This is a genomic window from Flavivirga algicola, assembly GCF_012910715.1.
In the GTDB taxonomy this organism is placed as follows: domain Bacteria; phylum Bacteroidota; class Bacteroidia; order Flavobacteriales; family Flavobacteriaceae; genus Flavivirga; species Flavivirga algicola.
On sequence record NZ_JABBHF010000014.1, the window covers coordinates 1 to 115343 of the forward strand.

Below are 115343 nucleotides of genomic sequence, written 5' to 3' on the forward strand. Positions count from 1 at the left end.
GCTCACGTATTCTATGATTAAAACAAATTTTTACCGATAAATTTATTAGTTTATTTCAAGCAGCATATTTTTTAATATCTACATAAGGGGTTCCTCTTTGTACTACTGCAAAAACTCTGGCCAATAATTTATTTCTTATCACATTTATTGTGCTCCTTCTATTTTTACCTTCTTCGACTTTCTGCTCATAATATAATTTCATTTCAATATTATGTTGGATGGCTGTTTTAGCACACATATCCAGCAAACTCTTTATCTTTTTATTGGCATAGTGGCTTATCCTTGTCCTCTTTCGAATACTACTTCCTGAAGAATATGGAAATGGGGCTATTCCGCAATATGAAGCAAATTTCCGAGCATTCTTAAACTTCGTAAAACCGTTGGTATGAACGATTAAAAACAAAGCAGTTTGAGCACCTATACCTTTAATGCTGGTTATCAGTCTGTAATGCTCTTTTAGTTTAGAGCTACTATCAATGATATTCTTCATTTGACCTTCTATAGCTTTAATCTCAATTGACAAATATCGGATCAATTTCTTATGGGATTGAAAGAAAATCCTGTTTTCAACTCTACAAAACAGCCTCTGGTATTCTCCCAATGAATTTTTATAGCCTGCTCTGTGCTTTACCATTCGGTCACGAAGTGATAGTAGCCGTTTTAATTTATTAATTGCATTAGTAGGCATTTGAAACAGAGTAATTTCATCCCTGAGCCTATATGCATATAAGGCTATTTTAGTGGCATCTATTTTATCGTTCTTACCTCGGACTATTCCCAAAGACTTTTTTATTTCCAGTCCAGAGATCACTGCAAAGGAAATATTGTCTTCGGACAAAAACACGGACAACCCATGTGAATACAGTCCTGTATGTTCAAAAACAAATATCGTTTCCGTGTTTAAATAACGTGTGTTCTTTCTCACCCATTTCAGCATTTTTCCATATCCTTTCAATGTGTTTTCAAAAACGTTGAACGCCTGACTACTATGAATCCTTACATCCAAAGTCAATTTACTAATGTCGATCCCTACCGTTTCTTTAATTTTCATAATTTTATGTTTTAAGTTAATGGTTACATTGACTAAAACCTTTAATAGGTAAACGCTATGATTCTATTTGGTCCTTTGTAACCAGTTTTAAAGAACGGAGACTAATACGTGAGATAGTTCTTGTTTACTAACGGGCGTGCAAGTTCACTCCGTTCTTTTTACTACCCTTAAAATTAATAACAATTTTAAAGGGTAAGAGTCTTCCCCAGACCCCATCTTTTTAACATAATTATAAATCCCTTTTTTAATCTTTAATAAAAACAAATCTAAAGGTCTATTGGGCGTGGGCTCGCTTGTTGTTCCCAGGTATACCAGTACCACTGATACGATAAGTTGAGTTCCGCGCCTTTTTTGTTCCCATACATTTTAGGCCAAAGGGAAGTGTTTTTCCCTTTTTATGTACTCAAATCATGTTTTGGTAACCTAAATGATAATTATGGAAAAAGATGATACACTGCCAGACAGCTTTATACTGCCACATTACGCCCTTATTGCTACGCTAATTGTTTTGCTGGACAGGTCGGAGCTTTCCAGTAAGGTTAAAACACATTGTAAAACGGGGCTAAAGGTCGTGGGGGTGGTCCATGCCAATGTCTGCTACGGCTCGGGTACAAAACCGCTCTCCAAAAAGATGTTCGACAGCTTTTTTGAGGAGTTCCCTGCCATATACTTTAACAACAGAGCCTTAATTCCCGCCATTACTATTATTGAAAACATAGAACGCTGCATTAAGGCTAACAAGATAATCTGTTGTGTTGATAGCTAGAGCCAGGGCTTCTCAATATTCATCGTCCTGGCTCTATTTTGGATAAGGGGGCAAGCAGGTGCCATTAAAGGCCAGTGCAGGCATAAAATTAGCCAGCGCTTGGTTTTTGTTTGGTGCCTGTTTGATTTGCTAAAGGTACACCGCACTCTTGGTACACCTCTTAATAACTTAAACTGCAAGAATTTTTTTGGACTAACACCTGCCCTATCAGTAAAAGTCTCTGGAAGTGAAACGGACTTAAATGAACTTTCTTTGTAATTTTGTCAAGAGTTGGTTGTCCTGTATGGTTATGTTGTATATAATTAATGGCTTCTGCTATCTGGTTATAATTTATAGACTCTTGTTTGTTTATTAAAGTTCGAGTTTTATAACCCAAAAATAGAATTGATTTTACCTTAAAAAATCCAAAACTTGCTAAATACACTAACTTTTTATATGCTAAAGAATGGTTTTGTAGAAGAAGAACAGGTTCGTGAAACTCTAATCGATCCCATTTTTACTGCCTGTAAGTATAAAAAAGTGATTTAAGTAATACTCAAACCACTTTTGTTTATACGTTGTAGCTGCGGGGACTTAGGTGTGCTTTTTAATCAACAACACCCTATTCCTTTATTTGATTCTGTTCCACAGCAACTTATTTTTTCAGATGTCACTTTTTCTTCACTTCCACAACATCCGTTACCAGTCGTTTCGCAACAGCTACCTTCATCCAATTTGTCTGCATAGATTGTTACGCTATAAATTCCTGTGCCTGATTGTTTAAATTCAGCTAATTCATCCATATTTAAGTATTTCAATAATAAATCATCAGGCAAGTCAATTTTCCGCTCTTTTTTGATTTGGATATTTTTAAAACCAGCCGACTTGATAATTCCCAAATATTCTCCTTTTTCACTTGCTCCTGCAACGCAACCAGAGTAGAGTTCTACCGCTTCCAGGATTTTGTTCGGAAGCGTACCTAAGGAAATAATGTCTGAAATGCTGAAATGTCCCCCTGTTTTCAAAATTCTAAAGACTTCGTTAAATGCTTTTCGCTTGTTCGGAACAAGATTCATCACACAATTGCTTATAATAACATCTGCAACTAAATTGGGAATACCCTGCATATTCTCAATTTCTCCCAAAACAAATTCTACGTTTTGATAGCCTAACTTTTGATTGTTCTGTAAAGCACGGATAACCATTTCAGGTGTCATGTCTATTCCAATTACTTTTCCCGTTTCGCCCACAATTCTACGTGCAACAAAAACATCATTTCCTGCACCCGAACCAAGGTCGATAACCGTGTCTCCTTCGTTTATGTTTGCGATTTCTGTAGGAATTCCGCATCCCAAGGCGAAATCAGACTCCTTTTGGTAACCACCTATGTTTTCATAACTCTCTGCCATAGAATTAATAAATTCGTCTGTTGTGCAACATCCTGAGTCTGTTGAACAACAACCTACTTGTACATTCCCTTTGGCAATGTTTCCGTAAGATTTCTTAATTTTTTCTTGAATGGTGTCTATTTTCATTTTCTTGAATTTTAAACTGTTATTGATTCTGTTACTGATGAAAGTATTTTGTTGTGCTTTTCATTTTCAAGTTCGAAATGCGTTTTGTTTCCGATTCTTTCAATAACATTGGTGGTTTTTACCATTTCTTGATAAGTATCATAGCAAAGCAGTGCGTTTTTCATTGCCGAAATATTAGATTCGTCTAGTTTCTCCGTTACTACAATGTCAGCTTCCCTTGTCCAGGTTACCCGTGGAATACCTCCATCAAAAAACATAGGTTTTCCTGTGTCGATCACCGTGAAATAGGCCAGTCGTTTCCAATAATGTAACTTTTCCTTTTTCTCGAAATAAAGTCTTTTGATGATATGGTGTAAAGCGATGTGGTCGTGATGTCCACTACCTCCATGAACAGGATAGGTTATAACCACATTAGGTTGATAATGTTGCAACCATTTTAGTATTTCGGCTTCGAGATGTAATGGATTGGTTTTGGCAAGTCTGCCATCTTGATAATCTAAAATGGTCATCTCTGAAATGTTCAAAGTCTTTTGAACTTTGAGCATTTCTTTTTCTCTTATTGCTCCCATTTCTTGAACCGAAAGCCCAAGTTGGTGCCTAACCTTTGTCGCTCCTCCTTTTGTAAGTGTTAATAGAACGACTTTGTTACCTTCTTTTATCTGTTTGTCTATTGCTCCTGCTGGTCCAAAAGATTCATCATCAGGATGCGGAAAGATGTACATTATTTTCATTGCTATCTTTTTAGATTGTTTATACCAAACACGTAAAACAGTTAAATAAGACGCAAAAAAAAAAAATTTAGTAATAACTCTTTTGGTAACAATTTTTTGTTTCGGGTTGTGTTAGGCAACACTTTGTTTTGTCACAACATCCTGTTTTTGCTTTTTCAATTGTTCTCTGGTTATTTATACCTGCATACACAGCAAGTGAAGCACCTAGAGCAACCAGTGCAATGATTACGATTTTTTTCATTAATGAAAGAAATTTAAGACTCGGGCAATATTACCCTTGCCAGTAGGACGTGGAATTTAGAAAAAGACGCAAAAATTAGTCGCAATTACAATTTTTTGACTCCACTGGTTGAATATTACCATAAGTATCGCTTGGAAAATTGCAACAAGTCAATATAAGTTCCTTTAGTTTTTCTTTTCCTCGCTGAACTCTTGATTTTGCACCTGAATAGGAAATGTTAAGATGTGCTGCCAATTCTTTTTGACTAACGTTTTCAAATTCTGTTTTGGTCAATGCTTCTTGATATTTATCAGGTAGTTGTTTGACAAATGGTCTGATACAGCAATTTGCAATTGTTGAATTCAAAGATAGGCTTTCTTCTTCATTAAAGGTCAAGAATTCGTTTTCAAAATCGGTTTTCTTTGCTGCTCTTCTAAAATGGTCGTTTGTCGTATTTCGAGCAATGGCGTAAATGTAGTTTTGTATATTTTTAGCTTTTTCAATTTTGTCCGAATTGTCGATTATCTTTATAAAAACATCTTGTAAAATGTCATTGGTGATATTTTCGTCCTTTACTTTTTTTAGGATGAAGTTTTTTAATTCTTTGTGAAAATCGTTCCAAATATTCTCGGGCGTTTGATTCATTTAGGTCGTCAATTTGTTCCTTGTTCTTTCTTAAGGACGTAGAAAGTTTGAAATGGATGCATTTTTTTAAATATATTCATTAAAGGGTCTGTTTTAACACAAGTTAAAGATTAGACTTTACACTAAATTAGTTTCTAACCTTATAGATGTCTCTTTATTTCTTAATTCATATTTATCAAAGAAACCTAAAAATACGTTTCTGTAAAACACTTTCCAAATACCATTTCCAAGATTTTGGATTCCTACATATTTCCTTTTAGTGTGCTTGTTAAACAGACCCAATAATAAGACTTCCATCTAATGACTCCGTTTTGTGTTACTTTGAGAACCTTATAGTTTAGATCGTAATCAAAATGAGGTGTTTTTCCCATAGTTGTTGGTTTCCAAGGCATGGTAATTTGATTTTTATCTCAAATTACAACCTGAAAAAGTGTAAACGATGTGCCTTTAACGTATCTTAATAGCACCGAACCTTCTTAAACCACCAAACGTCCTATTTGCTATATACAGTGTTCTATGCTTTTTTTATGTTCGCGTGAAACCATTTTGATTCGGTTTCATCCATTAAATCAAGTTTCTTAGAAGTGATAAAACCTATAAGTTTATCGACTCTTATATCTGTGTATTGCGTCAAAAATTTGAGTATATGAACTAACTCTGGTTGAGATCCACCAACATAATGAACGTTAGACTTACGAGCTTTTGATAAGATGTTCTTAGCTCTCTTGATTAATAAATCAATTACAGTTTCATTACCATATTTACATAATAATTGGGTTGACATGGATTTGACATCATTGTTTCTGTTGTTTTCAAAGATATCTATAAAGAACTCCAGTTCATTAGCTCCGTTAATTGAGGCAATAGCTCCTAAGGCAGAGTTAACCGTGAATGCTTTACTACTTGTTGCTGCTACTTCTTTAATTGGTTCAAGAGATTTGATAGAGCCATGCTTACTTAAAACGCCACATATTGAGTTTAGTTCGTGAGGTTTCTTTTTGTTCAAGTTGATTAGTTCAATGCAGACGTTCTCAATTCTAGGTGAATAGGAGTCATCAAGTTTTTTGAGAAGTCCCAGCGAACTCAACTTAATTTGCCAATCTCTATCTTTTACAAGTTCGAACAAATGTTCTTTTTCATTTTCTATTTGTAAGTTGGAACGTACCAAATCACCAAGAGAAACATTTTTTACCCAACGTACTTTTTCTTTTTTGACAAAATTGATAATAAAATCAGCAATTGAATGCTCTTCAACTTTATCAGCAAGGCTTACTAAGACATGAATGATATTGATTTTTTCTTTTGTTACTTTCTCTTTACTAAGACGGTCGGTTAGTAAAGGTATAAACTCAGGGTTGTCTAGCTTTTTACTTTCAATTCTAGCTTCATACGCAATAGTTAAATCTGATTTATAAGAAACTCCTTCTGGAAGTTCAAGTCCAGGTCTTAGGTTTTCATTTTCGAGTCTTTCAAACAGATCGTCTAGGTATTCTTTATTTGTCATGATTTTTACTTCTTATTGCATAGAACGTTTATGTATAAGATTAGTTGCGTGGTTTAAGCTCCGAATAGAAAATCCTCTCGAATTTTCGTAAGTAGGTTAGCACTAGCAATTAATTTTATACGGTATTGTACACTGGGCTTTTTTTTACAAATATTAAAATCAGTCCGATAATTATGAATGGAATACTTAAAACCTGCCCCATATTAATTAACATTTCACTTTCAAAATCGACTTGATTTTCTTTAAAAAATTCGATTAAGAATCTTGCCAAAAATATCAAAACCAAAGCCACACCTAAAATCAGTCCGTTAGATTTTTCTTTTCTATTCTTATAGATTAACATTAATATTCCAAATATTATTAGATATGAAAACGCTTCGTAAAGTTGAGTTGGGTGTCTAGGTATTAAATCATCTCTTTGAAAAACAACTCCCCAGTTTCCATTTGTCGGTTTTCCATAAATTTCAGAGTTCATAAAATTTCCAAACCTTATAAAAGCTGCGACTATTGGTGCAACAATTGCTATTTTGTCTAAAACCCATAAAAAGTTTGTTTTATAATTTTTACAATAAATTCCGATTGCTATTAATACTCCCATTGTTGCTCCGTGACTCGCTAATCCTTGAAATCCGATAAATTGATATGAGTCTCCGATTTTTTTTATCGGCAGTAAAATTTCGAGTGGGTTTTCAAAATAGTATGAAGGGTCATAAAATAAGCAATGTCCAAGTCTAGCTCCCAAAACTATTCCAACAACAACATAAATAAATAGCTTTTCTAAATTCTCAATTGGTATATTTTCTTTATCGTAAATCCTTTTTTCAACATAATGAGCTAAAAGAATTCCTGTAATAAAAAATAAGCCATAATATTTTAAAGGAAAAGTCTCGGTTATCCAATAAATTACTGGGTCGAGATTCCAATTAATAATTCCATCGTTCATTCGTTATTGTAGTTTTTCAGCCTTGTGCACAACAATGTTATAATAGCAATTATATTCTATTTATTTCAAATCTAAGGGGTTTTTAATGAATTTAAAATTATTTACGGACACTTTAACTTATTTGGCTTTCTCTTTTGGGCAGTACCAGTTGAAAACTGGCACCAGCGGTTTTTACTAATTTTTAAATTTTTCAAAATCAGAATACTTATCAGGAAATTTGTATTTAATATAATTTGCAAAATCTCCTTCCTTCAGTTTTTTAAAGTCGGATTTTAAAAAAGTAGTAATGTTTGTCTTTAGTTTTTCGTAGTCATTTATTAAGTCTTTCCATATGACAATCTTATTATCAATAAAGTCAATTATTTTTACCAAATCAATCTCGTTAATTCCATAAACATTAATGTTGTTATGATGTCTTAAAACACTCGTCTCTTCATATTCTTCTTCATATTCGTGAATATTCCCGTATAAATCGATCACTCTTTTTAGCCCTTTAGGTATATCTTCTAGCTTTTCAAAAAATATATCTGGATAACCAAGTATATATCCTTTGGAGTCAATCCCTTTTAATTTTAATTCTTTTTTTAAATCAAGAGAATATATTGCAGGTATTATTTCAAGATTAACATAATCTCCTTGCATATTACTTCCACTTGACCAAAATGCTATTTCTATTTTTATACTCTTATCATTATATGTTAGCTTCGGTCTAGATTTAGCATATTTCCAACCTTTAGGAATATAGTATTGGGCTATTTCATCACAAACAGCTTTAAATATATCCTTACAAGGAGTATTCTCATTATAGTTATTTAAAATACTTTTTTCTTTCCATTTCCAATTCATCTAAATTTACATTTTTGAGGTATTACCTACAACGGTCGCGTGTTTAATAAGAATTAAAGTTAGCTAAGGTTTTGGTAAGTAGTCAAGTACTAGCAATGAATTATACACTTTGTTCGTGGTAGTTTTATTTTAATTGATTTAACCAATTGGTAATTGAATCCAGAAACCCATCACACCTTACATATTTCCAATTCTTATCTTCAAACTCATAAATAGCACCTGTTTTAGCTTGCCACATATTATGATTACAATTTGGAAAAGTTTCAATCTTCAAATCAGCTTTTGCTCTCAATGTCTTTTCGTAAAGTGTCTTTGTCTTTGTCCAATCTACAGTCATATCTTTTTCTCCAAATAAAGCAAGTACTGGAATTTTAATTTTTGATAACATCTGTTCAAAATTTTCTACATATAATGGTAGTTCAGATTCTTTGTCTAATGTTGTATTTTGTATATTTTTCTGATGTTCATAATAACTTTTTTCGCTGATTCCTCCATTAGTGATTTTTTTCCAAAATTCATTTTCTCGAAGGTTCTTAGTCTTTGATAGATAATATTTATAGCTTGCTCCACCACGAGATAATAAAATACTATTATGCCACTCATTCATAATAATCTTGATAGAGTCTTTTGACTTAATATTGATTCGTAAATTTTGTTCTAATAGATACTTGAATGTTTCGTCATCGTCAACTCCACTTACTGAAATCCAAAAGGCAATATTCTTATATTCGTCAATAACTGTTGGATTAATCCAACCAGCCCTACTAATTCCCCATAGTCCTATTTTCTTAGAACCTTTTATTTTGTTTTCTTTCAGATGTTTAATTGCTGCAATTACTTCTAAAGATTCATTTTCAATAGATCTTCCGTTTTTATAAGACCCACCACTATTTCCACAACCAATTTTGTCCCACATATAAGTAGCATAACCCGATTTTAATATAGCCATTCGAACGTCATACCACCAATTACCTTCGACGGCATTTGTTTTTCCGTCACCGTGAACAATCAATACAATTCCCTTTGGTTCCAAATCTGTTGGAAGGTTTAAAACTCCCGAAAGTTTAATACCTTCGAACTCAAAATCTAATAATTCTTGAATATTTTGACTGTAGGTGTTAATTGCGATCAAAGTAGTAAAAAGAATGTTTAAAGTTTTATTCATCTTATTTTTTCTAAAAGACAAGATTTTTCGACTTTTGTTACAATTTTTTTTAATTACCACCAACGGTGAGTATAAGAAACATAGAGTAACGGGTTAGTTCCAACTTCACGTTTATAACTAAGCCAAATATGCTATTTTGTGTTTATCTTTAATATTGAAACACCAAATTTTATATTTGGCGACATAGCGGATAAGCCCAAATCTCTCGATCAATCTTAACCTGGCCTATATTTTTTATACAGTATTGTGTGTAGTCTTATTTTTTTCGTTTTAATCTCTCAGGATAAAATACAACTTGAATTAAATTATATTCTAATTGACTAAAGTTAAAGCTTTTTTTATCTAATTTAAATGAAGAATAAGGATACCACCTTAAGTTGGTACGTAGTATCAATGCTTCCGATGTTTTTCCTGGGACAATATCCCAACCAAAGGTAATGCCTGGCTCAAAATTATTAAATGTCAAACCTTTTGTTGCATTATCTACATTTTCTGAATACTTCAATTTATCATAGGCTAAGTTTAATCCAATATATGGAGCAAATCCTGTGTAATCAGTTATGAATTTGTTTATCTCAAATGCAAAAGATGTCTTTTTAATTGTTTGTTTGGCACTATATCCTTCAGTTTCAAATTTTGGATTTCTAAATGATAATGCCGTGAATAAACCCAATTTATTAAATTGATAACCTACGGCGATGTCGTAATAATTGGTGGATGTCAATTTACCCTTTAAATAAGGAAATTTAGTTTTATTGTATTCTGAGCTTGAAAGAGAAAAGGATAGAGAAGGGCCAATAGCAATAAAGAAATCACCAAATTTGGTAGCGTTATAACCTATGCTAGATGTTCTTGGATAACTATTCCATAATTTTTTATCTTCAGGTTTTTCATTCTTACTACTTTCAAAAGAATAATTTAAGCCCAGTTGAAAGTTGAATTTTGGAGTTTCAATTTCAGAAAATATGGTTCTTGATAGAGGGTAATTCCATTTATTATCATAATTGTAGCTAAGCCCTAATCTAATCATAAAAGATTTATAACCATACATGAGCCCTGTTTCTGGAACTAATAAAAACTCTTTAGAAAGAATAGGTTGGTTTTCTTCTGGTTTGATTCTTTGCTGAAAATCTATTGCCCCCCAACTTACGCCAACATAAGGTCTTATTTTTTTCTCTCTAAAAGCCCAAGGTAAAAACCGAGCACCTGTTACGACATAGTTTGTTAGTGTAAAGTCTGTTTCATTATTCTTTTTTAAATTGAGTTGATTCACCGGAAAAGTAACATAAAACTCTGCATGTCCCCAAAAATGAAATGCCCCCCAATTTAAATACTGAGTTGACGAAGCTGAATTTTCAAAAGAAACAATTTCATTGTTTACTAATTTTTTACCTGTAAAGGATGGAGAAAAATTACTTCCTAATTCAAAATACATTTTGGCAAAATCAAGACGTTTTTTATTTTGACCTGAAGATACTTCTTGAGCAAATAGACTTACTGAACATAGCATTAATATGAAGGTAAATAATAATTTCTGTCTCATGTGTTATATTTATAAGACAAAAGTATTAGTCAAAATTATCGATGACAATCGAGAAAAAGTATGAAAATACCATAAAAACCAAATGTCATACAAAAGTATGAGTATTGATAATCAGAAACTTATAATTTAGTTAGCTGAGTAGAAGTGCAGCCAATTCAGTGCGATTTTTTACATTACACTTTTTGTAAATAGTACTTGTGTGTGTTTTCACCGTAGGAATAGAAATGTATAACTGCTCTGATATTTGTTTATATGCTTTTCCTTCGATTAAAAGTAAAGCAACTTCTTTTTCTCTTTCAGTAATGGAATAATTTTTAAAATGTTGTTCTTTGTTTTCTGAGCGTGGTTTAAATAATGATAAACGTTGAATGTCATCTATTAACTTATCTCCCGCAAGAAGAATAAAAATTAAAGGAAGTGTGAATCCAATCTTTAAGTTATAACCAATTTCTACAAAAACGTAATTACCGAGTATTGATAAAGGAATAATCACCAAAAAAATAATGGCAAAAATACGTTCTGACTTTTCTTTATGTTTTATTGATTGTTTAGGCTTAGTTATTATAATCCATATCATCGATAATATTACAGAAATAGCCAAAAAGCTCACAATAATATATTCAACATAGGCTAAGGAATTTATATAAAATGCAATACAAGTGGCCAGAAATAGTAGTATAGAATTAACAAAAAGTAACTTCTTCCAGAATCGAGGTATTTTATGCTGTCTTTCTGCCATCATATTTAATGGCGTAGTTAAAGCGACTAGAATCATTGATAGTAAAGTAAAAAGACTAGTTATCTCATTTGAATTTATACTTTCAAAGAAACTTGAAAAAGTTATAGATATAATTAAAAGTAATAATGAAAAAGTCAAAGCTATAGTTTCCCATTTTTCAAGTTTCTTATTGTAACAAATTAATTCCAAGAATATTGTAACAACTAGTATTGTGTAAGCAAATACCAATAAAATTACTTCTAAGTATTTCATTAAAATTTATGTTAGTTTGATTACACATAACGTTTAGTGTAAAATGCGTTTTAATGCATTTTTACATAGTGTTATGTACTTTTATTTAGTTTTATATTGAAATCTAAAACCGTTCATGTTTGAAATTTTGGAATCTAAATTTAATTCGGTTTTTTCTAGATAATTTTCAAGAATCGAAAGTGCTTTTACTCGATTTTCTTCTGTAGGATCTATAACTTGATTACTAAGCACTATCGGTCCGATTTTCAATGATGTATTCATCGTCCCCTTAGATTCTTTCCAATTCGGATAGATTAGTGAGAATTCTATGGTTGCCTCCAAATTTTCTCCTTTCAGGTTACCAAAAGTAATGCTATGAATCTCTAAATCTTCATATGAGTTTACGATGTAGAAAGAACCGTGAGTGTCTATTAGATCGGTTTTATCAAAAGTCTTTCCTATTAATGAATTAAAACCATATGATTTAATGGGCACTTCAATTGTAAACCCACCATAATTAATTTCGTCACTAAACTCATTTTGTTCCACTCCAATTTCAATGACATATTCAGCATATCCTTCTTCCTTCATTATCAGAAACTCAATTGTTCCAGTTTGGATATCATTTTCAGTCAATTCATATACTTTGTGAGTGCTCTCAAGTATTTCTTGAGTGAATTTTGAATATAATTCTTCTTCCATTCTATGACTTTACTTATTGTACACAATGGTTTGTATAAGAATAGTGCGGTTTTGTGTTCGAGGGTTTTCCGCAGGAAAATCAGAGAGACCAAATACGCACTAGCCTTTGAATAAGCATAAAACTAAGCATTATTTTTATACAATATGCCCGTTGCACAACTACCATGTAAATATACCGAAATTTCATATTTTGTTATATGCAAGGCGAGAAAGATTACCAAGAGAAATTATTTGCTCAATTCCTGCTCTGCGAGCATACCCTAAAGAGGTTTTTTATCGCAGGCTAAAGGAAGTTCTGGGCTTGGATTATTTATGCTCTTTAACCAAAAGCTACTACGGCAGTAGTGGCAAAAAAAGCATCAACCCCATTGTTTTCTCCAAGCTGTACTTGGGAGGCTATCAGGAAAATATCATCAGTAACAGGAACAACGAACCGTTCTAAAAACAAAAAACTCTTTAAAAAGATGCATTGGAGCTAAATTTTGTGTTTTTTAGAGTCTTTCGAAACGGCTGCCATTGTTGTGTGCCGTTTTTATTTTTCAATTCTACCATAATTTTTCAGCACCTTCAAAACCCATAATGTTTGTATACCAGCCCATTCTAATTTTGTTCCCTCACTGATACCATACCAAGTTCCCCATCGCCCATCTTCTTTTTGCCTATTAATTAGTTCTTCTATGTCAGATTCGATAGTCTTTTTGGAAAATAACGAATATAGAATGCTTTCAGAAGATGGTGCATAATTTAAACTATGCGGTTTTCCGTAAAGTCCCCAACCCTCATCAGTTTTATCCTCGTAAATTGTTCCGTTATTTGATATCCAGTTTCTTAAGTCATTGATTGTTTTTTTTGCCTCATCTTGACTTTTAGTATACCTTAAAAAGGTTAGCCATCTTGGCACACATAAATAGCAAAAAACATGTGTATCCTTTATTCTCTCAAATTCACTCCAAACAAACTCTTCTGCTTTTTTCATCCAAGGGATATCTATATCGTACTTTTCCAAAAACCCAAGTAAAGGAGCAGTAGTACTTAAAGCCGCCCATTCTTTAACTGTTTTAAAATGTCCTTCGCAGGGATAATCACTTTTTGGTTTAAACATCCAAGGCACACCTCCTTTTTCTGTCGTTATACTCTCAAAATATGGCATAAAATCTTTTAGAATGATTTCTTTGGTCAAACAACCAACTTCATCAAGCGTTTCAAGTGCCATAATACTAAACAGAGGTTGACTTTCAGGTGATGCCGTATCTGGTTCCATTCCGTGGCCAAATCCACCATCAGGGTTTCGATAAGCATAAACTGCGTGAAAAACACCATTCATATCTCCGTTTGCAAAATGAAATTCAAATAAACGTCTTTCAATCATTCTCGCATTTGTCAATATAAAATCTCTTGCTTTTAGAAAATCGTTTTTCGATAAAATCATTTTGTTTTCAAGGATGGTTAAAATTACACACAACAGTTTTGTATAACCTTCTGTTACGGGTTAATCTGCGTTAATTTTCTGTTTGGCACAGGCTTTAGCAATTCCGAATGAATTCGGACGTAGTCAAACCTGCCTTAATTGCAGATATATTGTTGTGCTTTCGTTTTTTTAATTCAGCTCTAAATCACAGTTAATCTCAATTTCGTCAATAATTGCACCTCTACTTTTATAAAAATTCTGAGCATTTTCATTCCATTTAGAGACTTGCCATTTCATTTTGTAGCAATTTTCAGATTTTCCTATTTCCATAATTTTGTCAAATAGTTTACTTCCGACACCTTGATTTCGATACTTTTCAGGAACATATAAATCATCTAAGTAGATCGCTTTTCCTGTCCAAGAGTAATAAGAGAAAAAATACGTAGCAAATCCCATGATAGTTTTTCCGTCAGTAGCTATAAGACATTTAAAATATTCTTCGTCCTTAACCATTTGTTCAGGAGTTATCTTGACTTTTTCAGGTGTTTTGATAAATTCCGCAAATTCTTTAATCAGATTATGGACATTAATAAATTCTGATGGTTTTGCTTGTCGTATTTTAATTTCCATTTAATTTTTTAATTTCCTCTAAATAATCGCTAACAATAAAACAAAGGATATATGTCCTTTATATGCTATACGGTTTATCTACAAATTTAAGGGGTTTCTCTCTAACTTAAAATTATTTATAAGAGCTTCTAGACCTATTACTTTTAGTCAGTATTAGTTATAAACTGGCTTTAATGGAGGATTTTTTATTAATCATAATTTTTCCTTAAGCAGTTGCCAAAAGCATCAACTAACATAAGTTATGGCAAAAGACAAACCTTAACGATCTCTCTTCTGAAGCAAAAATAATTCAAATAATGAATTATAAATCACACTGTTTTCCGTGAAAATGTTTTTAGAAATCGATTTGGAATTACCAACAATTAAACACTACAAAACATTCATTATGAGATAATTAAAAAATAAAATATTAACTTTGAAGCACTGGGATAGTGCTTTTCATAGGACACTTTGTTATGTGTAGTTTTTATTTAAATGGAAATTTACTAAAGTTATCTTTATCTTCATTAATTTCTCTTAGGGCAATTATTTTATTTTTGGCATTGGTGTCATCAAAGAATCCACGAATAATTTTAGTTCTTTCTAAGCTTTTTTCAATGTTAATGTTTTCACTTAGAAAAAAAAATTCATTCAAAGCCGTCATGTCAAAATCGAATTTATTACTCCATTTATATAACTCATTCCAATCTGCTTCGGTTTCTTTAAAATTGTTTACTAAAACAAACCACGTAATTCCTTTATTATGAAATCCACTTTTATCCTTTTGTAAAAGAATTTCAAATTCTAGTCCATTTTGGGATTCTTTAAACCCTTCTTTTGGATAATTAAGGAGGTCATAAATCTTTTTGTTCTTTTCATTGTCAAACCCCATTCTGTCACTGCCTCTAATTTTAGAAATTTCTTTCTGAACACTATTCTTATTATTTATTTTTTTTTGAGAAAAGTTGCAGTTTGTTAATGATAGAGATAGAATTAAAATAATTAGTTTAGTTTTCATAGTAATATTTCGCTTATTATGGGTTTCTCAAATTAGACACAACAAAGGAATAAATGTACTGGTACATTTATATCCATTATATTTTCACAAATCTAAAGGATTTTTAATGGATTTAAAATTATCCTTTTCTAATTTGAAGTCCAATAATTCTTTAGGAGTTATTTAAGCCCTTAAAGATTTTAATTAAAGTACGAGGTAATATTGGTTTTTCCCTTTCCGTCCAACGGGCGGGGGTTTAATTCATTTGTAATTATTTACAGATGTTTAACGTATTAGCGAAGAACTACTCTTGGCTGGTACCAGTTGCAAACTGGCACCAGCAGGGAAGATGGTTTTACTCAAATTCAATCTTGTCTTTATCGTAATAATAAACTGTCTGTCCGTGTTCATCGTCCCAAGTTCTAAAGAATATTGTAATCGGTTCATTTTCCTCAATAGGAACAATTATACTACTCGTTTTTACAAAAAAATATAGTTGTTCTTTTTTATTCAAATAAGGTAACTCATAATCTTCTTTCACATAATTATACGATTCCCAAAATTTATTAATTAGAAACTTATTTATCTCAAATCTGTTTGACTCCATTTGTTGAACTCTTTTAATTTGTTGAACAGATACTTTTGTGCCGACGGGAGATATTTCTATTCTTGCATGTTCAAAGTTTAAGCACATTAAACCTGTATTAATTGTAGCTTCATAAAGCTCGAATGCTGGATTATAAAAGAAGTTTGATGGAAAGTGATAATTTGTCCAATGATTATTTATAGGAATAGACGGTGGAAGATAATATTTTGTTATTTGACAGTTATATCTCTTGTAAAGAGCAGCTAGTTCATCAATTGACTCACTTGAAACATATAGAATTTGGTTTTCGATACTTTTTGCTAATCTATTTCTAAAATCAACATTTAAACCACCTATTATTTCCTCTTTATTTTCTATTATAATTGCAATATCAAAAAACGAATTTTTACGGTTTGGGAAAACATTATTTGAGTCAACCTGAATCAAGTTTTCAAGCTCACTTATATTCGAAGACCTTACAATCAGTTCATAAGTCTCATTTATTTCTCCTTTTGAATTTAAAATTGAATTATTAATCGTCATGTTGTCTTGGACTCTTAGTAATTCTGATGTATTAGACTTATCTGTAAATATGTAGTCAAAACGATTAACTTCTCGATAGTAAATTCGAAATTTGTCTATTTCAAATTTACTTAAATAATCAGTTATTGTCATTTTCTCTATTGGTTTTTAATGTTCGTTAAGGTCATAGTTTACACAAGTTAAGGATTAAACTTTACACTAAATTAGTTTCTAACCTTATATTTGATTCTTTATTTATTAACTCCCTTTCATTAAAGAAACCTAAAAATACATGTCTAAAAAATACTTTCCAAATACCATTACCAAGATCTTCAACCCCTACGTATTTTCCTTTTAAAGCCATGGTTAAATAATCAAAGTGTTGTATTGTTCCAGGAAAAGGTCTTATAGAAAAGTTATGTGCCTGAGTACCAGTTGCAAACTGGCACCAGCGGTTATTGCTCAGAAATTCGCATATAACAATTTGTTTTTCAAACTACTAAGTTCTTGTATTTCATTTCTCAAATGACTACCAACGTTTCTTGTGTGTTGCGTTTGCCTGCCGAAGGAGGCATATGCAATGTACAAATTGTTCTGCTTAGTGTTTTTTATCCGCTCCTAATTCCAGAGTGACGACCAAGAATTTGAGTTGATCACATATAGGATGCCGAGCAAGTTATACACAAAATATTGTAGATTACTGGACTTTTTGCGCAGTCTGACGGTTCGTGTAAGGATAGTTGCGCGATTAAGTAACTAACTTAGCAAAAATAGAACGAACCAAGCAATTATTTTTACACGGCTTTGTTAATAACTGGCTATTTCGATATTTTCTTCATGAATGCTCTTATTTTATTGATAATTTCATTTCCATCTTCTTCTAAAGCAAAATGTCCCGTGTTATAAATATTATAATCTATATTTTTTACATCTTTTTTAAAAGCTTCTGCTCCACTTTCAGGAAAGAATGCATCGTTCTTACCCCAAACAATCAATAGAGGTGGCTGATTATTTCTTAAATATTGTTGCCATTTCGGATATAATTTTAAGTTATTTTGGTAGTCATAGAATAAATCAAGGTTTACGGCATGAGCATTGGGTCTAGATAGTCTTAAGTAATCTAAATGCCATGTGTCAGGATTTACACTTTCGGGGTCTCTGGTTCCATGTGTATATTGCCACTTTAAGCCTTCTAAAGAGAAAACTGGCAACAGTGCATTTTCTGTTTGCTCATTTCTATTAGCCCAAAAAGCTCTAATGTCTTCCCAAGCTTCTCCAAGCCCTTCTTCATAAGCATTACCGTTTTGATTAATTATTGCAGTTACTCTTTCTGGATGTGCCGTAGCTATCCTAAAACCAATTGGCGCTCCATAATCTTGAATCATTAAGGCATAGGTATAGATTTCTTTTAATTTTAAAAATGAATTTATTGTTTCTGCAATATTATCAAAAGTGTATTCATAATCTTTTGCAGAAGGAAAATCACTATTTCCAAAACCAGGATAATCTGGCGCTATCAGATGAAATTCATCAGAAAGTTGATTTAATACTTTTCTATATTGATGAGAAGACGATGGAAAACCATGTAGAAGAACTAGTGTTGGGTTTTTGCTATCTCCAGCTTCTCTATAAGCTATTTTTACACCATCAACACTTAATGTTTTGTAGTAAACTGGATTTGTTTGCTTTTGGCTTGAATGCGTGTTTTCATCCTTTAATGTGTTCGGTTTTTCTTGACAAGATACTATTAGCATCAAGGCAAATAGATAAATAAGTTTAAAGTTCTTCATTGTAATATGTATTTAAAGTTTTCTTTCAGATTCTTTTATTTCTAGGTCGTTAATGCTTGCGTAACGCTTAAGCATTAATCCGTTTTCATCAAATTCCCAATTTTCATTACCATAAGCCCTATACCATATGCCTTCTTTGTTTTTATATTCGTATTCAAATCTTACGGTAATTCTATTATCGAGAAAAGCCCATAACTCTTTTTGAAGTTTGTAGTCTAATTCATTTTGCCACTTGTTTTTTAAAAATTCTTGTACTTCTTGCCGACCATTAATAAATTGATTTCGGTTACGCCATTCTGTATCTTCTGTGCAAGCCATAGACACAGTAATAGGGTCTTTGCTATTCCATGCGTCTTCCGCCATTTGAACTTTTTGTTCGGCTGTTTCCTTGTTGAAAGGTGGTAGTGGGTATTTTTTCATGATTGTAATTTATTACCGAACATTCGGTAAAATTAATAAATAAATTTTTATTGATTAATATAATTTTGTTCAATATTTTTTAACGCATTTTCGAAAATTGAAATATCTCCTAATCCTTTGGTCACTATTAAACTACCTTGAATTTCAATTAATACTTGTAAAGCTTTTTGTTCAGCTTCTTTGTGATTTAACTGAAACGCCGTTCCAATTTCCCTAAAAGTGGAAAGCCATTCGTTCATTCCGTTTTTTATTTGCTCCTCAAATAGTTCAACACCTGTTTGCATAGATAGAGCCCGAAAAATGCAGGTTTCTTTTCCGTCATTATATAGAGTTCGAATTTTTTCTAACCCTTTTTTTAATCTTATTTGAGGCTCAATATCATCATCCAAAAGAGACTGAAATACATTATTGCTAACCCATTCGTCTAAATGATTTAAAACGGCATCAGCCATTTCTTGCTTTCCATTTGGGAATCTGTGATACAGACTAGCTTTTTTTAAACCTGTTGCTTCAGATAATTCTTTTAAGCTTGCTCCTTCATATCCTTTAGAACGAAAAACTTTAGTCAACCCTTTTAAGATTTCAATATCTAATACTTTCTGTGGTCTCATGGTGCAAATATAGGTGAAAATATGCAATTACCAAACGTTCGGTAAAAATTTGTTTCCAGAATATGTCTCCTTTGTTAAATTTCCCATTATACCAAATGAGGTTCATCCTATCTCCATGCCCATATTTTTTATAAGTCTCTTGCAAATCTTCATTTCCCCATTTTGCTATAATATTCTTACCTGTTCGAGGTAAATCAAATAAAAAAGTAGCTAAAGTGTCTTTCTCTTTCATTTCTTTAATATCAGATTCTTTGTCTTTAAAGAAATCATCATAAACATTTGGATATGACCTTCAAAAGCTCCCGTAATTCTTAAGTATCCACTTTTTATATCAATGATATCTAACGCATAACGAATGTTATTCTGGTTAAAATCATTGATAGCATCATCTAATTGATAGTGAGTTGGTCAAATGTTAGTAAAGAGACATAGTTTACATTTTTGTAAATATTTGAGCACAATAAAGAAACCGATAGTTACACATGTCCCCAAGGAAAAAACATCCCCTTTAAAAAGGTGTTCACAGAGAAAAAGAACCATGCCAAAAAGAAGGAATATAGGGGCTCAAAACAAGTTTGTATAGATTGCCCTATAAGAACGCGATGTTTAGGCAGATCAGCACAGGAAAAGAAATTTACCGTTACTTTTTATCGCGAAGCATACAAGCGCAATAATGCTCGGGTAAACAGTCCGCAAGGGCGTTATATGAAGTCCAAACGGCAGAGTACGGTAGAACTCATATTGGGAACGCTCACACAGTTTATGGGCCTTAGAAAGAATCAATACCATTGGGATACAACAAGCCAATAAGGTGATGCTCCACTCGGCTATGGCCTATAACCTCAAGAAATACCTGAAATTTATCTCGAAGACCATAAAAAGTGGTGCCAAAGCCCAGAGGGTCTTTAAATTACCTGAAAGCCTCACAACTAGACTTGAAATAAGGCTCTTAACAGCCTTATAGTTTTTACGGTAAATTAACCTCACTCAAAACAAAAGCCCCTAAATGGAGCTTTTGAGTTAAAGATTATTGTTTTTTTAGTGCCTTGCGCAACGGTTATCCTTGTTGTGTGCCATTTATTTTTCTATTGTTCTGCACCTTTTTCTGCAAATCCTAGGATGTAGCCGTTATTATCGGTTAGGTAGAATTCTCGCATTCCATACCAAGCTGTTTTTAGTTTAGTTGGATTCAGTCCTTTGCTTTTGATCTGTTTATAAAAGTTGTCAACGCCTTCAATTTCCATATAGAATGAAACACTCGCTGACATTGAAAGGTCTTTGGCAAAAAGAACATCTCTTTTGAAACTTTCAGTTTTTTGAAACATCATTTCTACATTGTCTTTGCTAACTAATGCGTAAATATATTCTTTATCATCAGTAAATGATTGTTCAATTCCGTCTTGTGTCTCGGGAACAGCCATTACAAGTATAAACCCTAAAACAGATTGATAAAACTCTACAGTTTTTCTAATGTTTTTTACCTCAAAGTTAGGCGTTAATTTATTCACTTTCATTTTATTGAATTTTAATGAAAGAACAAATTTAAGTTACCTTAATGGTAGTCAATTGTAAAAAACGGTCGTTTTTGTTCAAATGTAAATTGGTTGGTGTCGTTCCAGTAATTTGCTTTATTTGTTTAATGAAATGGGCTTGGTCGTAGTAATTGTTTTCTGGGAAAAATTTACCTTTAGAAATGTGTTTTAGGGAAGAGTGGCATTTTAAAATATTACAAAATGTTTTTAGCGAAAAGCCAAATCTGCTATTAAAATACCTATTGATTTGTCGACTACTCCAAAAAAGTCTTTCCGAAATTTTCTTAATAGAAACCTCACCTTTTCGTTCGTAAAGAATCCTGAAAAGTTCAAATTTCCTACTATCTATTTCCTTTAGGTTTTTGAGTCCGTATTGTAATTTCTCGGTTATAGAATTGGTAACTTTCTCAAAGTTGCTAAAGTCAAAACTTTCACAGCCCCACAAAGTTGTTGGTAATTCTGTTTTTGTATTTTTAAGTTCTTTGATTGATTGCTTGAAAACATATTCGGCAGAAATTAGTTTAAAACGAACCCCAATTAGTTTTGTTTTTTTAGGTATCGATACTTGAACTTGGTTTGTCCAAACTCCTGTCAGTGATACTTTGGTAATTTTTCCATTTTTTATTTCAAATATCAAGTCAAAAAATCCATCTGGAAGTATTTCGTAGTTGCATTGTTTTTCGAAAGTTTCAAACTTCCAAAAACTCTTTATGAAGTTAGAAATAAATCCTTCTGTATGTTTTTCTTGGTAATTCATTCGATTTGGCAAAATTACTGGGTCAAGATTCCAGTTTACAATTCCATCGTTCATTCGTTATCGTAGTTTTTCAGCCTTGTTGTACAGCAAAATTATAGTAGCAATTATATTCCATTTATTTCAAATCTAAGGGATTTTAATGGATTTAAAATTATTTGGCTTACTCTTTTTCTTTTGGGCAATACCAGTTGAAAACTGGCGCCAACGGGTTTTATCTTGGAATGCCTTTAAAAATAGTAATAGGTTTTGAAACACGAACCTTTCCGTTTACTATTGACTTTAAATATAAAAAAAAGCGACTTTGATTAAATACCAAAGCCGCTATTATTTTTATACATTGTAACCAACGGGTATTTTCTTGGTTAACTTTAAATTCTCAGCAGATTTATTTTTTCTTTTCTTTTTTAGTTGTTACGACTATAACACCGTTGGGAGCGTTATATTTTTTCAAAGCCTGTTCATTTTTAAACACTTCGATGCTTTCAATATCATCAGGAGATATTTTTTCAAGCATGTCTTTATCAGATTTCTTTCCGTTAATAATTAATATGGGCATCTTATTATTGACACCATCGCCTTTAAACTTTATCTTAGATATTGCCTTTTCAGTAGTGATTTTTTTTGTTGTAACAAGCACAACACCATTTTTCGAATTGTATTCTTTTATGGCCTTATCTCCTTTAATAACATTTACTGATTCAATTCTATCTGTATCCAATAAATCCATTGGAAAATCGAATTTTTTTCCATCAACATAAATATCTGGTTTTGCACCATCTTTTAGCCTAAAATTGAGTTTTTCTGGTTTTACGATTTCACCTTTTTCTTCAGTATGCTCCTGTGCTTGAATTAACGAAATGGATAGCAATACTGCACATACAGTTAAAATTACTTTTTTCATGTTTCTAAATGTTTATTTATTAATAGTTATATATATAGATTTAGGGTGTTGTGTAAATAATAATCATTTCATTTTCATAAATAATACGCTGTTGGGTTTCTGATGGTTCTGAATTAGACATCATATTTAGAGCTTGATTTAATAAATCTTCTTTCTCAGAATAGCTGAGTTCTTTTTGTTTTGGGCTGGCTATTAAAAGAGAGATTAATAATATAACGGAAGCCGCTGCAGACATGATTCCAATAAACCTCTTACGTTTTCCGATTTTTTTGTTTTGAAAGGATTCCCATAATGTGTCATTAAAGTTTTTTGGGACCTCCCTTTTATTATTTTTTACAAAAGTAGACCATGCTTCCAATGAGAGTTCTGAATTCTTAACATGGTCAAACAAAAACTGCTCTTCGTTTAACGTACTATTTCCTTCTTTATATTTTTCAATTAATCTCTCAATTTTATCCTCTTCCATAGCTATATGTTTTTTCTAATTCTATACTTACCTGATTTCTAGCTCGAGACAACAGTACTCTAACATGTTCAACCTTAAGTTTTAATGCAGCGGCTATTTCAATAAATTCATAACCGTCTAAGTCTCGCATCATTATAACTTCTCTTTGTTGTTCTGGTAAGCTTTTGAGAATTTTTTTAATAATAATATTTAACTCTTTCCATTCCAGTTGTTCTTGACCGTTTTCTGACTTTAATATTTCAAGTTGCAAAGGAGAATCATCAATTTCCAACCTTTTTTTCCTCATTAAATCGATACAATAATTGCGCGCTGTTAAGAATACAAAACCTGTAATATTTGGATGTAGCCCAATTTGCTTACGCTTTAACCAAAGTTTCATCATTATTTCTTGGATAGCATCTTCTGCGTTCGCGTTATTTCCAAGCATTCGAGAAACCATAGGAAACAAATGCTCTGATAGTGAAAATACTTTAAGTCTAAATTCTTTCTTATTCATTCTATTTTAATAACGATAAAATGAGTGTAGGCATAACAAAAAAATGTGCTTTATTTAAAAATAATCTATAAATCAATGATAATCAATCGAAAACATATCTTTTTAAAGGAGCAATACTGAACTTCCTTGAATTTAAAAGCACTTGTTTGGAGTACAGGGTAAACTGGTAACTTTTACCAAATCTATATGAGATAATTTACGGGTGCTTAACGTGTTTTAGGGCTTACTCTTGGACGATACCAGTTGAAATACTGGTGCCAGTGGGAGTTTCATAATAATCAATCCAAGATTTTATTCTACCAACAAACATTTTTAAATAGTTTTCAGTCAAGAATATATTAGACCAATCAAACCTCTGTGCTTGTACTCCAAGATAAAATACAAAAACAGAAGCTCCTGCTTTTGGGATTAATTTAAGCTCCTTATCTGATAATTCTTTGATTTTTTGATAGCCCTTTAAAAAATTCTGAACTTTCAATTCGTATTGTTTTTTGTCTGATTCTATAAAAAATAATTGTTTGCAAAAATATGCAACATCCAAAATCTGCCATCCATTTCCACAAAAGTCAAAGTCGAAAATCGTAATTTCATTTTCATTTGTAATTGCCATATTATCATACCAAATATCCATATGAACAACTCCATATTGAATGTTATCAAAATCTGAATTTTGAAAAGTCTCTCCAATCTCTTTTATGAATTTCATTTCCGATAGTTTTTCAGAAAAGAATTGTTTTAAGTATTCGTAAGGCTGTTCTAAAAGTGATTTTTTACTATAGCAAATCCGGTCAATCTTTTTATTTAAAGTAAGTTTATGGATTTTTGCCATTAAAGAACCTATTTCATAACAAGTTTCTTTATTCATAAATCTAATTTTTCCACCTTTTGCAAATGAAAAAACCACGACATATCTAATTCCTTCTGGTGCATTTATTTCTTGGATAAATTCTCCATTTCTATCTTTAATTGGAAAAGAAACACTTAAATTATTTTTACTTAATAAATTTAAAAGTTCTATTTCTTCATTAATTTCAGATTTTAACCTCCAATTATGACTGTAAACTCTCAAAACATATTTCGTTTCGTTGTCCGAAAGAAAATAGGTATGATTCATTCCTGTTCTAAATAATTTACAATCGTAATTCTTATCCAGTTCGTATCTGTCTTTTACAAATTCGCCTAATTCTTTTTCTGAAATTGTACTTGCTGTAACTGGAAATACTGTCATATTTTCTAATTGTGAACGTAAAGGTATGTATTGTGCTATCCCATAGGTTAGCAAATACCATATTGAATGTTATGTTTAGTTTATTTGCCCAAAGCTAAGGGTTTTTCCTCTTGATCCTGCTGGCGGGGGTTAATTCATTTGAAATTATTTACGGATGCTTAACGTACTAGTTGTGGCTAGCCTTGGGCGGTACCAATTGTAAACTGGCACCAGCGGGAGCATATTTTATAATTTTTTTAAAAGATATAAAAAGTATGCGCCATTACAAATATCAAGCTCAAACCCTACCATGACTTCATATAGGTTATTACAGCACGTTTTATCATTTTTAGAAAAATTCTGAGCATATTTAAAACTTCCCTCTAAGTCTCGATTTAAAATGAAGAACAGATAAAAACCAAAGATAGATAGAATTCAATTTACACTGCCCTAGAAAATGTGATATCAAAATACAAGCAGTTATATTCAGAAATAAAATGGATTAATCTCTACTAAATACCATTTGCTCTTTTCTTGAAGAAAATAGAATGTCATTAAACTTTTATCTGTTACTACTCTAACTTCTTGTTTAAGGCGTTTCTCAATATCTAAGAGTGCTTTATATTTTTTTAGCTCCTTATTAATAGATTCATTTTCTTGTTTTCGCTCATTTTCACTTTTTACATTGTCATCATCCAAATATTCCAATTCATTCTTTAACACGTTCAAATGTATTTCTTGTATACCATAGCAATGACCACTAATATTATCACTATTTATATAAATACCCTTTTTCTCTGTTCCCATTTCCCTCCAATTCCCATATATGATTGGAAAATTCTCTGAATTTGACAACTCTGAAATAAACCCTTGATAATTAGCTCTTTGAAAAAGACTATCAATAGACGAATTATTATTGCAATAGTTGTATGTCCCATTGCCTTCTTCAACATTTCGAAATTGATATTCTGGGTGAACGAATTTGTTAGCTTTGGTTAAATCAGATTTTAAAAGATAAATAAACTCCTTAAACGATTCTAGAAAAGTTATGTTAGTTTGAGAAGGCTTAGATTTTACAGATGTTTGAGATCCAAAAACCCAACCTAGCCTTTCATTGAAACTTATTTGATACCAGAGATCATTGTCACCACTTATTTTTCCTTCAGCTCCCTTTTTAACTATTTCACACCTGTAGCCCTCATTAAGTTTCATAATTACCGAGCCATTTACAGGCGCATCTCTAATACAAATATCCATGCCTTTAATTAATAAAAAGGTTTGACTATGTAAATGAGTTGTAAAATAAATGATTATTAATATTAACAAATTGTATTTCATAATGTGCTTTAACGGTGAGTATAAGAAATATCAGGCTGTCGATTGGCATTGCATTTCGAATCTATGCTAAGTCAAATATAAATATTTATCTTCTTAACCGTTAATGCCAAATTTTATATTTGGCGATCCCGCAAAAAATCCCAAACTATTAATAAACCTTTAAATCGCCCTATGCTTTTATACAGTGTTGTACCTTTTTTTATTCAAAATAGTTATTAGTATAAATTTTAATTTCTTCTTCGCAGATAAAAACATCAGAACCATAATCCTTAAGTAGTTCAAACAGATATTTGTATGGATTTAAGTTGTCATTTTGTCCTATTAGTTTCCATTGAAAGTAGTGAACAGGAAAGTATGATGTCGATAACCTATAAATTGGTTCGCTCAAGAATAAAGCTAAGCTATATTTTAATTCATTTCCTTTTTGTAGGATTTCATCATAAAGAATATCACTATAACTTTCCGTGATATCAATTAAAAATCCGACTTTTTTATAGTCAGTATGAAAATCTCCATTCTCAATTTTAATAGGTATTTTATATAAAGAACTTGTATCAATATGATCAGAAAGTCTATCGATTGTTTTTCTGATATTTGAAACAGCAAGCTCTTTAAAATCAACAAACTCTTTATTTTTTAGAATTTTACTCTTTTTAAAAGCAATGATTTCATCCATTATTTCCTCAATCCCATTAACTTCAGAGAAGACATTAGCTAAATCTTTTTTGGGGATCTCCCAAAAGTCAAAAAGTACATCAAAATCACAACTAATTTCATTTTGAAAATCAAGTGGTAGCTCAAGCAAGGTTCTAATTTCACTATGCCATTTTTTATGTCTTTTTTTAACTCTAGAGTTTAGAGATTCTCTCGTGTCATTTTTATTTAGCATTATGTTTTTAAACCAGTTTTTTGAAATCAATTTTTTTGAAATGAGATACAACAATGTAATATATGTGCCAGAACATTTATGTCCATTATATTTTCACAAATCTAAAGGATTTTTAATGGATTTAAAATTATCCTTTTCTAATTTGAAGCCCAATAATTCTTTAAGGGTTACATTTTAAGCCCCCTGGGGATTTTAATTAAAGTACGGAGGTAATTATTGGTTTTTCCTCTTCCGTCCAGCGGGCAGGGGGTTAATTCATTTTGAAATTATTTACGGGTACTTAACGTATTAGTAGGGCTTACTCTTAAGTGGTACCCGTTGCAAACTGGCACCTGTGGGGTTCGCTTTTTTTAATTCGGTGAATGAAGTCCGATTTTATTTCCCTCTGAGTCGTGAAATATAGAAAAATAACCACTCTCGTCTGCGTGAGGTGTTTTAGGAATAATTATTTTACCGCCATTTGCTTCTACTTTATCAAGAATAGTTTGCAAATTATCTCCTCCATTTAGGTAAATAGTAACTCCGCTAGCAGAAGGTTCGTAACCTTCTCCCTTCATTATTACTCCTGTTACCATTTGGTCTTGGTATGGAAATAGTCCCATTTCCATTCCTGGGAAATCTAATCTTTCAATTTCTACTCCTAAAATTTCTTTGTAAAAGTTAATAGCTCGTGAGATATCCGTTGCTGGAATCTCAAATATTGATATAAAACTGTTCATATTATTATCGTTTTTAATTCTTGTTTCTTTAGTAGGATTTAATTTAGAAGTAGAAGTCCCTTTGTTTTTACAGGATAAAATGCCAAAGGTCAAGGCAATAATTGTGATAAGTGTAGTGTCTTTCATTTTCCGTTTGTGATTTACAGGACAAAATTAGCTGTAGAAAATCGCTTGAAATTGTAAAAATGCGACACTCTTAAACTATTTGTAAAAAAGGGCAGAGAGGGCCAAGTTTTCGTGAGTAAGAAACTCTTTGGGATTTATTCCCGTAAATTCTTTAAAGTCTTTTATGAAGTGTGCTTGGTCAAAATATTCACTTTTATAGGCAATATCGGTCAGGTTTTCTGACTTTGGGTCGAGCAACATCTTTAAAGCGGTTTGTAAGCGAATTACCTTTCCTAATTGTTTAGGACTTACTCCAATTTGCTTTTTGAAGTTTCTTTCGAGTTGTCTTCGTTTCGACAAGTCATCTTTAAGGATTGAATTTATAGAGACACTTCCATTTGTGGATAGAAGGGAATCAACCGTATTTTTTACAATTCTATTAATCGTCTTTTCGTCATTAAGCCTTTCCAAAAGAAATTCTTCGACGATGCTTATCCGTTGTTCCGTATTTTCGGCTTTTACGATTTTTTGTTTCAAATCATCTGCGTTTTCTACTCCAAAAAGCTGGTCTATGGGTGTTTCTGTGTTTACCAAATTATTGATTGGTTCGGTAACAAAATTGGCAAACCCATAAGGATAAAATCGGATAGCAAATGTTTTAACAAATCCTGTTGGCTCAATGTAAAAAGGCTCAATTGTTTGTCCGAGTACCATTTCACGGGGTTGAAGTATAAATTCATTTTCGGATGTGTAGCGTTTTATGTCATCTCCGAGAATAAACGCCATTTCAATACAGCCATCAGGCACTATTCGTTGTTTTTGCGGTTCAGACTGTTTAGGCACTTCCAAAGTCCAATAGCAACTAACAAGTGATTTTAAGTCAATATGTGGTTCGTATGTTTGGTAGTCCATTATTGTTCGGTGGTTTTTCTGAGTATTACTGGCAACTGTTCATATAAGAATAATGCGGTTTTGTGTCCGAGGATTTTCCGTAGGAAAATCGGTGTGACCAAATACGCACTAACTCTTAATTAAGTATAAAACTAAGCATTATTTTATACAATGTTAGCCACTGGCTTTTTATACTCTATCTAATTTCACATAAGGCTTTTTAGGTAATTCAACTTTGATTTCATCGCCAATTTTCACTGCCCCTCCTTCCAAAACGATTCCCATAATTCCTGCTTTTCTTATTAGATTTCCATTTTCATCCTTATCCAAAACGGCTTTCATTAATCCTTGCTTAAGAGAATCGAGTTGTTTGCAAGGATTTCTTAATCCAGTAATCATTATTTTGGCTTTCTCTCCTATACTTAATACTGCATCCTTTGGAAGTTTAAGTAACTCTATCCCTTTAGTGGTTATGTTTTCACCAATTTGTCCATCTTGTATGTCAAATCCTTTTTCTTTTAATTCATCAAAAAGTTCGGAATGAATTAAATGAACTTGTCTTAAGTTCGGTTGAGTTGGGTCATGCGCGACTCTTGAACGATGCTTAACCGTTTTTCCCAAATGTGCATCGCCATCTACGCCTAATCCTTTAAGTAGTAATATTTTTTCGCAATTGTATTTACTAAAAGTATGAGAACTACTTTTACTTACTGATTTTACAATTGCTTTGTTCATTTTTTTTAGCTTGTGGCTAACGTGTTTGCGTATGATTTGTGCGACTTAGAATCCGTAGGATTTTCAGAAGCATCAAATCGTTTTTTAAATATATACATTTTAATTGAAGTAGGAACGCAGCATTAATTATACGGTGTTGGCAAATCATTTTTATTCAGTTACTAACATTTTTTTCCATTTTATAATCCTCAATAGAATATCCATTGGGAAATGAGTTTATAATAGATTCTACTATTTTAAATTCATTTTTCAGGTAAATGTTAATTGTATTCTGATTTTGACGATTAACAATTAATTCAATTCTTTCAATTCCGTTTTCCATTGCAAATCTGTTTACATATCTTAACGCAGTTTTTCCGATTTTTATCCCACGAAATGATTTTAAAATATATAGTTTGCTCAAAATCAGTTTTTTAATCATCTTTTGAATCCCTAAATAACCAGCATTTTTAGTGTCATAATTTAAGAGAAAGTAGCTGAAATTTTCATTCTTAATTTGATTTTCAATTGCATTAACTGATTGAAATTTCGTTAAGAAATAATCGGTATGCTCAGCTGGAATTATTGGGTCATAAACTTCATGTAAAATTTCTTTTGCCAATTTTTCGATGATTTTAAAATCAGTTGTATTATCAGCTTTCTTAATTTCGATCATAAGTCTGTTAAAATGTTTGCCAACGTCTCTTGTATGTTGCGTTTGCCTGCCGAAGGCGGCATATGCAATATACAAATTGTTGTGCTTAGTGTTTTTTATTCGCTCCTAATTTCAGAGTGACGACCAAGAATTTGAGTTGATCACATATAAGATGCCGAGCAAGTTATATAGTGTTTAATTGTTGGTAATTCCGAAGGATCATCAACAATTAAAGACTTCAAAACAACCATTATGAGATAATTAAAAAAATAAATATTAACTTTGAAGCACTGGTCTAGTGCTTTTCTTAGGATACTTTGTTGTGGGTAGTTTTTATTCGCTTTATTTCTTTTTTCAACTCTTTTATTCTATCCATTTTCTCAAAAGTTCGTCAAACGACATATTTCAAATTTAATTCACGATGCATTTATTAATTTTCTTTGTAGATCTTGTTGATCTACTGTAATTCATTCTTTTTTATTAATTATCATCTCAATTGAAGATAAATCCCTTTGATAATTATCTGATAGAATTATGATATTATAATCCGTTAAGTCAATAGAAAAACGACCCTTCAATTCCAGCAAAGAACTAGAAATCGATATTTTTTTTATAACATCTCCTACTTTCACTTTTAAAGTATATTGTACATCAGAAAAATAATTCCTGTTTGGATCTTCAGGGGGCGCATCGTATCCCCATTCTTCTATCCAATCAGTAATTTCTACTTCTATTAAATCATCTTTATTACCAATTGTTAAAATTTCATCCATAGACAGTACAAATGCTTTTCCAAATTTCGCTTGTCCCTTTTTTAACTGAACTTTTTTCGTAAATTCTTGAGAACGAATACACAATGATGTAAAAAATACTATTGTAAATATTACTGCTTTTTTCATTAATATATTTTATTGTGTTTAACTTTTATAGCAAACGTAATTATAGAATAATATTTGTATTACACTGTTTTCCGTGAAAAAACTGTTAGAGTCGCTATTCGGAACTGATTAGTAATTACAGGGAATGGTCTGTATACGGGTAGTAGCTTTGAAGAACTGGGCTAGTGCTTTTCATTAGGACATTTTGTTGTGTGTAGTACATTTTTTATTATTGCTGAAACTCTCCAAATTCGCTATTCTTTTCAACCCATAAAAAGTACTCTCCAAACAAAGTTCCAGATAATAATTCGGTCGTTATATTCTCAACTTTTTGTCCGTTTATAGTTAATCCGATATTTTCGTTGTCATTTAGATTCTCTTCAATTTCTCTTAAGAAATTAAATGCGGTTGAGTCCAAAATATTTAGAATAAGTCGGTTTAAAATTTCCGTTTGCCTATCATTCATTCCGTTAAAAAACTCAAATCGTTCGTCTTTCAGTTGTTGTATGTCAGACGCTAAATTAGGATTTCTTGGCAATTCAGAGTATTCATTTGCTGTCATAGATTTTCCAAAATCTCTCTTTTTGGTATAATATTTAAAGTTTTCATCGCGTAACTTTTTCACGATTATTTCTCCAAGTTCTTTATAGTCTTTTGAAAATTCCATTCAGTTAATTTAGTTCAGATTTACTTTTTAGGTATTACTGGCAACGATGGAATATATGTACCAGTACACATATATCTATTATATTTTCACAAATCCAAAGGGTTTTTAATGGATTTAAAATTATTTACGGATGCTTAGTTTATCTGGCTTACTCTTGGATTCAATTTTTTATAAAAAAGTATCGGTATCAAAAAACTCTTTTAATGAAATATTAATCATTTTGCAAAACCGATTAACTGTATGAATTGAAACACCTCTTCTGTCATTGATATTTTCCCAACGACTAACCATTTGCCTATCTATAAAATGCTTTTCTGCAAATTTTGATTGACTAGGGTTATTCTTCATCCTTAATTCCTTTATTCTTAAGGCAACTTTTTTATTAAAAGCAATATCTTCTGGTTTCAACTTAGACATACTGCAATTTTCACTTTATAAAAATAAATATTGTCATCCGTTTGGATGACAAACAATAATTTCATTATATTTGTAGCTTAATACATATATTTGCAATTCTTCGTATAAAAATATTAGAAGCAATTGCTTTTAATAAAAAAGCTCCCTGTTGAGCTGGCTTGACGACAACAAAAGAAAGCGCTTATGCCTATTTAACCAGATATTTAAACCCCTATTTGTTTTTTCCTGTTCCTAAAATACTCAACTAATACAATAATAAGGACACTTGCCCCAAACAACGGAAACACTATCCCAAGCAAAACAATTAAGGCTATAACGCCATATCCTGCTTTAAACCGAGTGGGTACTTTTGGTGTGCCCCATTTTTTAGTGGGTTTGCGCTTTATATACGATATTAATGCGGCTATAGACATGAAAGCCAGTAAAACGGCCACACATATCATTACAACCCAATTCCAGGTGCCAAATTGCCCCTGATGAAAAGCCATAAACCACATACGGCCCCGCATTAAAACACCAACATCCTCCCAGTTATGGTTTACCAGTTGTTTGCCCGAATACTGGTCGAAATGAAACCGTTTTTGGGCATCCAAATCGAAAGTCGTGTTATAAATACTGTATACCCCTTTTTCGTCTTTTGGCAAACCGATGCTTACCTCGCCCTTCAGGTTCATGGATTTTGCTAGTGCCACCATATCATCTAAAGAAATAGCCTCGCCCGCTACGTTCGATTTTAACCCCCTGGCATGCCATGTTTTAGGAAAACCCGTATTGGTAGCCTTTTGTACCCATTTAAAACTATCGCCAAATACATCGGTCCACGGCATGCCGCCTGCCAAAGTCATGAGTAACAAAATAGAAATCCAAAACCCGATAACGGTATGCAAATCTCTAAAAAGGATGCGCTTTCCCTGATTAAAACGAATTTTAAAAAACCCTTTTATGCCCTCCTTTTTACCTGGCCAAAACACATAAATACCTGTAATAATTAATACAAAAAGCCAACTGGCAACAAGTTCTACGATTTTAGTACCAAACTTGCCCAGTAGCAGCTCACCGTGCAGCTTTCTAACGGTATACATATTGGAATCTTTAGGGTTGATATGTCCCGTAACCTCACCTTTATATGGGTTTACAAATACACTGTTTTTATGGCTAAACATACCCGATGTAAAGGCCGTTGCTTGATTGGCTTTGGTTGGAATCACCATGGTATTGGGTGCTTTATGTAATGATGGTTTTACTAATTGCCATTGCGCTTGGTACGACATAGCTTTTCCTTCAACCTCAACCATTTTTATATGAGCTTGCCTAGGTGCTTCGTAAGTGTCTTTAAACAAATAGATGCCTCCTGTAATAGCAAGAATTATAACTATTGGTAAAGAAATAAGCCCCGCAATAAAGTGCCATTTCCAAAGCCATTGGTTTAATTTATGATCTTTTTTAAACATGGGTTTAAATGAATTTAAAGAGGATGTTTAAGGTGCCCCATTCATTAAACACCCTCTTTTTATTGGTTAAAATTTATATTTCACGCCAAAATGGAAAGCCCTAGGGTTTCCAAAGGTATAACTGTTCTCTCCTCTAAACCTATTGTAACTTGCTCTGGCAGCATATAGCTCGTCAAAAATGTTTAGTGCATGCGCCCAAACCTCAAAATGTTTCATGTTATAAGAAACCAAAGCGTTAAATACATTATGGCCATCGTAAACCGCTGTACTAAAAGTACCATCACCATTATCTACCTGTCCTACAAAACTGGTGTTGTATTTACCAACTAATTCGTGTGTTACATTTAGTAAAAGCCCTTTAACGGCATGTGGTTTATAAGTAATCTTAGAGGTTCCTAAAAGTTTCGGGGCTGTTTCTCTATCGGTATTAGAATAATCGACGCCTCTATCGAAAAAATCGACGTATCTATGTTTTGCAAAACTTCCGTTATGGCTTATTGTTAGTTCATCGATCGGGTTATATTTAATACCATATTCTATACCGTACGAACGTGTTTTTCCTGCATTCGCATTAAAAAACTCATCATTTGCATCACGCAAGGTAATAAGCGTATTCTTGCCTTCTAAAAGATAGAGCGCTACATCTGCTTTTAATGTATTCGATAACCTAAAATAGGTTCCCAGCTCAAAATTATCGTAGCTGCTCGGTTTTAAATCAAACACATCACCACCAACCCCGACAAAACTATTACGGTATAGAGTGGATGTTTGTGGCGGTGTAAACCCGTTGGAATAATTAGCATACAATCCTAATTTTTCAGACAGGTTATAATTCGCTCCAAACTTAGGAGAGACATTGTTATAACTGTTTTTAGAATCTTTAGGGCCTGCAATTCCATCAACCAGGTTATTATAGTCATACTCGAAGCCGTCGTATCTTAAGGATGCTGTTACTTTTAATTTTTTAATCGGGTTTATTTCATATTGAAAATATCCTGCATAATTTAAAATACTGGCATCGTAGTTAAGAATAAAATCGCCTGCGTTTAATGTGTATCCTATGTTTTGTCCCGTAGCTGTATCGACAGTTACCGCTATGGTTTCGGCTACATAATCCTGTGGCGAATAATCTAGCGAAGACCCGATAATTAATGCCGAATTTGCAAAATCAAAATTTATTTTATGCTGTACCAGACCGACAACACTTGAAAATGAATTTTCATTAATTTCTCCACGACCAAAACCTGTTAGCTGTCCGCTATTTCTAAACTGCCTGATACGATACGATGGGGTTTGCCCCATATCGTTTTTTCTAAAAACAAAATTAAAAGCTGTTTTATTTTTAGCATTCCAGATTTTATCCAGCGTACTTCTAAACCTAAAAGAAAAAGCCGCTCGTTTTGTAAAGGTTTGATCGCTCTCGTAATTCCCTCCAGAATAGTCAGACTCACTTAAAGAGCCTGTCATGTCCGATCGGTAATCGATAATATCAAAAACATTGGTCCAATTTACCGTTGGGGATATATGGTTTACATTTTTAAATGTTAATACAAATTTTTCGTAATCGCTATATTGTACAGGGCCATCTTTTCGCTGTACAGACTGTACGCCAATATAAAAACCAACATGCTCGCCAGCGTATTTAGACAGTTCCATTTCATAGCGCGTTAAGCCCATATCGTTTATTTGAAACCCTGCATATCCCGTAAAATCTCTAGTTGGATTTTTAGTAATAAAATTAAAACTGCCTCCAACGGCTTCACTTCCATAAATACTGGATGCCGGGCCTTTTAAAACCTCTAAACGATCAAAGGCAACATCGTTCATTTCTAAAAGTGCATTGTGGTTAAAAACGGCCGTGGGACGAATGGGCAGACCATCTTCAACATATAAAAACAACGATTTGGTAGATATGGGAGAACGAACAGACATAAAATGTTGCTCGTTACTGGCTACTCTAGAAGTAGACATTAAAACCCCTGGAACATCGTTAACCAGTTGGTCGATACCCAAAGCTTTGGTTTCTGTGATATCTTTAGATGATATTACCGAAATAGAAGCCGGGACTTCTTTTCGTTTTTGAGTTTCCCGGCTTGCCGAAATAACAACTTCATCTAAAGCTTCATCATCGTAAACAAGAACAATAATGTTATTGCCTCTTAAAAGGGTTTTGCTAACTGTTTTATAGCCTATAAACTTTATAATAACAGAAGCATCTTCTTCTAAAAAAATTGAAAATTCGCCATTACTGTCTGCAACAACGGCATTCTGTAAATTAATTTGAGACTGTATGGTGGCTTGTGCCAAGGGTTGATTGTTGACATCTACAACTTTTCCGTTGTATTTGTTTTGCGCATACACGCATAAACTTGCAAACAAAGCAGCAAGTACTAATATGTTTTTCATTTGTAGTATTAATTACTATTTAAGTATTAGATACAACCAACACATAATCAATAATATCATGTGAGCTATATGTAACGGAATTTAATTTGTGGAATAGATTGGTGGTACTCAACAATGTGTAAGCAAACCGACTTGTTTATTAAGCACATTATCTGCACTCTGAAAGGCTTTATTGAAACCGATATTGAATATCTTTTTGTAAAAACATTTCAACAAAATCTGCCCTAAGACCAGTTGAAGGGCTCAATGCGACATCGTGTCTACTTTTTAAACAAGCTCATTCTATTAAATCCTAAAAAAAGTATTAAACTTGAGGTGGTGGGATTAAAATATCCTTGACCAGATTAGTGAATGTATGGTAGTAATTCCAATTGTTTTTAATTGAAACAACCGGTTGCTCCAAATAAACGCAAGATGTGTTTTTATGAAAATAAACAGGAACAAAAGCTTCGAATATCGAATCTAAAAATGAGGTATCTCCTGTGTCTTCAGCAGGACTACTTACTGTTAATTGATTTGCCAAATGGCACTTACCATTACACTGTAGCTCTGGCTTTTCTTTATTAACACAGTAATTTTCAATAATATAATCTATGTTTAAATGGTAATATGCAACATATCCAATATTATACGCGGGTCTTAAAGCGAAAGCGAAAAATAAAATAAATGGATATAATTTCAATTAATAGAGGCATTAAATTTGCGGCACAAAATTAATACAAAACTTTTTCTTGCATAAATTATTTCTTGAAATTTTCTTAATAAATCCTTAACAAATACCTGTTTTTGTTGCGATTTGTTTAATTTTACTGTCTATGAACTTATTTCCCATTACCGCCGGAAACCTTAAGCTTGATGGTGGTGCCATGTTTGGTGTGGTACCCAAATCGTTATGGCAAAAAACAAACCCTGCCGATGCTAATAATATGATAGAGCTTACTACACGTTGTTTGCTTATTGAAGATGGCAATAGGCTCATTTTAATAGACAATGGTATGGGCAATAAACAATCGAAAAAGTTTTTTGGTTATTACCATCTTTGGGGAGACCATACTTTAGAGGGTTCTCTTAAAAAATATGGATTTCATCCCGACGATATTACCGATGTTTTTTTAACCCATTTACATTTTGATCATTGTGGTGGTAGTATTCAATGGAATAAGGATAAAACAGGATATGAGCCTGCTTTTAAAAATGCGCATTTTTGGAGCAATAAAGACCACTGGCTTTGGGCAACCCAGCCTAACAGACGTGAAAAGGCCTCCTTTTTAAGAGAAAATATTATCCCTATTGAAGAAAGCGGACAGTTAAAATTTACATCGCTTCCGCAAGACGATTTGCTTAAAAATTCCGAACTTGGTTTCGATATCTTTTTCGCCAACGGCCACACCGATAAGCAAATGATTCCGCTTATTAAATATAAAGATAAAACGATTGCTTTTATGGCCGACTTGCTACCTACTGTCGGGCATTTACCGCTTCCTTTTATTATGGGTTACGACACCAGGCCCCTGTTGTCTCTTAACGAAAAAGAAAAATTTCTTAACATCGCAGCCGATAACAATTACTATTTGTTTTTAGAGCACGATGCCTATAATGAAATTATCACCGTACAAAAAACAGAAAAAGGTGTGAGACTAAAGAACATATATTCCTCTCAAGATATATTCAACTAAATAATAATTTAAGACTAAAATTAAAACTATAACATGAGAACATTTAAAACTATAACAACTTCTGCCTTTGCAGCTATACTTCTTTCTGGATGTGGTGGCACCGCAGAAATACTATCAACACCTGTTGAAAATATAGATAACACACCATTAAAAGTTTCAGAACTTACTGAAGCAGAAAAGCACAATTGGGGGCATTTGGATTTGGTAAAAGATACCATTCCAGGAATGAGTGTCGATAAAGCTTATGCAGAAATCATTAAAAACAAAAAAGGTAAAAAAGTTATCGTAGCTGTTATAGATTCTGGAATTGATATTGACCACGAAGATTTAAATGATGTGTTATGGACCAATACAAAAGAAAAGCCAAACAATGGAAAGGATGATGATAACAATGGGTATATAGATGATATCCACGGATGGAATTTTTTAGGAGATGGTTATGATGAGCAATTAGAGTTTGTTAGAATTCTAGCCAAAGGGGATACTAGCAACCCTGATTATAGTAGAGCTTTAAGCGAGTACGATAAAGAATATCAAAAATATACAGGTTATAAAACAAATTACGAGCAGATTTTTCAGCAAATAAAATCTGCCGATGCGACCCTCTCCGAACATTTAGGAAAGAAAGATTATACCAAAGCAGAAGTTAACGCTATTAAAACTGAAAATCCTACACTTAAACAAGCCATACAGGTAGCCAAATACATGTACAGTAATGGCATGGATTCTCTGGCTGAGGCTAAAAAAGAAATCTCAAATGGCCTGGAAAGCATCAATGACAGATTAAACTATAACCTAAATAAAACGTTTAAAGGACGTGTTAATGGCGATAATCCAGATGATCTGTCTACAACTTCTTATGGTAATGGCAATGTGAAACCTGTTAAGAAAAGTGAAAGCCATGGTACACACGTAGCAGGTATTATTGCTGCAGAACGCAATAATGGAAAAGGCGCCAATGGTGTTGCAAATAATGTAGCTATTATGAGCATAAGAGCGGTACCAAATGGTGATGAATACGATAAAGACGTTGCCCTTGCTATTAGGTATGCCGTCGATAATGGTGCCAAAATTATAAACGGTAGTTTTGGTAAAAGTTACTCACCACATAGTGACTGGGTACGTGATGCCATTGCTTATGCTGGAAAAAATGATGTTCTTTTTGTGCATGCAGCAGGAAACGATAGTAAAGATGTTGATACCGAGCCTAATTTTCCTGATGATAACGTAAACGGACAGGAAGTTTCAGATACTTATATTAGAGTTGGTGCTTTGGCTCCAAAATACGGTTCTGGATTAATTGCTGGTTTTTCTAACTATGGAAAACAAAATGTAGATGTTTTTGCTCCTGGAGCTAAGGTATATTCTACAACACCAGAAAACGAATACGACACCAAAGGTGGTACTTCTATGGCAGCTCCTGCCGTTGCTGGTGTTGCTGCTTTAATTCGTTCTTATTACCCAAAATTAAGTGCCGCTCAGGTAAAACAAATACTTATGGATTCTGGTTTGGCCGTAAAAACGAAAGTGGTTGTTGGTGGAGATACCAATGATGTAAGACCTTTTGCAGATATATCCAAATCATCAAAAATGGTTAATGCATATAATGCCTTAATTATGGCGGCTAAAATGTCGAAATAATATTTAAATGTCCGTTTGAGCGCAGTTGAGAACACTTTAATATCTCAACCGCGCTCAATAAGACTATTTTAACCTAATCTTATACTATGAAACGATTCTTTTTCTCTATTTTAAGTTTAAGTCTGTTCGTGTCTTGTAACAGTTCAAAAAACATAACTACACAAAAAACACCTGCTGTACCAACAACACCTAACCAAACTTCGCAAGCATTCAATACGTATTGGCAACAGCATGTAGACTATAAAATGGAAATTGATATGGATGTAAATACCTATCAATATAAAGGGAATCAAACCTTAGTATATACCAATAACTCACCCGATGTTTTAAATCGGGTATATTATCATTTATACTTTAATGCTTTTCAGCCAGGTAGCGAAATGGATGTACGCTCGCGTACCATAGCAGATCCAGACTCAAGGGTAGGGGACAGAATTAGCAAATTAAAACCTGATGAAATAGGCTTTATAAAAGTAAAGTCGTTAAAACAAAACGGTACTGCTTTAAAATACGAAACCGTTGGTACGGTTCTAGAAGTAGACCTCGCTAAACCCGTACAACCAGGAGAGCGTGTTACTTTTAAAATGGTTTTTGATGCACAAGTTCCTGTTCAAATACGCCGTTCTGGAAGAAACAGTAAAGAGGGGGTGGCTTTATCTATGACCCAGTGGTATCCAAAATTAGCTGAATATGATTTTGAAGGCTGGCACGCTGACCCTTATATTGGACGTGAGTTTCATGGGGTTTGGGGAGACTTTGATGTTAAATTAAATATTGATGAAAATTATGTAGTAGGGGGGACTGGTTACCTACAAAACCCTAACGCCACAGCCAGTAATGGTAAAATAACGTGGCACTATAAGGCGCCTAAAGTACACGATTTCACCTGGGCTGCAGACCCAGATTATATTCACGACACACTACAAGTTCCTGATGGTCCGTTGTTACACTTCTACTATAAAAACACTTTAGATGCTAAAAAGAAGGAAAGCTGGAAAAAACTACAGCCTAAAACCGTAGCGCTTATGCAATATTTTAGTAAACATATTGGCAAATACCCTTATAAGCAATATTCTGTTATACAAGGGGGTGATGGCGGTATGGAATACGCTATGTGTACTTTAATTACCGGAAATCGTAGCTATGGGAGTTTAGTTGGTGTTACAGCTCACGAAATGGCACACACATGGTTTCAATTCTTATTGGCTACCAATGAGGCAAAACACGAATGGATGGATGAAGGCTTTACGACTTACATAAGTGAATTGGCCGAAAATGAAATCATGAACCATAAAAAAAAGAACCCGCTTGCCAGTTCTTATGGAAATTATATATACCTGGCCAAATCTGGAAAAGAACAACCGCTTACTACGCATGCAGACCGTTATCATTATAATCAGGCTTACGGTATTTCGGCATACAGTAAAGGAGCCGTATTTTTGGCGCAACTGGGTTATATTATTGGTGAAAACAACCTTAAAAAGACCATCAAGAAATACTTTAACGATTTTGCATTCAAACATCCAACACCTAATAGTATCATCCGTTCTGCCGAAAAAGTTTCTGGTCTCGAACTGGATTGGTATTTAATGGATTTTGCACAAACCACCAATAGTATTGACTATGGTGTTAAAAACATAGAAGATAAAACCATCACTTTAGAACGTATCGGTTTAATGCCTATGCCTATAGATGTCGCTGTGACATATTTAGATGGGACAACCGAAGACTTCTACATTCCGCTGCAAATGATGCGTGGCGAAAAACCAACCTCGGCCACTTTAAAAGCAGATTGGGCCTGGGCATACCCAATTTACACCTTCGAAGTCTCCAAGGCTGTTAAAAGTGTTCAAATAGATCCAAAGGGGATGATGGCAGATGTGGATAAAAAGAATAACTCCAAATAGGTTTTAGTAATAAAACATGAAAAAATATATTGAAGTATCTCAAGAGGCTGGCATGGAATTTTACCAAAAATTTCATCAAAAGGGAAAAATTGTTATGCTCAATTTATTAAAATTTAGAAAAATAGCAGATTATTCCGAATTAAAAGCGATAGCACCCGAAAAAGAAATTTCGGGGGAAGAAGCCTACAAATTTTACATGGCACATACATTGCCTTTTTTAGAAAAAGCAGGAAGTAAAGTGCTGTTTTATGGTGAAAGTGGGAGCTTTGTTATTGGCCCAACAGACGAAAAATGGGATATGGTATTATTAGTAGAACATGCGTCTGTATCTAAGTTTATGGAATTTGCCCAAAACGAAGCCTATTTAAAATATGCTGGACATAGAACGGCTTCTTTAGAGGATTCCAGATTGCTTCCCATTACTCAACTTAATATATGAAATATATAAATGACCCATCCTCTTAGGCAACATATTGAAGAAATAATCAGTCTTACTGATGAGGAATTTGAATTTGTCTTAAGTCATTTTAAACCCATTAAAAAACGGAAGCACCAGTATATTGTTCAAGAAGGGGAAGTCGTTAATAAAGAGTTTTGGATTATAAAAGGATGTTTAAAAAGCTATTTTGTCGATGATAACGGTAAAGAACACATCCTCCAATTTGGCATGGAAAACTGGTGGATTACAGATTACGAATCTTTTGTAAAACAAACTGAATCTAAAACCTATATCGACTGTATTGAAGACAGTGAGTTGTTGTATATTTCTTTTGAAAACAGAGATAAACTAACATCTCAAATGCACAAAATGGAACGTTTTTGGGCTAAAAAGAGTAAAATAGGCCGCATTGCACTTCAAAACAGGATTTTATCATTGCTAAAAAACTCCACCAAAGAGCAATATGATCTATTGCTTGAACAATATCCAAAACTTTTTCAACGCGTTCCTAAAAAAATGATTGCGGCTTACCTAGGCGTTTCTAGAGAAACACTCAGTAGATTAAATTCCTAAACTTTTTATTTTTATTTCCTAATGTGATATATATCACTTTAAAGAAGTGACATAGCTCCTTCGTAGTGTTCCCACCACTTAGCACCTTTGTACGGTAATTAATTTAATAAAAAAATTATGCCATACATTAACATTAGAGTTACCGACGAACAGGTAACCCAAGAACAAAAACGACAATTAATAGCAGGTGCTACACAACTTGTTGTCGATGTACTCCACAAGAACCCAAAAACAACACATGTTGTTATTGACGAAGTCCCAGTTGAAAATTGGGGCGTAAACGGACAACAATATTTAGGAACTAAAAAATAAAAACTATGGAAAATAAAACAGTAATTATTACAGGGGCATCAACAGGGATTGGTAAGGAAATTGCCAAGTATTTTATAGCTCGAAAAAGCAATGTGGTAATGAATTCTTCAAATGAAGAAAATTTAATAAAGGCCTACGAAGATCTTGGTTCTCCTTTTAACGCAACCTATTTAGCCGGAGATATTAGCAAACAAGGAACAGGAGAGAAGCTAGTTGCTCTGGCTTTAGAAAAATTTAATTCAATAGATGTTTTAATCAACAATGCGGGTGTGTTTTCTCCGAAGCCATTTTTAGATGTTGAAGAAAAAGATTTAGATCGTTATTGGAATATTAACTTAAAAGGGACATATTTTACGTCGCAAGCTGTTATTCCTCACATGATAAAACAACGAAATGGTTCTATAATAAATATAGGAACCGTTTTAGTTGACCACGCCATAGATGGCTTTCCTGCAACTGCACCTTTAACAAGCAAAGGAGCTATTCATGCTTTAACAAAGCAATTGGCAGCAGAGTTTGGAAAAAATAATATCAAAGTCAATACCATAGCACCAGGTATTATAAGAAGTCCGTTGCAAGGAAAAATTGGTATTGAAGATGCCGATAGTTTGGCTGGACTCCATTTACTCAATAGAATTGGAGAGACCAATGACATTGCTGAAGCTGCTTATTACTTAGCAACATCAAATTTTGTAACAGGAGAAACGATTAATGTGGCAGGTGGTCATACCGTTGGACATGCCATTTAAAAAGAAAAAATTATGTATAAAGAACATACAAAAGAAATCGAAGGTTTAATTACCAATTACTTTGAGGGGATTTATTATGGAGATGTTACCAAACTGGAATCCTGTTTTCATGAAAACGCCTATCTCTACGGAGATATTAATGGTACAGATTATTTAAAAAGTGTAACGGAATACCTTGAAGGTGTTAAAAACAGACAAAGCCCTAAAGATTTAAACGAACCTTTAAAAATGAAAATTATAGGCATAGAGGTTATGGGTAAAATTGCCATGGCAAAATTACATGTACCCATGCTGGGCTATAATTATTATGACTATGTATCTCTAGCTAACATTAAAGGTGAATGGAAAATCGTAAATAAGATCTTTACACACATAAATTGATAGCTGAAATTGAAGTAAAAAGTAGAAACCTATATACTTTAATATGAACTCATCTTGACTTTTTGTTTTTAACCGAAAATGAGTTGAAATCTAACCAGATGAGGCACTTTTTAAAGCTCATAGCAGCGCTACGGACAAAAAAAGTAACGAAATATGGGTGAATTTCAGCCATTTTTTAGGAAATAGAAAAAGTCAAGATGAGTTCTCGAATATGGGCTGTTATACCTAAGAATAATGATAGTATTAAAGTAAGAGGATGTCCATGCTTATATTAATTGGAAAATGAATAACTTATCTTGCATAGTAAGTTTATTTTAATCGATTCAAACCAATTGATTTCTTATTGGTTTATAAGTAAATTAAATTTCGTATTTTTAATTTACTTATAAACCTAAACAGGTGAAAAAACACCCCCTTATCATCATAGCTTTAATGTGTATCACATTTGCCAGTGCGCAAACCATCCATTACGGTAATCGCTCTACAACTGGTTATATAAAAACTGGGGGGACTGTTCCTAGTAAAAATCGTTCCGTAACAGGATATCCTCAAGGACCTGGTACTATTCAAAATGACGATCGAAATATTATTGGTTATATTACAGACAAAGGCATTGTTCAAAATAGTAGTAGAAACACTATTGGTTACATTACAGATAATGGGGTCATTCAAAATAATAGTAGACGCACTGTTGGTTATATTAAAAGTAATGTGACTATTCAAAATAGTGATGTAATTATTGCTGGTTACATAACTGATTATATGATTATTCAAAATAATAGCAGAAGTACCATTGGTTATCTTAAAAAAGATGGTACCGTACAAAACAGTAGTAGAAGCACTATTGGTTATATTAAAGATGATGGAGTCATTCTAGATAATAGCAGAAGTATTATTGGCTATGCCAAAGGCATTAAAAAAGAATGGGCCGTCGTTACTTTTTTCTTTTTTGAGTTTAACAGCTAGTGTTTGCCAAAAACAAGATTGCTGAAAAAGTGAAAAATTTCACGATAACATTTCTTGTTTGAGAAAAGCCTAATACCAAGGCTCTTTTTTATACATCATGGTTTTTGCAACGCGTTCTCGATTATTAAGCCTTAAATGCGTTCTTGTAATTTGTCTATTTCTGTAACCTAATAAGTGAAAAAACGATTTGACAAAAAACTTAGCCACTTTTAAATTGACTTGTAAACTGCCTTCGTCTTTATCTAACCATGTAACACCTGGTAACGCGACTAATAAGCTATCAAACCTTATACGCCTTAAAAGTATTGATAGTTTTAAATAGAACGGCCTTATACGCCTTATAATAAAAAATCCTTCAGATCCTTTGGTTTGGTATAAAGGCATAAAAATACGTCCCTGGTGCTTTGCCCTTAATTCCTTGTTATTACTTATAGCTATAGGAACCCCTTTATTAATGGCTTGAAAGCTTTTAAAACCATTTATCATAGTAAAGGTTTCGCTAGGTTGTATCTTATGAAGATAAATAACTTCAAAAACATCTACAATACTGGCCGATTGCGTTAGCAATTGTTTATAGTGATCTAAAAAATTGCTTACCTGATCTGTCTTCATAATACCAGAAAAGACTAAAGCCAAATAGATAAATGCTTTATTATTTGTGATAGAACTTAAATCGTTATGCTGTCCAGATTCAAAACCCATAGACACATAACCCAATTCATTTATATAGCTTAATAACGGACCATTTAAATACTCCTCAATACCAAGTACTATAGGTAAGGGAAACTGTTTGGAGAACTTTCGGTTTATTAGCGCATCATTTATGGTAATAAAAGGCAACGTTTTACTTGACGTTGTATGTAAATCTATAAAATAAAATGGCGGGTTTTCTATTTCTAAAATAGTATTTATAATACTTAAAATCTCTAATAACTCTGTTTCTTCATCATTTAAAACGTTCTTTTTTTCAATGGTTTCAATGCGAGATTTAGTCCAAAGTCGATTTAAATCTTCATCAATATACCTCTGGTTTAATTTCAGGGCTTTTAAGTTGCCCGAAATACCATAAACAGTACCTTTTACTTGTAACGGATTAATCGTTTCTAAGACGTCTTTTAAAGCAAAAGCCCCAGCGGTTTCATTACCATGAATACCACCAAAAAACACCATGGTCGATCCTGGTTTGGATCCTTCAATTTTGCCAAGTATTCTACTTACAACAATTCTTGTATCTCGTGCTTTACTATATACATCTATCATGCATTAAAAATCGTTTCTTGTTATTAAACCTACCAATTTGTTCTGCTTGACTACGGGTAGGCTCCCTATATTGTTTTTATCCATTAATTTTTTTGCTATGGCAACAGGTGTGTACTCGTCTGTCGTTATAACATCTGTTTTCATTATTTTATTTACCGCATCGTTTTGTTGCCTGGGATTTTCTAAATAGGATTTAACATCTGTCCAGCTTATTAAACCAACTAGTTCTCTGCCTCCATTAATAACTGGCATATGGTGAATATTTTTCCATTTCATGATGTTCAAAACCAATTCAATACTATCTTTTTTGTCGACAGAAAAAATATCAGAGCTCATAATATGCTTTACAACCCGTTGTTTTTTAAAAGGAATATCATGGCTATCGAATAACTTGCTCCAAGTAGAAACTGGATATCCTTTTTCTTGCTTTTCATACATCTTAGATGTTAATATTTGCATAGCCTCAAAACGTTTATGGCTTTTTAATAACTGCCTGTAATTTCTAATAAGCCATTCTGAACCCGTATTGGTTTCTATTCTATTTCTAATAATTTTTAAATAACGCTCAGCATCTTCTGGTGCTATTCCAACGCTATATAATCCTTTATATGCCATAGGCAAAAGTTCATTTAATATTAAATCGTAACTAGAAATGTAAGATCTATTCCAATAAAACTGGGTTGCCATACCATATCGGGCTGCATTAAAAAAGTTTGATTTTACATCTTTGAAATCCCATTTTTCATGAATGTTATTATACTTTTTAGGTTTTCCCAACATAACACCTACCCAAAATGCCATGTTTGCAATTTCGTCAATAACTGTTGGCCCAGAAGGGATGTATCTGTTTTCAATTCTTAAGTTTGGTTTGCCACCTGTTTTTCCATAACAAACCCGATTCCATGGGTATACGGTGCCATTATGCAAGGCCAATGCCTTTAATCCAGGGGTTTCGTTATTATTTAGCATATCGACACTATCTTTAATAAAATCGGTAGTAATAAAGCTTCTAAACCTAGAAATATTGTCTTTAAAAATATCTGTTATAGACCCTGTTTGCCATGTATTGCCAAAACTAACTCTAGACTGTTTTTCATTCAACAAATAAGAATTTGCCCTGGTATCTACACTTTGCGTAAACAAAGCGATTCGGGTTTCACTCCAAAGTTCTTTTCCAAATAGCAAAGGCGAATTGCTACATACACTCAAAATAGGTCCCGAAATAGCTTGCGCCCAATTATAACTATCTAAAAAAGTTTTCGGATTTAATTGTAGATGCATCTGAAAACTGGTATTACAACCTTCTAACATAACAGAATCATGTAATAAGTTTAATTCGTCTGCTCCTTTAATGTGTATATCAAATTTTTGCCTTCTTATTCCTTTTATAGCATCGTTTAAAACAGAATACCGTTCAACATTAGTCATACTCTCCTCATTAACATTGTTAATGGAAAGTGATGGTAAAATGCCCGTCAATATTAGTTTAATATCCTTTTTTGATGCTGCTTTTTTTGCCTTTTTAAATAATGCCTCCAATTGTTTATGCAGCTCTGAGAAGCAAGTACTTCCCAATGGTAAGGTGTCAGAATTTATCTCAAGATTATAATTGCTTATTTCTGTAGTAAAATGGTTATCATTAATATCTTTTAAAAGCTCTAAGGATTTGCTTTCTGGTAAAAATTGATTATTTACCAAGCAAAATTCTTGTTCTGCTCCTATTCTAAAATTAGTATCTTCAATCATCCCTTTTTCAACCATTAAATCAAGAGCTTTAATGTCGTTTAGTAAATGATAAATATAATTAGCCCGATCTTTTTTAGTTGTTAGTTTTGTAACATTTAAATCGCCCATTGTTATAATACTTTAATGTTTATTAAACCATTAAATTACTACGAATCAACGAGTTTAAATATGATTTTTATCATGCATATATATAGCTGTTGCCGTGTGAATTCTTATTGCTACTTTTGTATTCATACTTAATTTATGTCTACATCATATCCTAAAAAAGAAAAACTAAAAAGTAAAAAGCTTATCGAACAATTGTTTGAAGAAGGACAATCTGTTTCTGCTTTTCCTTTGCGTTTGGTTTATCTTCAAACAACGTTTGATGATCAAGTTATAGCTAAAACAGGTGTTTCTGTAAGTAAGCGAAATTTTAAAACTGCCGTAGATAGAAATCGTATAAAACGATTATTAAGGGAAGCCTACAGGCTAAACAAAGCCGTGTATTTTAACAACATTACAACACAATATGCGTTTATGATTTTGTACATTGGCAAAGACAAACCAAGCTTAACCCAAGTAGAGTCAAAAATGAAGCACTTGTTTGAAAAATTTTCGAGCAAAATTTCCAAATAATATACGTCCACTATGAAGCACTTATTAAAAAAGAAGATCATAATTCCTATACTGGCGTTTACTATCTTTTTTACAGGAACGGCCTTTAAAAATGATTTTTTCGAGATAGCGAAGCAAATAGAGATATTTACGACGCTTTTTAAAGAACTCAACATGAACTATGTCGATGAGACGAATCCCGGAGATTTAATGGATACTGCCATTAAGAGCATGCTGGCAGACCTAGATCCGTACACGAACTTTATGAACGAACAGGATGTTGAAGCAGCCAGAATTAATAATACGGGCGATTATACGGGTATAGGAGCCAGAGTAAAAACCTTTAAAGATAAATTGGTTATTGTAGAACCTTATAAAGGCTACCCAGCAGATAAAGCAGGTTTAAAAGCTGGAGACGAAATTATTAAAGTGGGTGACATCGTTATTGAAACTTATAAAGAAAATGCAGGTGATTTGTTAAAAGGTGCCTCAGACACTCCTGTAGACGTTATTTACAAACGCCAAGGTAAAACACAAACTGCCACTATAAAAAGAGCTGAAGTAGAAATAAAGGCTGTTCCTCATTTCTCAATGGTTAATGATAAAACTGGCTATATTGTTTTAAGCAGATTCAATAATAAAGCACATTATGAGACCAATTATGCCTTACGTGATTTAAAGGCACAAGGGGCAGAACGCATTATTCTGGATTTAAGGGGAAATCCTGGTGGGCTTCTTAATGAAGCCATTAAAATTGTAAATCTTTTTGTTCCCAAAGGGCAATTGGTAGTCACCACAAAATCTAAAGTAAAAAAATATAATAAAACATATTATACAAAAAGCGAACCTATTGATACCAAGATACCTTTAGTCGTTTTAATTGATGGCCATAGTGCTTCGGCAAGTGAAATTGTATCGGGTTCATTGCAAGATTTAGACCGTGCTGTTATTGTTGGAGCCAGAAGTTTTGGTAAAGGCTTGGTGCAACGCCCCAAACAACTTACCTATGGAACCCAAGTTAAAATAACTATTTCCAGATATTACACACCTTCTGGTCGATGTATTCAGTCCTTAGATTATTGGAACAGAAATGAAAAGGGTGAGGCCGTTCGTGTAAAACAGGAAAATTACAATGAGTTTAAAACCAAAAACGGTCGTAAAGTATTTGACGGTGGCGGTGTGTTTCCAGATGTCATTCTTAACGCCTCTAAAAATTCGGCCATCACAAATGCGATAGTAAACAGTGACTTAATATTTAATTATGGAACCGATTATTATTATAAACATAACCTAAGTGATATTAATAGTTTAAATCTTACTGATGCTGATTTTTCCGATTTTAAAAACTACTTAAAAACTAATAATTTTTCTTTTGAAACCGATACGGAAAAAGCACTTTATAAAGCCTTTGAAACTGCAACCAAAGAAGAATTAAATGATAACATTGAAAAAGACTTTAATGCTTTAGTTAATAATTTGAAGGCATCAAAAACCAGTGTTATTGACGAAAACAAGGGTTATTTATTAGAATTGTTAACCGAAGATATAGTAAAAAGATATGTATACAGGGAAGGGTTATATGATTATTATAAAGTAAATGATCCTAGAATAAAGAAAGCGACAGAAATACTTGGTAATTCATCTATATATCATGACTTTTTAAAGTAAGATTTACCTATTTCTATATACAAAAAAATTAAAAATAGTATATTTATACCTGTTCTATTACCCCACTATGAATAAATTATTGGTATTAATATTATTGGCTCTCAACTCTGTTTTTGTATTCTCTCAAAAAGAATTAACGCATGTTGTATATTTTGATACGGATAAGTACATTCTCCCACCTACAGAAGAAAATCGTTTACTTCTCTTTATTTCAACTTTAACCGACGTAAATATTGAGGCCATTTCTATATTTGGTTTTTGTGATGACAGAGGAGCAGATACTTATAACTTAAAACTGTCTCAGCAACGTGCCGATGCTATAAAAGCTATTTTTTCCAGCAATGAAATTAGTGATGAACTAATTACAAATGTTGATGGAAAAGGTGAAATCCTACTAAAAATCGTAGAAGAAAAAAATATACTAAAAATAAGAGGTTTAAACCGAAAAGTAGAAATTATAGTCACACCAAAAAAGCCAAAACCAAAACCTGTTAAAAAGAAACCTGTTGCAAAAGTCCCTAAAAAGAAAACAACTCCAGAAGTTATAAAGGGAGATATTAAAGTTGGCGACAAAATAGTTTTTGAAAACATCCTATTTAAAACTGGTTACAGCCAGGTTACCTATAGTTCTAAAAAAACATTAGAGGCCATTGCTAAAGCACTTGTAGAGCGCGAAGATATTTACTTCACCATTCAAGGTCATGTGTGCTGTACACAATACAGTAGAGATGCTGTTGATAGAAAAACTAAAAAACGCAATTTATCTGAAGCTCGGGCAAAATATGTTTATGATTATTTTGCAAAAAAAGGGGTTGATAAAAAGCGAATGCGCCACCTGGGGATGCGCAGAAAATTTCCGCTTGGCGGTGATCCAAAATACGACAGACGTGTTGAAATTTTAATAACCTATGTGGGTAAATAGAAAATACTCATGCAGTTTAGTTTTTGTTTTACTAAGTTGTATTGGTATTTCCCAAAACACATCCATTCCAGACCCTAATTTTGAACAAGCACTTATTGATCTGGGAGTCGATAGTGATGGCATTATAAATGGTACTGTTTTAACAGCAGATATTAGTACGGAAACATCACTTAATATTGAAAATTATAATATTCAAAATTTAAGTGGTATTGAGGAATTTAGTGCTTTAGAAGAACTCTTTTGTGGTAATAATCAATTAGCAAATATAGATGTTACTCAAAATTCAAATCTGCAAATTTTTTGGTGCGAATCTAATCAACTAACCAATTTGGATGTTACTCAAAATCCAGGTTTAATTTCACTAAGGTGTGAAAATAATGCACTAGCTAATTTAGATGTTACTCAAAACCCAAATCTAAATGTTTTGGCTTGTGAAAATAATCAATTAACATCTCTAAATGTTTCTCAAAATACCACATTAAGTAGATTTCTGTCTGGTAATAACCTATTAAGTAATTTAGATCTATCCAATAATTTAAGTTTAACTTTTTTTACTTGTGAAAATAATCAATTAACTAATTTAAATCTCTCTTTAAATAACCAATTAATCCAATTAAATTGTGCATTTAATGGGCTAACAGAATTGGATTTATCTAATAACCCCAGATTAGCACAACTAGATTGTAGCAATAATAATCTCTGTAGATTAAATATTAGAAATGGGAACAATGGGAATGTTAATACCATGGATTTTAGAGCTAATCCCAATTTAAACTGTGTTGTTGTTGATAATCCTTCTGGAAATCATTCAACTTGGGAGCCCGTTTCTTTTTCGAATTATATAGCCTCTCAAAATGATTGTGGGAATTTTGTAAATGTAGACTCTCTAGAAAATGTTATAACCAATACATCTTATATATTACCTGCATTAACAAACGGAAACTACTTTACAGAGTCTGGAGGAAGTGGTTTTCCATTTAGTGTTGGAGATATTATTACAACCTCATTAACCCTATATATTTACAACGAAACAGCATGTGATAGCAATGAATCTAGTTTTAGCGTATTAATTATCGATGAAGATTATTACATCCCAAAATACTTTACACCAAATAACGACGGATACCATGATGTATGGCAAGTTTTTGACACCAATAACTCTATAAAAACGGTAAATATCTTCGATAAATATGGAAAACTGTTAAAGTCATTACCTCCTAATGCTCCTGGTTGGAATGGTACTTTTAACGGAGAACTTTTACATACAGACGATTATTGGTATGTTATTACCCTTAATTCTGGTGAAATTGTTAGGGGACATTTTACTTTAAAACGTTGATTATTTATTCCTTAATCATTATAATATGTGGAATACCATCATCTAAAAATTCTTCACCAACTTGGATAAAACCAAAATTAGAATAGAACTTTTTTAAATAGGATTGAGCCATAATTCTAACTGACGTGGTATTATAATGATCTTTAATAGCCTCAATAGATTTTTTCATGATAATATGACCATATTTAAAGTCTCGCTTTTCTTTAGCAACAATTACACGCCCCATACTGGATTCAGCATAATAATCCCCAGGTTTAAAAATACGCGCATAAGCGACTATTTTTTTGTCTATATAGCCCAAAATATGCAAAGCTTTAAAATCTTTTCCATCTATATCTCTATACAAACAATCTTGCTCTATAACAAATATGTCACTGCGCAGTTGTAACAAATCATATAATTCTCGCTTAGTTAATGCTTCAAATGTTTTTACTTGTGTTTTTAACATGTTTTATAAAGTTGATCTGTCATTCTCATGAATACCTAAAATGTAACTGCCTGCACTGAGCGTAATCGATATGTAATAATTCGTTTAATTTTAGTTTTAATTCAAGAGATTCCTACCTACCTCCGCAGGAATGGCATTAATCCTGCACAATCACATCTTTAACATCATCCTTCCCAAATTCTGGCTGGATATTCACGTGATTAATATCATATTTATTGAAAACCAAATCTTCTATTTTATGTAAAATAACATCAAATTGAGACAGGGTTATATCGTTATTAAAATCAATATGTGCTTCTAAATGAATTTCTTCTTCATTTAATTGCCAAACATGGACATGATGTACATTTTTAATGCTTTCAAAAGCATTTATTTCGGAAACTATTTGACTTATGGGAATATCATCTGGAGTGAATAACATCAACACTTTAGTAGAGCTCTTTAATAAATCGAACCCCATCCAAATTAAATAAACTGCTATTGCAAATGTTAAGACACTATCTACCCAATATAGTTGATAATATTTCATTAACAGCCCCCCAATAAGTACAGCAATACTGGCCATCATATCTGTTAATAAATGCAGATAAGCGCTTTTCATATTCATATTAGATTTTGAATCTCTTTTTAATAAAAGCACACTTAAACCATTTGCTACAATCCCTAAAATGGATAACCAAATAACTAAATTAGATTCAATTTCTTCTGGATTTTGAAACCTTTTAATGGCCTCAATAATTAACAAAATTGCAACAATTATTAATGTGGATGCATTTATAAATGCTGCTAATATTTCTGCACGTTTATACCCAAATGTTCTATGAATTGAAGCTTTTTTTTTAGATAACTTATTAGCTATGTAACTAACCACCAAAGAAAGGACATCACTAAAATTATGTAAGGCGTCGCTCAATAATGCTAAACTACCCGAAACAATACCACCTATTACTTGCGCTGCCGTAATAAGAATATTTAATAAAATAGATATAAAAAGATTACGTCCTTTTAGGTCGTTATGAGCGTGAGTGTGATTATGAGTATGTGAATGACCCATTTAACAAGATAGCGGAATTTTATCTATCCTGTTTTGGTGTCTTCCACCTTCAAATTCGGTATTCAAAAATGTTTCTACCATTTGTAAGGCTTGCGGAATAGCTGTATAACGCGCTGGGATACATAAAATATTCGCATTGTTATGTTGTCTTATCAACTCGACAATCTCTTTTGTCCAACATAAACCAGCACGTACTTTTTGATATTTATTTGCTGTCATAGCAACACCATTTGCACTACCACATATTAAAATACCAAAATCTACTTTTTTATTTTCAACATCTTGAGCTACAGGATGTACAAAATCTGGATAATCTACACTATCATTAGCATCGGTTCCGTAGTTATTAACAACATGGCCTTTATCTTCTAAATACTGCGTGATTGCAAATTTATAATCTGTTCCTGCGTGATCGTTACCTATAGAAATTGTCATGGTTTTATTATCTTTTTTTATAGGCTATAAAGGTACTAACTATATATTAAAAATAACGAATGTCTTTTGTTAGATATATTAAAGGATTCTTTATGAAAATCAAGTTTTAAACCATATTTTATAATTTTAAGTACATGTTAATAATAAGTAATGTGTGTTACTATATTAATTACTTGTTAATAAGTGTTCATTACTTTCTAAAAGAAAAATATTGTTAATCCATTTATTTTTTCAATCAAGAATAAACATGAGTTTTCCAAAAATTTAAATTACTTTTTTTAGCAATGTTATTAGACAAAAAATAACAGATGTGAACACAAAATAAAGGAATAGTTATTAGAAAAAGTTGTTAGTTTGAGTTGTTAACAAGTGTGTATATAAATTTTAAAATCATTAAAAATGAACCTATTAAAATAATTTATATTGTTAATTAACTATTAATAGAAAGTAAATTAATTGTTATCAAAATAAAATTTAAAAAAGTTATCCTAACTATTAACACACTATAATAACCATTATTATTTTTTTAAATTTTTAAAAGAAAATAGTATTATACTATATAATGTGAATAACTCTAATTTTTCATTTTATAGAGACGAGTTTTTAATATTTTGAAAAGTATATTATTTAATTTGGTTTCTAATTCAAAGTCAATGGGGCTATCTATGATCAAAATGGATAAATTAAATATAGACTATATTAGAGCCCTTATATAGAAGATATAGTGATGAATGATATAATATAACTTATTTAATCAATTTGAGACCTTTATAGTGATGTTAAATAGTGTTTATAATAAACTAGGCTAGCATCGACTTTATTTTGCATAGAATGCCATAGAGAAAAGAGCATAGATGGGTTTTAGTATGAAGATATAAGAAGTTTTATAAAAATAGGTTATAATTATATATAAGAAAAAACTTACTTATAATATTTACTATTGCTGTATATTTTGAAAAGAAGAATTTACTTTAGCTTCTATGGTTCTTCAAAAAATATAAAAGATTCATACTCTTTTTAGATGACTATAAGCTAATACAAAGTTGTATTAAAACAAAAATCCCGGCCAAGGCCAGGATATAATTTATTTTACTAATTTGATTTATTACTTTTTATAGTCGGCGTTTAAGGCATCTAAAATAGTTTGTGTTAAATCGTTTTCATCGGTGCCATATAAAACCGTTGCTGCAGCATCACTGGTTCCTAATATGTAAGTATAGCCATTTTTCTTTCCATAATCTTTAACAAAGTCTTTTACTTTTATGATTACAGAATCTATTTCGGTTTGAAAAGCTTGAGTTAACTGTTGTTGCTCAAATTGCATTTGTTGTTGCAATACTTGTTGCTTTTGTTGTAAACCACCCATCAATTCTTGTGCCTTTTTCTTTGATGATTTTTGAGCAGTTAATTGTGTTTGTTGCACCTCTAATTGAAATGCTTGCCCAATACTATCTGCTTTCTTTTTAAAGGCCTCCTCTTTTGCTTGAAATTTTGTTTCTAAATCTTTTTTCTCTTGAAAATCATTTATAAGAAGACTATTATCTATAAATCCGATTTTTTTTTCTTTTTGACAAGAAGTAAAAGCTACGGCTACTAATAATACATAAAGTATATTTTTCATTTTATCGTTTTTTAAAATCTGAACAAAAATAGTAAAGTAGTTCAGAATTTTGATAAATTATGCTTCGAATTTGATTTATAATTATTATTTATAGCATTATTTTATTTGAATAATTAATATCTATTAATTATAAAGTCTTTTAAAGCGATTTAAGAGGGTTTTAAAATATAGGTTAGTATTTGGTTATTTCATATCATGTAAGACTACATAAGCCTATTAAAATAGATTTTAGCTATTTTTAATGATATAAATTAAAGAAGAAGCCTCTTTTGATCTAATCGCTTTTAAATTTGAAAGCAACCCTATATAAAATGCTTTTATAGGTTTCATTTTTCCATGCTTATACTTTTCAGAAAGTAGGCTTACATAAAATGCATCAAAAAGCATGGGTTTTATTTTTAGGACTTCCATCGAAACTTTTAAAACTAATTTAGAAATAGATGTTTTATCAAAATGCCAAAGGTGTCTAGGTACATCATAAGCTGCCCAAAACTCTTTATAATGTTTCGCATCGTAACTTTTATAATTTGGGACGGCTATTATTAAAGTACCATCAGGTTTTAATAATTTCTTAAAAATAGAAATATGATCTTCTAAATTCGGCAAATGCTCTAACACGTGCCAAAGTGTAATAACATCAAAACTCGATGTTTCAAATTTTGAAAGTTGTTCAGTTTCAAAAACAGCATCATGAGTTTTTTTATTAGCTATCTCTCGAGCTTGTTCGTTAGGTTCAATTCCAAAAACCTTCCAATTATTTTGTTTGGCAGTTTGTAAAAAATCGCCTGTACCACATCCAACATCTAAAAGTTTTTTTTCTTTTGAAGAAAAAGAATTAACTAAATTGAGTTTCTTTTTTAATGAAATTTGTCTTATTAAATGATAGACTTTTTCAAACAAATTTCGTTGAGAATCGGTATGTGAAATATAATCTTCACTTTTATAATAATCGGGTAATTTTTCTAAAGATGGTTGAGGTATTGTTTCAAGAAAACCATATTCAGAATTTTTAATTAATTCGAACGATTCTTTAGAAACAGAATAATCCTTGACTTTTAAGTGAAATGATTTATTTCTCATTAAGGTAATTCTAACATGTAATCAATAAAAAGAAAAGCCAAATCTACAAATTCAATATAAATTACACTAGTATTTTAATTTACTTCTTTATATAAATTAATTGCTTTTAAATATTTTAAAGCACCTTTTTTGCTAGGTCGTGAATGATACCTTTTAGATAAGGATGATTTTTTTAATCCAATTTAAGAGTTTAGTTCTATTAAGAGAAAAAACAGTATCATTGAAAACATTATATTTTATAATTTCAATACTTGTAATTTTCTTCTCTTTAAACCTAATAATTGGTGCCTCGTAAAGAAATAGAATCCTTTTGTCTTTTTGCGAATTTTTGTTTTAACGAAACTATTTTTTCTTCAATTTTTAAGACTTCATACTCTGGTTCAAAGACAGCATCCCATTTTAAAATTTTATAAATTCCTCTTGAGAAAAGGCTTTTTTATAATCGATTTCTTTTGTTACTAAACTATCGATTAGCAATGTTGAAATTTTAGAATAATCAGAATTATTTAGTTTCTTGTATTATGTTTTTGCAATTTTTATTTTATCATTTTTACTTTTGCAGGACATAGCACTTATAGATAAAAACAACAATATTATTAAGATTATTCTCTTTTTAATTTATGGTTTACATCAAAAATATTTGATGTTCTGAGTCTGTATTTCTATTTAAATACAGACTCTCGTATAAACGGAAATCTAAAATCGTAAAACGTTCCACGTGGAACACTTATAAATTACCTACCCATGTAAACCAATAATACAGAAATATCATTAGGTGAAACACCACTAATTCTTGATGCTTGAGATACGGTTGTTGGCTGTATTTTTTTTAATTTTTCACGTGCTTCAAAACTCATGGATTTAATTTGTGAGTAATCAAAATTCTCTGGAATTTTTACATACTCCAGCCTACTTAATTTGTCTGCATTATTTTTTTCCTTGGCTATATATCCAGAATATTTAACTTGAATTTCTGCCTGTTCAATAACCTCATTGTCTAAATTGTTATCCTGAATATATTGTTCAACAGCCTTAAATTTTCTAACATCATCAATTGTGATATTTGGCCTTGAAAAGATCTTAAACATCTTATCAGATTGTTTTACTAAAGCAGATTTTTTAGACTCTAATACTGGATTTGCTTCTTCTGGTTTTACACTTGTTTTAGAAAAGAACTCAACGAATTTTTTTGCATCGTTATGCTTTTGTTCCATTCTTTTTAAACGCTTTTCGCTAGCCAGTCCAATTTCAAAACCTTTTGGTGTTAATCTTAAATCGGCATTATCTTGACGTAATAAAGTTCTATATTCGGCTCTTGATGTAAACATTCTATAAGGCTCTTCTGTGCCTTTAGTTATTAAATCATCTATTAAAACACCTATGTAAGCTTCATCTCTTTTTAGGGTAAAAGCATCTTTTTCCTGAACCTTTAAACTGGCATTTATACCAGCCATCAATCCTTGAGAAGCGGCCTCTTCATATCCTGTAGTTCCATTAATCTGACCTGCAAAAAACAAACCCTCTACTAGTTTAGTTTCTAAAGTATGCTTTAATTGTGTGGGAGGAAAATAATCATACTCGATTGCATAACCTGGTCTAAAAAACTTGACGTTTTCAAAACCAACTACAGATCGCAGTGCTTTAAATTGAACGTCTTCTGGAAGAGATGTAGAGAACCCATTTACATAAACCTCACAGGTATTCCAACCTTCTGGTTCTATAAATAATTGATGTCTGTCTTTGTCTGCGAATCGATTAATTTTATCTTCAATAGACGGACAATAACGAGGTCCTAAACTTTTAATTCTACCATTAAACATTGGTGATCTGTCAAAGCCCTCACGAAGTAAATCGTGGACTTCTAGACTCGTATAAGTCATGTGGCAAGAGCGTTGATTTTCTAATGGTTTTGTTGTATCCAAATACGAGAATTTTTCTGGATTATCATCACCAGGCTGCTCAATCATTTTAGAATAATCTAAACTCCGTCCATCGACTCTAGGAGGCGTTCCTGTTTTCATTCTTCCAGAATCGAACCCTAAATCTACCAACTGTTCTGTAATTCCGGTTGCAGCTTTTTCCCCTGCTCTACCGCCACCAAAATTCTTATCTCCTATATGTATTAACCCATTTAAAAAAGTACCGTTAGTTAAGACAACAGACTTCGCTTTTATTTCAATTCCAAGCGATGTTTTTACACCTGTTATTTTTCCTTTTTCAACAATTAAACCAGATACCATTTCCTGATAAAAATCAAGATTAGACGTTCCCTCTAAAAGCAATCGCCAATCTTCAGCAAAACGCATACGATCACTTTGTACTCTCGGACTCCACATGGCAGGCCCTTTCGATTTGTTTAACATTTTAAACTGAATAGCAGAAGTATCGGAAACAATTCCGCTATAACCGCCAAGTGCGTCAATCTCTCTTACAATTTGTCCTTTGGCTATACCACCCATAGCAGGATTACAAGACATTTGAGCTATATTTTGGAGATTCATGGTTACCAGCAATGTTTTGCTACCCATATTTGCAGCAGCAGCAGCAGCTTCACTCCCCGCGTGACCTGCTCCAACAACTATAACATCATAAACTTCGTTAAACATAATTTTTGGTTTTAAAACACCTATGTTCCACGTGGAACATATCAATTATTTGAGTTTGCAAATATACGTTGTTTCTATAAAACAAAGTATTTGTATTCCTACTTTACCCATCGTTTTAATGGGTTAGTTGGTTGGAAATTTATGATTTTATAGGTTGGTGAGGAAGTTGTTTTAAACAACAAGAGAAAAGAGTTGCATAAATATAAGCTTATACATTAAGCTAATTGCTCCAAATAATGGTTTTCTTTAGCTCGCATTATTTTAGCATCAGCATCTGTTTTGTCTTTATAGCCACAGTAATGAAGTACACCATGAATGATGACACGATTTAATTCTTCTTCAAATGAAACAGAGAAATCTTTAGCGTTATCTTTTACTCTTTCTATAGAAATAAAAATATCTCCCTGTATTCGTTTTCCAATAGAATAATCAAAACTAATAACGTCTGTTAATGTATCATGATTTAGAAATTCTACATTCAATTTATGAAGGTATTCATCATCACAAAACACATAATTAATTTCTTCTAATTTATGAGCTTCTTCAGAAATCGTATTTAAAATCCAGTTGGAAACTTCTGTTTCATTCTTTAAATAAAAATCGGTTTCGTAATTGAAGTTAATCATTCGTCTGCTTAAAATATTCTTGCACTTTCTTTTTATAAACTTGTTGCAAAGGTAAAGCTTGTCTGTTTAATATTTCGATGGTTTTAAAATATTGTTTTGCAGTTGGTATTTGATTGTTTGTATTATTGTTGAAATTATTTTTATTGGTTTCAGATTCTCTTTTATTATCCTCGCCTTGCTGAAAAGTAGCATTCTCCAATTTTAATAGTTGATGTTTTAATTGCATCATCTTTTGAAGCGTTTGATTTGTAAATCCCTTATTCAATAGATCCAATTCAATATCTTCCATCTTTCTTAGCAAAACATCACCATTCCCTCTTTTTCCTTTTCCTTCTTTAGCCAATCTTTCTTCCAATGCTTTTCTTAATTGTTGTTGTTGTTGGTATATTTCGTATAATAAACCGTTCATATCTTCATTGCTTCCCTCGCCTTCACCATTATTTTTATTTCCTTCACCAGGTTTTTCACCTTTCTTTCCCTTTTCCCCTTCTTTCCCTTTTTCTCCCTCATTTCCTTTTTTGCCATCTTTTTCACTCTCACCTTCTTTTTCTCCTTTGCCTTCCTGATCCTTAGGGTTTCCTTTTTCTCCTTTTTTCATACCCTCCTGCATCATCTTATTAAGTTCTTCCTGGCTCATAATAATATCAGGTAATTGCATATCGCCTTGTCCACCTTTACCAGGAGACATACTCATGTTTTCTTGCATATTATCTAAAACATCACTTAAAAAGTCTGCTAAATTATTTGCAGCCGTTATAGCAAATTGCTGATTAGAGACGCCTTGATATAATTGATTTTCGGCCAATAAGCTTAAAGCTTTATCTATGTTGTAATATACTTCTGTGATTTCTTTATTAACCTTCTCTGAAAGCTTTGGTTGGCGAAGCGATAAGGCAAACAAACTGTCATCAATATGCTCAAAATGTTCTTTTAAATTATTTTGTTTGCGTAAATAGAATGCAAATTTATTATGGTTAACATCAATGTTTTTAAATTGATTCATGATGCTTTCCTGATCAAAAGAAAATAATACCAGGTTATCTAGAATTTGGCGAAGCATGTCTACATCTTCCTGCATTTGTTCACCCCCTCCTGCTTGCATGGCACTTTGCATTTGCTCGCTCATTTTTTTCATTTTTTGAGCTGCTTTCTTCTGGTTTTTTTGTGCGTTCTTTAAATTTTCGTTTTTCTTTTCCTTTGGTTTTTCTCCACCTTCTTCTTTTTCACCAGCTTGCTCCTGCTCGTTTTTTTCTAATGCTTTAGATGCATTTTCCTGTTCCTTTTTAATGGCATTCTCTTCTAATTTGTCTTGAGGAATATCTATAGGTTTTTTTAAAGCTTTACTGTCTTTTTTCAAATCTTCTAACTGCTTCGAGAATTCTTCAAATGCCTTATTGAGTGCTTCTTGTTTTTCTTTAGTATTTTCCTCCTTAGATTTGTTAGCAAGTTTTTCTTGTTCTTCAGCAAGTTTTTCTAAGTCACTCTTAAGCTTTTCTAATTTTTTCTCAACATAAAAACGTTTCGTTAATTCCAGTAACTGCTCTAAACTTCGTTTTTTATTTTTATTTTGTTTGGCAAGCTCTTCTAACTTTTTAGTTATAACGTCTTCTTTATTGATTTTTTCTAAAAGTTCTTTTAACTCATCCAATACTTTCTCATCTTTCTTAAGCTGCTCTTCATTTTCTTTTAAACGTTCTTTCAAGTCTTCTTTAAAAGGATCTTCTTTTAAATCTTCTTTATGAAACTCTTCTAAATTATCTTTTAACTTTTTGTTGAAGTTTTTCATTATTTCGTCTTGTTGTTTCTGACGTTTAAAAAATGATTCCAACTTTTTCTTATCGTTAAAATTTAATGTTGATTTTTCTTTTTGGGTTTTAGTCAACTCCTCTAATTTTTTATCTTGTTCATCAAAATTTTCTAAAGATTTATTCAAATCTTTAATAGTTTGACTCTGCTCTTCCAGGTTTTTTTGTTCTTCTTCTTCTTTGGTGCGTTTTCTATAAGTAAACACATTACTTTTAGCCGTTTTGTAGTTGTTAACTATATCATTATCAAATACTTGAAAGTATAATTCATAAGGAATACCAGGTTCAATATTTAAATTATTTGGGAAAGCGCTTATAAATTCTGCAATATTAGAATTAGAAATAGGAATCTTTTCAAACTGCTTGTTTTTTTCGTTATTAGAAGGATAATAAACAAGCTGTAGTTTGCTAAAACCATAATCGTCGCTCACTTGTCCATAAAAGTATAGTGATTGTAAATCCACACTATCTGTTTCTACTTTTAAATCAATTTCTGGGTATTCATCCTTAATAACATTAATACTAAATGCTAAGTTTTCGTAATTCTTAAGATTTTTATTACTGGTGCTTAAGCTGTAATCCAAATTGTTATAAACACGTTTAGAAGCTTTAAAGTCTCCAGATTCATGAGGAGAAAAATCAATAGTATCCTGAGCATATAAATGAACCTGTTCCGTCGCTTTGGTTTTTAATTGCCAAACAATATTGGTGCCCTCTGGAACCAAAGCATTTCCAGTACTTTTAATGGTTTCATCTTTCTTTTTGGTATAGCCAGGATAGTCTAAAATCATTTCGAAACTCAATAAAGAAGGAACTTCAATAATTTTAATGTCATAAGGTTTAGATCTAACATCGTTGGCCGATAACTCAAAACGGATGTCCGATTTAAGTTGCGAAAACACATATTCAAATTCCCCTACCCCTTTTTGTTGCAAAAAATAGGTTTCGTTATTATAAGTTATTTGTGCATTTTCTGGCGTAAGCTCCCCAGCCGTTTTTACAATAAGTTTGAAATCTTTGTTTTCAATGGCTTTTAAATCTTCGTTCACAACATAAAACTGAAACGGAGCTGGTGGTTCGTAGGCTGTTTTGTAATGAACAACACGCTCGTAACTATCACTAAACAGTCTAAAATTGCCTGTTAAAAAAATGAGCAATAAAATAAATAACGGAATCGCTGCATACTTTAAATAGCTCAGATTGTTTTTTAAGTTAATAGCCAATTTAAAAGGAATTGGATGCAGCTCTAACGATTTTTGTTCGATGCTCGCCAGGAGTAGTTCCGACTGCAATTTGTTTTGATGCAGCTGCAGGACATTCAGCAATTTATCATTAACCTCTGGAAAATGTTGCCCGATGATTCTCGAGGCATCTTCATAATTAATACCTTTTTGAAGTTTGAATAGTTTTGCCAAGGGTGTGGCAATAAATTTAATGATCAAAGCTATTTCTACAGTAATAAACAACCAAAATAAAATGGTTCTGGCTGTAGTACTTAACCATAAAACATGCTCAATGAATAGCGTGAATAAAAAGTATAGCAGACCAATAGCAAAAAACAATATGGTGCCTTTAAGTAATTCATTGGTATAATAACGCTTTATAAAGGCCTCTAATTTATTCTGTATGTTCTTAAAATGACTATTCATGATATGGGTTCTTGATTTCTAAGACATAACATATTCTATCAATTTTTTCAATAGAATCTTAAAAATGTTTTAACGTCTTACTAAACTACAATTTTATTTAGTACAGAGTTTATAATTAAGTGTTAATTGTATCTTTGCAAACAAATTTATAAAATATGACCAAAAACGTTCGCGTGCGCTTTGCACCAAGCCCAACAGGTCCTTTACATATAGGTGGAGTTCGTACGGCTTTATTCAACTATTTATTTGCAAAAAAGCATCAAGGAACCTTTGTTCTAAGAATTGAAGATACCGATCAAAACAGATATGTTGAAGGTGCAGAAAAGTATATTATCAATGCCCTTAATTGGTGTGGGATGCCTTTTGATGAAGGTCCGGGCAAGAACGAAACATTTGGTCCTTACAGGCAAAGCGAACGCAAACATTTATACAAGCAATATGCAGACGAACTTATAGTGTCTGGCAATGCCTATTATGCTTTCGATACTGCTGAAACGTTAGATTTTCACAGAAAAGACCATGAAGCCAAAGGGAAAACGTTTATCTATAATTGGCACAACCGTTTAAAATTAAGCAACTCCCTGTCACTTAGTGCAGAAGAGGTTAAAGCCAAATTGGATGCAGGTGAAGATTACGTAATTCGATTTAAATCGCCTCAGGACGAAACCTTGCATTTAACAGACATCATTCGTGGCGATATTAAAATAGACACCAATATTTTAGATGATAAAGTATTGTTTAAAAGTGATGGGATGCCAACCTATCATTTAGCGAATATTGTGGACGATCATTTAATGGAAATAACCCATGTTATTCGTGGTGAAGAATGGTTACCATCTTTAGCATTACATTATCAACTGTATAAAGCTTTGGGCTGGGATGCTCCAGAATTTGCACACTTGCCTTTAATCTTAAAACCGACTGGAAAGGGTAAATTAAGCAAGCGTGATGGTGATAAATTGGGATTCCCTGTATTTCCTTTACAATGGACGGATCCTAAAAACGGTGACATTTCCAGGGGCTATAAAGAAGATGGTTATTTTCCAGAAGCAATGGTTAATTTCTTGGCATTTTTGGGCTGGAACCCAGGTACCGAACAGGAAATTTTTGGTTTAGAACAACTTATTGATGCTTTTGATTTAAGTCGTGTTAATAAATCGGGGGCCCGTTTCGATCCCGATAAAACAAAATGGTTTAATCACCATTATATGCAAGAACAAAGCAATGATGATTTGGCGGAGTTGTTTAAAAACAATCGTTCTGAATTAAGCGATATTGATGTAAATTATATTGCCATGGTTATTGGTTTAATAAAAGAACGTGCTACGTTTGTTTCAGATTTTTGGGATCTTAGCCATTTCTTTTTTCAAGCACCAAAAACCTATGATGAAAAAGCATCAAAAAAGGCTTTTAAAGAAGGCACCAAAGAACTTATGTTAGAATTGGTTTCTATAATTAATACGATTGAAGGTTTTTCGGCAGAAAACCTTCAAACTAAAATTAAAGGCTGGATTACAGACAACGCCATTGGTTTTGGTAAAGTAATGATGCCGCTACGTTTAGCATTGGTTGGCGCTTTACAAGGTCCCGATGTATTTGATATCATGTTTATGATTGGAGAAAAAGAAAGCATTAAGCGTATAGAAGCAGCCATGGCCACTTTGTAAGGGCTTAATATAAAGAAGAATTAGTATTTTGCATAAATTTCTATGCTAATTTCTTTTTATTTATGAAACTTAAATCGTTTGTTTTAGTCTTTCTATTGGCTTTTATATTTTCGTGTTCAAATACCAATAATGTGCCATATCCTTTACATGAAAAAAAGGTCTTAATTCTTGGAAACAGTATTACCCAAGATGGAAGATATGTAGATTTTATAGAGTACTACTTACGTAAAAACCACCAAGAAAAAAAGTTGGATATTATAAGCGTGGGTTTGTCCAGCGAAACAGTTTCTGGAAACTCCGAACCCGATCATGCATTTCCCAGGCCTAATGTGCATACCCGTTTAGACCGTATACTAGATGCTGTAAAACCAGAATTGGTACTGGCGTGCTACGGTATGAACGATGGTATTTTTTCTGCAAACAATGCAAATAGGTTTAATGCCTATAAAAGAGGCATTAACGCGCTTAAAACAAAAGTAGAAGCCCAAGGCGCCACATTAATACTCTTAACCCCTACGGTTTTCGATCCCGATGCTAAAAAAGGACATGTAAACAATAGTAAAGAAGTTGTTGGCTATAAAAAGCCTTATTATAAATATAACGATGTTTTAAGGGACTATTCAGATTGGTTGCTGGAGTTTAAGGACATACAGGTTATCGACCAACACAAATATCTGAATAATAAGCTTGTTGCTTTAAAAAAGCAACATGCCGATTCTACGTTTATTCCAGATGGCGTGCACCCCGATCAAATAGGTCATTTTTACATGGCAAAAAAAATATTAAAGGATCTATATCCTAAAATTGTCGTGGGCGATCCAGTTTTAGAAATAGAAAAACTTAAATCAGATACCTTGTTTTTATTATCAAGCAAACGACGGGCCGTTAGGTCTGAAGGCTGGCTTAAATATATAGGCTATAAAAGGGGAGCCGTGGTTAAATCTAATAACATATCGGCCACACAAGAGCAGGTAAAAAAGTTAGATAGTAAGATTGACAAAATATTGCAAAAGGTCGAATAACATATTAAAACGAAAAAATAGCACCTAAAACCAACATGGTTTGATTTCCTTTAAAACGGGCGTTGCTTCCTGTGGTGTCTAGGTTTTTCTTTTCAAGATTTTTTAAAATGTTGGTAAAGCCATAAATATATTGCGCTTTAAGTTTTACATTTCTTATACCTACCGAGGCTCCAATGGCGCCATTCACATTAAATTGAGAAATATCGGTAATAGCATCTGCCGTTAAGTTTGCATAGTTATTTATAAAATAGCCTTCCTGTGCTTTATCTTTTAATTCTAATTTGCTGTTATATTGTAACATGGGTCCAAGATCTATAGTAACATGATTTGGAATTATTTTTATATGCCCCAAAAAGGCCAATTGAGCAGCAAGCATTTTGTATTCAATAATGCTTGCTTCAATATCCGCATTATTAAGTATTGTATTAGTAGGTCTTCCAAAAACTTTAATATTACTTTCAGACAACTGCATGCCATAACTTACATGGTACCATCGATGGGGAATATCGACGGTTGCCGATAATCCGCCTAAAAAACCATCGCCTTGTTCGGTAGTAAAGTTGTTGGTCGAAATGTTAAACTTGGTAATGGCACCATTAATACCAATACCGTTGGAAATCCGGTAATTTCCTTTTTGGGCAAAACCAGTTGTAACAAAACAGGTGGTTATAGCTACTAATAAGATAAGTTGTTTTTTCATACTGTTTTTAGGGATAAGTGTGACAAATATAACTTAAATTAGTAACTCGTTATTTTAACAATTTTAATAAATATATTATGAATTATTTCCTGATACCCTTTATTGTAATAGGGTTAATTATTTTAATCTCTTCGTTCTTTATTGTAAAGCAGCAAACGGCCGTAATTGTTGAACGTTTTGGTAAATTTCAAAGTATACGCCATTCGGGTTTACAATTAAAAATTCCGTTGGTCGATAGAATTGCTGGCCGATTAAGCCTAAAAATCCAACAATTGGATGTTATTATAGAAACCAAAACCTTGGACGATGTGTTTGTACGCCTTAAAGTTTCTGTACAATACAAGGTAATTCGCGATAAAGTGTACGATGCGTTTTATAAACTCGATTATCCGCACGATCAAATAACATCGTATGTATTCGATGTGGTTCGTGCCGAGGTGCCAAAAATGAAGCTGGACGACGTGTTTGTTAAAAAGGACGATATTGCCATTGCGGTAAAATCTGAACTTAACGAAGCTATGATGGAATATGGTTACGATATTATAAAAACGCTGGTTACAGATATAGATCCCGATTCGCAGGTAAAAGCAGCTATGAACAGGATTAATGCTTCAGAGCGTGAAAAAATTGCAGCACAGTTTGAAGGGGACGCACAGCGTATTTTAATTGTTGAAAAAGCGAAGGCCGAGGCAGAGAGTAAACGTTTACAAGGTCAAGGAATAGCAGACCAACGTCGCGAAATTGCCAGAGGTCTGGAAGAATCTGTTGAGGTATTAAACAGGGTGGGTATAAACAGCCAGGAAGCCTCTGCGCTTATTGTGGTAACGCAACATTACGATACCTTGCAATCGCTGGGAGAAGAGACCAATAGTAATTTAATTTTGCTGCCTAACGCACCCCAGGCGGGAAGTAATATGTTAAACGATATGGTAGCAAGCTTTACGGCCAGTAATCAAATTGGAGAAGCCATGAAAAATGCTAAAAAGGATAAGAATAAAGATGAATAAAAGAACATCCACTATTTTAATGCTGCTACTGGTTTGTGGCAGCATTTGTTTTGCACAATCTACCAAAGAATTAAAAGAATGGGCTTTAAGAGACGCCAAAATAGCATCTCAGGCCACTCTTAAAATGGATTTTGATAAAGTTTTAGATTACACCTACCCCAGTGCTTTAGAGATTATGGGGGGAAGAGAACAAGCACTTGCCTTAATAGAATCGACTTTTAAAACGATGAAAGAAGGCGGTTTTGTGTTTGAAAAGGCAGATGTTTTAGGAGTTTCTGATATTGTTTTTGAAAATAATGAGTACCGCTGCTATATTGAAGGGTTTAATCAAATGATTATGGGTGGTATGCGAATAAAATCTAAAAGCTACTTATTGGGAATTTATAATAGTAAAGAAAAATTCTGGTATTTTATTGAAGCCAAGCAGCTAAAAAATGAGGCCATGGTAAATAAGGTACTTCCTAATTTTAAAACAAGCCTAAAAATTCCTGAAGACGAAATGACCACTGAAGAAATTTAATAGGTTCGTCCTACAACAGGACGACAGTTAAAAAAATAGAGCCAGGACGATGAATATTGAGAAGTCCTGGCTCTAGCTATCAACACAACAGATTATCTTGTTAGCCTTAATGCAGCGTTCTATGTTTTCAATAATAGTAATGGCGGGAATTTAAACTGACCGTATTAAATCGAAAGTAAAAGACTCAACTGAAAAAATAACGAAATGGCAACAACGTATAAAAATAATGCTTAAGTTTAATCCTAAACCAAAAGGTTAGTGCATATTTGGCCACTCCAATTTTCCTGCAGAAAATCCTCGGACACAAAACCGCACTATTCTTATACAAACCATTACCAATAAAACTGAAAAATAACATTTGACATTGGATATATTAAGAAAACGCTCTGCTAAAAAACTATAGCTAATCAAAATGAATATTAAAAAAATCCTAAATGATATCGGAGAAATTTATTCACCATTAACTTATGAATGTCGACAGGAGTTGATTGCCAATTCAAAACTTATTACTTATAGGAAAGGTGATATTGTGGTTCGGGAAGGGCAATATGCTAAAAAAGCATATTTAATTATTGAAGGTTGTGCAAGGGCATACTACCTGAAAGATGGAAAAGACATTTCAGATTGGTTTACATTTGAAAATCAGTTTATGGCATCTATTGTGAGTTTTTTTAGCGACCAACCCAGTCCACATTACATAGAGTTTGTAGAAGAATCAAACGTCCTTGAGTTTTCAAAGGAAGCTTTAGACTTACTTTCAAACAAATTTCATGATTTTGAACGATTTATTAGTAAAATAGTTACAGAAACTATGTTAGGGCTTTGTGAAAGGTTGCACACCATTCAGTTTTCGAAAGCAGAAGAAAGGTATCAGAATTTAATAAGTATTTATCCAGAAATTACACAAAGAATACCACTTACACATATTGCTTCTTATTTAGGGATTACACTTGAAACATTAAGCCGAATTCGCAATCCCAAAATTCGAATTTGATTTATATCAAATGATAAATCTTCCATAAAAAAGACCTTTGTAAAAAGATTTAAAAATGGAAGAATACAACAATCACCAAAAATCAATTTTTGGAGCGTGGTGGGAGCCATTTAGAAAATGGTTTTATCCTGCTTGGTTGCTCTATGAACTCTCAATTCGCTTTTACGATTACGCATTAGCTGTCTATCAATATATTATTGAACAGCAAAATTATTTAGGAGAAATAACTGCACAAACATTGGCCGTATTTTTAAGCATTGCTACTTTTATTATTTGCGCCTTCTATTTAACTATTCCTGCCAGTCTTGCCCTATATAAATTCTTCAAAGAAGATAAGCAAATAACCAATCCATTTATATACAGAATAAAAACCTACTTCTAATCTAATTTTTACAATAATGAAAAGAGCTTACATCAAAATAGCAGGAATAATAAACCTTTTTGGCGCTTTATTACACACAATAGGCGGACAAATAGAATTGGTTAATCCTTTATTAGATAGTAATATAAGCATTCAACAAAAAGGCGAATTAACTGGAGCATGGCATATTGTCACTATACTATTATTTTTAACCTCTTACATTATCCTGCAAATAGGATTTAAGAAGGCTGCTATTCAAAGAAAAGAACTGCTTAAACCGATAGCTATTCTTTACATATTGTCGGGCATTCCATTCATAATTACTAGTTTTTGGTACAGGGTCTATGCACTTCAATGGGTATTGTTAATTCCTATTGGTGTACTGTTGTTATGTGGATTACAAAAACAGTCTAATTAAACAGAATATTTAAAAGGCTGCTATCGATTAATGTTGTTTCTATATTCATCATGTTTATATCTGTCCCTATGAACAAATATTTACTAATCGCAGGCACTCTTTGTTTAGTGTTAGGATTATTTCATTTAATACTTGGCGAAATTTTAATCTTTAAAAATAAGAAAGAGCATAAAAAAATAATACCTACAATTGTAACATGCTGCATAAAAGAAAGGCATCTTAGGATTATTTGGGTTTCTTGGTATTTAGTTTCGGTATTTGGCTGGTGCATAGGTGTTTTACTTATAAAAATAGGAACAATGCAAACCGAATGGCGTGCAGATTTGATGCAATTTATAATGACTTCCATAACAATTACAATGCTCTGCTCTTCCCTTCTTGTATTCATTGCAACAAAAGGAAAACATCTTGGGTGGGTCGTTTTATTAATAATCGGAATCTTAACCCTATTAGGCATCTAAAATAAAATATAAATGAATAAACGAATAGCCCTAATTGTTGGTCATCCAGATAAGGAAAGTTACAATTACGCATTAGCGAAAGCCTATAAAAAAGGTACGAAGGCGGCAGGTTTTGAAATTCAAGAAATTATTATTCAAGATTTAGAATTTAATCCCAATCTTCAATATGGCTATAGAAAAAGAACCGAACTTGAACCTGATTTATTAAAAAGTCAAGAAATATTAAAATGGGCAGACCATTTAGTTTGGGTTTATCCTGTTTGGTGGGGTTCTGTACCTGCAATAATGAAAGGCTTTTTAGATAGAGTATTTCTTCCTGGGTTTGCATTTAGCAAAAGAAAAGATTCTTTATGGTGGGATAAATATTTTACAGGTAAAACAGCAAGAATCATTTGTACATTAGACCAACCTGGTTGGTATTACAAATGGTTTTATGCAAGTCCTAGCCACAAGGCAATGAAAAAATTAACCATGAACTTTATTGGAGTAAAAAAAGTAAGAATTACGACCATTGGACCTATTAGGCTATCTAAAGAAGAATTTAGAATAAAATGGTTGAAAAAAGTTAAAAAATTAGGGCATTTGGGTAAATAAAAACGAAACGTAACAACACATATAAAAAAAACAGCAGTTTCAGTATATAAACGATGGTGATTTTTATAAAGTTAGTGTTCAAAATCTACTACTTTTCATATGCAACCTCGTTTCTGGTAATTCCAAATCGATTTCTAAAAATATTTTCACGGAAAACAGTGTGATTTATAATTCATTATTAAATTATTTTTGCTTCAGAAGAGAGATATCTAAGGTTTATCTTTTGCCATAACTTATGTTAGTTGATACTTTTGGCGCTGCTTAAGGAAAAATTATGATTAATAAAAAAATCCTCCGTTAAAGCCAGTTTGTAACTAATACTGACTAAAAGTAATAGGTCTAGAGGCACTTATAAATAATTTTAAGTTATAGAGAACCCCTTAGATTTGTAGATAAACCATAGGAATATATAGGACATATATCCTTTATTCTATTGTTCTAAGCAATGTATTAGGTCACTATAATTATAAATTTTATGAGTAAAGTAAAAAAATGTCTGCAAAAGCTTGCGGAGAAATTTAGCTATCATTTTTTAGATGAAAGTAATGATAATCCTTACAAGGATATTTCTTATTTGGATATAGTATTAGCAGAAAATTGTACAGAGAAAGAAATTGTAGAAATTCTTAAAACGAGTCGTATTAATGGGGTCTATTGTAATCAGATGATGTTTCGCTTTGCGGAAGATTTGTACAATTATGAAGGATTTAAAAATTTTAATAGAAAAACACAACATCTAATATTACTTAAAACGGATTTTAAAATTGAACGCCTAGAAAATTATAATGATATACCTGTAAAACCAATTTTAGATGTATGGATGAGTCATGAGGTGCAGATGCCAACTCCTTACGTTAATGATAATGAGCTAGAAGATACTAAGCATCTTGAGTTTTACACTAGAGTAGCAAAATGGTTATTAAACCACAATGATTTTAAACCTAATCTTCCTAAAAGTCATTCTATTGTTAAATGGGCAAAGAGACTTTCTAAATCAAATGCAAAGGCCTATGCAAAACAAGGTAATCTTTTATTAGAGAAATTAGGAATGTTAGGATCCGACAAAATCGATACTTCCGAAATGAGATGGATGGAGTTAATGGAACATAACCTTACTATTAGTTGTAAGGATTTAATAATGACTAAGAATAAAAAAATACATGGATTAGTTCTTTATTTCTATTCATTTAATTTTACTTGTTGGTGTGATTACAAAGAAAATAAAAAGCTTTCTTTACATAAAATAGAGGATTGGATTAATGCATATTCTGATAAAGAAGCAGATATAGATTATAATTTGGGGAGTATACCATATAATGAAAAGAATAAAGCCTTAGGTGACATGGCATATTTAATAATATCAATAGTAATGGCAAAAGCCTTAATTAACCTAAAAAATGATGTAACATTAAATACTCATTTTTCTGAAAATTTAAAAATTGGTATAAATATAGATGATTTATATCTAAAGCCTATCTTTCCTGGTAATTACTTTAACAGCCGCATGCCTAGTAAATACGATAAAAGGTATACCCCAGACCCTAAAATTGTAAAAAAGATAATAAAAAAGTACGTTTCTAGTAAAGAGAATGAAGAATTAATTATGGATCTTATGAAAGAAAAACCTACTGGTTCTGGATTAGAACTTTGGAATGAATTGACATATGAGGATAAGTTCTATTAAAACTATAACAATAAACCAATCTATTAGATTAAAAAGAAACGAAGTTGATGAGGAAGCCATGGTGCTATCCACAGGGCTTTCTCTAGAAGAAGTGTAAAAAATTAAAGAACGTAAAAAAAGAACAGCTTATAACACAGCTATATATGTCATAGTACCTATTGGATACTAAGCCACATATAGTAATCGTAATAATGAATATAGATTCAGCAAGTATTTTTAAAATAGTTTTTTTTATTCTTATAGCTGTTGCTGTATTTATTTTTTTTAGACATACCAAAGCTTCCACAATGTTTCAGATGAGTAATATTATAAAAATAATTTTTTTCATAGTTGGTACTTCCATCATCTATAAATATTCAAAAAACCCTGTAATAATATTCCTCTCTAGTAAAACAATACCAAAAAACTTAGAATCATATAAAAGTATTCATGAAGCACCACTTGTTCATGACAACTATGAAATAATACCATTATTTAACCAGAAGAAAGGAAAATATGATCTTAGGTTTTCCAAGCGTGATTTGATTTTTTATGATTGTGTCAGCAAGAGTAATTACATTTTGGCTAATGGTAAAAATGATAGAATCACAGTATACTTGAAACTCAACAATCGGGGAGATCTAATCGACTCTATTTCCATAGACGACCCTAGATTATTTAATTGCGGAGTTTTTTTTGAGCATGATTACTACATAGATTGGTTTAGGACTGGAGATACAGCCAAGAAAAAGTATTCACAGGTTATATATGAAGAAGATCTATCTCTAGACCAAATAAAAACTTATATAGGAGAAGCGATTGAAGTAGACGTTGGTATCAGTTATTATGATAGAGATAGCACAAAAATAGAACTCTTTTTATTGAACAAAAATGGTTGGTCTGTGTTAAGATCTAAGAAACTATATGATGAATTAAAGTCTATCTTAAGGGAGACCTACGATCTATCACATTTATACCAAATGCAAGATTCGGAAACATTTAGCATGAAGCTTGATAAGCATTTAGGACATTTTCAAAAAAGATTCATTATACCTAAAACAGAGGAGTTTCTTACTCTTGAAGAAAAATGCGTTGTTGAAATAGAAGCTTTTAGAAAAGAAGAACGTTACGACCCTCCCTTTTTTAGTCTAAGAAGTAAAGGAAGACCTGGTTGGCATGGAACGGGTTTTATAAAATTAAAGTACAAGTCAACAATATTCCCTTTTAAAAAATGGGTTTTTGAAGATGACCATGGGTACATTTCTAGAAATTTTGCTCTATATTATCCAATAACCGAGATTTCAAAAGAGTTTATCATTGTTAGTGCTAACCCAAATGACCTTTATATTTTTCGCCCTAAAAATTTTGCTGATAATCAATCATTTTCTAATGAAAATTTAGTATCTCCAAATTGAGAAATATGAAGACGCTGTATAAATTAAGTAGCGGTAGTAAAAATAGCATTGAAGTAAAGAAGTATATAACAAAAGACAAAGTGAATTTCACTCTGCTTTCTAATAAGGTCAGTGAATAATCAGTATCTTGTGTTCATCATGAGATAAGGTGAAGAAGCCCACTTTGTCCAGAACGTTGTATTGGTACCTGAGCCGTCCTCAATACAAGGGAGTAAGTATTAAAATATTTTCAACTAGAAAATGATATGAATAGATTAAAACTATCAATTTTATTTCTCCTATTGAGTATAGGCGCTATTTATTGTCAAACTCAAAATACTCTAAGATATAGTATTAATGACTCTTTAGCTATAGAAGGAAATGGTATATGGATTCGCTCAAAACCTATGACAGGCAAAGTGGTATTTAAATTAAATGAAGGCAGTACTTGTAGGGTTCTTGAGAAAGGTAATAAACAGTCTATAGGAACAACCACGGATTATTGGTATCTCATATCTTTTGAAAACCTAAAAGGCTGGGTTTTTGGTTCTCAAACTTCCATGAAACAAGGGGAAACGAGTCCAGATTTCGAGACTTATTTACGAAATTTTTTAGATAAGCATTTTTTTGGCGTTGCATTTGATTATCGGGTGCACAACTCGCAAGCAAAAAACCTTAAACATATCGATATTGGTTATTTTAGATTGTATAACCCTGGCATTCTTTGTCAATTAGAACCATACAAGCTCTCTGAAAATTATAATAAAGAACAAGAACCCAACATGCCTGAAGCAACCTATTTTGAGAATCAAATGCCTAAGGATGGTTTCTGTGATAAAAGCAAGAGTCCAGATGGCATTTATTTTAAAGAAGTTGAAAAATTCCCTTCATATACCATTTTTTCAAACGAATATGAAAATAAGGCCATTGAATTACCTCTTATGTATAAAAGAGGAAAAAAAATGAAAGTAGTAGTATTGCATAATAGTATGATTATTAAAACACTTTATTTTATTGCCGCAGATAATAATTGGTCACTTGTTATTATAGATGATTGTGATTGCAGCTCATAAAATAAAAGCACTAAAGTAATTTTGGTGTTTTCAACTCATATCTTAGGAGTAAATTTAACTCCGTTGATTCAAATGGAACTTAGGCACTTGGGATTTTCGGTTATTATCATTAGTTTTAATCCCAGCTTTTTTTAAGATAGTTTTTATCAGGACTTATAGATAACATGGTTTATTTTTAAAAATATGAGTTCAATAAATAACCGACACATTGTATGATGACAATAAGACCTATTACAACAAAAAAAATAAATATTGTTTTGGTATTGATAGCAATGAATTTGTTCTCATGCCAACAGGAAAAACCTCAGGAAACCAAGCAGTCAAAAACCTATGAAAGTGCATCCTATAAACGTTTTCGTGAGGGCAAGATTCGCTATGAAAAATTTAACGAATTTAATACCCAATTTAAATTTGTAAAACTACAAGGGTTTGAATTCGATAAGGGGGTTGAGCGTTACTACCCATCAAGTATCGTAGAAGTAGATAGCACCTACTATATGTGGTATTCTAAGCCCATGTCTAATGCCGAAGTGGTAGGGCCGAATGAGGCAACAGATTCGTTAAGAGCTTTTCACTGGGATCTCTGTGAAGTATGGTATGCTACCTCTACCGATGGATATAAATGGGAAGAACAAGGCATTGCAGTCCATCGAGGTACGGCGGGGCGTTACAATCATCGCAGTGTTTTCAACCCAGATATATTGGTTGCAAATGGCAAATACTACCTGGCCTATCAGGCGGCAGAAAGTATAAAGGATGCCCGCTGGTCTAAGCAATTTAAGACATCAGGCGATTTTGTGCCGAACGTCATTGGTATGTCGGTAGCAGATTCGCCTACAGGCCCCTGGAAGGCATTGGACGAACCAATTTTGAAACCTGGCCCTCAGCAGGATGCCTGGGACGGCGAGGTGATACACGAACCCACTTTTTTTGTTAAGGGAGGCCAGTATTTTCTATACTACAAAAGTCATGGCCGATTGCCTTGGACACCTAACATCTCATCAGGAAAGTTTAATAAAGAACATGCCGATATGCCTCTGGCAACGGGAGTTGCCATTGCCGATAACCCCGAGGGACCGTATATTAAATCTAAATACAACCCGGTGTTGATGGGAGGACACGGAAGTATGGTTTGGCCATATCGTAACGGCGTATGTGCCACTTTACCTGAAGGGCCAGAAAGGAATAGTATCTTATTCTCGGAAGATGGGATAAACTTTCATCCAGTTATTCAAGGGCTGACTATTCCCAAAGGTGGTGGATGCTATCGTTCGGGACATTTTACAGATGTTGATGTGCAGCCAGGGAAAGGCTTAACATGGGGAATCGGCCATGAATTGTATCCTTATTATCATTTTGTGCGTTTTGAGTGTAACTTATCTTTGGAGAAAGGCGACAAGGTCCAGAAAGAACACCAAACGGTCCAAGATTATATGAATAGTGATACATACGAGTATGATTCTCGCTTAAATCCCAATAGTAAATAGATTAAAAAAGATATACTATTTTAATATAGTATATATCATTAGTACGACTGCTCTTTGTTCTTGCGGGAAACAGAATATTCAGTTTTGTTTGCCGTTTTAGCTAACTAAATCACGGCAACAATTCATAAAACAAGCAGTTGGCAGAAATGCCTTTAACCAAAATAAAATCTGTTCAATTAAAAATACAACCTGAATAGAAAATCAGGTTGTATTTTTACTAAAATAGATGCTTAAATAGCTCAAACATTATTCCCTATAGCCCCTCGCTCTTGGTATTTGTGTCCCGCTTTGATAACTTTTTCCTTGTTCTCCAACTATGTCATCATAAAAGCGATAATAATTACCATAACCATATTCAGATTCTAAAACCCTGCGTTTGTCACGCATTTGATTGAACTTTTTAGCCGCTTCTTTTTGGTCTCCAATCAGGAAGAAATAATCATTGCTAGAAACCATTTTTCCCGAGGTATCTGTTAATTGAAGCTCAACGAACACACGGGTATCCACGTTATTCATCACATTGGCAGAGATATCTTTAAACTTCTTGGCACTATTTGCCTTAACAGTTCCGATGCTAAAAATTTGAGAGTCCAATTCCATTCCTTTTTCGTTTTTAAAAGTAATGGTAGCCTTACAGCCTTTATAGTCTTCAAACAAATCATTAACCACCCATAATTCGCCTGTAAAGGGTTCATTTTTAGACCATCTTCGTTTTTTAAAACCTAAATTAATCAATAAGGGCTGGTAAGCTTTTTTAACAAAATTATACGAACGTTTAGGGACCTGATAATTATCGACGATGCCCCATTTCATATCTGGCCAGTATGTAATAAAATGACATAAAGCAATACCGCTTAAATTAGGTTTTTGTCTTCTAAAATATTCTATCCCGTTTTGAAATATAATACCTTGGGTATCTTGGGAAGCGTTCACAAACTCTTCTAAAGAGCCTATTTTTTCATCTCCAAAAACATCCCAGTTTTGCATTCTTAAACGAACTAAATCTGCCCAATGATGCCCCCAGCTTAAACCAGGTGGCCATAATTCGTCTTTTGGAATAAATTTCTTCAGGCTTTCTACCGAGGGCACCGAGGTAATAGCAAATTCAGGTACTATGGGATACTCGAGTGTTTGCAACCAGTCTTCATGTAAAAAAGTACCCATATCATAAAAATAGCGCAGTGCATGCACGGCTTCTTTAGGCTTGAAACCAGCTTCTTTAGAGACTTCGCAAGTTAATGGAGAATCGGGGACATAAGGTAGGTTAACATAGGTTTGCAAAGAGTCACCAAGTCGTTCTAAAAACGCTCTGCCAAATTGAGCATCTCTGGTTCGTAATAACATTTCCTCGCCGCCCTCCATCATAATTAATGAAGGGTGGTTTCTACGTTCTTTAATAACACGTACGCCCTCATTAAAAATTTCTGCCAGTTTTTCCTCTTTATCAGGAATATTACCTGTGCCTAAAGGAATAATGTCTTGCCACACCGTAATACCCATTTCATCACAGTACTGGTAAAACTCTGGAATTTCTGGCGGATGCCATCCAAAAATTCTAATATTATTCATATTGGCATCTTTAGCAAGCTGAATTAATTTTTTATATTCATCAATAGACGTTCTGCCTGTAAAAATATCTGGTGGTCCGCCCCAACATGCCGATCGAATAAAATGAAACTTCCCGTTTATATATGTGGACCTCGGGAAACTTACATCAACATTTTTTACAAAACCAGGATTCCACTTTGAAGTCACTTCTCGTATTCCAAACGTAATTTCTTTAAAGTCTTGATTCATTTTCCCTTCCTTAAGAGAGATCCTAGCCTTGTACAAATTCGGTTTCCCCATATCCCAGGGCCACCAAAGTTTTGGTTTTTCTAAATGCACCGTGTAATCAATTTTATGAACACCTGGTTTTACTATAGAGGAGAATTTTACCTTTTTAATGTTTGAAGTAAAGTTTTTGCCTTCAAGTGTCGCAATAAAATTCATGGTTTTGGTTTCTGTATCTGTATTTTCAACAGTGAGTTCTAGTTTGACATCTGCAGAACCGTTTTTATTTATTTTAGTGTTAGCATAAACATCTTCAAAACGCACTTTCCCCGAAGATATCATTTTAACAGGCCTAAAGATTCCGAAAGGCACTAAATCTCTCCAATAATCACCAAACCAAGGTGTTTTTTTGCCAGCAACCAAAGCATTTACTCTTGGTGGTGGATCTAGTTTTATCATGAGCATATTTGTACTTTCCAAACGTTTCTTTGATATGCGCAAATACTTCGTTACATCAAAAGAAAAACCAGAAAAAGCACCTTCATGTCTTCCTAAATAATGACCATTTAACCAAACATCGCACGCGTAATCTACACCTTCAAAAACTATTTTAACCACCTTATCACCAACGGGCTCGCTTACATGAAATTGATGTGCATACCACCATTCGTACTGCTGTACCCATTGGGCCTTAACGCTATTTCTTCCAAAATAGGGGTCTTCTATGGCGCCTGCTTTCCACAAGTCTGTATAAACATCCCCAGGAACTTTTGCATAATTCCAAACAAGTGTTTCTATATCTTCGGGAGGCAATTTTGGTAAGCCCATTTTTACCCCTTCGCCAGGCAGCATCATTTTCATGGTCCATTTAACACCGCTTAAATCTCGAATTAACTGACTGTTTTCACTATGGGAAACCATGGTGTTTGGCTGTGCAAAAGAAGCAGTAATTGTACATGCCACAATCACTAAATTTATGAGCACCGACTTGATAAGTTTTGAAGAAATAATCATCTTTAATGTGTTTTTTCAAAAGTATTAACCACAAACTGTACTAAAGATGACATTAGTCAGTTTGCTTTTAAAACTTTTTTTGATAATTACTATCTGGGTATACGTATAAATATAATGATTCTGTATTGAAATACATTACGATGTATATAAAATTAGCTCTAAAGCAGACCTGTTTTTGCGATAACTTATAGATTTTTCTGTTTAGTTTGTATTTGATAAATTAGTTGTTTGAAGTACGCAACAAATCTAAAAGAAATGAAAAAACTACTATTATTATTGTTAGTCACTAAAATGGGGTTTGGACAGGATATCAAATACCTTTCTGAAAATTATGAATTTAAAAGTGGCGACATAGCCTTTATGTTTGGAGACGATGTTAAACTGCGCGAACAGCCCAATACGCAATCTGAGGTATTATCACTTTTAAAAATAGGAGACCAAATAGAAATTATAGAGAAATCGGACTCGCATTTGCTTTTTGATGGGATTCAATCGCCATGGTATAAGGTTAAACATCAAGATAAGGTTGGGTTTGTGGTTGGAGGACTCATTTCACTCGATAAAAAAGTAAACGGTGGTTTAACGTATCTTATTTCCTTAAAAAAAGAAGGGGCTAATTTATTATTTTTAAAAACAAGGCTTGTTGAAAAAGGCAAAGCATATATAGAAAATGTTTCGCAACTTGAAACTCACGATTTTTCAATTGAAGCCTATGGAAATAAAGGTATAGACAATATTAAAAGCGTTTTTTTAATAGATTATCTGGCCGAATCTTGCGGTATCAATGGTGGTGGTATTTATTTGTTTTTTAATGGGGCTGAATTGATAGAAGCAATAAAATTTGCTAGAATGGCCGATGCCGATGCTTATTGGTTTAAGGAAGAATATATCTTTCCATCTGATAAAAACGGAATAAAAGGAAAGATTTTATACAAAAGGGAAGTTGGAGAAACCAAAGAGTATGAAACAGAATGGGTAGAAACTAAATTAACCCAGCGTGTTTTAGAATGGAAAGACAATCAGGTCTTTCCAAAAATTGAACTGTAATAAACCTCACGAAACAGGATCTTTATATTTTACGCTAGTGTATTTTTAGTAATTATTAACTCTCAGAACGACTCCGAATAATTTTCTATTACAAAATCCCCCCAATTGGCGATCGATTGAATTAAGGGAACTAGCGTTTTTCCAAATTCAGTTAAGGAATATTCAACTTTTAGAGGTGGTTTAGAAGTATAAACCTTTCTTTTTACGATACCATCTTCCTCTAATGTCTTTAATTGCAAACTTAAAGTACGTTCAGTAACCGTAGGCATTAGTTTTCTCAGTTCGTTATACCGTAGGGTGCCTCCAATCAAGTGATATAAGATAACCGTTTTCCATTTTCCACCAATAAGCCCCATGGTTAAACTTGCGCAACAAGGGTAATCTTTTCCTTTAAATTTATACATGATTAGAATAAAAATCTATACTATCCTTTTTGACCGTTATTGCAAAAATATTAAACTATACTTAGTTTTGCAACTATAAAATATATAGTATAATTAAAAATATAGAATATGAGTTTTATCGAAGCCATGCAACATCGGTACACAACAAAAAAATACGATGCATCTAAAAAAATAGAAAATCAAAAAATAGAAGCATTAAAAAAGATTTTACATTTAAGTCCATCTTCCATAAACAGTCAACCTTGGAAATTTACTTTTGTCTCAGATAGTGATATAAAAAAGAAACTTTCGGAGGTGTCCTGGCTGAACACCAATAAAGTTCTCGATTCTGATACGGTTGTAGTATTTAGTCGAATTAATAACATAGCCTTATTTGAAAAACAAATAGAAGAAGGACTTCCTAAAGGAGCAGTTGATTATTACAAGGAATTCATAAAGCCACAATCTGAGGAACAAATAAAAGCTTGGTTTGGGAAGCAGGTTTATTTAGCTTTAGGCGTTTTATTAAGCGCTTGTGCAGAAATGGGCATTGATGTGACTCCAATGGAAGGTATCGAACAAAAAAACTATGATACGATATTAAATCAGACAGATTACTCCACACTTGTGGCCGTAGCTATAGGTTATAGAGATCAAGACGATTTTAACCAACCGAGTAAAAATCCAAAATCTAGAAGAGATATCAATAAAGTAATAGAAACAATTTAAAATCAAAGAAATAATGGCAAATCAAAAATTAACAATCGTAGCAAAAATACTAGCTAAAGAAGAAAAGAGGGATTTAGTGAAAAATGAATTGCTGAAACTAATCGACATCACCAAAGCAGAAAAAGGGTGTATAAACTATGACTTGCACCAAGACAATCAAAATGGCAATTTGTTTCTGTTTTACGAAAATTGGGAAAGTCGAGAATTATGGCAAGAACATATGAACAATGCCCATTTAGCCGATTATATAAAAGCAACCGATGGTGCAGTTGAAAAATTTGTTCTAAATGAAATGACCCATATAGGGTAGAAAATCTGTTTATAATAAAAATGAGATCATCATCTGGATCTATTATAGACTCAAAAAGAACTGTTTCAGCGTGTTCCTCAGCACTATATAGCCTCCAGAAATTTCCTTTTCTATTTTAATAAATTATTGTGAAGTGTATTACTTCACAACGAATCTAACTTTTTTATCTCCTAAGGATAAAGTGTAAATACCTGTTGACAAACCGTTTACATTTAAGGCTGCTGTTGTATCATTCTCATTTACTTGAATGTCTCCACTCATAACGAGTCTTCCCGCTGAGCTAATTACATTAAAAGTATGTGCTCCTTGAGCCAATCCAAGAATATTTAATAATTCATTGGTCGGATTTGGATAGACAGATAAGACCGCTGCATCATTCGCCTTTGGGTTAACAGATAAGGCAGTTGGATTATTCGCCTTATGAGATTGCTTGTTTGTATTTCCCACTTGAGTAAAAGACCACTGTTGATTTTGATTACTCGTATTGGAGGCCCACATTTGAACATTTTGATTATTAGCTCCTCCAGGATTACCGTCAATAGCAAAGCCAATAGCATTTCTTTTTTGAAGATGAAATAACCCATTACCTACAGATAATTTTTTGAACTGTTGGTTTTGATTAGTATCGCTACATGTCCAAAGTTTTACGTTTTTACCATTGCCGCTACCATTGCTGCCATCAATACAGAAATTAGTATTTTTCTTCTTATATGAGTAAAAACCATTACCTCTACTGATTTCTTCCCATTGTTGATTGACATTGTTTTGATCATAGGCCCATAGTTTCACATTTTGTCCGTTTGCTCCACCAACATTGCCATCAATAGCAAAGCCAATAGCATTACTTTTTCGTATCGTTACAATTGGATTGCCTACATTACCATCAGAAACAGTAAACGGCCTGAAGATTTCTTTGGTGTTACCTGAGTTGTCAGTAGCCACTGCTTTAAGTATATAGTTTCCTGGACTCATGTTTTTGAGTACAGGGTCATTTTGACCTGTAGCATTCCATTCGTATGGTGCCACATTTTCTTGACGAACTAATGTATTGTTCAAAAACAACTTGACATGACTGATGTTGCCATTAGCATCAGAAGCATTAACTTTTACATACACGCTTGCTGGGTTACTGAAGTTTTGCTGGTCGGATGGATTAACAAAACTAGCAGAGATACCATTACCTCCCCCTCCTCCAGGTACTGGTACATTTGCTTTTTGAAATCCAGTCCCTTGAGAACCAGCCAGTACATAAGGATTGTTTTCATTAGAGACGTCGACCGCATTGAATAATGGGTAAGCAGCTCCTTGATTTTGTTTTGACCAAGTTGCACCTCCGTTATTCGAAAACCATACACCATTACTACCATCTCTAAGTCCACCAGAACCCATAGCACTAGAGGAAGTAGCATAAATTATATTCGAGTTTTTAGGCATGATAGCCACTTTTCTCATATACTTATCCGTTAAGAGTTTTTCCCAAGTATTACCTTTGTTTTTACTTCGGAAAAGACCTCTGTTTTCCCCGTCTCCGAGTACCGTTACATATACCCAATTTGGGTTGTTGGGATCTGTATCGATATCGTAGATGCCTTTGTATCTTTGGTTTCTAATGCTAAGGTCATTATTGTCTGCAGGTAGATCATTGAGATTGTTCATTCGACTCCAGTTTTGTCCACCATTGGTAGATCTCCAAAGGCCTTTAGTTCCACCAGCATAAACCAGATTACCGTCAAACTGATCTACAGCTGTAAACTGGCAAAATTTATTGTCTAAAACTCTAGACCAATTGCTACCATCATTGGTACTTTTGTAAACATCTCCTTCTTCCACTACATACATTGTTCTATTATTGGTGGGGCTATTTACATCTAGGGATAGTCCATTGATACGGCCATTTAGGGGTATTCCATTATTTGATTCACTCCAGCTTGAACGCTCTCCTTTATTGGTGCTTTTCAATATATAACCTTCTCCAATCGTAACCCAGACTACATTCTCTCTATCAGGGTCGGCTACGACAGACGTACCGTTTCCTCCTCTACCATTGCCCCATCCGTATTTCGAATCGTCTGTATTACAGTTTTCCCAAGTTTGTGCTTTGTCTAAACTTCTCCAAAGTCCCATATCACCTAAACAGAAATAAATAATGTTAGGATTTTTGGGACTGATCATCATGTCTATGTTAACCATATTGTCTACACCGGTACTTTGCCATTTACCAGGAGATACTTCGTTGGAGTGAAGTATGTCAAATGTAGTGCCTCCGTCTTTAGATCCATTGACCCATTGAGAATTAATCCAATAATAATTATTAGGGTTAGATAAATCTTCTGCTACGGTTCTACCGTATCCATCTTTTACAGAGTTATAGGTGCGCTGGGTCTCCCCATGAAAAGCCGTCCCCCATGTCCCTACATCACTCGTCTTAGTGAAAGTAGCACCACCATTTGTAGATACTCTAGTTCCCGATTTAGGATTCCAGGTAGCTACCACAATAGGGTCTATGATGGTAATTTTAGAGGTCGTCGGGTGTACAAAAATAACACCTCCCTGATCTTGGATTTTAGTCCAGCTGTTGCCTCCATTTGTACTTTTATACAATTTACTATCTCTTCCGTCCATCCAAAACTGATTAGCACAATCGGCCTTGACTGTTGTTAGATATAATGTAGAAGGGTTTTGTGGGTCAATAGCCATGTCTGCTACTTCAGTAAATCCTTCAAAATTAGAAGTCGTTTTGTTTTGCCAAGTGACTCCGCCATCGGTGCTTTTATAAACATCAGCCACCGAGCAAACAGGTCTTCCTCTACCTGTGATAGCGTAGACAGTGTTTCCTTCCGTTGGATCGACCACCAGTTTGATGATCCTAAGGTTAGGGAAGTTGGTATCAACTTGCGACCAAGAGTTACCGGTATTGGTGGTTTTATAAATTTGCGCGTTGGTGGTATTCCAGTTACCCTGATGTCTAGAAGCGTACCCCATCCATGGCTTATCTGTACTGAACTCAATATCTGTGATGTATCCACCACCACCTAATACGCTTTGCCAAGAGTCTCCACCATTTGTAGTCTTGTGTATTCCGCCTCCAGCTATAAACATGATGTTGCCATTTGTTCTGTGAAAACCAAGACCAGATACATGAGTACCATTAAACCCTCGACTGGCACCACAGACATCCCAAGTCTGACCACCATCCCTACTTCGGTAGGCTCCGCTGAGATCACTACCAGCTAATACGATTCCTGATTTACTGGCTCCAACACAACCAAACCATCCACCACCACCAGGGTTTGTGCGTGTCCAATTGTGAGTTTGTGCACTCACGAACGATGAAATAAATAAAAGACATGCAGAAAAAGCTATTTTCCAGATATCTCGGTTTTTAATGAGCAGGTTTTTAATTTTAATCATAGTAGAATGAAATTTAATACTTGTTTTGTAGATTCATTTTTGGATTTATACATACTTTCGAGTCTGTATATACCATCGATAATTGTACTGATGCGTTTTTTAGATCGATATTTCTATCTTTAAATCCTTCTAAAAATCTTCAATATCAATTTTTGGCACTCTAACTTGGGGCTTACTTAATTGGATTACTAAAAAAAGCAATACTATCCTGTAGTTTTTTTCCCAGAAGTATTCTAATTAATGCTTCAATTTATAGACTAATATTTCAATATTTGTCTATTTAAAAACGTATCGGTTAATTCTAAACAGAACATTTTAAATAAATTGTAGCTTAAAAGTTTCGATACAAGTAAATGATTATTTTAAAAAAAAGTGTTCTTCTGTGTAAATTTTAAGTCTCTATTTGTAAATATTTGTTTACAATAAGTAGCAGGAGTACTACTTTTAATGAAATCTAAATTAACTACATAATTAATGACATTACTTAATATAAAACTAAAACATTGGAGCTTATGTCTTTTAAAATAAGTTTATCATCTTTAATTTAGATTCAGTACTTCTGTTGGGAGGTTTTAGCCAACCAAGTAAAAATCCAAAATCTAGAAGAGATATCAATAAAGTAATAGAAACAATTTAAAATCAAAGAAATAATGGCAAATCAAAAATTAACAATCGTAGCAAAAATTTTAGCTAAAGCAGAAAAAAGAGACTTAGTAAAAAACGAGTTGCTAAAACTAATCGACATTACCAGGGCAGAGAAAGGATGTATAAACTATGACTTGCACCAAGACAATCAAAATGAAAATTTGTTTCTGTTTTTCGAAAATTGGGAAAGTCGCGAATTATGGCAGGAACATATGAACAATACACACTTAGCCGATTACATGAAAGCTACCGATGGTGCTGTTGAAGAGTTCTCTCTAAATGAAATGACCTATATAGAGTAGAAAATTTGTTTCAGATAAAAAATGTCCACATTTCATTGCGTATATTAAACTTTAGCTCTTTTAGGATACGTTTTAATAGCGATTTGAATTATAACTCAAATCGCTATTACTTTTATTTTGCACATTTCTCTTCAGGGAGGATCCACAAAGAAATATTTTAAAACAATGACAGACTTAATCGAGAATATTAAACAATACACATCACTAAATAATGATGAGATCGTAGTAATTGAGAACGCTGTAGAAAAGCGCATTTACAATAAAAATGAGATCATCTTTACCGAAGGAAGAATCGCTAATGAAATCTATTTTGTAGCCAAAGGTTGCGTGAGGCTTTTTTACAATGTAGAAGGGAATGATAAAACCGCCTTCTTTTATACAGAAGGAAAATTTATTTGTGCAGGAGAAAGCTATACGTTTAATATTCCTGCTATCGAAAATTACCAAGCCATCGAACAAACAGAAATTTACGTGTTTACGAAGTCTACAAACGAATTACTCTTAAAAGAAGTCCCAAAACTTGAAATCATAGCGCGAATTGCAACAGAAAATGAGCTGATAACCTGCCAAAAGATAATTGCATCCTTTGTGACAAAATCCCCAGAAGAACGTTATCTGGATTTATTACAGACCCAAAAAGAACTGTTTCAACGTGTTCCTCAGCATTATATAGCCTCCTTCTTAGGCGTATCGCCAGAAACACTCAGTAGAATTAAAGCCCGCGTACGCAACAAAAAACGTTCTTGACGATAGTCAAGGAAAAACAGTGTATCAGTATTTAAATTTGAAAAAAAAATATGGATACAAAAAAAGTTTTAATAGCTGGTGCAACAGGATACTTAGGGCAGTATCTGGTAAAAGAGTTGAAAGAAAGAGGGTATTGGGTTCGGATTTTAATACGTAAGGAAAAGCAAAAAGAAATATTCAAAAACGTTGATGATTTCTTTATCGGGCAAATAACAGAACCTGATAGCCTAAAAGGAATAACAAATAAAATAGATTGGGTTTTCTCTACAATAGGCATTACACGGCAAAAAGATGGATTAACATATATGGATGTGGATTACCAAGGGAATTCCAATTTGCTTAAGGAAGCTCTAAAAGATGGGGTAAAATCGTTTCAATATATTTCAGCAATAAATGGAGACAAGCTTAGACATCTCAAGATATTTGAAGCAAAAGAGAGGTTTGTTGATGAGTTAAAAAGTTCTGGAATCAATCATTCTATTTTACGCCCTAATGGTTTCTTCTCCGATATGAAAGATTTTTTAAAAATGGCTAAAAGTGGCAGAGTATACCTATTTGGACATGGAAATTTTAAACTCAACCCTATTGACGGTGAGGACTTAGCAAAAGTTTGTGTAGATAAAATGATTGCAGGAGAAAGAGAAGCTTCTGCTGGTGGCATGGAGATTTTCAGTCAAAACGATTTGGCAAAACTTGCATTAAAAGCTTGGGGAAAAACTATCAAAATAAGTCACTTACCCGATTGGTCAAGACGGTTTGTTATATGGATACTACGAAGATTTACTTCTTCAAAAACGTATGGGCCAATTGAGTTTTTTCTAACTGCGATGGCCCATGATAATATTGCAGATCAATATGGTAACAAGCGACTTGAAGATTTTTTCGACACGGAGGTAAAAAAACAAGTCCTGTGAATTCAATTTAGTTTTTTAATAAAGATAATAGTAACGAGATAACTAATTATACGGTTTTTTGGTTCCTAGCTCCCATGATTAAAAACCAGAGACAAAGTGAAATTTCTCCAATATCTGCTGGCACAGTAATATTTTCCAAAAAGACAGACTGCATGTTCGGATAAAGGAAAAACACAACAAAATCTATCAAATCCCCGATGCAACCCAGTATTAAAAACACACCAATTATTTTTGGGGCTAACCCCGATTTAATAATCATATAACCCAACGGAAATAAATACAACCCATAGAATATTTGATTTATAAAATACCCTTTAGTATGAATGTTTTGAAAAAACATAGATAAAACCTGCAATTGTTCTGGTGCAAACGCAGAGGAATAAGAATTATTCACCATTAATTCCAAAGCAGAAAATTGGTTTAATGCGTTTTGGCAAAACATGGCAACAGATATGATTACACATAATAACAGGAATAACGAAATGTTTTTGCTTACAGGCTTAAAAAGCAAGAATAGAATATATGCATAGAAAAAGAACATGGTAGACATCACTAAATCACTCACAAAGCCAAGGCGGAATAGCCATTGATTTTCAACTACATTCTGAGTTGTGGCTATTGGATCATTAGGTACATAAAGTTTTTGTCGAACAAAAAATTCGGCAAAAATTCCTGTAACTGCAAGAATTAAAAAAAGTAAACCTGCTAATCTTCCCATTTTCTTATTTGAATACATTTGTTGATTTTTTAAAGTTATATTTAGATGACGAAGCAATGAACAATTTGTTACTTTGAAAGAATACTTCTGTAAAATATTGTTATAATAAAAAATAGAAATTGAGATAAAAAAAGCTGAATTGATACATTAATATAAGCCGCCTTAGCTCTACAAAAGATAGTTAGAGTCTTAAATAAAATACATGTTAAACCAGTAGTCTTATATAACCAGATTTTTTTCTAATTAACACATTAACTACCCATACAAAAACCATACAATAACTCTTACAAATCTTATTTTTAGTATCTTAGTAATACAACAAACTAATATTTTTTGAGACGATTCAATTTCTTGTTCTTAATACTGCTCTTTTGTGCCTATAGTTTTCTACATGCACAAGAACATCCACCTATTGAAATTTTTTCATCAAAAGATTATGGTGCCGAAACTCAAAATTGGTGCATTTCTCAATCTGAAGAAAATTATATTTATGTAGCGAATAATAAAGGGTTACTTGAATTTAATGGTGCAAATTGGCAATTATATCTCTCTCCAAATGAAACCATCATTCGGTCTGTCAACGTTATAGATAACTTAATATATACGGGTTGTAATAGGGAGTTTGGTTTCTGGCAGAGAAATGAATTTGGGCTGCTATTTTATACATCGTTATCAAAAAAATTAAAAATAGATTTTTTAGAAGATGAAGAATTCTGGAATATTATAAATATAGACGAATATATAGTATTTCAGTCTTTAAAGAGAATTTATATTTACAACAAAACAACCAATTCTTATAGTATTATTGACTCTGAAGCTATTATCTACAAAATATTTAAAGTTGACAAAACTATTTACTATCAAAAAACTAAAAACGGTGTCTATAAAATTGAAAATGGCAAGTCAATATTAGTTTCGAATCATGACATCCTTAAAGAAAATAGGCTCGTTAATATTTTTAAAGAAAAAGGCAAGCTTTTAATAGAAACAGAGAATAACGGGTTTTATATCTTAAACGGAGAAAACCTTTCCAAATGGAACATCGCTGCAAACGAAAGACTATCTGAAGTGAGTGTATTTCGTAGTATTCGGTTAAAAGACGACAGTTTTATTTTAGGAACCAGATCTAATGGTATATTACATCTAACGCCAGAAGGCACCATAGATTATAATATAGATACCTTTCATGGGTTGAGCAATAATACGGTTCATTGGGTATTTGAAGATGCAGAAAATAATATATGGTTGGCCCTGGAAAATGGCATTAACTGTGTAAATATTAAATCTCCTTTTAGCATTTATACAGATGAAAAAGGTAAAATAGGAACGATATATGCATCTGCTGTTTTTAATGATAACCTATACTTAGGAACCAATCAAGGGTTATTTTACAAGTCATTACAAGGGGCAGAGGATTTTAAACTTATTGAAAGTATTCAAGAAGCCGTTTGGTGTTTAACTATCGTAGACAACACTTTGTTTTGTGGACACGATACAGGAACCTCAATTATAAATAATAATACTGTGACAAAAATTAGAGGTATTCAACAAGGTACCTGGAATATGAAACCTATAGATAGAACAGACTTATTATTACAAGGCAATTATGATGGGTTATATGTTATTGAGAAAGTCAACGGTAAATGGGTCTTAAGAAATAAAATAGAAGGGTTTGACCTTTCAAGTAAATTTTTTGAGACTTATAATAATCAAATCTTTGTTAGTCACGAATACAAAGGGGTTTTTAAAATTAATGTCGACAAGGGTTTTACAAAAGTTTTAAACATTGAAAAAGATTCAGATATAGATAAAGAACTAAACTCTAGCATTATTAAATACAATAATGACTTATTATATATTTATAAAGAAGGTGTTTTAAAGTATAATACAGAAACTAAGAAATTTTTAAAAGACACTGTTCTAAGTACATTGTTTTCTAAAGAAGATTATACTTCTGGCAAGCTAGAGTTTAACAAAGAGACACATACCTTATGGTGTTTTTCTAAAAAGGACCTAAACTACATAGCCCCTAGTAAGTTAAGTAATGCTTCAAAGGTCAATAAAATCCCCTTTTCTAAGTCTTTGCCGCGAGGCTTAACAGGTTATGAAAACATAACACATCTTAATAATCAAAGATATTTAATAGGGACCTCGACAGGGTTTATTGTTTTGGATTTGGACAAGTTCTTTAACAAACCTTACAATATTTCAATTAATTCGATAACAAAACACAGTATTATAACAAGTCCAGAAATAATAGATAAAAACGCATATGGAGTCTTTGAAAACAAGGACAACAATATGGAGTTCACGTTTAGCGTTGCCGAATATGAAAAATACCTCGATACAGAATATCAATACCAATTAGAAGGTCTGTATCCTAATTGGAGCGATTGGTCCCCTAAGTCTAACACATTATTCGAAAATTTACCTTATGGCGATTATATCTTTAATGTGAGAGCTAAAGTAGGTAATACCCTCACTAAAAATGTAGCTTCCTATAGTTTTAATATTGAAAGACCCTGGTACCTTTCAAAATTAATGATAACGGCATATGTCATTTTTGTTTTACTATTTTCATTAATGATGCACAATATTTATAAACGCTATTATAGAAAACAAAGAGAAGCGTTATTACAAAAAACCAGACGGGAACTCGAATTAAAGGAATTGGAAAACAGGCAACAGTTTATGCGTTTTAATAATGAAAAGCTAAGACAAGATATAGATAATAAAAACCGTGAACTTGGTATTTCAACAATGAGCTTAATTAAAAAGAACCAGTTTCTGAATAGTGTCAAAAAAGAACTACAAAATGTTGATGATGTAAAAAGTATAAAACATGTTATTAAGATTATTGACCGAAATTTAAATAATACCGACGATTGGCATGTTTTTGAAGAAGCTTTTAATAATGCAGATAAAGACTTTCTAAAAAAGATAAAACAAATACACCCCTCCCTTACTTCAAACGATCTTAGACTCTGTGCTTACCTAAGGCTCAATTTGTCTTCGAAAGAAATTGCTCCCCTACTTAACATTTCTGCTAGAAGCGTTGAAGTTAAGCGTTACAGATTGCGAAAAAAAATGAATTTACCGCATGAATCGAGCTTAACAGACTATATTTTGGAAATATAGCCATACAACATCTCATTTTTTTGCCTATACATTACCACAACATCGATGTATTTTCGTACCTTTAGATAACTGGCTTACAAAAATAATTTCTTACTAAAAGCCAGTAAACAATGAAGTTTTAGCATTAAAGCATCGTTTTTTTTGCCATGTATGCTTTTTGTTGGGGTTTAAAATAAGGATTCAATAAAGTCTATAGCTAATTTTACATAACTCAGAACTAAACTTAAAAATAAACTTAAAAACTAAATCAAAATGAAACACACGCTGTTTAAAATTCTAACATTGTTCTTCATTGCATACTCAAGTGCGCAGAATTTAGATGTTAGTGGAACCGTTCAAGACGGTACAGGTTTTCCGATTCCCGGAGCCAATGTAATCGTGAAAAATACTAGCAAAGGTGCTGTAACAGATTTTGATGGCAACTTTACCATAGCCAATATAGAAATTGGCTCGACACTTATATTTAGTTATGTAGGCTATATAACTCAAGAAGTTATTGTAACCGATAACAAAAAATTAACCGTGCAATTAGCAGAAGATTTAGCAACTTTAGAAGAAGTTGTCGTAATTGGTTATGGCACCCAAACCAAAAAGGAAATTACTGGGGCTGTTAGCGTAGTTTCGAGTGAAACTATCGAGGAATTAAAGCCAACACGAATCGAACAGGCTATTCAGGGGCAGGTTCCAGGAGTTAACATTACATCACAATCTGGTTCGCCTGGTGGAAACATCACAATTCAAATTCGAGGGATCTCAACAAATGGAGATACCAGACCATTAATTTTAGTAGATGGCAATGTTATTGAAGACCTAAGTGTTATTAATCCGTCCGATATTGAATCTTTAAACATAATAAAAGATGCCACAGCTGGTATTTATGGGGTTAGGGCAGCTAATGGAGTGGTTCTAATCACTACAAAGACTGGTCGTAAAAATATGCCTTTAACTTTTGAATACAACGCATATGCTGGCTTTCAACAAACAACGAGAAAAATTCCCGTTCTAAACGCTACAGAATACGCTGTACTAACCAACGAAGCTTTTGCAGCAGGTGGCGAGACACCGCCTTTTAACGATTTAACAACAGTAGGTGTTGGAACAGATTGGCAAGACGAAGTTTTTGAAAATGCACCGATACAAAACCATAGTATCATTATACGAGGAGGTACCGAAAAATCTGGATACTCCTATAGTGGGTCTTTTTTAACCCAAGATGGTATTGTGGGTGGTAGTAAATCTAATTTCACACGTTTCACAAATAAAGTAAACTACAATGTAGACATACTGGATAACTTAAAAGTTATTTCTGGTCTTCTATTAACAAGGAGCAATAAAAGAAACTTGAGCGAAAATGCATTAGGCTCGGTACTTTTTAACGCCCTAAATATGGCTCCCACGCTATCAGTAAGAGACGAAAACGGAAATTTTACTCTGGCAGAAGGTCTGGGTAATGAGGTAATAAATCCAATTGCCCAAACAGCCGATAGTTATAATAGAACAAAAATTATGAGGCTTAGTGGTAATGCTGGGCTTGTTTATAATTTCTTAGATCATTTTATAGCGCAAACAAATATTCAAGCCAATTATTCTGAGGTAAGAAGTCATGTGTTTAGGCCTATTGTTAACTATGGAAGTGGAAAAGTATTCAATATAGACAGAAGCGAGGTTACAGAGGGCTTGAATTATTTTAGAGACTACACCTTTGATGCTTTTCTTAAATATGAAAACTTAATTGATGATACACATAATATCAAGCTTCTTTTGGGAACTTCAATATTTCAAACAACTGGGGTCTTTACAGGAAAAAAAGGCTTTGATATTATAGATAATAATGTTTTAAATGCCAATATAGATAATGCTTCAGATGTAATTGATGTTAACCAAGGCCTAGGATTCGATCCTAGATTTGACTCCAGGCTGCTATCTTACTTTGGAAGGGTGCAATACGATTATAAAAGCAAATATTTGTTTTCTGCCGTAATACGACGAGATGGTTCTACAAATTTTGGACCTAAAAACAAGTTTGGATATTTTCCTTCAGGATCTATAGGTTGGGTTGCTTCAGAAGAAGACTTCTTATTGGACAATAGTTTTATCAATTTCTTAAAGCTTAGAGCATCATACGGTATCCTTGGAAACGATAGGATTCCTAGTTTCGGTTTTATATCCTTACTTGACGGAGAAGGTACATACGTATTGGATAACCAATTAGCATTTGGTTCTGCTTTGGGAGCAATATCGAACCCAGAAATACGATGGGAAAAACAAAAGGCCTTCGATATAGGTGTAGACATGAGATTGTGGGACAACAAAATCAATATTACGGCCGATTATTTCAAAAGGCGTACAGAAGACTTACTGGTAATTCCTCAAGTATCTGGTATTCTTGGAGCTGCAGCTCCTGGCTCGTCACCACCCATTATTAATGCGGGAATTGTAGAAAATAAAGGATTTGAGTTTGCTATTGGTTATGCAGATTCTTCAGGCGAAGATTTCAATTTTAATGTAAACTACAATTTTACCGTACTCGATAACGAGGTTATTTCTGTAAGTGCAGAAGGGGACTTTTTAACTGGAGGTTCTTTTGGTGTCGGACAAGATCCGCCACTTAGAATGGAGGCTGGTTTCCCAATAGGGTATTACAGAGGCTTTAAAACCAATGGTATTTTTCAAAACCAGTCTGAGGTCGATAGCGAACCAACCATTAACGATAGAGTACAACCTGGAGATATAAGGTTTGTTGATATTAATAATGATGGTGTTATTGATGATGATGACAAGACCGATATAGGAAATCCATTTGCAGATGCTACAATGGGTCTCAATTTATCAATGGATTATAAGAATTTTGATTTCACCGCTTATGCTTTTGCTTCTATAGGCAACGATATAGTTCGTAATTATGAAAGAAATCAAAACCTAACAAATAGGCCAAGATACTTTTTAGATAGGTGGACTGGTGAAGGCACAAGCAATGTCTCACCAAGAGCTACTATAGGAGCCAATTCTAACGGACTGTTTTCAGACTATTTCGTAGAAGATGGGTCTTTTGTAAGATTACAGAACATTCAATTAGGGTATACATTTCCTAGGACTTCAGACGATTCAAAGGTAGAGAAGTTCAGATTGTATGTTTCTGCAAACAACCTCTTTACCCTTACAGAGTATAGAGGCTACGATCCAACAGCTTCAACAGGAGCACCTGTAGGAGGAGGTATAGACCCTGGATTTTATCCGAATGCAAAAACGTTTTTGCTAGGTGTTAATTTAAAATTTTAATGTACGAGATATGAAAAAGCTTAAAACTAAAAATATATTACTGATTGCTCTTGTCTTAATATTGTCATGTAGTGACGACTTTGTAGAAGTAGCATCACAGTCTGAAAACTCAGAAGAATTTTTTAATTCAGAAGCAGATTATCAAGCTGCATTAATTGCAGCTTACGATGGGTTACAGTCAACATACGTTAATGTTATGCTTGGAGAAATAGCTTCCGACAATACGCTTTGTGGTGGAGAAAGTGCCACCGACGTTATTGGATTTCAGGAAATAGACGATATGGTGCATACGCCAGTTAATGCCAACCTAAGAGATATATGGAGCTGGATGTATGGTGCTGTTAACAGGGCTAATTTTATTCTGGAGTTTCAGGATAAAATAGACTTTCCAAATAAAAATAACATCTTAGGGCAAACACGTTTTTTAAGAGCCTATTACAATTTCGAATTGGTAAAATGGTTTGGAGACATTCCTCTTTCTGTAGACAAACGAATTCAATTTGGTGAACAATTTAGTATTGAACGAACACCGAAAGCAGATGTTTATTCATTAATTGAACAAGATTTAATCTTTGCAGCAGCAAACCTACCTTATACACAAAATCAAGTGGGTAGAGTTACAAAAGGAGCAGCACAAGCTCTTTTAGGCAAAGCATATCTCTTCCAAGACAAATTTACAGAGGCAGCAACAGTACTGGAAGATGTTATTAATAATGGTCCTTACGATTTACTAACAGATTACAGTACCATGTTTGAAAACGATAACGAAAACAATATAGAATCTGTTTTCGAAGTACAATATACCGATGAAGAAGGTGCAGGTTTTGAATGTTTACAATGTAGTGAAGGTAATGTGGCCGTTGGGTTTAATGGTATTCGTAATTACAATGGCCCTGTATTCGAATCGGGTTTTAGTTTTAATGTGCCTACTCAAGAAGTTGTAGACGAGTTTGAAACAGGCGATATTAGATTAGAAACTGCTATTCTGGATATAGATGCCTGGGCTGTTGCCAATAGCGCAACCTTTGTAACAGGTTTTGAACATACGGGCTACTATAACAGAAAGTACATTGCCCGTCAAGGAGACGCTAATACTGGGGATGCAAATCTTACTAATCCTAACAACTATAGAGCGATTCGTTTTGCAGATGTGCTGCTAATGGCTGCCGAAGCTTTAAACAGAGGGGGTGTTAGCGATACCAGAGCGCAAGCATATCTTAACAGGGTGCGTACCAGAGCTATGCTGCCCGATGTAACATCAACAGGTGTCGATTTAACGAATGCTATTTATCACGAACGTCGAGTAGAACTTGTTGGGGAGGGACACCATTTCTTCGATTTGGTTAGAACTGGACGAGCAGCACAAGAAATTGACGGCTTTGTTGCCGGAAAACATGAAGTGTTTCCAATCCCTTCTATAGAAATTCAACTAGCAGGAAATATATGGGCACAAAACCCAGGATACTAAAATAAAAATTGAACATATGAAAGCATTAAAATATATATTAAGTCTTACTTTGGTATTCTTTATTAGTTGTGCCGAAGACGATAATGATTTAAGCTTTATTGAAAGTATAGCAGCACCAGCAAATGTTTCTGCTCTTTTTCAAATAAGTCAGGATAATAGCGGATTGGTTAATATTACACCCAATTCAGAAGGAGCCGTTTCCTATAACGTCACATTTGGTGATGATACGGCAGAACCCGTTAATGTAAAACAGGGCGATAATATTGACCATACCTATAGCGAAGGCACTTATACGGTAACCATAGAAGCCGTAGGTCTTACAGACTTGAAAACTGTTGCAACACAACAACTGGTGGTGTCATTTAGAGCGCCAGAAAACTTGGAGATAACTGCCGCAATAAACCCTTCAAACCCATTTATAGTTGATGTCTCTGCCACTGCCGATTTTGCAGCTTCATTCCAGGTGTTTTTTGATACTTCTAACATAGATGAAGAACCAACACCTTTAGCAATAGACGAAACCGTAAGTTTTGAGTACCCTAGTGTAGGTGATTATACAATTAAAGTAGTGGCTTTAAGTGGTGGTACAGAAACTGTAGAAACAACACAAGTCGTTACTATTAGTAAACCTACAGAACTACCTATTGACTTTGAGATTTTTGATAACACTGTTTTAGGAGATTTTGGAGGCGCAACCATAGCGGTTGTAGATAATCCACAAGTAGACGCTGTTAACGGTTCTGCAAAAGTAGCTCAAATTATAAAAGGCGCTGGCGAAACATGGGCAGGAAATGTTATAACAATGTCTACACCTATTGATTTAAGTACAAAACAACTTATTAAAATGAATGTTTGGTCTCCAAGAGCTGGAGGAAAAATGACTTTAAAACTTGAAAATCTTTCCGATCAGAATATTTTCTTTGAAAAAGAAATCACAACAGTTGGTAATAGTGACTGGGAAGAAGTTGTTTTTGATGTGAGCGATATTGATCTCTCCCAAGAGTATCAAAAAATTGTGTTGTTCTTTGATTTTGGAATGATGGGGGATGGTAGTTCAGACTGGACCTTCTTTATAGATAACATCAAACAGGAAGTGCCTCCTGTAAGTGGTGGAGGCAACAATGTAACTCCAATTAATTTTGAAACACCTTTTGAGCTAAGCTCGTTTGACGGTGGTGGTATCTCGTTAATAGCCAACCCAGATACCAACGGAAATCCATCAAGTACAGTGGCCGAAATGATAAAAGGCGCTGGACAAGTATGGGCAGGTTCTAAAATAACCGTTCCAACGCCATTCAATTTTGATAACTCAACAACGGTAACCATAAAAGTTTGGTCGCCAAGAGCAGGCTTAAACCTATTGGCAAAATTTGAAGATAATGTACCTTGGCCAGATGTAACGGCTACTGCTGAGATTACGGCAACCACGACTGTTGCAAACCAATGGGAAGATTTAACCTTTGATTTTACAGGGATTGATACTTCAATAGATTGGTACAATCTGGTATTGATCATGGACAATGGAGCAGCAGGTGATGGATCTGCAAACTATACCATTTACCTAGATGATATTTCTACAGATCCTGTACTGGATTTCGAACCGAAATTCACATTAAGTAGCTTTGATGGTGGTGGCATTTCGGTTATAGCCAATCCAGATACCAATGGCAACCCATCCAATATGGTGGCCGAAATGATAAAAGGTGCTGGCGAAGTATGGGCAGGTTCCAAAATAACAGCCCCTAAACCGTTTTCTTTTGATGGTGGTACAACATTGACCATTAAAGTTTGGTCACCAAGAGCAGGATTAAATCTTCTGGCAAAATTTGAAGACGACGTTCCTTGGCCAGATGTAACGGCAACAGCAGAAATTACTGCGACCACGACTGTTGCAAGCCAATGGGAAGATTTAACCTTTGATTTTGCAGGCATAGACACTTCAATAGATTGGTACAATCTGGTATTGATCATGGACAATGGGGCAGCAGGTGACGGATCATCTAACTACACCATTTATTTAGATGACATTGATATAAATTAAAAAAAGAGGAAACATGAAATGAGCCATAACAATTCTTGATACCAAACCGAGATGTTTAATGGCGAATTACATCTGACTAATAAAAAACAATAAAATTTAAACAGATGAAAAAATATAAATATAGCTACAGATTTTTAGTAATATTGGCTCTAATTTTCACAGGATGTCAAGAAGATGATTTTGCCGTAGGAGACATTATTGCACCTTCAAATATTCAGGTTGCAATCGATATTGTTGGAGCAGATGCAAACAACCCTAATGGTGATGGCAGTGGTACCGTAAATTTCACGGCCACTGCAGATAATGCTGTTTCATATCAATACGTTTATAACGATAATACAACATCAGCACCAGGAGGAAGGCAATCCTACGATTTTTCTGTTTTAGGCCTAAACACCTATTCTGTTACAGTAATAGCATTTGGAACAGGTGGTGCATCTTCAAGTAGAACCATAGAAGTTGAGGTATTATCGCTTTACGATCCTCCTGCAGATTTAATAGAAATGTTGCATGGTGGCACTCAAAAGTCATGGAGAATAAAAGCAGAATCTAAACCCCACTTTGGTTTAGGGCCAGTAGGAGGGTTTATTCCAGGGGAATGGTTCTCTGCTGAACCTTTTGATAAAGCAGCTGTAGGAATGTACGATGACCGTTATGTATTTAATGCCGACGGAACTTTTACACACATTACAAACAGCACAAACGATGACCCAACTCCAGATACATCTGGAACGGTATTTGGGCGCGATCCGCTAATCAATGAACTAGGTGGTGCTGGAGGCGGAACCGTTGATGGCGCCGATATACTTAACTACCCATTTAGTGATTACTCAGAGCAATGGAGCTTGGGTGCTCCAGGTGGTGTAGAAACAATTTCTTTAACAGGTACAGCTTTTATGGGGTACTATACTGGAGGAAATCACAAGTATGAAATATTTAGTCGATCGGCAACAGAAATGGTATTAAGAACGACCGATGGGAATAATGAGTTCGACTGGTGGTTTACATTAACAACCGAAGCAGAAGGAGCCACTAACGAATTTGAGTCAACATTCACAAATATGGTTTGGGAAGATGATTTTGAAGTTGATGGTGCACCCGACCCAACAAACTGGACATACGATCTTGGAACAGGAACAGATGGTTGGGGTAATTTTGAAGAACAATCATATACGAGTGATGCCGAGAATGTTATTGTAGAAGGGGGTGTTCTTAAAATTACTGCAAAAGCCGATGGTGGAGGTGGTTATACCTCAGCAAGAGTAAAATCCCAAGGATTGCAAAAGTTCACTTATGGTAGGGTTGATGTAAGAGCCAAATTACCATCTGCTCAAGGTACCTGGCCAGCTATTTGGATGCTTGGATCAAATTTTCCAACTGTGGGGTGGCCCGAATCTGGAGAAATGGATATCATGGAACAAACGGGAAGTGATAAAAACACTGTTCTGGGTACTGTACATTGGTTAGATTCTGGTAGCAATTCCAATGCAAGTTTTGGAGAAACCACAACTATAACAGATGCATCAACCGAATTCCATGTATACTCGATTGATTGGTCTGCTGATAAAATATATATCCTAATTGACAATGAACCGTATGTTGAATTTGATAATAATGATACGTTGCCATTTAATGCAGATTTTTTCCTAATACTTAACATTGCTATGGGAGGGACTTTAGGAGGTACCATAGATCCTGCATTTACAGAAGATATTATGGAAATAGACTATGTAAGAGTCTATCAATAAAATTTAATGATAAGAAAGAGATTGTTTAAAAAGTATTTGAGGTCTGTTGGGTTTAGTCAAGACACCTTTAAAGTGTTGATTACAAAATATCTTGATTTTAATTCATGCAGAGTACAGGTGAAGGTTTTGATGATCATAAGTTTAATTTCTTTCTAAATGTTTTTTAGACAGTCTCTTTTTAACCAAAAATAGGATACGAGGGTATTTAAATTATAAAAACAAGCTTGCATAACAATTCATAAAAGCTCTACAAAGCTTATGGTGACTGATTCATAAAAGTTTGAAAGTGAGAGATTCAAACGGCCTCTGGAAACAGAGGCTATCAGTTATTGCTTGTCTAGAAATGGAACTCAATCATTTTCAGATTAATAAGAGGTTTTTTTGACAATGTAGTTGTGAAACAATAATTAAAAAACTATTAGAACGAATACAAAGAGCGATTGATTTTATAAAGAAGTTAATAACAGTTATAATTAATGAATAGTACTACTTATATAGATGATAAAAATGTCTCGGCAGAGACTCATAATATTAAAGGGGGGTTAATAAATTTCGATAATGAAAATTATTATAAAATCACTAATAGTGATGCTATGCGTCCTTTTTTCATGAGTATAGTTAGCGACTCTAACCATTGGATGTTTATTTCAAGTAATGGAGGGTTAACAGCTGGAAGAAAAAATTCAGATGCCTCACTGTTTCCGTATTATACCGATGATAAGATAACCGAATCTGCAGACACTACAGGAAGCAAGACCATTTTTCAAGTTCATTTAGACAATAAAATTAAGATATGGGAACCTTTTTCCGAAAGGCAAAGGGGGAGCTATAAAACCCAAAGAAACCTTTACAAAAACAGTTTTGGGAACAAAATTATTTTTGAAGAAATCAATGAAGATTTAGGGCTTACTTTTAGATATCAATGGAGTTCTAGTAACCAATTCGGTTTTGTAAAAAAATCGACCTTAATAAATAATTCGAGTGAAACTATAAAAGTCAAACTTCTTGATGGATTGCAAAATATCCTCCCCTATAATCTTGCTTCAGATTTTCAAAACGCGACAAGTAATCTGGTTGATGCTTATAAAAAAAATGAATTAGACACAAATACAGGTCTGGGTATCTTTTCATTAAGTGCAGTTATTGTTGATAAGGCAGAGCCTAGTGAGTCTCTAAAGGCCAATATTGTTTGGTCTACAGGAATAGAAAACCCAACCTATTTAATATCATCATTACAATTACACAATTTTAGACAAGGGCTACCAATTAATCAAGAGATTGATATTAAAGCCGAAAAAGGCGCTTACTTTATCTCCTCCGATTTAGAATTAAAGCCACAATCAAGTAAAAACTGGATGTTTGTTGCCAATGTGAATCAAAGTATTTCTGGGGTCATTCAAATATCTGAAAGCATTAAAAACCTGACCAACATTGCTGAGGTTGTTCAAAAGGATATTGATGCGGGTACCAAACATTTAATCGAACTAGCAGGAGCGTCAGATGGCTTACAACTAACAGCAGACCCATTAACCAATACCAGGCATTTTTCTAATACGCTTTTTAACATCATGCGTGGGGGGATTTTTGATGATGGCTATAACATAGAAAAACAAGATTTTATAGAATACATTTCAAAAGCGAATAAAGACGTATTCAACACGTATCAAAATGCATTAAACGAATTACCAAACCTATTTTCTTTAAATGACATAAAAACACTTGCCGAAACAAGTGAGAATTACAATTTTAAAAGACTCTGTTTGGAATATTTGCCATTAAAATTTAGTAGAAGACACGGGGACCCTAGCCGACCTTGGAATAAATTTTCTATTAATACCAGAAGTGAAGTTGACGGCTCTAAAATATTGGATTACGAAGGAAACTGGCGAGACATTTTCCAGAATTGGGAAGCCTTGGCACATGCCTATCCTGAGTTTATTGAAAACATGATTCATAAGTTTTTAAATGCCACTACTTTTGAAGGTTACAATCCGTATAGAGTGACTAAAGCTGGTTTCGATTGGGAAGTCATTGAAGAAGACGATCCATGGTCGTATATCGGTTATTGGGGAGATCATCAAATCATATATCTTTTAAAGTTTCTGGAATTTATAGAAAACCATTTTCCTGGTCAATTAGAGAAGCGCTTCAATGAAAACCTATTTGTTTATGCCAATGTTCCTTATAAAATTAAATCTTACGAAGAGACATTAGTAAACCCAAAAGACACGGTTGATTTCGATTACGAATTAAATAATAGCATTATTGAAAAAAAACAAAAATTAGGCGCAGATGGAGCTTTAATTGTTGATGCTAATTCTTCTATTTATAAAGTAAATTTAATCGAAAAATTATTAGCTACCGTCTTAGCCAAGCTTTCTAATTTTATTCCAGAAGGTGGTATTTGGTTAAATACTCAAAGGCCAGAGTGGAACGATGCAAACAATGCTCTTGTAGGGAATGGAGTTTCTATGGTAACACTTTATTATTTACAGCGTTTTTTTAATTTCTTTGAAAAAATAGTCTTAAAATCGGATATAAATGAAGTTGAAATATCAAAGGAGTTGTATGTTTTTTTCAGACAGGTATTTATTACGCTACATGCAAATAAAGAGATCTTAAATGATGTTATATCTAATCAGGACAGAAAAACGGTTTTAGATGGTTTAGGCAAAGCAGGAAGCACTTATAGATCGACTATTTATAAAAACAGTTTTTCAGGTGAAAAAACCAGTGTTACTAAACAAGGCCTTCTAGAATTTTTTAGTATTACAAAATCATATTTAGAGCACAGCATTAAAGCCAACAAACGTTCAGACGGTTTATATCATGCGTATAATTTAATGACGGTTGAAAACGAAAACGAGGTTTCTATTTCTTATTTGTCTGAAATGCTTGAAGGACAAGTAGCCGTTCTAAGCTCAGGCTATTTATCAACTTTAGAAGCCCTTGAATTATTAGACGGATTAAAGAATAGTACTTTGTTTAGAAAGGACCAGTACAGTTACATTTTATATCCGAATAAAGAATTACCAAGATTCGATAAGAAGAACAATATTCCTGCAGATAAGGTTGAAAAATCAAACTTATTAAAACAATTAGTAAAAGACAATAATGCACAAATTATTGAAAAAGATATTCTAGGAAACTATCATTTTAATGGCAATTTTAATAATGCAAACAGCTTAAAAGAAGCCTTGACCAATTTGCCTGAAACGTATCAAAATTTAGTGGAAGAAGACACAAAATGGTTGTTGGACACTTTCGAGGCTGTTTTTAATCACAAAGCTTTTACAGGACGCTCAGGAACCTTCTTTGGTTATGAAGGTTTAGGGTCTATTTATTGGCATATGGTGTCTAAATTATTATTGGCTGTTCAGGAAAATTGTTTGTCTGCCATTAATAATAAAGAAAGTGATGTACTGATAGGAAAATTATTAGATCATTATTATGAAATTCAAGCGGGTATAGGCGTACATAAGTCACCTAAACTATACGGTGCCTTTCCAACAGATCCCTATTCGCATACACCAGCGGGAAAAGGGGCACAACAGCCAGGTATGACTGGGCAGGTAAAAGAAGATGTGTTATGTCGTTTGGGTGAATTAGGTGTTATTGTTAAGGATGGCTGTATCACATTTAATCCACGTTTGCTACGTACAGAAGAATTTTTAAAATCCTCGAAAGTTTTCAAATATACAGGTATAAAAAAAATAGAGCGGGAAATTCAACTAGAAGCCAACACCCTATGTTTTACTTACTGTCAAGTACCTATTATTTATAAGCTATCAGAACAAAACTGTGTCCGTGTCATTTTTGAAAAAAATAGACATATAAAAATAGAAAGTTTAAGCCTTGACATAGAAACAAGTAAACAAATTTTTGAAAGAGCAGGCGTTATTTTACAAATTATAGTTTCAATAAAAAGGTAAAACATAATTTATGTGTAGCATATGAAAACAAGTATTAAAAAAATATTAATTCTGTTTGTTTTAGCCGCTATGCTTGGATGTAATAAAAAACCAGAAGAAAAAATGAATATAACAGCTGCAGATATCTTAGGCAATCCAGAATATTTAGCCATTTCATATGGAGGCTATCGCCAAACGTCCAGAGATATTCAACCTACCATTGCAGAGCTAAAAGAGGACATGAAGATTTTGGCAGCTATGGGTGTAAAAATATTGAGAACCTACAATGTGCAATTACAACAGGCGCCCAATTTATTAAAAGCCATCGATCAATTAAAAAAAGAAGACCCTAACTTCGAAATGTACGTGATGTTAGGTGCATGGATTGATTGCGAAAACGCCTGGACCGATAAAGTGCCAAATCATGAAGTAGAAAGTAAAGCCAATGCCGCTGAGATTGATAGAGCCATAGCCCTGGCAAAAACCTATCCAGACATTGTAAAAATAATTGCTGTTGGGAATGAAGCCATGGTAAGATGGGCAACCAGTTATTTTGTTAGACCAAATGTTATTTTAAAATGGGTAAATTATTTACAAGAATTAAAAAAACTGGGCGAACTTCCTAAAGATTTATGGATTACAAGTTCAGATGATTTTTCATCATGGGGAGGTGGAGACCCTAGTTATCATACACCCGATCTGGAAAAGCTCATTAAAGCTGTAGACTACATCTCTATGCATACCTACCCGATGCATAATTCGTATCATAATCCTGAATTTTGGGTGGTTCCCGAAAATGAAGCCGCATTATCAGATCATGAAAAAATTGAGGCAGCCATGCTAAGAGCGAAAACATTTGCCATGTCTCAGTATAAAGCCGTTTCAGATTATATAAAAAGCTTGGGTATTAATAAACCTGTTCATATAGGAGAAACGGGTTGGGCTACCATTTCTAATGGGCATTATGGTGTCAATGGATCGAAGGCAGCCGATGAGTATAAGTCTGGACGCTATTACCAAATGATACGGGATTGGACAAACCAAGCAGGAATTTCTTGTTTTTACTTTGAAGCTTTCGATGAACCATGGAAAGACGCCAAAAACAAGCAAGGGTCAGAAAACCATTTCGGTTTAATAAACTTAAAAGGAGAAGCTAAATATGCCCTATGGGATTTAGTAGATAAAGGCATTTTTAATGGGTTAACCAGAGATGGGCAAACCATAAAGAAAACATATAGTGGTAATAAAGAAATTCTTAAAATAAACGTATTGATTCCTCCAGTAGCTTATCAAACAGTATCACATTAGTTATTGAAATTTATGCAGATATTTAATAAAAACATATTACTAATTATTGCCCTGGTTTTTGTTTCATGCAAAAACAATAGTAATGTTGGTGCTGTCTCCGTTTCTGGGCGTCAGATTTTAGTAAATAATACCCCTTATATTATTAAGGGTATCTGTTATCATCCTGTTCCGAAGGGAAGTACGGTAAGAAATTTTAAAAATTTAACAGAAGATTTGGCTTTAATGGTCGAAGCAGGTGTAAATACCATAAGAGTTTATGCACCTATAGACGATAAAGCCATTTTAGATGAAATACATCAAGCAGGTCTGAAGATCATTATTGGTTTTGGATATAACCAAGAAGGTAACTACGATATCCTTTCTGGAAGTTTCATCGATTATGTAAGCAAATACAAAAACCATGAAGCCATATTACTTTGGGAACTGGGTAACGAGTATAATTATCATCCAGAGTGGTTTGAGGGCAATCTCGAAAATTGGTATAAAACAATGAATACTGCGGCCGAATTGATTCATGAAAAGGATTCCAATCACCCTGTAACAACCGCCCATGGCGAACTGCCCGATGCATTGGCGCTTTCTTTATCCCAAAGTATTGATGTTTGGGGGATGAATGTGTATCGATGGGACGATCCTTCAGATATTTTTTCCAAATGGGCAGCCGTAAGCACAAAACCTATGTATTTATCTGAAGCAGGCGGGGATAGTTATATGGCGGTCTCAAAAAATGGCTACGAACAAGGACTGAACGAAAACGCCCAAGCCGATGCCAATACCAATATTTTAGATGCGGTATTTAGAAACAATATTATTTGCTCTGGCGTTGCTGTGTTTTCTTTTACAGATGGTTGGTGGAAAGCTGGTAACCCAAGTCAACAAGACATAGGCGGATGGGCTCCTAACAGTAGTGGCATTCCATACGATGGTGCTCCTAATGAAGAATATTGGGGTATAGTTGACATAGATAGGAATAAGAAAAAAACATTTGATGTTATTAAAACCAAGTATACCCAGTTAAAGGATTAGATATGGAAAAGCATCATTACTTAAGGGTTTTTATAATTATGATAGTGTTATCAAGTTGTAATATGGAAAATAAAAAGATAACTTTTGAGGTTTATGAAACTTCGGCAAGAGGAAATAAGCTGACTGAAATCACTAACTTTTCATCTTTAGAAAATAAAGCAGTCATTACCTTAAAACCAGAACAAACCCTTCAAACCATAACAGGTTTTGGAGGCGCCTTTACAGAGTCCTCAGCATATTTATTAAACCAATTGAGCCAGGATAACCGCAACAAAATTCTACAAGCTTATTTTGGAAAAGATGGGGCGAGATATTCGCTTACGAGAACGCATATGAATTCTTGCGATTTTTCACTTACTAATTATTCTTATACACCCGTTGAAAATGATACAACCCTAGAGCATTTTACCATTAAGGAAGATATGGACGACCTCATTCCCATGATAAAAGATGCCTTGGACGTATCTGAAGACGGTTTCAAAATATTTGCATCTCCTTGGACAGCCGTACCGTGGATGAAGGATAACAAAAAATGGGTTGGAGGTAAACTACTTCCAGAATATTACGATACCTGGGCGTTGTTCTTTTCTAAATATGTAGATGCCTATAAAAAAGAAGGTATCGATATTTGGGGGTTTACCGTTGAAAATGAACCTCACGGAAATGGTAATAACTGGGAGAGTATGCATTTTACTCCAGAAGAAATGACCGATTTTGTGCAAAATCATTTAGGCCCAAAACTGGAAGCTGACGGGAAAGGAGATTTAAAAATTTTAGGATACGATCAAAACAGAGAAGGTTTAAAAGAATGGGTAGATGTTATGTATAAAGATGAAGCCTCTTCAAAATATTACGATGGAACAGCTATTCATTGGTATGAAAGCACTTATGATTACTTTCCGGAAGCATTACAATATGCACATAAAAAAGCTCCTGACAAATATTTAATACAGACGGAAGCCTGTGTAGATTCTGAAGTGCCAAAATGGAAAGACGATGCCTGGTATTGGAGTAAGGAAGCTACCGATTGGGGTTGGGATTGGGCTCCCGAAGATCAAAAACATTTGCATCCAAAGTATGTACCTGTTTATCGCTATGCAAGAGATATTATTGGTTGTTTAAACAATTGGGTAGATGGCTGGGTAGACTGGAATATGGTTTTAAACAAACAAGGCGGTCCTAATTGGTTTAAAAACTGGTGTGTTGCCCCAGTGATAGTCGATCCTGAAACGAACGATGTTTATTTCACACCCATTTATTACACCCTTGCTCATTTTAGTAAATATATAAGGCCGAATGCAAAAGTAATCGGTTTAGAAAACTCAGATGAAGAACTTATGGTTACAGCCAGTCAAAACCCCGACGGTTCTATCGCAATCGTCATTTTTAATGAAACCGTAATCCCAAAAAGTATTCATCTCATATTAAAAGATAAATCAAAAGATAAATCAGCAGAATTTTCAATAAACCCTCAAGCCATTCAAACTATAATAATTCCTAACGTATAAAAATATAAGTATAACTAAATAAAGCCACTACGATATGTCAAACACAAAAACTGCCACCAGAGATAGAGTGCCCTTAGGTCAAAAAGCAGCTTTTGGAGCTGGCCATCTGGTACTTAATTTATTGCCTGGAGCTTTAGGTTTTTTCTCTTTCTTTTTGTTAACAGCTTTTGGAATGGATCCTTTTTTAGCGGGGTTGTTAGGAGGGCTTCCCAGAATTTTTGATGCCCTTACAGATCCTGTTATGGGATTTATTTCAGACAATACAAAATCGAAATGGGGACGTAGAAGACCCTACATCTTTATCGGTGCTATTTTAAGTGGCGTTTTGTTTATTTTGTTATGGCAATTGTATCCTGAGAATTCCCAAACCTATAATTTTTGGTACTTTCTTGTTTTTTCAATGGTATTTTTAATTGGAAACACCATGTTTGCTACACCTCTAGTCGGTTTGGGGTATGAAATGACTTCCGATTATAATGAACGTACTCGTTTAATGGCTTTCTCAAATACCATGGGACAAATCGCTTGGATGATTGTGCCTTGGTTTTGGGTAATCATTGCCGATCCCGAAATATTTAAGGCACAAGATGTTGGTGTTAGACAACTTTCAATAATTGTTGGTGCTGCTTGTGTCGTTTTAGGCATATTGCCTGCTATATTTTGTAGAGGAATCGATTCAGAAAACATGGAAAACAGAAAAGAAATTTCCTTAAAAACATTGTCTTCCAATATGAAGGAACTTTTTATAAGTATTAAGCAAGTTTCTAAAAATAAACCATTTATGAAACTTTGTGGTGCTACTTTTTTAGTGTTTAACGGGTTTCAGATGGTCGCAGCTTTTAGTGTTTATATTATCGTATTTTATATGTACAATGGAAGCTATGGAGCTGCTGGTACCTGGCCAGCTTGGTTTTCTACTATAACAGCAATTACTACGGCTTTTGTGGTTATCCCTATTATTTCCAAAATATCGAATGTCCTCGGAAAAAGAAAAGCGTTCATCATTTCAACAATAATCTCTATAATAGGCTATATTCTTAAATGGTGGGGCTTCGATACCACATTGAATACCAGTTTTAATCGAACAGATTTGGGACAATCGTTAACTCAAGGTGTCGCATCCATATTTGAATTTTTAAATCCATATCTGGATAACCTTGGTATGTCGTGGTTTAGTATCGATGCCAGTCAAGGTATTCCGTGGCTCATTTTCTTACCCATTCCTTTTATTGCTTTCGGACTAGGAGGTTTATTCACCTTGATGATGAGTATGACCGCCGATGTATGTGACCTGGATGAGTTAGAAAATGGGATGCCACGTAAAGAAGGAACCTTTGGAGCTATTTATTGGTGGATGGTAAAACTAGGGCAAGCCTTGGCATTAGTATTGGGCGGATTGGTATTGAAGTTGGTAGGATTCATTTCGGAAGCTGAGACGCAAACTGCAGAGACCATGACGAATCTAAGAATTGCAGATATTGTAATACCTTCTGTTACAGCAGCAATCGCTATATTGGTTATGTGGAAATATAGCCTTAGTGAAAAAAGAGCTCGAGAAATTAAAACGGAATTGGTAAGAAGAAGAGGGGAACTATAAGTTAAAAAAATATTAAGATTAATAATTATGTCAGAAAAAAGAAGTGAAATATTGGCTTTATCAGGTGGTAACCTTATAAACAAAACAGATATAGGGTTAATCAACCTGTTTAATAGAATGTTAAACAAAGGCATGCATGGGCTGTGTTTTAGTCCATATGAAGAAGGGCAAGCACCAGGACCAGGGGTTATAATTACAGAAGAACAGATACGTCGTCGTATGGAAATAATAAAACCCTATACCAAATGGATTCGTTCTTTTTCGTGTACAGACGGTAATGAAATTATTCCGCGGGTCGCGAAAGAATATGGGATAAAAACACTTGTTGGTGCATGGTTGGGCGTAGATTCTGAAGCAAACAAAAAAGAAGTAGCCAGTCTTATTCAATTGGCGCGCGAAGGCTATGTAGATATTGCTGCCGTTGGTAATGAGGTTATGTACAGGGGAGATTTGACAGAGGAAGAACTTTTAAGTTTTATGTATCAGGTAAAAGAGACCATTCCTGAAACTCCTGTAGGTTATGTAGATTCTTATTATGAGTTTGCACAACGACCAAAAATAACTGAAGCCAGTGATATTATCTTAGCAAATTGTTACCCCTATTGGGAAGGTTGCGATATACATTATTCATTATTGTATATGAAAGATATGTATTATGAAGCGCAAAGAGCTGCAAAAGGGAAAAAGGTTATTATTACAGAAACAGGCTGGCCTAGTCTGGGAGAAGGCATACACGACGCCATGCCTTCTTTTGAAAATGCTATAAAATATTTTATCAACACGCAATATTGGTCTGGAACTAATGCTATAGAAGTCTTTTACTTTTCATCGTTTGATGAATCCTGGAAAGTAAGGGCAGAAGGAGACGTAGGTGCTTATTGGGGATTATGGGATAAAGATGAAAATCTAAAATTTGCAAATAATCACATTAAGAGAAAGAGCACATCTATTTAGTAAGAAAATTCTTTTTATTTAACTATCTTACTGTCGTTAATTACATTTAAATGAAGTGTTATGACTAAAATGAAACCTCAACTTGTTACAATATTGATATTGGTTTTAATCATGGCATGTCAGGGCCCGCAACGAGATCTCTATCCGGAAACCCTAACGGGACATCTGCAATTGCTGTCTTCAGAGAGAACAGGTATTGATTTTAATAATACCATTAAAGAGACCACTACCAAAAATATATTTTACTACAGTCAAATCTATAATGGGGCGGGTGTAGCCATTGGAGATATTAATAATGATAACCTGCCCGATATCTTCTTTTGTGGCAATGAGGTTAGTGACAGGTTATATCTAAATAAAGGACAATTTCAATTTGAAGACATTACAAAAAAATCCAGAATAGCAAAACATTCTGGCTGGTCATGGGGTGTAACCATGGTAGACATCAATGCAGACGGGTATCTCGATATTTATATTAGCAGAAATGGGGAATCCATGAAACTAGAAGACCGCAAGAACCAGCTCTATATCAATAACCAAGATCTCACCTTTACAGAATCAGCAATGGCCTACGGTCTGGCAGATGCAGGATTTTCTACTCAAGCAGTCTTTTTTGATATGGATAATGATGGCGATTTGGATATGTACCAGGTCAATCAACCAGCCGATTCAAAACTCTTCAAACGCTTCAAAATCCCAGAAGCACGTTATAAGTTCTATACGGACAAGTTGTACAGGAATGATAATGGCAGGTACCGAGATGTCTCGCAGCAAGCAGGTATTCAAAATACTTTGGCCTACGGTTTAAGTGTTAACGCGAGTGATTTCAATAATGATGGCTGGACAGATCTGTACATCGCAAACGATTATGACGAACCGGATTTCATGTACTATAATAATGGGGATGGTACCTTTAGAGATGTTGTAGACGATAAGTTAAAGCATGTATCCCGTTTTAGCATGGGCTCCGATACTGGGGATATCAACAACGATGGTTTGATCGATCTCATGACATTGGACATGGCTGCCGAAGACCATTACCGTTCCAAAACGAATATGGGGTCTATGAGTACCGAGGCATTCAACAAAATAGTAAATACGGGAGGACATTACCAATACATGTTCAACACCCTTCAAATCAATACGGGAGCAGGTAGTTTTTCGGATGTGGCCAATATAGCAGGCATTGCAAAAACCGACTGGAGCTGGGGTACTTTGCTGGTAGATCTGGACAACGACGGTTGGAAAGATATTGTGGTATCCAATGGTATTAAAAAGGATGTTAGGAATAATGACTTTGTTGACATTCTAAATAACCTCGACATAAACATGACGGCAGAGGAATTCTTTGGAAAAAGCAAACTGGCCCCTTCTTCGCCATTGCCCAATTATGTTTTTAAAAACAGGGGCGGTCTGGAATTTGAAAAAGTTACCAAAGACTGGGGCTTCGATGCCCCTAGCTTTTCAAGTGGCATTGCTTATGGGGACCTCGATAATGATGGCGACCTGGATATTGTTACAAACAATATGGATGCTCCAGCTTTTGTTTATGAGAACAAGGCCACGGGAAATTTTTTAACTATCGATCTGGAAGGCCCAGAAAACAATACACAAGGATATGGGGCCAAAGCGACCATTTATCACAACGGAAAAATACAAGTTGCAGAACACCATGTGACCCGCGGTTATTTTTCATCGGTAGAACCAGGGCTGTTTTTCGGTTTGGGCAAAGATGTTGAAATTGACAAGGTAGAGGTTGTATGGGCAGACGGAAAAAGAAACCTTTTTGAGAATATAGGAGCAAACAGAACCATAATGGCCAAGTACTCCAAGGCTGAAAAAACTATGACCAAAGGCTCTGATAAAACCAAAAAGCCTTTTGTTAGAATCAATGCCAAAGGTATTGGCCTGCCTTTTGTTCATAAAGAAAATGAATTTGATGATTTTGAAAAAGAAGTACTGCTGCCACATAAACTGTCCCAAAACGGTCCTTTTTCTGCCTCTGGAGATGTTAATGGCGATGGACTGGAAGACTTGTTTATTGGAGGGGCCATTGGAGAAAGTGGTATACTATATATACAACAAAAGAAAAACGGGACCTTCAAAAAAAACGTGTCACAACCTTGGGAAAAAGACAAAGACTCGGAAGATTTGGGCTGTTTGTTTATGGACATAGATGGTGATGGTGATAAAGATTTGTTTATAGCAAGTGGGGGCTCTGAATTTGAGAGAGGACATGCCTTGTTAAAAGATAGAATATACATAAACAATGGACTGGGAGAATTCACCAAGAGCGATAAGGCTTTGCCTGCAATATATGAAAGCTCCCAATGTGTAAAAGTCAGCGATATAGATTCTGACGGTGATCTGGACATCTTTGTTGGCACCAGGCTTATTGCCGATAAGTACCCTTTTCCCGCCAGTAGTTACCTACTGGTAAATGAAGGCGGGGTATTTGAAAAAGCATCTGATGGCATAGCCCCAAGCCTTGAAAACATAGGCATGGTTACCGATGCTGTTTTTACGGATATAGACGGGGACAATGACGATGATCTCATGCTGGTAGGTGAGTGGATGGAAATTGTGGTTTTAGAAAACGAAAAGGGCAAATTCATAAATAATTCGGAAAAGTATGGTCTAAACGATACCAGGGGTTTGTGGTGGTCTATCACGGCCAGCGATTTGGATAACGATGGCGACGATGACTATATTATTGGCAATCTGGGGAAAAACAATAAGTTTAAGGCATCAAAAGAACATCCTTTTAAGGTATATGCTAACGATTTTGACAATAACGGGATAAACGATGTCGTACTGGCAAAATATTACAAAAACGATTATGTACCGGTAAGAGGCAGGGAGTGTACCAGCCAACAAATGCCCTATGTTGCAGAAAAATTCAAAGATTACCACAGTTTTGCCTCATCCAAACTACTTGAAATACTTCCTGAAGACAAAGTGGAAAATGCCGTTATTTATGAAATTAGCAACTTTGAAAGTATTGTTTTGATAAACGATGCTGGCATGCTTAAAAGAAAACAGCTTCCTATACAGGCGCAGATATCTCCAATAAAATCGTCTGTGGTCTCAGATTTTAATCATGATGGGTTTAAGGATATTCTAATAGCAGGTAATCATTATGGCGTAGAAGTGGAAACAACACGATACGATGCAGGAATTGGAGCTGTTCTTTTAGGGGATGGCAAAAATAATTTCACCTATCTACCGCCTAAACAAAGTGGCTTTTATGTGCCTTACGACAGTAGGGATATTACCTGTATTAGACAGAGTAATAAAAACTTAATAGTTATTACAAATAACAATGGTCCAGTAACCATTTTTAGTAATAGAAATTAATACTTCTAGTGACCAATTTTTTATAAAAATAAAGCGTCTTTTTTAAGTGATGCTCCTTTTTTGACTACTAAAGTTCCATTAATAGGCAAAACAACGACGCTACATATCGTAAGAGGACCACAACAATACCACAACAAAATCGATGAAACACATATTTGTCTGATTTACAACAAGTTAATTTTATAAGAAAAATCGATGAAAACATAGAGTATTACCGACAAAGTGATAAAAATATAATATTTTATTCGATATGTATATTTTTTGTAGTGCTTGTTTTTAGCTGATTATCAATAGTTTGAATTTATATTTATGAATGTGACAATTCTAAATATTAACTAAACAAAACTATGATGAAAAAAATTACTTTATTACTTGTTCTTTTAACGGTATCTTTTGGATATGCTCAAACACTTCCCATGGATTTTGAAGGAACTCCAGTAACCAGTGACTTTATTGATTTTGACGGTGGTGGAGCTACCGTGAAAGCAAACCCACAAATGAATGGTATCAATACCAGTGCAACGGTTGTAGAACTGATAAGAAATGGCGGTCAGGTTTGGGCTGGTAGCAAAATAGTATTAGACAGCAAACTTGATTTTTCTACTAACAATGCTATTAGAATGAAAGTTTATACCGCAGCTCCGGTAGGAACCGCTGTTAACTTTAAAATTGAGGACGCAGCGGATGGTAATGTATTTGTTGAAGTTTCTGGTGTTACAACAGTACAAAATGCTTGGGAAACCATAGAGTGGGATTTTTCTGGAACTGCAAGTGGTACTTATGATGCGCTAGTATTTCTTTTCGATATTGGAAATACTGGAGATGGTTCGGCAACCTCAACTTTTCTATTTGACGATGTAGAGCAGTTTGATAATACAGGGGGGCTGGCTCAAATTGACCTACCTATAAATTTTGAAGGATCGACTATAAATTATACAGTTACAGATTTTGGAGGCAATGCTTCTAGCTTAGTTGTTGACCCTACAGATTCTGGAAATATGGTTATACAATCGATAAAAACCAGTGCTGCCGAAACATGGGCAGGTACAACGATTAGTACCCCATCAGGTTTAGCAACAGATATACCAATTACAGGATCCGACACAAAAATGAATGTCCGTG

102 protein-coding genes (1 of these 102 running past the window's edge) are annotated in these 115343 nt (G+C 33.6%); 47 read left to right on the forward strand and 55 right to left on the reverse strand.

The features are described from left to right. Window positions 1-55: 55 nt before the first annotated feature. Window positions 56-1051: an IS110 family RNA-guided transposase gene (locus tag HHX25_RS18960; RefSeq protein ID WP_169670953.1), complete on the reverse strand. Its 996-nt coding sequence runs from the start codon at window positions 1049-1051 to the stop codon at window positions 56-58. A 436-nt stretch (window positions 1052-1487) separates the two neighbouring features. On the opposite strand from HHX25_RS18960, the gene HHX25_RS18965 reads away from it, so the two are divergent. Beyond that, the gene (locus HHX25_RS18965) at window positions 1488-1817 is read left to right on the forward strand and encodes a hypothetical protein (RefSeq protein ID WP_169676717.1); all 330 of its coding nucleotides are present in this window, start codon (window positions 1488-1490) and stop codon (window positions 1815-1817) included. A 590-nt stretch (window positions 1818-2407) separates the two neighbouring features. Here the strand turns inward: HHX25_RS18965 and arsM are convergent. The 21 genes from arsM to HHX25_RS19065 form a co-directional block, all read right to left on the reverse strand. After that, complete coding sequence (gene arsM / locus HHX25_RS18970; RefSeq protein ID WP_169676719.1) at window positions 2408-3331, reverse strand: arsenite methyltransferase; 924 nt, start codon at window positions 3329-3331, stop codon at window positions 2408-2410. A gap of 11 nt (window positions 3332-3342) precedes the next feature. Then, window positions 3343-4062: a PIG-L deacetylase family protein gene (locus tag HHX25_RS18975; RefSeq protein ID WP_169676721.1), complete on the reverse strand. Its 720-nt coding sequence runs from the start codon at window positions 4060-4062 to the stop codon at window positions 3343-3345. Between the two features lie 316 nt (window positions 4063-4378). Continuing rightward, on the reverse strand, window positions 4379-4927 hold the full coding sequence (gene sigZ / locus HHX25_RS18980) for an RNA polymerase sigma factor SigZ (RefSeq protein WP_169676723.1): 549 nt from the start codon (window positions 4925-4927) through the stop codon (window positions 4379-4381). Window positions 4928-5044: 117 nt separating this feature from the next. Beyond that, window positions 5045-5224, reverse strand: coding sequence for a hypothetical protein (locus tag HHX25_RS18985; RefSeq protein ID WP_169676724.1), 180 nt, complete (start codon window positions 5222-5224; stop codon window positions 5045-5047). Window positions 5225-5441: 217 nt separating this feature from the next. Continuing rightward, window positions 5442-6431 (reverse strand): hypothetical protein, encoded by a 990-nt coding sequence (locus HHX25_RS18990; RefSeq protein ID WP_169676726.1) that lies wholly within the window; start codon window positions 6429-6431, stop codon window positions 5442-5444. 115 nt (window positions 6432-6546) lie between these two features. After that, entirely contained in the window at window positions 6547-7374 is an 828-nt protein-coding gene (gene lgt, locus HHX25_RS18995; RefSeq protein ID WP_169676728.1) for a prolipoprotein diacylglyceryl transferase, read from the reverse strand. Window positions 7375-7548: 174 nt separating this feature from the next. Then, entirely contained in the window at window positions 7549-8220 is a 672-nt protein-coding gene (locus tag HHX25_RS19000; RefSeq protein WP_169676730.1) for a hypothetical protein, read from the reverse strand. A gap of 124 nt (window positions 8221-8344) precedes the next feature. Continuing rightward, window positions 8345-9385 carry an alpha/beta hydrolase family protein gene (locus HHX25_RS19005; RefSeq protein ID WP_169676732.1) on the reverse strand — a complete coding sequence of 347 codons (1041 nt, stop codon included), beginning with the start codon at window positions 9383-9385 and terminating at the stop codon, window positions 8345-8347. Window positions 9386-9641: 256 nt separating this feature from the next. After that, window positions 9642-10928: a hypothetical protein gene (locus tag HHX25_RS19010; RefSeq protein ID WP_169676734.1), complete on the reverse strand. Its 1287-nt coding sequence runs from the start codon at window positions 10926-10928 to the stop codon at window positions 9642-9644. A 130-nt stretch (window positions 10929-11058) separates the two neighbouring features. Beyond that, window positions 11059-11919 carry a response regulator transcription factor gene (locus tag HHX25_RS19015; RefSeq protein ID WP_205958074.1) on the reverse strand — a complete coding sequence of 287 codons (861 nt, stop codon included), beginning with the start codon at window positions 11917-11919 and terminating at the stop codon, window positions 11059-11061. An 81-nt stretch (window positions 11920-12000) separates the two neighbouring features. Next, the gene (locus HHX25_RS19020; RefSeq protein WP_169676735.1) at window positions 12001-12489 is read right to left on the reverse strand and encodes a hypothetical protein; all 489 of its coding nucleotides are present in this window, start codon (window positions 12487-12489) and stop codon (window positions 12001-12003) included. 430 nt (window positions 12490-12919) lie between these two features. Further along, window positions 12920-13048 carry a hypothetical protein gene (locus HHX25_RS21380; RefSeq protein ID WP_262888898.1) on the reverse strand — a complete coding sequence of 43 codons (129 nt, stop codon included), beginning with the start codon at window positions 13046-13048 and terminating at the stop codon, window positions 12920-12922. Between the two features lie 84 nt (window positions 13049-13132). Next, a complete protein-coding gene (locus tag HHX25_RS19025; RefSeq protein WP_169676737.1) occupies window positions 13133-14029 on the reverse strand; it encodes a hypothetical protein in 897 nt (298 codons plus the stop codon). A gap of 168 nt (window positions 14030-14197) precedes the next feature. Beyond that, the gene (locus tag HHX25_RS19030) at window positions 14198-14638 is read right to left on the reverse strand and encodes a GNAT family N-acetyltransferase (RefSeq protein ID WP_169676739.1); all 441 of its coding nucleotides are present in this window, start codon (window positions 14636-14638) and stop codon (window positions 14198-14200) included. Window positions 14639-15104: 466 nt separating this feature from the next. Next, on the reverse strand, window positions 15105-15635 hold the full coding sequence (locus tag HHX25_RS19035) for a hypothetical protein (protein ID WP_169676741.1): 531 nt from the start codon (window positions 15633-15635) through the stop codon (window positions 15105-15107). A gap of 334 nt (window positions 15636-15969) precedes the next feature. Beyond that, window positions 15970-16875 carry a hypothetical protein gene (locus tag HHX25_RS19040; protein ID WP_169676744.1) on the reverse strand — a complete coding sequence of 302 codons (906 nt, stop codon included), beginning with the start codon at window positions 16873-16875 and terminating at the stop codon, window positions 15970-15972. A gap of 61 nt (window positions 16876-16936) precedes the next feature. After that, window positions 16937-17086: a hypothetical protein gene (locus HHX25_RS19045; RefSeq protein ID WP_169676746.1), complete on the reverse strand. Its 150-nt coding sequence runs from the start codon at window positions 17084-17086 to the stop codon at window positions 16937-16939. A 454-nt stretch (window positions 17087-17540) separates the two neighbouring features. Further along, on the reverse strand, window positions 17541-18512 hold the full coding sequence (locus HHX25_RS19050; RefSeq protein ID WP_169676748.1) for an alpha/beta fold hydrolase: 972 nt from the start codon (window positions 18510-18512) through the stop codon (window positions 17541-17543). Window positions 18513-18524: 12 nt separating this feature from the next. Then, a complete protein-coding gene (locus HHX25_RS19055; protein ID WP_169676750.1) occupies window positions 18525-18932 on the reverse strand; it encodes a nuclear transport factor 2 family protein in 408 nt (135 codons plus the stop codon). Between the two features lie 47 nt (window positions 18933-18979). Continuing rightward, window positions 18980-19543 (reverse strand): TetR/AcrR family transcriptional regulator, encoded by a 564-nt coding sequence (locus tag HHX25_RS19060; protein WP_169676752.1) that lies wholly within the window; start codon window positions 19541-19543, stop codon window positions 18980-18982. Continuing rightward, complete coding sequence (locus tag HHX25_RS19065) at window positions 19515-19775, reverse strand: hypothetical protein (protein WP_169676753.1); 261 nt, start codon at window positions 19773-19775, stop codon at window positions 19515-19517. Before HHX25_RS19065 ends, HHX25_RS19060 begins: the two co-directional genes overlap by 29 nt. 284 nt (window positions 19776-20059) lie before the next feature. Here HHX25_RS19065 and HHX25_RS21120 point away from each other — a divergent pair, with 284 nt between their 5' ends. Beyond that, window positions 20060-20353, forward strand: a complete 294-nt coding sequence (locus HHX25_RS21120) for a transposase (protein ID WP_317169111.1) — start codon at window positions 20060-20062, stop codon at window positions 20351-20353. 275 nt (window positions 20354-20628) lie between these two features. Here HHX25_RS21120 and HHX25_RS19075 read toward each other — a convergent pair whose 3' ends face one another. The 18 genes from HHX25_RS19075 to HHX25_RS19160 all read right to left on the reverse strand — a co-directional run bounded on the left by HHX25_RS19075 (window position 20629) and on the right by HHX25_RS19160 (window position 36714). After that, entirely contained in the window at window positions 20629-21057 is a 429-nt protein-coding gene (locus HHX25_RS19075; protein ID WP_169676754.1) for a VOC family protein, read from the reverse strand. Window positions 21058-21085: 28 nt separating this feature from the next. Next, window positions 21086-21886, reverse strand: coding sequence for a DUF6597 domain-containing transcriptional factor (locus HHX25_RS19080; protein ID WP_240964579.1), 801 nt, complete (start codon window positions 21884-21886; stop codon window positions 21086-21088). A 331-nt stretch (window positions 21887-22217) separates the two neighbouring features. Beyond that, complete coding sequence (locus HHX25_RS19085; RefSeq protein WP_169676756.1) at window positions 22218-22733, reverse strand: hypothetical protein; 516 nt, start codon at window positions 22731-22733, stop codon at window positions 22218-22220. A 40-nt stretch (window positions 22734-22773) separates the two neighbouring features. Next, entirely contained in the window at window positions 22774-23199 is a 426-nt protein-coding gene (locus HHX25_RS19090) for a hypothetical protein (protein ID WP_169676757.1), read from the reverse strand. After that, a complete protein-coding gene (locus tag HHX25_RS19095; protein ID WP_169676759.1) occupies window positions 23186-23695 on the reverse strand; it encodes an RNA polymerase sigma factor in 510 nt (169 codons plus the stop codon). Before HHX25_RS19095 ends, HHX25_RS19090 begins: the two co-directional genes overlap by 14 nt. A gap of 223 nt (window positions 23696-23918) precedes the next feature. Further along, complete coding sequence (locus HHX25_RS19100; protein ID WP_169676761.1) at window positions 23919-24923, reverse strand: phosphotransferase; 1005 nt, start codon at window positions 24921-24923, stop codon at window positions 23919-23921. 465 nt (window positions 24924-25388) lie between these two features. Next, window positions 25389-26240, reverse strand: coding sequence for a hypothetical protein (locus HHX25_RS19105; RefSeq protein WP_169676763.1), 852 nt, complete (start codon window positions 26238-26240; stop codon window positions 25389-25391). Between the two features lie 199 nt (window positions 26241-26439). After that, entirely contained in the window at window positions 26440-27159 is a 720-nt protein-coding gene (locus HHX25_RS19110) for a hypothetical protein (protein WP_169676765.1), read from the reverse strand. 320 nt (window positions 27160-27479) lie between these two features. After that, window positions 27480-27974 (reverse strand): VOC family protein, encoded by a 495-nt coding sequence (locus HHX25_RS19115; protein ID WP_169676766.1) that lies wholly within the window; start codon window positions 27972-27974, stop codon window positions 27480-27482. Between the two features lie 75 nt (window positions 27975-28049). Next, the gene (locus tag HHX25_RS19120) at window positions 28050-28865 is read right to left on the reverse strand and encodes a helix-turn-helix domain-containing protein (RefSeq protein ID WP_169676768.1); all 816 of its coding nucleotides are present in this window, start codon (window positions 28863-28865) and stop codon (window positions 28050-28052) included. A gap of 168 nt (window positions 28866-29033) precedes the next feature. Continuing rightward, complete coding sequence (locus HHX25_RS19125) at window positions 29034-29579, reverse strand: MOSC domain-containing protein (protein ID WP_169676770.1); 546 nt, start codon at window positions 29577-29579, stop codon at window positions 29034-29036. Window positions 29580-29733: 154 nt separating this feature from the next. Further along, window positions 29734-30234: a GNAT family N-acetyltransferase gene (locus tag HHX25_RS19130; protein ID WP_169676772.1), complete on the reverse strand. Its 501-nt coding sequence runs from the start codon at window positions 30232-30234 to the stop codon at window positions 29734-29736. A gap of 446 nt (window positions 30235-30680) precedes the next feature. Next, a complete protein-coding gene (locus tag HHX25_RS19135; RefSeq protein WP_169676774.1) occupies window positions 30681-31112 on the reverse strand; it encodes a hypothetical protein in 432 nt (143 codons plus the stop codon). Between the two features lie 208 nt (window positions 31113-31320). Further along, window positions 31321-31758: a hypothetical protein gene (locus HHX25_RS19140; protein ID WP_169676776.1), complete on the reverse strand. Its 438-nt coding sequence runs from the start codon at window positions 31756-31758 to the stop codon at window positions 31321-31323. Between the two features lie 168 nt (window positions 31759-31926). Then, on the reverse strand, window positions 31927-32175 hold the full coding sequence (locus HHX25_RS19145; RefSeq protein ID WP_169676778.1) for a helix-turn-helix domain-containing protein: 249 nt from the start codon (window positions 32173-32175) through the stop codon (window positions 31927-31929). 203 nt (window positions 32176-32378) lie between these two features. Next, window positions 32379-33626 carry a PepSY-associated TM helix domain-containing protein gene (locus HHX25_RS19150; RefSeq protein ID WP_169676780.1) on the reverse strand — a complete coding sequence of 416 codons (1248 nt, stop codon included), beginning with the start codon at window positions 33624-33626 and terminating at the stop codon, window positions 32379-32381. A 66-nt stretch (window positions 33627-33692) separates the two neighbouring features. Next, complete coding sequence (locus HHX25_RS19155) at window positions 33693-36032, reverse strand: TonB-dependent receptor (protein WP_169676782.1); 2340 nt, start codon at window positions 36030-36032, stop codon at window positions 33693-33695. 304 nt (window positions 36033-36336) lie between these two features. Further along, window positions 36337-36714, reverse strand: coding sequence for a hypothetical protein (locus tag HHX25_RS19160; protein WP_169676783.1), 378 nt, complete (start codon window positions 36712-36714; stop codon window positions 36337-36339). Window positions 36715-36847: 133 nt separating this feature from the next. On the opposite strand from HHX25_RS19160, the gene HHX25_RS19165 reads away from it, so the two are divergent. The 9 genes from HHX25_RS19165 (at window position 36848) to HHX25_RS19205 (ending at window position 44676) form a co-directional block, all read left to right on the forward strand. After that, a complete protein-coding gene (locus tag HHX25_RS19165; RefSeq protein WP_169676785.1) occupies window positions 36848-37708 on the forward strand; it encodes an MBL fold metallo-hydrolase in 861 nt (286 codons plus the stop codon). Between the two features lie 33 nt (window positions 37709-37741). Next, window positions 37742-39349 carry a S8 family peptidase gene (locus HHX25_RS19170; protein WP_169676787.1) on the forward strand — a complete coding sequence of 536 codons (1608 nt, stop codon included), beginning with the start codon at window positions 37742-37744 and terminating at the stop codon, window positions 39347-39349. Window positions 39350-39435: 86 nt separating this feature from the next. After that, window positions 39436-41256 (forward strand): M1 family metallopeptidase, encoded by a 1821-nt coding sequence (locus HHX25_RS19175; protein WP_169676789.1) that lies wholly within the window; start codon window positions 39436-39438, stop codon window positions 41254-41256. Window positions 41257-41272: 16 nt separating this feature from the next. Beyond that, window positions 41273-41695 carry a DUF1330 domain-containing protein gene (locus tag HHX25_RS19180; RefSeq protein WP_169676791.1) on the forward strand — a complete coding sequence of 141 codons (423 nt, stop codon included), beginning with the start codon at window positions 41273-41275 and terminating at the stop codon, window positions 41693-41695. 9 nt (window positions 41696-41704) lie between these two features. Continuing rightward, a complete protein-coding gene (locus tag HHX25_RS19185; RefSeq protein WP_169676793.1) occupies window positions 41705-42268 on the forward strand; it encodes a Crp/Fnr family transcriptional regulator in 564 nt (187 codons plus the stop codon). A gap of 117 nt (window positions 42269-42385) precedes the next feature. Further along, window positions 42386-42580, forward strand: a complete 195-nt coding sequence (locus HHX25_RS19190; RefSeq protein WP_169676795.1) for a tautomerase family protein — start codon at window positions 42386-42388, stop codon at window positions 42578-42580. Between the two features lie 5 nt (window positions 42581-42585). Next, window positions 42586-43329, forward strand: a complete 744-nt coding sequence (locus tag HHX25_RS19195) for an SDR family NAD(P)-dependent oxidoreductase (protein WP_169676797.1) — start codon at window positions 42586-42588, stop codon at window positions 43327-43329. Between the two features lie 12 nt (window positions 43330-43341). Further along, entirely contained in the window at window positions 43342-43710 is a 369-nt protein-coding gene (locus HHX25_RS19200) for a nuclear transport factor 2 family protein (RefSeq protein ID WP_169676799.1), read from the forward strand. Window positions 43711-44109: 399 nt separating this feature from the next. Next, window positions 44110-44676 carry a 5-fold beta-flower protein gene (locus tag HHX25_RS19205; protein WP_169676801.1) on the forward strand — a complete coding sequence of 189 codons (567 nt, stop codon included), beginning with the start codon at window positions 44110-44112 and terminating at the stop codon, window positions 44674-44676. A gap of 69 nt (window positions 44677-44745) precedes the next feature. Here HHX25_RS19205 and HHX25_RS19210 read toward each other — a convergent pair whose 3' ends face one another. Next, window positions 44746-45936: a succinylglutamate desuccinylase/aspartoacylase domain-containing protein gene (locus HHX25_RS19210; RefSeq protein WP_169676803.1), complete on the reverse strand. Its 1191-nt coding sequence runs from the start codon at window positions 45934-45936 to the stop codon at window positions 44746-44748. Between the two features lie 3 nt (window positions 45937-45939). Further along, window positions 45940-47790 (reverse strand): CBS domain-containing protein, encoded by a 1851-nt coding sequence (locus HHX25_RS19215; RefSeq protein ID WP_169676805.1) that lies wholly within the window; start codon window positions 47788-47790, stop codon window positions 45940-45942. Between the two features lie 135 nt (window positions 47791-47925). On the opposite strand from HHX25_RS19215, the gene rnpA reads away from it, so the two are divergent. The 4 genes from rnpA to HHX25_RS19235 all read left to right on the forward strand — a co-directional run bounded on the left by rnpA (window position 47926) and on the right by HHX25_RS19235 (window position 52208). Beyond that, complete coding sequence (rnpA, locus tag HHX25_RS19220) at window positions 47926-48300, forward strand: ribonuclease P protein component (protein ID WP_169676808.1); 375 nt, start codon at window positions 47926-47928, stop codon at window positions 48298-48300. 12 nt (window positions 48301-48312) lie between these two features. Further along, the gene (locus tag HHX25_RS19225) at window positions 48313-49947 is read left to right on the forward strand and encodes a S41 family peptidase (protein ID WP_169676810.1); all 1635 of its coding nucleotides are present in this window, start codon (window positions 48313-48315) and stop codon (window positions 49945-49947) included. A gap of 67 nt (window positions 49948-50014) precedes the next feature. After that, window positions 50015-50869, forward strand: coding sequence for an OmpA family protein (locus HHX25_RS19230; protein ID WP_169676812.1), 855 nt, complete (start codon window positions 50015-50017; stop codon window positions 50867-50869). Continuing rightward, window positions 50856-52208, forward strand: coding sequence for a T9SS type B sorting domain-containing protein (locus HHX25_RS19235; RefSeq protein ID WP_169676814.1), 1353 nt, complete (start codon window positions 50856-50858; stop codon window positions 52206-52208). Before HHX25_RS19230 ends, HHX25_RS19235 begins: the two co-directional genes overlap by 14 nt. Before the next feature lie 4 nt (window positions 52209-52212). Here HHX25_RS19235 and HHX25_RS19240 read toward each other — a convergent pair whose 3' ends face one another. The 8 genes from HHX25_RS19240 to HHX25_RS19275 all read right to left on the reverse strand — a co-directional run bounded on the left by HHX25_RS19240 (window position 52213) and on the right by HHX25_RS19275 (window position 63532). Next, a complete protein-coding gene (locus tag HHX25_RS19240) occupies window positions 52213-52656 on the reverse strand; it encodes a GNAT family N-acetyltransferase (RefSeq protein ID WP_169676816.1) in 444 nt (147 codons plus the stop codon). A 136-nt stretch (window positions 52657-52792) separates the two neighbouring features. Beyond that, window positions 52793-53710 carry a cation diffusion facilitator family transporter gene (locus HHX25_RS19245; RefSeq protein WP_169676818.1) on the reverse strand — a complete coding sequence of 306 codons (918 nt, stop codon included), beginning with the start codon at window positions 53708-53710 and terminating at the stop codon, window positions 52793-52795. Continuing rightward, entirely contained in the window at window positions 53711-54145 is a 435-nt protein-coding gene (gene rpiB / locus HHX25_RS19250; RefSeq protein WP_169676820.1) for a ribose 5-phosphate isomerase B, read from the reverse strand. Window positions 54146-55250: 1105 nt separating this feature from the next. Then, entirely contained in the window at window positions 55251-55766 is a 516-nt protein-coding gene (locus HHX25_RS19255; RefSeq protein ID WP_169676821.1) for an OmpH family outer membrane protein, read from the reverse strand. Between the two features lie 228 nt (window positions 55767-55994). Continuing rightward, complete coding sequence (locus HHX25_RS19260; protein ID WP_169676822.1) at window positions 55995-56846, reverse strand: class I SAM-dependent methyltransferase; 852 nt, start codon at window positions 56844-56846, stop codon at window positions 55995-55997. A gap of 734 nt (window positions 56847-57580) precedes the next feature. Next, on the reverse strand, window positions 57581-59452 hold the full coding sequence (gene mnmG / locus HHX25_RS19265) for a tRNA uridine-5-carboxymethylaminomethyl(34) synthesis enzyme MnmG (protein ID WP_169676823.1): 1872 nt from the start codon (window positions 59450-59452) through the stop codon (window positions 57581-57583). A 215-nt stretch (window positions 59453-59667) separates the two neighbouring features. Further along, the gene (gene ybeY, locus HHX25_RS19270; RefSeq protein WP_169676824.1) at window positions 59668-60078 is read right to left on the reverse strand and encodes an rRNA maturation RNase YbeY; all 411 of its coding nucleotides are present in this window, start codon (window positions 60076-60078) and stop codon (window positions 59668-59670) included. Then, on the reverse strand, window positions 60071-63532 hold the full coding sequence (locus tag HHX25_RS19275; RefSeq protein WP_169676825.1) for a DUF4175 family protein: 3462 nt from the start codon (window positions 63530-63532) through the stop codon (window positions 60071-60073). Before HHX25_RS19275 ends, ybeY begins: the two co-directional genes overlap by 8 nt. Window positions 63533-63687: 155 nt before the next feature. Between HHX25_RS19275 and gltX the strand changes: the two genes are divergently transcribed. After that, entirely contained in the window at window positions 63688-65199 is a 1512-nt protein-coding gene (gltX, locus tag HHX25_RS19280; RefSeq protein WP_169676826.1) for a glutamate--tRNA ligase, read from the forward strand. Window positions 65200-65261: 62 nt separating this feature from the next. Further along, on the forward strand, window positions 65262-66221 hold the full coding sequence (locus HHX25_RS19285) for an SGNH/GDSL hydrolase family protein (RefSeq protein WP_169676827.1): 960 nt from the start codon (window positions 65262-65264) through the stop codon (window positions 66219-66221). A 4-nt stretch (window positions 66222-66225) separates the two neighbouring features. On the opposite strand, the gene HHX25_RS19290 is transcribed toward HHX25_RS19285, so the two are convergent. Beyond that, complete coding sequence (locus HHX25_RS19290; RefSeq protein WP_169676829.1) at window positions 66226-66921, reverse strand: hypothetical protein; 696 nt, start codon at window positions 66919-66921, stop codon at window positions 66226-66228. Window positions 66922-66998: 77 nt separating this feature from the next. Between HHX25_RS19290 and HHX25_RS19295 the strand changes: the two genes are divergently transcribed. The 11 genes from HHX25_RS19295 to HHX25_RS19345 all read left to right on the forward strand — a co-directional run bounded on the left by HHX25_RS19295 (window position 66999) and on the right by HHX25_RS19345 (window position 76893). Further along, window positions 66999-67928 (forward strand): SPFH domain-containing protein, encoded by a 930-nt coding sequence (locus HHX25_RS19295; RefSeq protein WP_169676831.1) that lies wholly within the window; start codon window positions 66999-67001, stop codon window positions 67926-67928. Further along, entirely contained in the window at window positions 67921-68448 is a 528-nt protein-coding gene (locus tag HHX25_RS19300) for a hypothetical protein (RefSeq protein WP_169676833.1), read from the forward strand. Before HHX25_RS19295 ends, HHX25_RS19300 begins: the two co-directional genes overlap by 8 nt. A gap of 412 nt (window positions 68449-68860) precedes the next feature. Then, on the forward strand, window positions 68861-69442 hold the full coding sequence (locus HHX25_RS19305; protein WP_169676835.1) for a Crp/Fnr family transcriptional regulator: 582 nt from the start codon (window positions 68861-68863) through the stop codon (window positions 69440-69442). 55 nt (window positions 69443-69497) lie between these two features. Then, a complete protein-coding gene (locus HHX25_RS19310; protein WP_169676838.1) occupies window positions 69498-69824 on the forward strand; it encodes a hypothetical protein in 327 nt (108 codons plus the stop codon). 16 nt (window positions 69825-69840) lie between these two features. Continuing rightward, the gene (locus tag HHX25_RS19315) at window positions 69841-70221 is read left to right on the forward strand and encodes a hypothetical protein (protein WP_169676839.1); all 381 of its coding nucleotides are present in this window, start codon (window positions 69841-69843) and stop codon (window positions 70219-70221) included. Window positions 70222-70289: 68 nt separating this feature from the next. Continuing rightward, a complete protein-coding gene (locus HHX25_RS19320; RefSeq protein WP_169676841.1) occupies window positions 70290-70682 on the forward strand; it encodes a hypothetical protein in 393 nt (130 codons plus the stop codon). A 12-nt stretch (window positions 70683-70694) separates the two neighbouring features. Next, a complete protein-coding gene (locus HHX25_RS19325; RefSeq protein WP_169676843.1) occupies window positions 70695-71276 on the forward strand; it encodes an NAD(P)H-dependent oxidoreductase in 582 nt (193 codons plus the stop codon). A 475-nt stretch (window positions 71277-71751) separates the two neighbouring features. Beyond that, complete coding sequence (locus HHX25_RS19330; protein WP_169676845.1) at window positions 71752-72960, forward strand: hypothetical protein; 1209 nt, start codon at window positions 71752-71754, stop codon at window positions 72958-72960. A 296-nt stretch (window positions 72961-73256) separates the two neighbouring features. Then, a complete protein-coding gene (locus HHX25_RS19335; RefSeq protein ID WP_169676847.1) occupies window positions 73257-74354 on the forward strand; it encodes a hypothetical protein in 1098 nt (365 codons plus the stop codon). Window positions 74355-74599: 245 nt separating this feature from the next. Continuing rightward, on the forward strand, window positions 74600-75406 hold the full coding sequence (locus HHX25_RS19340) for an SH3 domain-containing protein (protein ID WP_169676849.1): 807 nt from the start codon (window positions 74600-74602) through the stop codon (window positions 75404-75406). A 212-nt stretch (window positions 75407-75618) separates the two neighbouring features. Continuing rightward, on the forward strand, window positions 75619-76893 hold the full coding sequence (locus HHX25_RS19345; RefSeq protein ID WP_169676850.1) for a glycoside hydrolase family 117 protein: 1275 nt from the start codon (window positions 75619-75621) through the stop codon (window positions 76891-76893). A 246-nt stretch (window positions 76894-77139) separates the two neighbouring features. On the opposite strand, the gene HHX25_RS19350 is transcribed toward HHX25_RS19345, so the two are convergent. Further along, entirely contained in the window at window positions 77140-79680 is a 2541-nt protein-coding gene (locus tag HHX25_RS19350; RefSeq protein WP_169676852.1) for a beta-mannosidase, read from the reverse strand. 255 nt (window positions 79681-79935) lie between these two features. On the opposite strand from HHX25_RS19350, the gene HHX25_RS19355 reads away from it, so the two are divergent. Beyond that, complete coding sequence (locus HHX25_RS19355) at window positions 79936-80727, forward strand: SH3 domain-containing protein (RefSeq protein WP_169676854.1); 792 nt, start codon at window positions 79936-79938, stop codon at window positions 80725-80727. Window positions 80728-80789: 62 nt separating this feature from the next. Here the strand turns inward: HHX25_RS19355 and HHX25_RS19360 are convergent, their stop codons facing one another. Next, window positions 80790-81131, reverse strand: coding sequence for a winged helix-turn-helix transcriptional regulator (locus tag HHX25_RS19360; protein ID WP_169676856.1), 342 nt, complete (start codon window positions 81129-81131; stop codon window positions 80790-80792). Between the two features lie 108 nt (window positions 81132-81239). Here HHX25_RS19360 and HHX25_RS19365 point away from each other — a divergent pair, with 108 nt between their 5' ends. Together HHX25_RS19365 and HHX25_RS19370 are read left to right on the forward strand one after the other, a co-directional pair. Continuing rightward, on the forward strand, window positions 81240-81839 hold the full coding sequence (locus HHX25_RS19365; protein WP_169676858.1) for a nitroreductase family protein: 600 nt from the start codon (window positions 81240-81242) through the stop codon (window positions 81837-81839). Window positions 81840-81852: 13 nt separating this feature from the next. Then, window positions 81853-82149, forward strand: a complete 297-nt coding sequence (locus tag HHX25_RS19370) for a putative quinol monooxygenase (protein ID WP_169676860.1) — start codon at window positions 81853-81855, stop codon at window positions 82147-82149. Between the two features lie 138 nt (window positions 82150-82287). On the opposite strand, the gene HHX25_RS19375 is transcribed toward HHX25_RS19370, so the two are convergent. Then, window positions 82288-85560 carry a VPS10 domain-containing protein gene (locus HHX25_RS19375; protein WP_169676862.1) on the reverse strand — a complete coding sequence of 1091 codons (3273 nt, stop codon included), beginning with the start codon at window positions 85558-85560 and terminating at the stop codon, window positions 82288-82290. A gap of 650 nt (window positions 85561-86210) precedes the next feature. Between HHX25_RS19375 and HHX25_RS19380 the strand changes: the two genes are divergently transcribed. The 3 genes from HHX25_RS19380 to HHX25_RS19390 all read left to right on the forward strand — a co-directional run bounded on the left by HHX25_RS19380 (window position 86211) and on the right by HHX25_RS19390 (window position 88168). After that, the gene (locus HHX25_RS19380; protein WP_169676864.1) at window positions 86211-86507 is read left to right on the forward strand and encodes a putative quinol monooxygenase; all 297 of its coding nucleotides are present in this window, start codon (window positions 86211-86213) and stop codon (window positions 86505-86507) included. Window positions 86508-86672: 165 nt separating this feature from the next. Continuing rightward, window positions 86673-87254 carry a Crp/Fnr family transcriptional regulator gene (locus tag HHX25_RS19385; RefSeq protein WP_169676866.1) on the forward strand — a complete coding sequence of 194 codons (582 nt, stop codon included), beginning with the start codon at window positions 86673-86675 and terminating at the stop codon, window positions 87252-87254. Window positions 87255-87304: 50 nt separating this feature from the next. Next, window positions 87305-88168, forward strand: a complete 864-nt coding sequence (locus tag HHX25_RS19390; RefSeq protein ID WP_169676867.1) for an SDR family oxidoreductase — start codon at window positions 87305-87307, stop codon at window positions 88166-88168. Between the two features lie 46 nt (window positions 88169-88214). Here HHX25_RS19390 and HHX25_RS19395 read toward each other — a convergent pair whose 3' ends face one another. After that, window positions 88215-88904, reverse strand: a complete 690-nt coding sequence (locus tag HHX25_RS19395; protein ID WP_169676870.1) for a DUF4386 domain-containing protein — start codon at window positions 88902-88904, stop codon at window positions 88215-88217. A 315-nt stretch (window positions 88905-89219) separates the two neighbouring features. On the opposite strand from HHX25_RS19395, the gene HHX25_RS19400 reads away from it, so the two are divergent. From HHX25_RS19400 to HHX25_RS19460, 13 genes are all read left to right on the forward strand, one after another. Further along, window positions 89220-92024 (forward strand): triple tyrosine motif-containing protein, encoded by a 2805-nt coding sequence (locus tag HHX25_RS19400; protein ID WP_169676872.1) that lies wholly within the window; start codon window positions 89220-89222, stop codon window positions 92022-92024. 252 nt (window positions 92025-92276) lie between these two features. Further along, complete coding sequence (locus tag HHX25_RS19405) at window positions 92277-95303, forward strand: SusC/RagA family TonB-linked outer membrane protein (RefSeq protein WP_169676875.1); 3027 nt, start codon at window positions 92277-92279, stop codon at window positions 95301-95303. Window positions 95304-95313: 10 nt separating this feature from the next. Further along, window positions 95314-96771 carry a RagB/SusD family nutrient uptake outer membrane protein gene (locus HHX25_RS19410; protein WP_169676877.1) on the forward strand — a complete coding sequence of 486 codons (1458 nt, stop codon included), beginning with the start codon at window positions 95314-95316 and terminating at the stop codon, window positions 96769-96771. 16 nt (window positions 96772-96787) lie between these two features. Next, window positions 96788-98812 (forward strand): hypothetical protein, encoded by a 2025-nt coding sequence (locus HHX25_RS19415; protein WP_169676879.1) that lies wholly within the window; start codon window positions 96788-96790, stop codon window positions 98810-98812. 104 nt (window positions 98813-98916) lie between these two features. After that, a complete protein-coding gene (locus HHX25_RS19420; protein WP_169676881.1) occupies window positions 98917-100560 on the forward strand; it encodes a glycoside hydrolase family 16 protein in 1644 nt (547 codons plus the stop codon). 476 nt (window positions 100561-101036) lie between these two features. Further along, the gene (locus HHX25_RS19425) at window positions 101037-104492 is read left to right on the forward strand and encodes a hypothetical protein (RefSeq protein ID WP_169676882.1); all 3456 of its coding nucleotides are present in this window, start codon (window positions 101037-101039) and stop codon (window positions 104490-104492) included. A gap of 21 nt (window positions 104493-104513) precedes the next feature. Then, window positions 104514-105779, forward strand: coding sequence for a glycoside hydrolase family 17 protein (locus HHX25_RS19430; RefSeq protein ID WP_169676883.1), 1266 nt, complete (start codon window positions 104514-104516; stop codon window positions 105777-105779). Between the two features lie 12 nt (window positions 105780-105791). Continuing rightward, a complete protein-coding gene (locus tag HHX25_RS19435; RefSeq protein ID WP_169676884.1) occupies window positions 105792-106805 on the forward strand; it encodes a glycoside hydrolase family 2 TIM barrel-domain containing protein in 1014 nt (337 codons plus the stop codon). 62 nt (window positions 106806-106867) lie between these two features. Next, window positions 106868-108313, forward strand: a complete 1446-nt coding sequence (locus tag HHX25_RS19440; RefSeq protein ID WP_240964580.1) for a glycoside hydrolase family 30 protein — start codon at window positions 106868-106870, stop codon at window positions 108311-108313. 34 nt (window positions 108314-108347) lie between these two features. Then, a complete protein-coding gene (locus tag HHX25_RS19445; protein ID WP_169676887.1) occupies window positions 108348-109910 on the forward strand; it encodes an MFS transporter in 1563 nt (520 codons plus the stop codon). Window positions 109911-109937: 27 nt separating this feature from the next. Then, window positions 109938-110864, forward strand: a complete 927-nt coding sequence (locus tag HHX25_RS19450) for a glycoside hydrolase family 17 protein (RefSeq protein WP_169676888.1) — start codon at window positions 109938-109940, stop codon at window positions 110862-110864. Between the two features lie 60 nt (window positions 110865-110924). Then, on the forward strand, window positions 110925-114221 hold the full coding sequence (locus HHX25_RS19455) for a VCBS repeat-containing protein (RefSeq protein ID WP_169676890.1): 3297 nt from the start codon (window positions 110925-110927) through the stop codon (window positions 114219-114221). Between the two features lie 347 nt (window positions 114222-114568). Next, window positions 114569-115343, forward strand: the 5' portion of a protein-coding gene (locus HHX25_RS19460) for a T9SS type A sorting domain-containing protein (RefSeq protein WP_169676892.1). The gene runs 530 nt beyond the window's last position; 775 of the gene's 1305 nt are visible here — the first part of the coding sequence; it begins with the start codon at window positions 114569-114571; the stop codon falls past the right edge of the window.

Coding starts and splice junctions, on each gene's coding strand:
- HHX25_RS18960 (WP_169670953.1), bottom strand. CDS start 1,051: ATGAAAATTAAAGAAACGGTAGGGATCGACATTAGTAAATTGACTTTG.
- HHX25_RS18965 (WP_169676717.1), top strand. CDS start 1,488: ATGGAAAAAGATGATACACTGCCAGACAGCTTTATACTGCCACATTAC.
- arsM (WP_169676719.1), bottom strand. CDS start 3,331: ATGAAAATAGACACCATTCAAGAAAAAATTAAGAAATCTTACGGAAAC.
- HHX25_RS18975 (WP_169676721.1), bottom strand. CDS start 4,062: ATGAAAATAATGTACATCTTTCCGCATCCTGATGATGAATCTTTTGGA.
- sigZ (WP_169676723.1), bottom strand. CDS start 4,927: ATGAATCAAACGCCCGAGAATATTTGGAACGATTTTCACAAAGAATTA.
- HHX25_RS18985 (WP_169676724.1), bottom strand. CDS start 5,224: ATGGAAGTCTTATTATTGGGTCTGTTTAACAAGCACACTAAAAGGAAA.
- HHX25_RS18990 (WP_169676726.1), bottom strand. CDS start 6,431: ATGACAAATAAAGAATACCTAGACGATCTGTTTGAAAGACTCGAAAAT.
- lgt (WP_169676728.1), bottom strand. CDS start 7,374: ATGAACGATGGAATTATTAATTGGAATCTCGACCCAGTAATTTATTGG.
- HHX25_RS19000 (WP_169676730.1), bottom strand. CDS start 8,220: ATGAATTGGAAATGGAAAGAAAAAAGTATTTTAAATAACTATAATGAG.
- HHX25_RS19005 (WP_169676732.1), bottom strand. CDS start 9,385: ATGAATAAAACTTTAAACATTCTTTTTACTACTTTGATCGCAATTAAC.
- HHX25_RS19010 (WP_169676734.1), bottom strand. CDS start 10,928: ATGAGACAGAAATTATTATTTACCTTCATATTAATGCTATGTTCAGTA.
- HHX25_RS19015 (WP_205958074.1), bottom strand. CDS start 11,919: ATGAAATACTTAGAAGTAATTTTATTGGTATTTGCTTACACAATACTA.
- HHX25_RS19020 (WP_169676735.1), bottom strand. CDS start 12,489: ATGAAGGAAGAAGGATATGCTGAATATGTCATTGAAATTGGAGTGGAA.
- HHX25_RS19025 (WP_169676737.1), bottom strand. CDS start 14,029: ATGATTTTATCGAAAAACGATTTTCTAAAAGCAAGAGATTTTATATTG.
- HHX25_RS19030 (WP_169676739.1), bottom strand. CDS start 14,638: ATGGAAATTAAAATACGACAAGCAAAACCATCAGAATTTATTAATGTC.
- HHX25_RS19035 (WP_169676741.1), bottom strand. CDS start 15,635: ATGAAAACTAAACTAATTATTTTAATTCTATCTCTATCATTAACAAAC.
- HHX25_RS19040 (WP_169676744.1), bottom strand. CDS start 16,875: ATGACAATAACTGATTATTTAAGTAAATTTGAAATAGACAAATTTCGA.
- HHX25_RS19045 (WP_169676746.1), bottom strand. CDS start 17,086: ATGGCTTTAAAAGGAAAATACGTAGGGGTTGAAGATCTTGGTAATGGT.
- HHX25_RS19050 (WP_169676748.1), bottom strand. CDS start 18,512: ATGAAGAACTTTAAACTTATTTATCTATTTGCCTTGATGCTAATAGTA.
- HHX25_RS19055 (WP_169676750.1), bottom strand. CDS start 18,932: ATGAAAAAATACCCACTACCACCTTTCAACAAGGAAACAGCCGAACAA.
- HHX25_RS19060 (WP_169676752.1), bottom strand. CDS start 19,543: ATGAGACCACAGAAAGTATTAGATATTGAAATCTTAAAAGGGTTGACT.
- HHX25_RS19065 (WP_169676753.1), bottom strand. CDS start 19,775: ATGAAAGAGAAAGACACTTTAGCTACTTTTTTATTTGATTTACCTCGA.
- HHX25_RS19075 (WP_169676754.1), bottom strand. CDS start 21,057: ATGAAAGTGAATAAATTAACGCCTAACTTTGAGGTAAAAAACATTAGA.
- HHX25_RS19080 (WP_240964579.1), bottom strand. CDS start 21,886: ATGAACGATGGAATTGTAAACTGGAATCTTGACCCAGTAATTTTGCCA.
- HHX25_RS19085 (WP_169676756.1), bottom strand. CDS start 22,733: ATGAAAAAAGTAATTTTAACTGTATGTGCAGTATTGCTATCCATTTCG.
- HHX25_RS19090 (WP_169676757.1), bottom strand. CDS start 23,199: ATGGAAGAGGATAAAATTGAGAGATTAATTGAAAAATATAAAGAAGGA.
- HHX25_RS19095 (WP_169676759.1), bottom strand. CDS start 23,695: ATGAATAAGAAAGAATTTAGACTTAAAGTATTTTCACTATCAGAGCAT.
- HHX25_RS19100 (WP_169676761.1), bottom strand. CDS start 24,923: ATGACAGTATTTCCAGTTACAGCAAGTACAATTTCAGAAAAAGAATTA.
- HHX25_RS19105 (WP_169676763.1), bottom strand. CDS start 26,240: ATGAAATACAATTTGTTAATATTAATAATCATTTATTTTACAACTCAT.
- HHX25_RS19115 (WP_169676766.1), bottom strand. CDS start 27,974: ATGAAAGACACTACACTTATCACAATTATTGCCTTGACCTTTGGCATT.
- HHX25_RS19120 (WP_169676768.1), bottom strand. CDS start 28,865: ATGGACTACCAAACATACGAACCACATATTGACTTAAAATCACTTGTT.
- HHX25_RS19125 (WP_169676770.1), bottom strand. CDS start 29,579: ATGAACAAAGCAATTGTAAAATCAGTAAGTAAAAGTAGTTCTCATACT.
- HHX25_RS19130 (WP_169676772.1), bottom strand. CDS start 30,234: ATGATCGAAATTAAGAAAGCTGATAATACAACTGATTTTAAAATCATC.
- HHX25_RS19135 (WP_169676774.1), bottom strand. CDS start 31,112: ATGAAAAAAGCAGTAATATTTACAATAGTATTTTTTACATCATTGTGT.
- HHX25_RS19140 (WP_169676776.1), bottom strand. CDS start 31,758: ATGGAATTTTCAAAAGACTATAAAGAACTTGGAGAAATAATCGTGAAA.
- HHX25_RS19145 (WP_169676778.1), bottom strand. CDS start 32,175: ATGTCTAAGTTGAAACCAGAAGATATTGCTTTTAATAAAAAAGTTGCC.
- HHX25_RS19150 (WP_169676780.1), bottom strand. CDS start 33,626: ATGTTTAAAAAAGATCATAAATTAAACCAATGGCTTTGGAAATGGCAC.
- HHX25_RS19155 (WP_169676782.1), bottom strand. CDS start 36,032: ATGAAAAACATATTAGTACTTGCTGCTTTGTTTGCAAGTTTATGCGTG.
- HHX25_RS19165 (WP_169676785.1), top strand. CDS start 36,848: ATGAACTTATTTCCCATTACCGCCGGAAACCTTAAGCTTGATGGTGGT.
- HHX25_RS19170 (WP_169676787.1), top strand. CDS start 37,742: ATGAGAACATTTAAAACTATAACAACTTCTGCCTTTGCAGCTATACTT.
- HHX25_RS19175 (WP_169676789.1), top strand. CDS start 39,436: ATGAAACGATTCTTTTTCTCTATTTTAAGTTTAAGTCTGTTCGTGTCT.
- HHX25_RS19180 (WP_169676791.1), top strand. CDS start 41,273: ATGAAAAAATATATTGAAGTATCTCAAGAGGCTGGCATGGAATTTTAC.
- HHX25_RS19185 (WP_169676793.1), top strand. CDS start 41,705: ATGACCCATCCTCTTAGGCAACATATTGAAGAAATAATCAGTCTTACT.
- HHX25_RS19190 (WP_169676795.1), top strand. CDS start 42,386: ATGCCATACATTAACATTAGAGTTACCGACGAACAGGTAACCCAAGAA.
- HHX25_RS19195 (WP_169676797.1), top strand. CDS start 42,586: ATGGAAAATAAAACAGTAATTATTACAGGGGCATCAACAGGGATTGGT.
- HHX25_RS19200 (WP_169676799.1), top strand. CDS start 43,342: ATGTATAAAGAACATACAAAAGAAATCGAAGGTTTAATTACCAATTAC.
- HHX25_RS19210 (WP_169676803.1), bottom strand. CDS start 45,936: ATGATAGATGTATATAGTAAAGCACGAGATACAAGAATTGTTGTAAGT.
- HHX25_RS19215 (WP_169676805.1), bottom strand. CDS start 47,790: ATGGGCGATTTAAATGTTACAAAACTAACAACTAAAAAAGATCGGGCT.
- rnpA (WP_169676808.1), top strand. CDS start 47,926: ATGTCTACATCATATCCTAAAAAAGAAAAACTAAAAAGTAAAAAGCTT.
- HHX25_RS19225 (WP_169676810.1), top strand. CDS start 48,313: ATGAAGCACTTATTAAAAAAGAAGATCATAATTCCTATACTGGCGTTT.
- HHX25_RS19230 (WP_169676812.1), top strand. CDS start 50,015: ATGAATAAATTATTGGTATTAATATTATTGGCTCTCAACTCTGTTTTT.
- HHX25_RS19235 (WP_169676814.1), top strand. CDS start 50,856: ATGTGGGTAAATAGAAAATACTCATGCAGTTTAGTTTTTGTTTTACTA.
- HHX25_RS19240 (WP_169676816.1), bottom strand. CDS start 52,656: ATGTTAAAAACACAAGTAAAAACATTTGAAGCATTAACTAAGCGAGAA.
- HHX25_RS19245 (WP_169676818.1), bottom strand. CDS start 53,710: ATGGGTCATTCACATACTCATAATCACACTCACGCTCATAACGACCTA.
- rpiB (WP_169676820.1), bottom strand. CDS start 54,145: ATGACAATTTCTATAGGTAACGATCACGCAGGAACAGATTATAAATTT.
- HHX25_RS19255 (WP_169676821.1), bottom strand. CDS start 55,766: ATGAAAAATATACTTTATGTATTATTAGTAGCCGTAGCTTTTACTTCT.
- HHX25_RS19260 (WP_169676822.1), bottom strand. CDS start 56,846: ATGAGAAATAAATCATTTCACTTAAAAGTCAAGGATTATTCTGTTTCT.
- mnmG (WP_169676823.1), bottom strand. CDS start 59,452: ATGTTTAACGAAGTTTATGATGTTATAGTTGTTGGAGCAGGTCACGCG.
- ybeY (WP_169676824.1), bottom strand. CDS start 60,078: ATGATTAACTTCAATTACGAAACCGATTTTTATTTAAAGAATGAAACA.
- HHX25_RS19275 (WP_169676825.1), bottom strand. CDS start 63,532: ATGAATAGTCATTTTAAGAACATACAGAATAAATTAGAGGCCTTTATA.
- gltX (WP_169676826.1), top strand. CDS start 63,688: ATGACCAAAAACGTTCGCGTGCGCTTTGCACCAAGCCCAACAGGTCCT.
- HHX25_RS19285 (WP_169676827.1), top strand. CDS start 65,262: ATGAAACTTAAATCGTTTGTTTTAGTCTTTCTATTGGCTTTTATATTT.
- HHX25_RS19290 (WP_169676829.1), bottom strand. CDS start 66,921: ATGAAAAAACAACTTATCTTATTAGTAGCTATAACCACCTGTTTTGTT.
- HHX25_RS19295 (WP_169676831.1), top strand. CDS start 66,999: ATGAATTATTTCCTGATACCCTTTATTGTAATAGGGTTAATTATTTTA.
- HHX25_RS19300 (WP_169676833.1), top strand. CDS start 67,921: ATGAATAAAAGAACATCCACTATTTTAATGCTGCTACTGGTTTGTGGC.
- HHX25_RS19305 (WP_169676835.1), top strand. CDS start 68,861: ATGAATATTAAAAAAATCCTAAATGATATCGGAGAAATTTATTCACCA.
- HHX25_RS19310 (WP_169676838.1), top strand. CDS start 69,498: ATGGAAGAATACAACAATCACCAAAAATCAATTTTTGGAGCGTGGTGG.
- HHX25_RS19315 (WP_169676839.1), top strand. CDS start 69,841: ATGAAAAGAGCTTACATCAAAATAGCAGGAATAATAAACCTTTTTGGC.
- HHX25_RS19320 (WP_169676841.1), top strand. CDS start 70,290: ATGAACAAATATTTACTAATCGCAGGCACTCTTTGTTTAGTGTTAGGA.
- HHX25_RS19325 (WP_169676843.1), top strand. CDS start 70,695: ATGAATAAACGAATAGCCCTAATTGTTGGTCATCCAGATAAGGAAAGT.
- HHX25_RS19330 (WP_169676845.1), top strand. CDS start 71,752: ATGAGTAAAGTAAAAAAATGTCTGCAAAAGCTTGCGGAGAAATTTAGC.
- HHX25_RS19335 (WP_169676847.1), top strand. CDS start 73,257: ATGAGTAATATTATAAAAATAATTTTTTTCATAGTTGGTACTTCCATC.
- HHX25_RS19340 (WP_169676849.1), top strand. CDS start 74,600: ATGAATAGATTAAAACTATCAATTTTATTTCTCCTATTGAGTATAGGC.
- HHX25_RS19345 (WP_169676850.1), top strand. CDS start 75,619: ATGATGACAATAAGACCTATTACAACAAAAAAAATAAATATTGTTTTG.
- HHX25_RS19350 (WP_169676852.1), bottom strand. CDS start 79,680: ATGATTATTTCTTCAAAACTTATCAAGTCGGTGCTCATAAATTTAGTG.
- HHX25_RS19355 (WP_169676854.1), top strand. CDS start 79,936: ATGAAAAAACTACTATTATTATTGTTAGTCACTAAAATGGGGTTTGGA.
- HHX25_RS19360 (WP_169676856.1), bottom strand. CDS start 81,131: ATGTATAAATTTAAAGGAAAAGATTACCCTTGTTGCGCAAGTTTAACC.
- HHX25_RS19365 (WP_169676858.1), top strand. CDS start 81,240: ATGAGTTTTATCGAAGCCATGCAACATCGGTACACAACAAAAAAATAC.
- HHX25_RS19370 (WP_169676860.1), top strand. CDS start 81,853: ATGGCAAATCAAAAATTAACAATCGTAGCAAAAATACTAGCTAAAGAA.
- HHX25_RS19375 (WP_169676862.1), bottom strand. CDS start 85,560: ATGATTAAAATTAAAAACCTGCTCATTAAAAACCGAGATATCTGGAAA.
- HHX25_RS19380 (WP_169676864.1), top strand. CDS start 86,211: ATGGCAAATCAAAAATTAACAATCGTAGCAAAAATTTTAGCTAAAGCA.
- HHX25_RS19385 (WP_169676866.1), top strand. CDS start 86,673: ATGACAGACTTAATCGAGAATATTAAACAATACACATCACTAAATAAT.
- HHX25_RS19390 (WP_169676867.1), top strand. CDS start 87,305: ATGGATACAAAAAAAGTTTTAATAGCTGGTGCAACAGGATACTTAGGG.
- HHX25_RS19395 (WP_169676870.1), bottom strand. CDS start 88,904: ATGTATTCAAATAAGAAAATGGGAAGATTAGCAGGTTTACTTTTTTTA.
- HHX25_RS19405 (WP_169676875.1), top strand. CDS start 92,277: ATGAAACACACGCTGTTTAAAATTCTAACATTGTTCTTCATTGCATAC.
- HHX25_RS19410 (WP_169676877.1), top strand. CDS start 95,314: ATGAAAAAGCTTAAAACTAAAAATATATTACTGATTGCTCTTGTCTTA.
- HHX25_RS19415 (WP_169676879.1), top strand. CDS start 96,788: ATGAAAGCATTAAAATATATATTAAGTCTTACTTTGGTATTCTTTATT.
- HHX25_RS19420 (WP_169676881.1), top strand. CDS start 98,917: ATGAAAAAATATAAATATAGCTACAGATTTTTAGTAATATTGGCTCTA.
- HHX25_RS19425 (WP_169676882.1), top strand. CDS start 101,037: ATGAATAGTACTACTTATATAGATGATAAAAATGTCTCGGCAGAGACT.
- HHX25_RS19430 (WP_169676883.1), top strand. CDS start 104,514: ATGAAAACAAGTATTAAAAAAATATTAATTCTGTTTGTTTTAGCCGCT.
- HHX25_RS19435 (WP_169676884.1), top strand. CDS start 105,792: ATGCAGATATTTAATAAAAACATATTACTAATTATTGCCCTGGTTTTT.
- HHX25_RS19440 (WP_240964580.1), top strand. CDS start 106,868: ATGGAAAATAAAAAGATAACTTTTGAGGTTTATGAAACTTCGGCAAGA.
- HHX25_RS19445 (WP_169676887.1), top strand. CDS start 108,348: ATGTCAAACACAAAAACTGCCACCAGAGATAGAGTGCCCTTAGGTCAA.
- HHX25_RS19450 (WP_169676888.1), top strand. CDS start 109,938: ATGTCAGAAAAAAGAAGTGAAATATTGGCTTTATCAGGTGGTAACCTT.
- HHX25_RS19455 (WP_169676890.1), top strand. CDS start 110,925: ATGACTAAAATGAAACCTCAACTTGTTACAATATTGATATTGGTTTTA.